Here is a 96140-nt window from a genome sequence, read left to right on the forward strand (position 1 = left end):
ATTTCTATTAACTTAGTGGGTCGGCTAGATTGCGGGAATTATCGGAGGCAACGATTGTAACCATAGTTCTGACTATTAAGGAGACTTCTTGAAAAAGATCATAATTGCAGGATTGTTACTGGTGGTTTTACTGCCGACCGGAGCCTTTGCCAAGGCCGGGGTCTGCCGGGAAGGTGATTGCGAGAACGGCCTCGGGACCTTCGAATACCAGACCGGAATGAAGTACACCGGCGACTGGCAAAACGGCAAGGAGCACGGCAAGGGCAGGATGACCCTGGAACTCGGCACCACCTACGAAGGTGAGTACCAAAATGGAATGCCGCACGGCCGGGGAACCTTCTCCCTGCCTGACGGTCGGGTGTATGTGGGAGAGTGGCGGAACGGCAAACCGGAAGGGCAGGGCAGGGAGAGCCACCCCATCGGCACCAGTTATGAGGGGCAATGGCACAACGGAATGCCCCATGGCTACGGGACCAGGATGGACAACGGCACGATCGTCGAGCAGGGGTACTGGCTTGAGGGGCAGTTTGTAGGAGCTGCAAAACCGAAAGAACTGGAGTGATTCCGCAGATGGTGATCAGTGAAGAATTGCTGGAAGTCCGGCAGCACAATGGCCCGGGTTATCGGCCGTTGGTGGATTTCGAGAGCTGGCGGGTGGCTGTCTTGAATTACGCCGAAGATCTGCGACCGGAAAACATCACCCGGATGCAGCGCCATAATGAAACCGACGAGGTCTTTGTCCTGCTGAAAGGCAGCGCCATTCTTTTCGTGGGCGAAGGGGATGAAGAGGTCACCGGAATCCACGCCCAGCCGCTTGAACCCCATAAACTCTATAATGTTAAACGGGCCGTCTGGCACCACCACACCTTGAGCGAGGACGCCATGGTCCTGGTCGTGGAAAACCGTGATACCACCTACGACAATTCGCCGTTCCGTGATCTCTCGACGTTGCAGCGGGCAGAACTTTTGAGATTGGTCGAAGCGTTAGGGGAGACAATGGCGTGATTGTTGTTTTTGTCAATGATATCAGTTTGTTGTATGTGATTTCTACGAAGAATGATCTTCCCCCCGGACTTTCCCCGGAAACCCTCTTTCATACTTGAGATCAGGACCTGATATGGCTGAGAAATCTACTACGAAATCAAGGACGCGCTTTCTGCGGGAGATGCTGGCCGGCGAGGACCAGGACGGAATCCGCCGGTTCTTTGACCGGTTGTCGATGAGCGAAACCGCCCTGATTGTTTCGCGTCTGCATCCGGCCGAACAGAAGATGCTGATCACCATTCTCGATCCATCCGATGCGGCGGATGTCATGGAAGATATCCCGACCGAACAGCTGGCCGACATCATCGAGGACCTCCCGCCGGAGCAGGCTATTTCCTTCATGGAGGAACTCCCCAATTCAAGAAAGAACGAGCTGCTTTCCGAGATGGAGGGGGAGGAGGTCGAGGCGATCCTGCACGTGATGGAGCCGGAGCAGGCCGATGAGGCAAGGAAAATGCTCTCATATCCGCAGGATACCGCCGGGGCGCTGATGATGAGCGAATTTCTGGCTTACAATGACAAAGCGACCATCGGCTCGGTACTGGCCGATCTGCAGAGCAACAAGGAGCGGTATCACAAGTACAACGTGCAATATATTTATGTGGTTGACGATACAGGCATGCTGGTCGGGGTTCTGCGGGTCCATGACCTCCTGTTCGCCTTGCACTCGGCCCTGCTGGAGGAGCTGATGATCAGAGACCCGCTGCATGTCAGGGTGACCGACACGATCAAGACCCTCGGCGAGTTTTTTCAGGAGCATAAATTCTTCGGCGTCCCGGTGGTTGACGAGGATGGTGTTCTGGCCGGGGTGCTCAGGCCGGTTGCGGTAGAAGAAGCATTCAATAAAAAGTCGGTGCATCAGTTTTTAGGCTTCAGCGGTATCGTCGGCGGTGAGGAGTTCCGCACCATGCCGCTCCTGACCCGAAGCGGCCGCAGGCTTTCATGGCTCTCCATCAATATTTTTCTGAATATCATGGCGGCAAGCATTATCGCTTTGTATCAGGATACCCTCGCTTCCGCGATCGCCCTGGCTATCTTCCTGCCGATGATCAGCGATATGAGCGGCTGTTCCGGCAACCAGGCGGTGGCGGTCAGTATGCGGGAGCTCACCCTGGGACTGCTGAAAAAGCAGGAGTTTCTGCGGGTCTTTGCCAAGGAAATAGGGCTTGGCTTCATCAACGGCATCGCACTGGGGGCGCTGCTTGGCGTGATCGCCTTTTTGTGGAAAGGAAATCTCTATCTCGGCCTTGTGGTCGGCGGCGCCCTGATGCTGAACACGGTCATCGCCGTCTGTTTCGGAGGAATCCTGCCGCTCCTTCTGAAAAAATTCAAACTCGATCCGGCCCTGGTGGCAAGCCCTGTTCTCACCACGGTAACGGACATGTGCGGGTTCTTTCTGGTTTTCTCGCTGGCGACCCTGGTGCTCGCAAAAATCTCCGGGGTCTGAGAATCGGCGGAGCAATACTTGAAAAATTGCCGGTAACAGGAGTGGTGTCCATGAAGTTGTTGCTGAAATCGATCGGAATTCTGATCACGTTATTATTCATGGCGGCGCTGGTAGCGGCCAAGGTCGGGGATGTCTTTCCTGCCATGGACACCATCGCCTGGCTGTTCGTGGTGGTCGGATTCGGCGTCTGGATTTTTATCGCGATGCGGTTGGAAGCCTGGATCGAGAAGCTCCGGCCCGGCCGGTTCAGTGAAGACCAGCGCATCTGGCTCGCCATCATCGCAGCCTTCATCCTCGGCGGACTTCTGATTTATCTCGGCTGGAATCTCATCGGCCAGTATTTCACACCTCACTTCGGCGCCGCAGTGCGCTAGCTGTGGGGGGGGGCCGCTTTCAACCTCTTTAACTTCTATAACTCTTCGCCCTGATTGTATTGCTCCCTGTTCATCCATTCCCCCAACGCACTATTGTTTTCAGAATTCTTGTTTACAAACACCGTTTACCGGTTAGATTGATTGGTTGTTAGGAAAACAGAGGAGTAAAGACTATGACAAAAACTATCATGGTGGTTTTGGCATGTTGTTTGATTGCGGGCATCTCCGGATGTGCTACGATGACGATTGAAGGTGCTGGCCAGAAAACACCGCAATCCAAAACCGGGACCCATACCAAACATGGGACATATTTCAACCATATCTGGTCGGAACCTCCGGTTGAGAAGTGTGATAACGGCAGGGGGTTGTACCGGGTGCGCTATCACACCAATGCGGTCTATGCCCTGGTGTCGATCGTTTCACTGGGGCTCTATGTGCCGCAGACCGCTGAATGGTGGTGCGACGGCACACCTGCTCAGGCGGATGACGAAGAAGAGTATCGACCAGGTCAATAACCGAGTTTGAAGGAGGTGGTACCGTGGCAACCAGAAACTTGATCATCGGCTGTGATGGAACCTGGAACGATACCGACGAGTCGGCGGTGACCAATGTTGTGAAGCTACTGGACGCCTGCACGGCGAAGAACCAGATCACTCATTATGAAGAAGGCGTGGGCACCGCTTACTGGGAAGCCTTACCCGGCGGCATATACGGCAAGGGCCTTGATCGGCAGATTCTCGGGGCATATCGGTTTTTAAGAAAACGGTTCGCTGACCCCGACTGGAAAAGAGAAGAGAACAAGGTCTTTATCTTTGGCTTCAGCAGGGGCTCCTATGCCGCCCGGCGGTTGGCTGGACTGATTTCGCATAGCGGGGTAACGGAAAAAGCCGCTGATGTTGATCTTGCCTGGCAACTCTATTTAAGGCGTGATGTAAAGAGCACTGAAGAACTTAAGAAAAGCGGACGCTTATTCGACATTCAGGTGGAAATGCTCGGTGTCTGGGACACGGTGAAAACCACCACCGATGAGGATTTCAACGACCTCAAGCTTCCCGAATGCGTTGTTGCCGGCTATCACGCCATGGCGATAGACGAAAAAAGAAAGTTTTTCCCGGTGCTGGAATGGGACAACGATCCGCGGGTCACCCAGACCTGGTTTCCCGGGGTCCATTCCGATGTCGGCGGCGGCTACAACGAATGCGGCCTGTCGGACATCGCCCTGCAATGGATGATCGACCATGCCTACAACCATGGACTGCGGTGTAAGGCCAGTTCCGTAAAGCAACTTGCAAAAGACCCCTGCGGCACATTGCACAATTCCTACGACGGAATCTGGAAAGCCTTCGGCACCCAGAACCGCACAATAGCCAAATCCGCAGCCGTACATCCCTCTACCAGGGAACGCATGCAACAAATGGCCGATTACCGCCCTGGCAACCTGCCGGTGGAACCGAACTACGAAACATAAAATCATTCAACTGCTGAACAGGAAAGATTTTTGCTAACTCCAAAATAGAGCGTGGAGTTCCGATGCTCAATGCCCTCAAATTACCAGTTTTATTCTTTCATATAGGCGAACGTAAGTTTGCCATTATCTAGGAAATCCCCCAGAAACAATATTTTCTACAAATTTTATTTACAAACTCTTTTTGTCGGTTAGATTGAGTCGGCTTGGTGCAGATTGGATAGAATGTCAAAAAGTCAAGTCCAGACATGTGCCATTAATATGATCAAATCATAGGCGAACTTACGATCTGAATTCAGTATTTGATGAAGATGTTTAAATAAATAGTTAAGGAGTTTTGGTATGAGGGTAGTCTTTCTTCTTTTGGTGTTAATATTGTCGACTTTTGGTCAATCTTATGCGTCTGTCGTGCTAATGTCCCCAATCATAAAGTCAAAAACAGTTAATCTAACTGATCAACATTTAGCCATGGCGTCTAAATGTTTGAATAATCAAATATCTGACTCTGACGAAAGCGTCTGCATTGATTTTATAAAGGGCGAAAGGGTGGGCCTGTCTGGGAATGTCAACCCATTAGAAGTTCAAGGGGTTGATGGATTACTTCCACTTGAAGAGCGCTTGATAATTGGACTCACTGACTTTGTTATAAGTCGTGCAAAAGCTGAGGCTAGTGTATATTTTCAGGACCAGATGAAGACAAAGTTGTGTGACGCTGAAAATGGTGAAAAGAAATATGTTACAAATTTTTGTAAAGCTTTGAGTGATATTGATGACTCTCAACTCCCTTTAGCGGGCTATTCCGCCTATCTCCAGGAAGCAGCAATGAAAGATATCAAAAAGCTTCCTGTGAGTTTTGTTGAGTATGCTCGGGGGGTATTATCGTCTGATAGAAAGGATGAGTTGGACACCATATTAGTTCTTTATGAAATGTATAATATGTCACGAGCAGGGAATGACGCAATGGCAATTGCTCGTGGTATAGCCATGAGCCAAGATGAAAAAATTGTTGGTAGTCCTTTTCATAAAGCAGCACAAGTGATTTTGCACATTGACAGCGAATTAGTGATAACTGATGGAAAGATTACTACTTACCCGACTGCACCTCCTGGTTTTCCTGTAGAATCTGTTAAGCGGTGGAATTATTATATTAAATCTGTTGCCTCAATTTACCAGATCATAGATTTAGATAGTAAGACTGTTGATCTTGAGGGGAGTGAAAAAATACGTATTGGGCAACGTTTGAAGGCAATTTCGCAGATTGTAAATTTGCTTTTGGAAATTCATAGTGAAATTGATGACGTCTCGGCAACCAATAGAAAAATCAAAATTGTTGTTCAGTATATGAAACAATTTAGTGAGGCATATTTTGATCAGGAGGCCTCACTAATGGTTATGGCTTTCTTCAATATATGTGATGAGTTTAATGTGGAAATTAAGCTTAAATATCTGCCTATGTTGGCGAGTGTTGCATCTGCGAAGACTGCTGATGAGGTTGCTCGAACTCTTGAAACATTGGCTTCTCCAGTTGGGAGTTACCGGATGAAGCAAAAACGAACAATGACCTCTATAACAGCTTTTATGGGTTTTCAGTATAGTGATGAAAAAGTTGATAACGCTATGGATGATGAGCATGAAGCTTATGGGATTTTTGCACCAGTTGGAATTCATCAAACGTGGGAAGTGGATAAGTGGATAGGGAGTTTTGGAATTTATGGATCACTGTTAGATCTTGGGCAATTGGTGGCAATACGTGATTCCGACAAAGAAAGTGAAATAAATACGGATTTTAAGCAGGTGTTTTCACCTGGCTTATATCTGACTGTATCAATAAAAGATACCCCAATTACTGTCGGAGGTGGCGCATCGGCTACCCCTGATTTAATCAGGGGTGAAAGTGGTGATGATTATGATGTGGTTCGTTATCAAGTGTTTTTAGCAATGGATTTGACCCTATTTAGCTTTTAAAACTAAAGACTAGTTATCCGTAATTAGCAGTGGATATTAGAATGAGTTCGGTTTGTTCTCTGTGGTGTCAGAGGTGCCCATTTTCTCTTGGAGCGTGCTTGGCTTGAGATTTTGACATTTTCCTTTGATCTATAGCACTTAGACACAAAACAACCGAGAAGGACCACTGATTCGAAAAGTGCAAGGAACGTTGTTCCTTGATTGCTTTAAGAGATTTGTAATCAAAAAATGTTCGGATTGTTGGAGAATCAGGAGGAAGGATATATGCCGCTTAGCGGCTAACTTGAATAAAAGTCTCAACCAGACTCCCTTTTCCGAAGTGGATTTTACGGAAGTAGCTGATCAGACTATTTCTTGATAAGGGCCTTTTAATGGATGCCCCCTTGCGTGTTCTTGCTTAGGAGGTATTCGAGATATGCCGGATAATTATGCCAACAGCATAAATGAAAAAACAAGAGGTGAAAAATGATCATTAATCCAGGAGAGGGACAACGGGTTTTCGAATTACCAATCGGCAATGTCTATGTGCGCACGTTCGGTTTTTCGATGGACGTCAACCCAAAAGTCCCCACAGAAGCAATTGAACGTAGGCTGTTTGTCGCTCTTTCCCCCGAGCAACTTGGTGAACCGTTCCAGGAGGCCATGGCCGAAGCGGGCTTTGAACATCACCTGGACATCCCCCTAGACACAAGAGAGGAATTTTCCGGGCAAGGATTTTTATCCGAATCCCGACCGGTAGTGCAGGTGGATGTGCCCTCTCCCAACGACATGTTGTTGGTAGCGATGAAGATTGATCGTGGCATAGTACAGTTTCATCTACCGGAATCTACAGACCAACCAAGAGGAGCGCACACACTGTTGGAATCGGCACGAACCGGGTATTCGCGGTTTATCATCCCAATAAGCCACGGTGAATATGGAGGGAATTTCCAGGGGAAAATGGCTATTACTCTCTTTGACCCTCTCAAAACAGTGGTCCGTTTCTTCAAGGTCAGGATCGTTGATGAACTTTTGCAGGCACCAATAACCACACTTACAAATTATATCGCCAATAAAATCGAGTCACACGTTAAAGATGAGCAGTTCAGGTCTCTGGCCGACCCTGATTTCCCTGTGCTGACACCTGATGACCTTGCAACCATGTCTGGAGAGAAAACAGTACTGTTCATTCACGGTATACTAAGTTCCATTGAAGGGGCGTTTCACGCTTTGGGGAAAGGAGGAAATAGCGTCCTGCAACAACTGTCGGACAAATACAACGGACGACTGATTGGTTGGGATCACTGGACAGTTTCCAAGACCATGACCAAAAACGCCATCGACTTGCTGAACGCCTTGCCTGATGATATGGATGTTCACATCGTATGTCACAGTCGCGGCGGGGCTGTGACCCGGGCCATCCTGGAAGATCCGGCCCTGAAAAACTTACGGGAAAAGAAACTGAGGACAGTAAACGAAGTCATCTTCGTGGCAGGAGCCAACCAAGGATCACCGCTGGCTAATCCCGATCGCCTGGTGGATCTAATCAACGTCTTTAATGGCTTGTACAGCTTGGTAGGAAATGGCTCCGGAGTCAGCATTAAAGTTATTGTAGGGGTACTGAAAGTACTCCTGCATGGGGTATTCAATATCCCGAGCCTGCGTGACCTGACACCCGGCAGTAAATTCTATCAGAGGCTAAACGGACCATACTGCACACCGGCCCAAGAGTACTGTTATGTGCGGGCTAACTTCGACGAAAAAGGAATATCGGTGCGTTCCACTCTGGATACTCTAGCAGACAGTTACATACAAGAACCTAACGACCTGGTTGTACCATTCAAAGGTGCCATGACTTTCGATCCGTATCTTTCCGGGAAAGTTCCGGTTAACCGCGGCATGGATTACGGGGATAGCAATACTGGCCAATCTACGGTTCTGCACACCAACTACTTCGAGCAGGCGGAAGTTAGGGATTTGCTTCTGAACAAGCTCTTGTGATAGATGTCGCGGGCACCGTTTTGTGGGCAGCGCGTCTTGCCCAAGAGCATTCAGCCATGAGCCCCGGCGAAGGCAGTTGCCAGTTTTGTGTCCGAGATTGTCCTAGGATCTCGAATCTAACTGAATATATCAACATTAATTTCAAGGAAAGGATCGCAAGTCATGAAGCCCAAATGTCATCAGAAAATAACCAAAAAGGCCATACAGATTTATCTCGATAATTGTCAGAACAATCTTGCGGAGGATTTGCAGCATAACAAGTGGTCGGTGAGAATGGGCTCAAGTGATGCGGATACGAGCCCGCTCATCACCCGTGCAAAAAATTGGCACTTTTATAAGGAAAACGACTTTCTGATACCGTTCAAAGGAAAGTTGTTCGGATTTCCGATAACCTATACGCCAACCTCCGATGAGATTTTCTCTCATTTAGTCGCCCAACTGAAAACGGAAATAGTCAATGGAAATACCGAGGAGATGTTCCTTTGGGTCGGGCGAATTCTCCATCATATCCAGGACATGAGCACTCCGTCGCATGTAGTACCGATTTTTCATGGTCCGTTCATTGACATCGAAGAGGGCGCCGACAACACCAAGGATGCATTCGAAGAGTTTTCAGCCGCGGTAATTAAAGAGGTGTTGATTGACATTGTTTACGATAAGCCCACGTTGAATAATCTTGTAAACGATAGTGGGCTTTCCCTTCAGGAGAACTATGTGCTTTCCGCCGAAAATACTCTAACCTTACTTTTCGAGGGAAATCAGTCCAAGATCGATTGCATGATTGACGGACAACCGAAGAAAATTGGCTTCGATTTTTTCTGGAAGAAAAACGATCAGAGTCTCGACGATGAGGAGAGCAAACACGGGTTCGGTCATTACGGGATATTGGGCAATCGTTTCAGCGATACCTCTGAAATTAAAGTTCCGCCCCACAGGTATAAAATCTCTTACGACAGCTACCTAGGAATCTACCGCCAACTGATCAGCAAAATGGTGCAGGACAGTACTAAAACGCTGTCAATTATAGCTGGAATGCTTCCGGCATAATTTGCCGTATACACGTCTTATATGACGTGACGGGGTTATCCACTAAAAGGGCCGACATGTTGTCAAGAGTGATATGCGAGGGAGCAAGACCGCTTTTGACTTTTGTGGTTCATTCGTGAGTAATTTCAATTGATTATGCGTTAATGGACGAATAAAGATTTGAACCCCAGCCAAATTCTTAGAGTGACTTTTTTAGTAACAGTTTAGTCCCCTTAGCATTTGCCGAGGCAAGCATGCCACGAGACAGCCGGGCTTGTTCGCTCTGGAGCCACTGGTCAAATCTGAAATCATATTCTGCCGTGGAGTTTTTCTGCCGATTTTCAGCTTGAGTTGTGTCGAGGGTCATGTCGAGGGTCAGGTCTTGAATTATAAGATTCGTGTATTAATTTTTTGTCTGTTTTGCTTCTTTGGTTCTTTATCGGTGTATTTGTTCAGATGGTGTCTGATGGTGATAAGTGAAAGTGAAAGGGGTCAAGTCCGCTTTTGGCTTTTGTTTTGAAAAACTGATTAATATCAATAGGATCGACTAGGGGTAGGCTCAAATTTTTGAATTGTTTTCCTAATGGGTGATTTATTGTGCAAAACTGGGGCAGTCCCGGTTTTGGACAGTCACAGTTTTGAAAATTATCTGGATAATTATGGTACTCCGGCATATTGGTATAACGAGATTAAAACGGAAAACCCCTGAATATATGTCAAATGACCAGGGAAGACGATGATACTGCGTGACTGCCTTGTTTTATTGCCAACATTGAATATATTGGCTAGAATGCTTTGGTGTTGGGTGTATAAAAAATATTAAATCCAGGATACAAATATGCGCAGTGATATTCCCAAAAAAAGATTAATCGAGAGCGCTCGTAAAGCCACGACCGAGGCTGTGAAGAAAACCAGACAATCCGGTGTTGCAATTACTTATCAGTCCGGAAAGAAAATCGTAAAGAAACACCCGGATGGCCGGGAGGAAGTACTCAAAACTCTCGACCGAGCTTACGTTAGAACCTCTAAGAAAAGTTACAAAATAGGTTAGCGTGGAAAGGGGTCAAGTCCGCTTTTGGCTTTTGTTTTGAAAAATTGATTAATATCAATAGGATCGACTAGGAGTAGGCTCAAATTTTTGTGTCGCGGGTCAGGTCTTGAATTATAAGATTCGTGTATTAATTTTTTGTCTGTTTTGCTTCTTTGGTTCTTTATCGGTGTATTTGTTCAGATGTTGTCTGATGGTGATAAGGGGTGCCCACCCGGCTACTCGATTAACAGTTTTCTTTTTATTTCAAAGAGTTATTCGTAGTGTGTCCACATGCGAATAACCTTTACGACCTTTTCTTCGGCAATAATTTGATATATCAGTCTGTGTTGAAAATTAATCCTGCGGGAGTAGGCACCGGATAGGTCTCCAACAAGTTTTTCGTATGAGGGTGGGTTTTGGAAGGGGTTTTCTTTGATGACGGAAAGCAGTTCTTCCACCTTTAATTTCAACCCGGCTCTTTTGATTTTTTTTGCATCTTTTTGAGCCATTTTGGTGAACACAATTTTCCAGCTCACCAATTTAACTCCTCAGAGCATTCCTTTACCGGGGTTTCCAATCCTTCTTTTATGGATTCTCTCATGCCTGGGATTGAAGTAAGAAAAAGAGTTTCTTGAATTGCTTCCCAGTCATTTTCCGACACTAATACCGCACTTGCCCTCTTGCCCTTAATTGTAACCGGCTTGTGTTCGGAAGCGACTTCGTCCACCAGCCCATATAATTTAGCTCTTGCTTCGGAAATAGTAATTGTTGTCATAATATGTTACCTCCTGGACAAAACGTACGGCATCTCGTACGAAAAGGCAAGGGCATAATCAATTTCGGGGACGGTTTATCCTGAATTCTCATCTCAGAAAGGGGGCCGCTATTGACCTTTGTCTAGTTGCTTGATACCAATGATATTTACGAGTAGCTTGTAAATATCATTGGTAAAAAAAGGAATCTGGAACAAAAAATTAAACGGCTGCTGAAGATGTTCCCGGTGGTGGCGGGAACATTCATATCGATATCACAACGGGGTCTGGACAGGATAACCACCTGAATTTATTTGATTTGTATCTCGAAAGCATGCGTTTTGTTGCTTGGAGTGTTCTTTTTACCATCAAAAAGAGGGGGCTAAGTCATATCCAATATTTAGATAGTCTCCCGACCTGTCAGACCGTGACCGTTTGCTGGTTATCGGAGTCTCACCATGTTCGCTATCTGTTGCGGAGTTAGCACCCCTTAAGGGGGTATACATTTGCGAATCTGATGTAGGTAACCTTCCATGAAACCTTCAAAAAAGATCATACTTGTTGTCGTCGCCGTAATTCTGCTGGGAGTGGTTGCGGCAGTACTGTTCTTGCAGCGTTATACGAAAGTTGAAATCTCTGTACGCGACAGAAGCAACAGGCCGATAAGCCGGGCGGAGATTGTTATTTCCAGGTCTTCTCGGGCAGCAGATATTACGCTCTATTCGAACGAATCGGGATATGCCGCGAAATACCTTCCGTTAAAGGAAATTGGCAGCATTGAGGTCTCAAGGGTCGGTTATGCACCGGCGGTACTCTCCGGGCACCTGGTAACGAACAGACCCGTCACGATTGTTTTACGGGAATGGAGTAAAGAAAACCGGAAAACGGAAAAATAAGGCCGGGCACAAGACTTGACGGAAGGGAGGGGAAATGACCAAGCATAGTTATCTTCAATTGCAGCATAGTGAATCCGTGGTTGCTCAGATGGCCGCAACGATATTCGCAGGATATATTCAATGCGGGCGGGTTGACGATGAGAATGAAAAAGATTTTCTGAAGAAGGCTTTAAAAAACGCAATCAGGCTTGCCGAATATACCGACAAGATTGTCAAGAGTGATACGGAATGGCTCCCGGAAGAGGAAGAGCTCACTCCGTTCAAAAACCTGTAGCTTTTCCGGTATTCGTCACCTTGATTAAACGTGCGTTACGTGCCGCATGCCTGATCCGGGGTGTCATTATCATCGCGAATAAAAGAAACCCGGCATGCCCTGCCTGGCATGTCGGGTTTTTTGTGGAGATGGGCCGACCGGGGAGCTTGCTAAGAACCCCGGCCGGCCTTTTTATCGCCGGGAGGATGAATTACCAGCGTTTTGAACCGTGACAGTTGATGCTTGAGCAGCTCCCGCTCTGATAGAGGCCCACACTGGTGGAGCCGCCACCGATAGTACTTGCCGCGCTCTGCTCGAAGGCGGTTGTGGCCAGGTTGCTGAAATGACCCACCTGTAATTTGGTGGTGTTGTGACAGACCGTGCAACTGTATCCCTTGCTCATATGCTTGTTGTGCTGGCCTGAGCTGTAGTCGTTGTACTGGCTGGTACCCGAGCTGTGGCATGAGGTGCACTGGGTGTTGACCGTAATGGAGCCGGTCGCCCAGACAGGGGTTGTGATCCCGCCATGACAACTGATGCTTGAGCAGGTTCCGTTGCTGTTGTCGGTTGCCGTGCCGCTCCTGGCGTTGTAGGAAGCCGGGAAGCCGAGGTCAAGCTGACCGTTGTGGGCCGCGCCGACATGGCAGGTGGTACAGTCGTTATTGACGGACGGCAGGCTGGTGTGAACCGCATGCGCACCGGCGGTGTTCGGATAGCTGTTTCCGGACGGCGGCTGGCCATGACAGGCGGTGCAATCACCGTAATCCGGCCCCGGAGTAGTCGCCGGCGGCAGAACATCGGCGATCGCCTGCACTTCCGCGGTGCTGAGAGTGTTGAGATAGCCCATGCTGCCGACATTGTTATTGATGGCGGCCTGGATCTGGGCGGCGGTCCGACCCGGTTTGGTGGTATTGGCCAACGAGCCGTGACACCCGGCACAATTGCCGGCGTAAAGGGCAGTGCCGTCCGGCGGAGTTGTCGGATCCGGCGGCTGGGCTGCGGGCAGCGCATCGGCGATCGCCTGCACTTCGACGGTCGTCAGAGTGTTGAGATAGCCCATGCTGCCGACATTGTTATTGATGGCGGCCTGGATCTGGGCGGCGGTCCGCCCCGGTTTACCGGTATTGGCCAATGGGCTGTGACAACCGGCACATTCACTGTTGTAAAGAGCAACGCCGTCCGGCGGAGTTGTCGGATCGGGCGGCTGGGCTGCGGGCAGCGCATCGGCGATCGCCTGAACCTCGACGGTAGTCAGGGTATTGAGATAGCCCATGTTGCCGATATTGTTATCGATGGCGGCCTGGATCTGGGCAGCGGTCCGCCCCGGTTTGCCGGTTGCTGCCAGTTGGCCGTGGCAGCCCGCGCAATTGCCGGAATAGAGGGTCGCTCCGTCGGCAGGGGTGGTTGGCGGCGGCTGGTTGGTCGTCAGCACATCGGTGATTGCCTGGATTTCCGAGGCTGTCAGGGTGGAGAGATATCCCATCCCGCCGATGTTGTTGGTGATCGCGGCCTGGATCTGGGCGCTGGTCCGATTTTTTTTGCTGCTTGAGGAGAGCGCGTTGTGGCACATTGCACAGTAGTCGGCATAAAGGGTCACTCCGCTGCCGGCGGGCGGTTGCGTGCCGAGCTGATGCTGCTCCTTAACCATCGCGACCAGCTGGGCCTTCCCGTCGGTAACCGTCTGGTTCACCAGACCAGGATCAAAGGTGCCGCGAACCGACATATCTTCTTTGGTTGATGCCACCAGCGTTTGCTGCTGCTGCAGAACAGCCATGATCATGTCACCCAGGGTGGGTTGCCCGGTCAACTGGGGGTCCTGCGCAAGTTCATTTTTAATCCGGTTGTACTCCGCCGCATTGAGTCTGCTCCGTAACGCATTGGACACGCTGTTCAATATCGTCGCCTGACTGGTTCTCTGCAGATCATTGCCGGTAACCTGAAAATTTCCGGTTATTTCCATGTAGTCGTTGACGGCCATATTGGCCTGGAGCAGGGTCAGCATGCTGTCGTCCACCCCGGAAGTCATGTTCTGCAGGTCCTGTCTGCCGCCTCCCTGGGGACGGGTCATGGGATTTTCATACAAGTCCGCCGCTGAAATTCCGGGAAATCCGGCCTCATTCAGGATGAACAGAAGATCATCTTCCGTCGTCCCGTTTGTCAGAAGGGTTGTAAGCGGAGTGACATTCACCGATGACCGGTCGCTGGTGGTGATCCTGCGCCGCAACATCCCCTGGTAGGGGGCGCCGCCATGCAGGCCCCGGTTGGAAACCTTCATCTCAACGATTGAGCCGGGGGTAAGGGCTTTGGGAAAGCGGAATACCCCGGATTCATCCGATGGACCGGATTGTCTTTGCAGGACGGTCATTCCGTCACCGGATACCTCCTGGAAGACCGCGCCGACGATATACGGATCGACCGCAACCCCGGTTGAACTGGTACTGTAATACTCTCCCCCCCCGGACGAGCCGCCGCAACCCGCCAGCAGGAACATCACCCAGAGTCCGCATAGATATGTACCGATCTTGCTGTTCAAATCATACCTCCTGTTGTCGTCACCATTATGAAGTGACAAAAATTTCATCCTTGCTTCGACCATCAGACCATCCGGGCCGAGTCGAACTGTTACAAGCACAAGTAAATTTTTGTTAACCAGCGGCAGTTAAAGCAAGGAGAGTGCCAATGGCCGGGCAATCAGCTTAAGATCTTGTTGTGGCGATGAAAAGCTGGCGTGAGAAGGGCGGGATGTCATTCCGATAAGTTGGAAAGTGACTGGTATTTACTACAGTTGAAAATGGGAAGAATGGTGAAATCTGGAGTTTTGTCTAATGATATCATCATGATACGTGAGGAGTATGGATATTCATACACCTTGAAGAATACCCTGTAAATATTGTGAACATGCATAACGAAACGCATTCCCCGCAGCTCGGAGTGTCGCAGGCTCCCTTACCTGCTGCGGGGTTAGTGTGCGAATCTGATGTAAGTAAACCTTCCGTACGGAGATTCCCCGTGGCTCGAAGTCGCACTCCGTTTGCTATCTGCCGCGGGGAGCTTCAATAACCTGCCCGGTTTTTGGAAAATGAAAGACCTGAAGCGGGGATTCTCCCGAAAAAAAGTTTCTAAAAACCCGTGTTGTCGGTTAGAGTGTCCTGCAGGGGAGTTTGGGAGCGGTTTGGGCAATCGGCCCGGCTGTTCACATGAGTTGAAATAAAATGAACAATGTGGAAACGGGGGTGTGTGATGCGTGCACTGAACAAGAAAAGAAAATTGTCTTTGCTTCTGTCTTCTGTGGCCTTCTGCTCAGGACTTGCCTTTGCCTTGTCCGCCCAGGCCGACTGGTCGGTCAATGATCCTTTCGTCGTGACCAACGATTGCGGCGCTCTGGGCACCAACTGCTCAGGCTACGCGAACACTCAGGCCTCTTTCAATGACCACCACGATAAATTTCCCAAGATGAACAATGCGGGGGATATCGTCTGGCAGGGCCGACCGTCCGGCGCCTCAAGCTATGATTATGAAATATTCTTGAAGAGCGCCGCTTCCGGACTGATCGAACAGATCACCGCCGACTCGAATTACGACAGCTCGCCGACCATCAACGATCTCGGTGAGGTGAGCTGGATGAGTTATGACGGCTCGGCCTGGAACGTAAATCTCTATTCGGGCGGCACCACCTCAAACATTTCGGCCCCGACCCCGCTTGAGCCGTGGCCGAGGATCAACAACCTCGGCGAGGTCGCCTGGATCCATGTTGACGGCAACGACTACGAGATCAAACTGTACTCCGGCGGCACGGAGACCCAGGTCACCGACAATGACACCAATGACGTGCAGATCAGGATCAACGACAACGGGGATCTGATGTGGCGCGGCCGCGGTGATCTGCAGGCCGACTTGAGTTATGACATCTACACCCGGATCGGCGGCGGCGGGATCACCCAGGTGACCCAGGATGATCTGCTCGACTGGTCGCCGCAGCTCAGCAATACCGGTCACCTGGTCTGGCTCTCCTACGACGGGGCGCAGTGTGACGTGGTGGTGAAACGGGCCGGGGATGCAACTCCGACCCAGATCACCTCGACTCCGGCAGAGGACCACAATCCGGTGATTAACGACGCCGGGATCGTCGCCTGGCAGAGTTTTGACGGCAATGACTGGGAGATTTTCACCTATTCCGGTGACACCATCACCCAGCTCACCGACAATGATTTTGACGATGTCACCCCGCAGATCAATTCCGCCGGGGAGATCGCCTGGTTCGCCTTCGGCGGGGATATCGGCGTCTACCTGTTCGAGCCCGACACCGGCACCGTGAGTAAATTGAGCGAGTCCTATACCGGCCACTATGACTCCGTCCCGGACATCAACGACCAGGGGAAAGTGGTGTGGAGCGGTTTTGACGGCACCGATTTCGAAATCATCGTCGCCGAGCCACCGGGCGGCATCCATGACGATGTCTATTTTTACCCCTACACCCTGAACCTGCGCAGCCATGGCAAGAAATTCAAGGCGGTGATCGATCTGCCGTTACCTCACTCCGCCGAGTTTATTGATCCGAAGACGGTCGCCATCACCATGATCAGCCCCGCCAATTCGCTGGCCGAGCCTTTGCCGGAGCCTCTTTACAGCAATGGTGGAGGACGGGTGGGTGATAGCGACGGGAATGGTCTGGTGGACATCACCGTCAACTTCGACCGGCAGGCGCTGATCGCCCTGATCGAACCGCTGGGAGTGCTCGGCGAGTTTAAACTGAGCATTGCCGGCAATATGTATACCGGTGATCAGTATCCCGGCAATCAGTATAATGGCGAGGTCATTACCGGCGTCAATTCCGTCATGGTCGTTGATCGGGAAATGAAGGAGTTCAAGAAGGAGCGCACAAAATTCAGGAAACATTCGAAGTGCACCAGGAAAAGAGAAGTTCGCGACCATGATCCGGGTGATCGCAAAGAAGTGAATGAGAGGTACGCAAAGCTCGGTAAAAAGGTGATGAAGGGGTTGAAGAAGAAAAAGAGGTAATCCCCGCCCATCCCTGCGATATACCGGGGATGTTTTTTATATGAACCCCCGAATCCTCTTACGGATTCGGGGGTTTTCTTTTGTTAAGATTCCGGAATGGGAAAAAGGGGGGGCGATTTCATTCATGGCCCCGGTCATTCCGCAAAAGTTCGTGCCGGTACGGCGAGTGGACGTTATGCCCCTGCACTTTTTTTGGGGGAAAGGGTGACCAGTTTTTCCCGCGGACCGTCGGCCACCACACGGCCGCCATCCAGCGCGATAATCCGTCGGACCATCGCCAGCATGACCGGGCTGTGGGTGGTCATGATCAGGACTGCCGAACGGTCGAGAAGTTTCGGCAGCCGTTCGGCCAGGAGCCGCTCGCTTTCAGGGTCGAGGCCGAGGGTCGGCTCATCGAGGAGCAGTATCCGGCTCGACTGGGCAAAAACCCGGGCCAGGGCTACTTTCTGGCGCTGGCCGCCGGATAGATTGCTGCCCCGCTCGGCCAGATCCATCCCCAGGGACATTCGCCCGCTTTTCAGTTCGTTCTCCAAGCCGGAGGCCCAGATCGCCTCTCCAAAGCGGGCGGCATCGGTACACCCTGAAATACGCAGGTTACTCTCAAGCGTCCCGGCAAAGATCGCCGGGTCCTGGGCCTTATAGGCCAGCCACTTGACCCGGTCGAAACGGGAAATATCATCCAGGTCGAGGCCGTCAAAAAGAATCTGGCCCGTATCAGGACGGCACAGTCCGCCAAGGCATCTCAAAAGGGTTGATTTCCCGGCGCCGGGTCGCCCGAGCAGGGCAATCCGCTCCCCGGGAGCAACCGCAAAGGAGACACCCTCAAGCGCCGCCGGGCGGCCTTCATAATGTTTGCCGACGCTGATCACGGAAATATTCCCTGCAATGTCCGGTCTGGGGGTGCATTCCCGTTCGCGAATATCCTCCAGGCTCTCTTCCATTCTTCCGGAAGCGCGGATGAAATCTTTCCACTTCCCGGTCACCGAAAACAGGGAGGAGACCAGCGCCATGGTCCGGCCGGTCAACAGGTTGCAGGCAATCAGTTTGCCGATACTTAAGAGCTGGGCATGAATCAGATAGACTCCGACCGTGAGAACCACAACGGTCGTCACCGTTTGCATCACTGTGGCAAAGACCATCGTCTGCTGGGCGGCCATTCGCCTCCTGGTGTCAAGGTCTGTCGACTGGTCGGCCAACACGCGCCAGCTTCGCAGAAAGGATCCGGCGCCGGGGGTGGTCCGGACGACGTCAAGACAGTTCAGGGTCTCGCCCATGAAGGAGAGCTTCTGGGTGTTTTTCTGCTCGGCCTCCTTGGACAATCTGGTCTGCCGGGCCTGGAGCAGGAGTCCGGTCACGGTAAAGAGCAGGACAAGGATCATGGCGACAACCATGATCTGCCAGGCGATGATCCCGATCACCGTCAGATACAGAACGAGAAAGGGGATATCGGCGATTGCCAGCAGATAGCTCGATGAGACGAAATCGCGCGACTGGGTGAGATCCCGATAATTCGACAGGAAGCGGGGGAAACCGCCGGGGGGAAGCTCCACCTGGGAAACCATCCTCGACCAGAGTTTTTCATCGCTCTGCAGGGTCAGGTCGACACTGATCCGTTCGGTGACCCAGCTGCGGACGAGCCGCATCGCGGCATCGGTTGCCAGGTAGATCGCCATGCCGAAAACGAGGGCCCAGAGAGTTTCAAATAGGCCATTCAAGGCGATCTTGTCATAGATCAGCAGGGCGAAAATCGGCAGCAGCAGCTGCCCGGTGTTGATGAAAAGACTGGCGATCCCGACTTCCGCCCAGGCACCGCGGAGCTTCGGCCACAAGGCCGACAGGGAGGCGAAGCCTCCGGACTTGTCCTCGCTCGGCGCCATGTTCAGGACGACCGCCTCGACATTTTGTTCATCAGCGGGACTGACCTTTTCAGGCAGCGGTGAGCCATCTTCGGCCAGATATTGCCAGCGGTGCTCAATGCGATACAGGAGAGAAAAGGAGTTGTCTCCATCCCGCAGCAGAATGAGGTTACCGGGAATGCCGAACACCTCTTTCAATGGGCCGCTGAAATGGCGGGCGGAAAGAGCGTCATGTTCGAGCTTAGGGATTTCGGAAAGCCAGTCAGCGGAAGTAACAAGGCGTCTGAACCCCTTTTGCCATCGGGAAGCCAGTTCGCGATCAGGACCGCAGAGCGCTGAAACTGCCTGCAGCACAGCTTGTCCGGCAAGAGTTTTCGCAGGCGCTTCAGGAGGTGTGGGGTGAACTGGTTCGGTCATCAGATGAGGTTCTACCGCGATAGAAAGATTTGTCAAGGCCTGTCAAAGTTTGAAGTTCCCTGTGACAGATTGAGAACGCTACCCTTACAGGAATTTGTGTCCTGTAAGGGTCTGAGCTTGTCGCTTTGCAGGTTCAGCTTACATCAGGGAAAGTGATGCATCATGATTAAGCAACATCCCAGATGATCTGCGCTAAAACAGTGCCACCAGCTCCCGGGGTGTCATCAATTGTGTAGGTGGCGTCGGTTCCAGTAAATGCCGGAGTCATCTCCTCGCCTCCGACAGCGGAAAAGGTGAGAGTATCTCCGGCATCAACTCTGATGGTCAACTCCGAAGCGTTGCCGTTATTGACCATGCTCTGGATATCGGCGCTGGTAATAATAAGCTTTGTATTGACGCCGTCTCCGCTGATGTCGAGTGTTTCCACGTTTTTCGTAATATCGGCAAGGATCGTTAAATCGTAATCCCCTCCCGCCAGGTCATGAAGCACCACCGTGTCTATATCCATGCCATTAGCATCGGTTCCGCCGTCAATCGCATCCGTTGCAGTAGGCAAAGACTGTGACGAGAGATGGAAGATATCATTGCCGATATCTCCCGACACCTCAAGGTCCACACCCTGATCGGCAAAGATGGTGTCGTTGCCGGCGCCGCCGTAGAGGCGGTCATTACCGGCCCCACCCACCAATACGTTGTCAAAACTGTCACCGTAAAGCTGGTCATTTCCCCCGGAACCGGTCAGGTTTTCAATGTTAAAGAACCGGTCTCCCTGGGCATCACCAGGAACCAAATCCTGGAGGCTCCAGTTGTCCGGGTTGAGTGAAGCAACAACCCCAGTGCTTATATTTTCATAGGACGCAGTATCGGTGCCGGTGCCGCCATCCATGGCGTCTCCGCCAGAACCACCAATTAGAGTGTCATTGCCGCTATCACCAAAGAGGATATCATCCCCAACACTGCCATTAAGTGTATCATTATCAGCACCGCCATACAGGATGTCATTTCCCCATCCGCCGTAGAGGTTGTCATCACCTGTGCCACCTGACAGGGTGTTGTTGCTGGCATCACCGGCTAGGGTGTCGCCAAAGGATGATCCTTCAATGTTTTCAATGGAGATAAGCGTATCACCCTGAGCATCCCCTGTGTATGTTCCGAAATTTGGATTAATTGCAGCCAAGACCCCGGAACTGGCGTGATTATAGCTGGCGGTATCGATTCCTGCCCCGCCGTCCAGAATGTCGCCATTCAGACCGTCGAAACCGCCCAGCCCTTCAAGAATATCATTCCCGTCTCCACCGACTAGCGTGTTGATCCCATTATCACCTATCAGATGATCATCGTTTGCTGAACCGGTCAGATTTTCAATACTATCGAATGTGTCTCCCGCTGCATCGTATGTCTGGATTACAGTGTCACCGAATGTAAAATCTCCTGGAAGAGTGAGTGATGCAGTGACGCCCTGTCCGGACATGCTGTACGTTGCTGTATCGATGCCCGCGCCACCATAGAGTTGATCCGCGCCTGCGCCGCCGAGCAGGATATCATCTCCTTCATCACCGTAGAGAATGTCGTCCCCATCCTGCCCCTCAATGGTGTCATTTCCTTTGCCGCCATGAATAATATCAATGCCGTCACCACCCCAAATATGATCATGCCCGGCTCCGGCATTTACAGTATCGTCACCCCCCCCGGCATCAATATCCATCCCGAGACCAGCTCGCGGCAATACGGCAACAGGCGTTCCGTCGGTATTGTCGGGCACTGTAAAGTCAGACACATCCGTGGCTTCTTTCCAACTTAGATACAAGCTGTCCGTTGCCTGATAACTGGTGCCACCAGCCACAACGGTTCCATTCGCAGTGAAATCGGCCCTGAACTCTGTTGACCCGGTATCAGTAACTGTATAGACAACATCCACATCGAAACCACCGACCAATGCGGTAATGTCATCAGGGGTAAATGTCCACTCGTTACCGGTCTGGCTTACTGTTATTCCCGGTCCTGCTTGAAGAGCGAAATCAGGGATAAGATTCCATTCCGGACTCGCCACCAACACTATGGATGTGATTTCTGCGAAGTTGTTGAAGTTGAAATGCAACCTCTTCACCCAGGTTGATTGGGTTGAATCACCGCTGAATAAACCATTGTTGCCTATCGTGTCAGTTCCGGATGTGCCGGTTATCACTTCGCGCGTTGCCTGGCCAGCTGGGCTTGCGGCGGCTTCATGGGCGGCAACATCTCCGGCGGGGTCGTAGGCCCCGGCGGGCAGGGTTGTTGGCGGTATACCTCCAGTTAATTTAAGCTCGGATGACGTATAAAGATTCACATGACATGTCGGAGCTACAGTATCAACCGAATAGGTGAGGGCAAAAGGAGCATCTGAACTGACAGCACCGGTTCCGGCATTTCCTGCCAAATCTGTATAGCTGCCGGCGATGGTAATAACGTTGCCGGTAGAGGCGGTTTCGATAGAAGGCGTGAAGGTGGCGGTCCAGGTTATACCACCATCACTACTGGTGAAGACATCATGGCTCCCACTCGTAACTGTTACATCGTCTCCCAAAGCATCTTCGAAGTTGGTTACCTCCTCGCTAAAGGTAATCGTAATTGTCGAGTGTTCCCCGATTATAAGATCCGTATCCGTCATTTGAATGTTTGTAACCCAGGGGTTCTCTTCATCCAGGTTGTTCACGGTCAAATTAAAAGCCTCGGTGTGGATCAGCCCGCCACCATCCGTTACCTGGACGTTGATCGCAAGGTCCGGGTTGGACTCGAAGTCGATGCTTCCGTTAACACGAAGTTCGTTGCCGACAATGCTTACCAGACCGTTATCGGCGTCGTTCGTGCCGTCCCCGGAGGCGAGTGAGTAGGTGAAAGATTCACCCGCATCAACATCTGTCGCGGAAAGCGTGCCGATAACCGTCCCGTTCGCTGCATTCTCATTCACGGTGCTGCCGGAAAGGGTGATATCGGTCGGCGCCTCGTTGATATCGTTCACTGCCACATTCAGGGCCTCGGTGTGGCTTAGTCCGCCACTATCCGTCACCCGGATATTGATCGCAAGGTTCGGGTTGGTCTCGAAGTCGATGCTTCCGTTAACACGAAGTTCGTTGTCGACAATGCTTACCAGACCATTGTCGGCGTCGTTCGTACCGTTTCCGGAAACAAGCTCATAAGTGAAGTTGTCTCCAGCATCAACATCCGCCGCGGAAAGCATGGCGATGACAGAGCCCGGTGTCGCGTTCTCATTGACGGTGCCGGTGGAAAGATTGACAGCAGTCGGTGCATCATTCTGGCCGGTGATCGTGATGGTCGCGGTCTGAGGGGTGGAACTCAGTCCGTTGTTATCGGTAACGGTATAGGTGAAGGAGTCGGTTGCGGTTGCTCCGGCGGCCAGTGATTCAAACTGTCCGTTCGGATCGTAACTGAAGGTGCCGTCGTCGTTATTGACTACAGTTCCCAGGGTGGTTGTACTGTCGGTACTGAAAATATGCGTATCACCGAAATCGTCACTGTAATCGGCGGCAACGATGATAGCCGGGCCATCCTCGTTTGCGGCGCCAGCTACAGCAAGGGCGACAGGAGCATCATTCTGGCCGGTGATAGTGATGGTGACCGTTGCAGTGTCGGTGCCGCCATTGCCGTCATTTACGGTATAGGTGTAGGTTTCCGTCAGACTCTGCCCCACGCCCAGCTCCTGAACCGCCGGGTTCGTGTTGTCCAAAGTATAGGTGTAGCTGCCGTCCGTATTGTGAGTGAAAGTTCCGTACTGGTCTCCATTCGTATAATCAACATTTGTAACCGTTAAATTATTCCCTTCCGGATCACTATCAACACCGTTGCCGTTATCGTCAGTGATCATGTTGCCGTTGACGCTTATGGTGTCTTCCGCAATAACATTGGTGTTGGCGGTAGCGGTCGGTGCACTGTTTTCGCCGTTGATGGTGATGGTGACGGTCGAAGTATCGGTGCCGCCATTACCGTCAGCTATGGTGTAGGTGTAGGTTTCCGTCAGGCTCTGGCCCGGCCCCAGCGCCTGAACCGCCGGGTTCGTGTTGTCCAAAGTATAGATGTAGCTGCCGTCCGTATTGTGAGTGAAAGTTCCGTACTGGTCTGCACCGGTCTTATCAATTGCAGTAACCATCAAGTTGTCGCCTTCCGGATCACTATCAACCCCGTTGCCGTCATCGTCGGTGATCATGTTGCCGCTGACACTTACGGTGTTTTCAATGATGCTATTGGTGTTGGCGGTGGCTGTCGGTGCATTGTTCCCACCGTTAATAGTGATGGTGACGGTCGAAGTATCGGCGCCGCCATTGCCGTCATCCACGGTATAAGTGTAGGTTTCCGTCAGACTCTGACCCAAGCCCAGCGCCTGAACCGCGGGGTTCGTGTTGTCCAACGTATAGGTGTAACTGCCGTCCGTATTGTGAGTGAAAGTTCCGTACTGGTCTGCCCCGGTTTTGTCAATTGCAGTAACCATCAAGCTATCGCCTTCCGGATCACTATCAACCCCGTAGCCGTCATCGTCGGTGATCATGTTGCCGCTGACGCTCACACCACCTTCTGCGATGGAATTGAGGTTGGCGGTGGCGATCGGAGCATCGTTGGTGCCGTTGATGGTGATGGTGACGGTCGAAGTATCGGCGCCGCCAGTGCTGTCAGTAACAGTGTAGGTGTAAGTTTCTGTCAGGCTCTGTCCCTCGGCAAGCGTCTGAACCAACTGGTTCGTGTTGTCGAGGGTATAGGTGTAGCTGCCGTCCGGGTTATCCAAAGTGAAAGTTCCGTACTTATCGGCACCGGTATTGTCAATTGCAGTAACCGTAAAGCTGTCACCTTCCGGATCGCTGTCAACTCCGTAGCCGTCATTGTCGGTGATTATGTTGCCGCTGACGTTTATGGAGTTTTCAGCAATGGTATTGCTGTTCACCGTTGCGATCGGCGCATCGTTAGTGCCTGTGATAGTGATGGTAACCGTCTGAGGGGCGGAACTCAGCCCGTTGTTATCGGTAACGGTGTAGGTGAAGGAGTCGGTGGCGGTTGCTCCGGTAGCCAGTGATTCAAACTGGCCGTTCGGATTGTAGCTAAAGGTGCCGTCGCCATTGTTGACGACAGTGCCCAGAGTGCCGTTGTTATCGATGCTGAAGGTATGGGTGTCGCCCGCATCAATATCACTGTAATCGGCGGTAATGATAATCGGCGGACCATCCTCGTTTGCGACAGCCGCTACTGTGAGGGCAATAGGCGCCTCGTTGACATCCGTAACATTCAAGATGACGGTTTCAACGTTGGAAAGGTTCCCTGCTGCATCCTGGGCCTGGATAGTAAGATTGTAGCTGGTCGTTCCCGATTCGAAATCGATAAAGGCCGCACCTTCGGCGGTGAGGCTGATCATGCCTGTTTCACTGTCGATCGCGAACAGCGGGTTGCCTGATCCGTCCTGGGGGATAGTGCCGGTGAGGCTGTAGGTAATGGTGTCGCCGGGCAGGTCTGCGTCGGTGGCGTCTGCGTCGGCGCCGACAATAAATCCGGCGCTTGCGTTTTCGGCAAGGTTCGCGCTGGCGTTATCCACCGTTAATACCGGTGCGCTGTCGTTCACCGGGGTGAGATGGACGGTGACCGTTTCGATGTTGCTTGGGTTGAAGCCGTCGGTGGCGAGAATCTCCAGGGTGTAACTGGTGGGGCCACCGTCATAGTCGATAAAGGCTGCCCCTTCGGCGGTCAGGCTGATCTCGCCGGTGACGGAGTGGATCGTGAAGAGAGCGTTGCCGCTGCCGTCAACCGGAATGGTCCCGGTCAGGAGGAAGGCAATGGGGTCCGCCGGAACATCCGCATCGGTCACGTCACCGTCGGCGCCAATGATGACCCCGGCAGCCGCGTCTTCCGGGATGTAGACGTTCGCGTTGTCGACGGTGAGTACCGGCGGGTTGTCGTTCACCGGGGTGAGGTTGACGGTGACCGTTTCGATATTGCTGGTGTTGGTTCCGTCGGAGGCCTGGACCGCAAGGGTATAACTGGTCTGTCCCTTGTCGTAGTCGATGAAATTGGCACCTTCGGCGGTGAGGCTGATCTCGCCGGTACTGTTGTCGATCGCGAACAGGGCGTTGCCGGAGCCGTCGGTCGGCACGGTGCCGAAAAGGCTGAAGGTCACGGTGTCCATCGGGGTGTCACCATCGTTTGCATCGGCATCGGCACCGGCGATGACCCCGGCGACTGCGTTTTCGGCAAGATTCACACTGGTGTTATCGACGGTGAGGACGGGCGCGTTGTCGTTGACCGGGGTGAGGTTGACGGTGATTGTCTCGATATTGCTCACGTTTACTCCGTCGAAGGCCTGAACGTCCAGGGTGTAGCTGGTGGTTCCCGACTCGTAGTCGATATACGCTGCGCCTGCAGCGGTGAGGCTGATCTCGCCGGTGGCACTGTCAATCCTGAACAGCGGGTTGGTTCCGTCCGTCGGCCCTCCGCCGACAAGGGTGTAGGTGATGGTGTCGCCTGGAAGGTCCGCATCGGTGGCGTCACCGTCGGCGCCGGTGATGATCCCGGCGGCTGCGTTTTCGGCAAGGTCCACACTGGTGTTGTCGACGGTGAGAATGGGGGCGTTGTCGTTGACCGGGGTAATGTTGACGGTGACCTGCTCGTTGGCTGCGGACCAGGTTCCGGCTGTGTCTCGTGCTTCAATGCCAAACTGGAAGCTATTGAAACCGGTTTCGAAATCGTTGGCCTCCGCGATCAATCCGGCGGCGGTCAGGGTGATCTGGCCGCTGCTGTCGATCCGGAAATAGCCGTCGACACTCAGCTTGCTGTCGAAAGGATCGGCGTCAGCGGTGCTGAAACGGTAATCGGTGATCCCGGTGTCGTCGGTGGCGGCCACGGTGGCGACCACGTCCCCGGTACCCTGGTTCTCTGCATAATTGAAAGTTTGTCCGGGCAAGACCACCGGCGCGGTGTTGTCGACATCGGTGATGTTGATGGTGACCGTTTCGGTGTTGCTGGTGTTGCTCCCGTCGTCGGCCTGGATGTCCAGGGTGTAGCTTGCAGGGCCGGTGCCGGAGTTGATATAGGTTGCGCCGGCCGCCGTGAGGCTGATTGCGCCGGTGGCGGTGTCGACGGTAAAGATGTCGTTGCCGCTGCCGTCCTGCGGGATGGTCCCGGTGAGGTTGAAGGTAATGGTGTCGGCCGGTGCGTCCGCGTCGGTCGCGTCACCGTCACCGCCGGGAATGATCCCCGCCGCGGAATTTTCCGGGATGTAGAGAATGGAGTTGTCCACCGTCAACACCGGCGCATTGTCGTTGACCGGGGTGAGATTGACGGTGACCGTTTCGAGGTTGCTTAAGTTCGCCCCGTCGGAGGCCTGGACGGTGAGGGTGTAGCTGGTCTGTCCATTGTCGTAGTCGATATAGGCGGCGCCGTCGGTGGTGAGGCTGATCTCGCCGGAGATGCTGTCGATTGCGAACAGCGGGTTGCCGGAGCCGTCGGTCGGCACGCCGCCGAAAAGGCTGAAGGTGATGGTGTCGGCCGGGTTGTCGCCGTCGATGGCGGCGGCGTCGGCGATGATCCCGGCGCTTGCGTCTTCGGCGAGGTTGACGACGGTGTTGTTCACGGTGAGGACGGGCGCGTTGTCGTTCGCCGGGGTGAGATTGACGGTGACCGATTCGATATTGCTGGTGTTGACCCCGTCTGAGGCCTGCACGGCGAGGGTGTAGCTGGTGGCTCCGGCGTCATAGTCGATGAATGCTGCGCCTTCGGCGGTGAGGCTGATTTCGCCGGTAGCGGTGTCGATCCGGAACAGCGGGTTGCCACTGCCATCGACCGGAATTGTCCCGGTCAGGCTGTAGGTGAGCGAGTCGGTCGGAACGTCGGTGTCGGTCGCGTCGGCATCGGCTCCGGCAATGATCCCGGCGGCCGCATCTTCGGCAAGATTCACTGTTGCGTTGTCGATGGTGAGAATGGGGGCGTTGTCGTTGACCGGGGTGAGATGGACGGTGACCGTTTCGATGTTGCTGGTGTTTGTTCCGTCGGTGGCCTGGACGAAGAGGGTGTAGCTTGTTGTTCCCGATTCGTAATCGATGAAGGTTTCCCCTGCGGCAGTGAGGCTGATTTCGCCGGTGGTGTTGATCGCGAACAGCGGGTTGCCGGAGCCGTCGGTCGGTATTCCGCCTGTCAGACTGAAGGTAAGGGTGTCGCCGGGTAGATCACCGTCGGTGGCGTCAGCATCACCGCCGATGATAATCCCCGCGCCTGCGTTTTCCGCAATGTAGACATTGGCGTTGTCGACGGTGAGGACGGGCGTGTTATCGTTCGCCGGGGTGATATTGACGATGACCGTTTCGATATTGCTCAGGTTGGTCCCGTCGGTTGCCTGGACCCCGAGGATGTAGCTGGTCTGCCCGCCGTCGAAGTTGATAAAGGCCGCCCCCTCGGTGGTGAGGCTTATCTCGCCGGTGCTGCCGTCGATCACGAACAGCGGGTTGCCGCTGCTGTCAGTCGGCACGGCACCGGAGAGGCTGAAGGTGATGGTGTCGATCGGGGTGTCACCGTCGGTGGCGTCGCCGTCGGCAATGATCCCGGCGGCTGTACCTTCCATCAGATTGACGGTGGTGTTGTTCACGGTCAGTACCGGTGCGTTGTCGTTCGCCGGGGTGAGGTTGACGGTGATCGTTTGGATATTACTGGTGTTGACTCCGTCGGAGGCCTGAACCTCAAGGGTGTAGCTGGTGGCTCCGGCATCGTAGTCGATAAAGTTTGCACCCTCGGCGGTGAGGCTGATCTCGCCGGTCGCCCCATCGATCCTGAACAGGTCGTTGCCGCTGCCGTCCTGCGGGATGGTCCCGGTCAGGCTGTAGGTGAGGGTGTCTCCGGGAAGATCACCGTCGGTCGCATCACCATCGGCCCCGGCGATGATCCCGGCCGCCGCGTCCTCGGCGAGGGTGACGGTGGCATTATCCACGGTCAATACCGGTGCGTTGTCGTTCACCGGGGTCAGGGTGATGGTCACGTTTTCAGATGCGGACCAGTGCCCGGCGGCGTCTCTTGCCTGGATGCCATGGGTGAAACTGTTGAGCCCGTTCTCGAAGTCATTGGCCTGCGCGGCAAGACCTGCGGCGGTGAGGGTGATCCGGCCGCTGCTGTCGATGGTGAAGTAGGTGTCGGAGCTGGTGGTGGTGCCGGTGGTGCTGAAACGGAAGCCGGTGACTCCCACGTCATCGCCGGCGGCAACATTGCCGACCGCCGGATCGGCTGCCGTCCGGTTTTCCGCGTAGAAAATGGTCTGGCCGGGTGTCACCACCGGATCCGTGATGTCGGAGCTCGAGACGTTCGGGAGGATGCTCAGGGTGATGTTCTCGGGATTTGACCAGTTGCCTACGGTGTCCCTTGCCTCGACACCGTAGGTGAAGGTGTTGTTGCCGACCGCGAAACTGTTTGCTTCCGCAGCCAGGCCTGCTGCCGTCAGCGAGATCCGGCCGTCGGCTCCTATCCTGAAGTAGCCGTCTGCGCTCAATGTGCTGTCGGCGGGATCGGCATCGGCGGTGGTAAAACGGTAGTCGAAAACGCCCGTGTCGTCGCTGGCGGCGACGGTGCCGACTCCCGGGTTGGCTGCGGTTTTGCCGCCGACGTACTCCAGGGGGGACTGGCCGGGGGTGACCACCGGGTGAACTTCGTCCAGATTGGTGACGTTCAGGGTAATATTCTCGGGTGTCGACCAGTTTCCTTCTGCATCGCAGGCTTCAATCGCATAACTGAAGATGTTTGGGCCCGTCTCGAAATCATTCTGGGCCACACCGGGCTGGATCCCGGCAGTGGTGATACTGATCTGACCCTGCGCCGAAATGGTGAAGTAGTTGTCACTGCTGGTGTCGGTCCCGGAATCGCTGAAACGGAAGTCGGTAACTCCAACGTTATCGTAGGCGGTTACAACGGAGACAACCGTGCCGACCGTCGTGGGGGCAATCGTCTGGTTCTCGGCATAGCTCAGAGACTGTCCGGGAGCGACCACCGGGGATTCATTGTCACTTAAATCCTCTGTGACATGGCCGTTTTTTAAAATCGGGCGGACTGCAACATCCGGCTCGGTGAATGGTTCGATATCGGAAAGCGCCGGAGGCGGCTCGGTGTGCTGGTAACCGCCGGGGCCTTTGCCGCCGCTGCTGATTTTGACGACCGGCTCGGAGAGGATTGCCAGATCGGCAAAAACATCGTTTTCTTCCGAATAGCCTAAAATATCCTCATCGGCGGTTTCTTCCGGGCTGTCGACGTTTTCACTGACCACCGCCAGATTGCCGCCATCGATGATCTTGGTCGCGCCGACCATCTTGAACAGGTCGCCCAGGGTGGCTGGGGAATCACCGGCAGAAGGGGTGAGGGCATCGGCGCCTGCCCCGTCATCACTGAACACAACCGGGTGCTCGGATTCGCTGATCGCAGCCAACGCCCCGTTCGGGATGATGACAAAGGAGCCGTCGGCAAAACCCAGCAGCAGATCGACATCGGCGACATCAACGGATTTGAGATCAGCCGCGGCATGGGGGATGGAGATCGTTCCGTCCGCCCCCACAACCGCGCTTTCTATGCTCTGGGCCTGATCGTGCTGTTCTGTTGCCTTGCCATTTCCGCTCTCGGTTCTCTTTGCCATACCCCCACCTCTCAGATGTCAACTGCCTTGAAACTTGCGCTCAGAACACCAATGTCCTGCTGCTCACCGCATTACGTAACTTTCATTCACCACCCCTGGCGGCCATGGATTCTACAATCCGGGTCGCCAGCTCCCGGTTGCCTTTTTCAATGCTTTTGGCAACGGAGTTGAACTGCTGCAGTTCACCCCGGAGATTGCTGCCGATACTGTTCATCAATAATCTGGACTGCTTTGCATCGGATGTCGTGTGAACCAGCAGTTCCGAGAGCTGGGAGGCCAACTCGCCATTGCCCTTTTCCAGGGTGCCGGCAAGGGCGCCAAGCTTGCTGCCGAACTGCTGCAGTTCCACGCGGAAATTATTGTTCGCCACGGTGTGCTCGGTCAGGACCTGCAGCATGTCCGCCCGCTGTTTTTTGAAATCTTCCATCTCGGCAGACAAGGCGCGTTGCTGGGTGCGGGTCGCCTCGGCCAGTCTTTCCTCGATTTTGAAGGATTCGAGGGTTTCGGTGAGTTTTCGCTGTTCGTTCACCTGCAGGGCCTGAAGTTTATGGGTTTTCTTTGCATCACCCGCCAGATTGACCAGCAGATCGGAAATCTGATTTGCAACTCCCCCCTGGTTTTTTTCCAGAACATTGGTGAGGGCTTCGAGCTGACCGCCGAACTGCTGCAGTTCATTGCGGAAGTTGTTGTTCGACTCGGCATGCTCGGCAAGGACCTGCACCATATCGGAGCGCTGCTTCTTGAAATCATCGATATCGGATGTCAACGCACGTTGCCGGGCGCGGGCCGCCTCGGCCAATCGCTCATCGATTCTCAGGAGGATTTCCGTGGCCGCATCGTTGGCCGATAATGCCCTTGAAGCATTGCCGCTTCTGAGGGTGATGCTTTCAAAGGCAAGGGCGTTCTCTATATGCTTGGCCACTTCCGAGCTGAGCACGGAAAAAATATCCCCTTCCAGGCGGCGGATTCCGACCATCATCAGGCCCAGGATGATTGATCCCAGCAACCCGAATAATGAGGCCGAGAACGCAATTCCCATCGACTGCATCGGGGCCTTCATCCGTTCGATCATCACCCGGAACACCTCAATCGGATTTGCATTGACCATGTCGATTTCGGCAAAACTGCTGATCAGAACTGAAATGTCGTTCAGGGTGGCGAGCAGCCCGATAAAGGTTCCGAGTAATCCCATGCCGACCAGGAGGCCGGTGAGGTATTGCGGCAAGGCATTGCGCCGATTCAGGCGGGTCCGGGCGTTAGACAGTTCATGCCCGAGGGCAATCTGCTCCTGATGGGAAATGGCTCGGTCTCCGGATGCTGCAACCATCTGCAGTAAACAGGCCAGGTCTCCCCGGAAACGGTTGGTCATCTCCCGAAGGGTGGTGGAGTCGGTTTTCTCGCGGATGGCCTTGGTGAAAAGCGCGAGGATTTTGGCTTCCCGGATTAACCTGCCGGCATTGAGAATGATGAACAGGCCGCCGGCCAGGATAATCACAAAGATGGCATAGTTTATTTGCGGATGGGGATTGCGGATGATCGTCGATTTGATTGCCCCGAAGAAAACCGCCGAGCCCAACAGCAGCAGAATAAAGGGCAGCGATACAAGAATGTAGTAAATTTTGAGTTGTTTTAGCATTTCATTCACTCGTTAAATTAAAATTAGTTAGCTCGGAACGCTCCGTCCCGGAACTCCAGTACCGGAGAAAGAAGATATGAGAGGATCGTCCGTTTGCCCACCGCAATGTCGGCGCTCGCCGCCATTCCCGGCATCAATACCCCTGCCTGCCCCACCCGGGAGATGAGTGTTGAAACATCCACCTCAACGTTAACCCGGTAATAACGGTTCCCCCGTTCATCGGTCAAGGTATCGGCGCTGACCTCGGTCACATGGCCGTCAAAGGTGCCGTAAGTCGAGTAATCATAAGCGCCGATCCGAACCCGGGCGGGGAGGTTCCGGCGCAGATGAGCGCGGTCGTCCGGGTTGGAACGGGTTTCGATGACGATCCGCTGGTCACTCGGGGTGATTTCCAGCAGAATCTCGCTTGGCCGCACCACCGCGCCGACGGTTGTGACATTGAGTTTGTTGATCAGGCCGGCAACCGGACTCCGGACGATATTCCGTTCCAGGCGATCGACGCTGGTGTCGATTTCCGGGTTTAATTTTTCGATCTCCTCCTGGATTTGGGTCAACGTTGCGGACGCTTCGGCGCGAAAGCGGGCGGACGCTTCCTTGATTCGTGATTCCGCTTCCGATATCGCCGCTTCAAGACGGGGAACGGCGCTCAATGCGTCCGAGATCTGCGATTTCAGCCGTTGAATGTGCATCTGGCTGTCCAGCACCTCCAGTTCGGAGGCGGCGTTGTTTTTACTGAGGTCTTCAATGACATGATGCTTCTGCTGGGCGAGGACCAGCTCCTGGAGCAGATTCTTCTGTTTGGAATTCATCTCCGCCAGTTCGCTTTTCTTCTGCCTGCTCAAGGCCTGGAGAACCTGGCTTTCTTCGGAAAGTTGGGCGAGGCGGGCTTTCCAGGCAGCGGTTTCGACCCGAATGACATCGGAGTCTTTCAGGTCTTCGGGGAAGTCGATCCGGTCGCTGCCGTTCAATTCGGCAAACAGTCGGGCTTCACGTCCCCGCAGGGCATTGAGCTTTGACTGTTTGGTGCCGAGGTTGGAACGGGTCTGCACATCCGCCAGTTCAATTAACGGTTCCCCGGCGGCAACGACCTGACCTTCCCTGACCAGAATTTTCCGGACAATGCCCCCCTCAAGATGTTGCACGATCTGCGACTTGCCGGCGGGAATGATCTGGCCCACGGTCCGCACGATCACATCAACCTTTGAGGTCCCGGCCCACAGCAGCAGGGACACGCTGCTGCAAAGCAGGATCAGGATAAAGATCCGATGGGGGGTCAAGCCAGCAAAACTGCAGTTCCCCCGGTCGTATGCGGCAAGCTCCAGGGTCTCCATTATCGTGCCCGGACTTTGACCTGGGATGCTTTCGCGTTGCTGTTGCCGTCGACCACCAGCACCTCGATATTTTCTTTTGCCATGTTCATCTCGATCAGAATATTCCTCACCGCCATCGCCCGATAGAAGCCCATCCGCTTCGCCTCGGAAAAACCGGTCGGGACTTCAACGAAAACGATTGCCCCGCCTCGTTCCACGAGGGGCTTCAGCGAGTCGAGCAACTGGGCGTGCTCTTCCTCGGTAAAGGCGATCGCTTTATCCTTGAAGCGGACCATGACTTCAAAATCGCTCTCCAGGGTTTTGTCCAGACCGTACTGCGGTTTCGGGAGAGCGGAGGTTGCTTCGATATTTTTTTCGGAACCGCCGAGCGAGGTTTTCGGTAACTGCAGTTTTTTCAGCCGCTGGATTTCACTTTCCAGATCCGTTTTTTGCCGGGTCAGTTCTTTGATCGCCTTGAGATTTTCAAGAGATTTCTTTTCATCGGGTGCAAGCAGGGCGAGTTTTTTCTTCAGCTCTTCAATTTCGAGGCGCAATTTTTTGTTCTCTTTCTCCAGTTCCTCGATTCTGCGTTTCAATGCCGCGTTTTCGAGCTTCAGTTGCTCGATTTCGCGTTTCAGTTCTTCGTTTTCGCGGCTCAGGTCAATAGCGGCCCCGGCAGCCTGTCCGGCATTTTCCGTGCTTTCGATCGCCGGCGGGGTCACCGTTTCAACCTTTGAAGTCCGCCCCAGCTCCAGGGCGAACATGAAGACGGCAACGATCATGATCGTCAGGAGGAACAGCAGGTTAAGAACCAGGTTGGTCGTTGCATCTACATAGCCGGGCCAAAAGATATTCGAACCATCCTGATCATCATGACGGGTATGCATGCCGATTATCCACCTTCTAAGCTTTCTTCAATTGAGTACGAATAACAAATGTCTCGAAAAGGCTCCGGGCCCTTTCATGAATTACTCTCAGTTGTCCTTGCCCGCATCGGTCCAGGGGGTCCCCATGGTCAGGCGAACCAGCTGGGCCACGGTATTCATCTCGAAGACGTGGAGATTCACCAGCCTGGAGCGGACCTGATAATAACTGTCATAAACGGTAAGGAGATCCAGGAGAGACTGGTTGCCGGACAGCATGCGTTTGGACATCGCCTCGGTTGCGGTTGAGATCGATTCCAGCTCCTCATAGCCTGAAACAATCCGCTCGCCGGTAGTTGCCAATGCGGCGTAATTTGCCGAGAGTTCCTGCACGACCCGCCGTTGCTGGTCATCCAGGCGGTATTGCAGTTCCTTGTAGCGTGCCTTGCGCTCGGCGAGACTCAAGTAATCTTTTCCGCTGTTGAAGAGGTCCCAGTTCATCACCATCATCAGTCGCCGGTCTCGCTGGCCTTGGGAATTGGGCTCTCCGCCCGCGTGGAGTGCGAATGTGTCGGTGTACTCCAGGTCGAATCGCGGCAGAAATTGCCCTTTTGCCGCAGACTGCTGGATTTTTGCGGCTTCCAGTTCCGCATTGAGGGCCGTGATTTCAGGGTTGGCTTCGATGGCTTTGGCAACCGCCTCGGGGAATGATTTCGGGAGAAGGGCGACGCCAACGTCTTCGACTACCGGGAGAGTCACTTTCCGGGGGACCAGGTTGGTCAAGCGGACGAACTCGATTCCGGCAGCCAGATGGGCAGATTCCTGCTCAAGACGCGAGGAAAGGGTTTCCTGCCTCCGGGCACGGACCCGGGACATGTCGGAGATGCTTGAAGCTCCCGCGTCGGCTCTCTTTTCAATGTAGTCGAGCAGGTCGGCAAGCTGGGCTTCAAAATCCCGGATGATATCAGCCTGCAATCGACTTGCGACCAGGGTAAGATAGGTGCTGACCGTGGATACGTAGGCGTCGCCTTCGCTTGCCCGGTAATTCTCCCCACTCACGAGCTCCCTCTTCTGACGGCGACGCCAGTCGAGGAAAACCGGCAGGTTGTACAAGGGCTGGCGGACCACCAGGGAAGCATCGGTCCGGTCGTGGGTGTCGGAAGCAACCAGTTCCCCGGTGGTCTCATCGACAATAACGGAGGGTTCCGATTTTTCTTCTCCATAATTGGCCCGCACCGATACGGAAGGCAGGAGAAGGGCCAGAGCCTGGCCGGTTTGCGCCTCAGCCTGCTCTTTACGCGCCAGAGCGGCCAGGCTTTCACGATTGAAACCGCGTCCGGCCCGGATGGATTCCGTAATCCCGGTTCTGCTGAGTTCCAGCGCGCCTTCTTTATCCAGGATCTGATAGTCAGCCATGCTTTTGACAAACTGGCCGTCAACATCTGCCAATACCTGGATTTCCGGGACTCCCATCAATCCGGCGAGGTTTGGCGCCCCAGGTTTGCCGGGAGCGGCGGTCGCCTGGCCGAAGCCATCAAGTTCGGCTTCTGGTGACGGGGGGGCGGAACTGTTTCGGGGTGAAGTTTCGGGGGTAAAGAACTGATCATGCAGGGTATAGTCTTTGGCAGATGTGGATTCCGGCGTGAGGGCCCGGATCGGGGCCTCGGCCGCAAAGGTCGAACCGCTCTGGAGCAGGAAAATTTGCAGGATTATCAGGAAAATACTACAAACACACCTTTGGAATCTGCAGATCACAAGCATCCCCCTTGATTAATTTTCGCAGGATACAATTTACGATTTCTTTGTGCTGCTTGAAGCGGAGGTGGGGTGTGGTATGAAACAGAAGTGGTTCCCAGGCCGGCAACTCTTTTCCCCTACAACAACATCTCCCCCCCGGGGAAAAACTCTATGGTGCATCAACTCGCTGATGACCATGAAAGTTCGGTAAATCGAAGATCAATACCTGGAACGCAAATGAAGTTTCCCCCCGGAAATCACCCAAGCATTCTCTGTTTAACACTTTTGTTTACCAATTTCTACTTATTCATTACCTAATGATATTCCGGTGACTTAAAGCCAGGTTGAGCGGCCTGCCTGCTCATAGGAGACTTATACCCGCAGGGGCAAGGATGGATTTGTCACTGGGTGCCCTGTGATGAATAGAACATCAGGGTTCTGGTGCCCTTGGATGACACTGACAACGGGTTGGGTGGGCAGGATCAGTCCGCGATATGATCGACAGCGTACCGGGCCATGACTTCGTGGATTTTGACCGGTGGCGCGCGGTCGAAATAATGCTCAACCACCACATGGCCCAGTTCATGGGCCACCACTTTCAATTCACTGTGCTGTGCGGCAAGATAGAGGGCATTCTCTTTTCGGGAATAAAAGGAAATGAAATTGACCTTCTTCCGGTAGCGTTTGAACAGTTCCTCCCGGGCCTCTTCGGCCGTTGAAAACAGGAGGATTTCGAACCGGAGTTTTTCCGGGAACATCTCCAGCACCAACTGGACTTGCTCCAGAACAAGATCGATCTTGGCGGCCACCTCATCCTGAACGGTCATGTTCCTCCGGCCTCTTAACAGGTAGGACATATTCCTGCTTAAGATCAGTTCCCGGTTCAGTTTATGGAGTTGTTGCTCATCCCCGTAACGGATGGTTGCATAGCGGGTCTCCAATTCAGCAGCATTGGCAAACGACGGCAGCAGAAGCAGCACGACCGCAAGAGCCATCCGGCCGAGCCGGGCGGTCGAGACCCCTGGCCCGGATCGAAGGCCGATCGTTGTGCAGTCGATTTTAAGGAGTTGCCCTCTCCGTAGCATAGATCTCCATCATCATTGCCGGATCAATTTGCAACGGTGATCCGTTCTGTCCGGCCGGAAGTTCGGGGTGCGGGATCACCGACCTTCCGGCTGCTCCCTGATTTCAAATCCGGCCAGTGAATGCCTGAGATCGCCGGTCAACTTCTGCAATTCCGGAGAATTGATTACCTCCGGAGAGGCATGGAGCTGATCCGTCAGGCGGCGCATCTCATGAATCTTGTCGGAGAGGAATCTGTTGACCTCCTGAAGCCGGGCGATCACTTCCTGGCCGTCATCATTTTCCCGCAGGCGAACGTGGGGGTCCAAGACCCCACGGCTCATCTGTTCAAGAACGGTCTCGAATTTGTAAAGCGGCCCGGCGATCCGGTGGGTGTGCCGCATCACCGCCCAGGCGAGGAGTAATCCAAGAGGAATCATGATGACCCAGACGACCATCAGAACATGTTTGAAGAGCATGGCTGGGGTGCTTGCGACCTGCAGGGCATAATTTTCATAGCTAATCGTCAGGTGCTGGGCGGTGGTGTAACTCAGCAGGATGGCAAAAACCAGGGCAAAGAGGGCGAGCAACAGGTAGAAATTGAACATGTAGCGCCCCTGAAATCCCTTGTTGATGAAATAATTCTTTCTCTTGTAGCCCTTGCGGTTGTTCATGGGATTCTCCATCTCTTTCCGGGATCTCTGGTTGTGTTATTCTGCGGCGGCGGACGCGGCGACCCTGATTTCGGCCTGATTGCGCAACTCTTGGAGCCATCTGTCAAGGGCCTGCTCCTGATGATCGAGAAGAATTGTTTTCCGGGCCTCCTCAGGTGTCAACCCCGGGTCGTCCTGTGGCGGTATGCTGGTGAGGGCATCGAGCCGAAGCGTATATTCCCGGTCATCGATCAGGATCGGCCGGGACGCTTCTCCAGCTGCAACGGAGAGAAGCGCCACCTGCAATGAGGTGCCAAGCTCTCGAAATGGTCCGGCATGTTTTTTTTCTCCGGCAGGCTGGTTGGAGACCGGCAGCAGAGTCAGTTCTACCTGAAAGTCCTGCAATTCAAGAAAGCGATCGATTTCCTGCCGGGATGGATTTGAGCGGAATGAGTCGAACTTCCGCTCGAGGAGAATTTTGGTCAGTGACTGGGCATAAAAGTTCTGGATCGAATGGCGGAACTCCTCTTCCTGGTCAAGCCCCATCTTCATGGCCTCCTGGATCAGGAGTTCCCTGGTGATCAATGATTCGATAAACTGCTGCCGGTCTCCCGGGGGGCGTGGCAGGTTCCGGTAAATTTCATCAAGCTCGGAGGTGGAGATGATCCGGTCGTTGATGACAACGGCCGGGTCAGCTACCGGTTTTTTCTGTCGGTCAAGAAAGAATCCTGTGGTCATGATCGTAACAATCACGGCGATCAGCAGGATCGAGAAGACATATTTCATGATGAGCCCCCGAGCTGATTTCGGCAGATCCGGATGATCTGCCGGTTTGTTTTGCGGATCCAAGTATCAGGCGAAACGGGCCCACGTCAGTTCGCAGACCCTTCCGGTTCCCCGTCTGCCGCAGTGAGCTTCCAATAACGATAACTGAAGTGCGAGCGGGGTGTAAACCTGTTTTTCAAGGCAGGTTTTCCGGGTGTTTACAGATCCTGCTTCCTACCTGCCGAAGAGCGGCAGGAACCGGCCGTATCCCTCGGATTCGAGTTGTTCAACCGGGATAAACCGCAGGGCGGCGGAGTTCATGCAGTAGCGTTTGCCGGTGGGTTGCGGCCCGTCGTTGAAGACATGGCCGATATGGCTGTCCGCCTTTTTGCTCCGCACCTCGGTCCGGACCGAGAGAAACAGGGTCCGGTCCTCGCGGGTGACGATATTTTCCGCAACCAGAGGCTTGGTAAAACTCGGCCAGCCGGTGCCGGATTTGTACTTGTCCTGTGAGCTGAACAGCGGCTCTCCTGAGACCACATCGACGTAGATCCCCTCCCGCTTGTTGTCCCAGTATTCATTGTTGAAGGCGGGCTCGGTGCCGTCTTCCTGGGTCACCTTGTATTGGATGGCGGTCAGTCGCTGCTTCAGTTCCTTCTTGCTCCACTGCTTCTTTCCTTCACCCCAGATTTCCTGCAACCGTTTGTCACGGCCGCAGTTCCAGCGGTATGCCTTGTAACGGACAGGGTTGTTTTTATAATAGTCCTGATGGTAGCTTTCCTCGCCTTTGATCGGGTAAAAGGTCGAAGCCTCGAGGATTGGGGTAACGACATTTTTACCGGGAAACCTTTCGACAACTTCCTTTTTAGACTCTTCAGCAAGTTTCTTTTCGGTCTCATTCGCCACGAAGATGGCGCTTAAATAACTCGTTCCCTTGTCACAGAACTGTCCGCGGGCATCAAAGGGGTCGATGTTGACCCAGTAATGGTCCAGCAACTCCCTATAGCTTACCTTTTGCGGGTCATAGGTTATTTCCACCGCTTCATAATGGCCCTGGTGATTGCCGTTGTATGTCGGATTGTCTGCCGTGCCGCCGGTGAATCCGGACATCACATCGGTCACCCCGGGAAGTTTTTCAAAATCCGCCTCCATACACCAGAAGCAGCCGCCGGCGAAGATTGCGGTTTTCAGAGGGTTGCCGGAGGGAGTGCTCATCGCTTTTTCTCCATTGCCGTTGTCGGCAAAGGAGGGCTGCAGGATGAGCAATCCCAGTAAGACGAGTGTCAGGGAGAGGAATGTTTTTGTCATGGTATCACCTCGCAGTTCATTTGTTATTCATTCTGGTCAGGGCTGGTCTGTTTCAGGGTCCGGACATAGGTCCCGGCCTCTTTGAGCCGGTCGGCCATCTCTTCCACCCTTACCCTCCGGGGATCGAAGATCACCCGGTTGACCTCGGAAAATCCGTGCCAGCCGCTTTCGACCGCGAGCACTCCCGGCCGCCCTTCCAGGGCAGCTTTGCCGACATCATATCAGAGGACGACAAAGGTCGCGTGGCCGGGAGATGTCGTCTGTTCACCGGCCACAGTTGCGGCACCTTGGAAAAGTGCCAGAGTCAGCAGAAGAGTACTGAAGAGGATCAATCGTCTGCGCTCCATAAGGCACCTCCTTGACCGGCGGATTTCGCACCCGCCGGTTCAGTTATTTCATGGTATCAGAGATTCCTGTTTCCATGGTTTCTTTTTTCATGGTGTCCATCGGCGGGGCCATGGTTTCGCTCATCCCACCCTTTTCCATGGTTTCCATCGGGGTGGGCATTGCTTCATCCATCATTTTCTTCTCGCCGCCGGTGGTAAAACAGCCGGATAAACCGAGTCCCAGAGTCAGGATGATTGCCAGGGTCTTGATTGCTGTCGTTTTTGTTTTCATTTTGTTTCCTCATTTGCCAGTTGTTGACGTTTCCCGTCCCAAGAAGCGGCAGGACCCTTTTCCTGACTAAACGATAAGCAATTGATGTGAAGGGGAGATAACGCCAAGGTAAAGATTTGGTAAAGAAATGGAGGTCAGGCAGGAAGGATAAACCAGATTCTGGTTTCGGCAGGGGAGCTGTCGGCCCCGACCCGGCCGCCATGGGCCTCGATCAGTTCCCGGACGATGGCGAGGCCGATGCCGGCGCCGCCTGCCAGACGCGACCGTGAGCGGTCGGCGCGGTAGAAGCGTTCGAAGATATAGGGCAGGTCTTCCCCGGAAATGGTGCTGCCGCTGTTGGTGAAGACAACTTTGGTGCCGGCATCGGTTTTCCGGGTGGTGATATCGATGCTTCCGCCTGCCGGAGTGTAGCGGCAGGCATTGTCCATCAGGTTGCGGACGGCAAGGAGCAGTTTTTCCCGGTCGGCAACGATGCGATCACCCTCCGGAGAAAAATCGGTGGTGACGACGATTGCTTTTTCCTGCAGACGAAGCCGGTAGATATCGAGCATCTGCCCGACCAGGCCGCTTACCGACAACTCTTCCCGGTTGAGATAGGCCCTTGCCGCATCCGCCTTGGCCAGCTGGCCGAGGTCGTTGACCAGGTGGACCAGGCGCAACGTTTCTTCCTGAAGCATCTGAAAGGTTTCCGGGGAGGCTTCCAGCACCCCGTCGTTCAATCCTTCAAGATAGCCGCGGAGATTGGTCAGCGGGGTCCGCAACTCGTGGGCCACGTCGGCGACCATGGTCTTGCGCAGCTTCTCGAGTTTTTCCAGGCTGTCGGCCATCCGGTTGAAGGCGGTGCCAAGGCGGCCGATTTCATCCGCGGAGGTGATGTCGACCCTGGCGGCAAAGCTGCCGGACGCCATGGTCCCGGCGATGTCGGTCATCTGGGAGAGGGGGCGCAGCACCCGGCGGATCAAAAGGTAGCTTAAAGCAAAGGCAAGGGCGAGGGCGGCGACACTGGCCCAGATCAGGTAGCGGTGAATGGAGGAGATGAACATCTGGTGAATATCGGTGGGCGAGACATCGTACTTGTTCATCAGGGCCATGAAATAGCCGGCGGCCAGATGGTCGATGGCAAGCCAGATCACCAGGATGACGATGCCGATCACCGGCACGATGTTGATCAGCAGGAGCTTCCAGAGCAGACGGCCTTTCATTCCCGTCACTCCTTGTCCCGGAACTTGTAGCCGAAACCGCGGACGGTCAGGATATAGGCGGGGTTGGCCGGGTCCGGTTCGATCTTCTGGCGCAGCTTGCCGATATGCACGTCGATCACCCGGTCGATCACGGTTTCGCCATGCCGGTAGAATTTTTCCAGCAGCTCGTCCCGGCTGAAGACCCGCCCGGGCGAAGACATCAGGGCCTGCAGCAGTTTGAATTCCGAGGAGGTCAGGTCGATCATCCGGTCGGCAAGGGTGACCTTGTGCTTCTCCGGGTCGAGGACAAGGTCGGCAACCTGCAAGGCCTCCTTATTGTTCCCGCCAACCGGCTTGGTCCGCCGGAGGATTGCCTTGACCCGTTCCACAAGCTCTCTCGGGCTGAAGGGTTTGACCACATAATCATCGCCGCCCAGGGAAAGCCCCATGATCCGGTCGATTTCCTCCTGGCGGGCGGTCAGCATCAGGATCGGCACATCGGACCCGGCCCGGATCTTTCGGCAGACATCCCAGCCGTCGATTTCCGGGAGCATCAGATCGAGGATGATGAACTGCGGGTCATGGCGGCGGAACATCTCAAGACCCTGCCTGCCGTCATGGGCGATGAGGGTAGTGAACCCCTCCCGTTCGAGATAGGTTTTGACCAGCTTTGCGGTATTGGGATCGTCCTCAATGATCAGGATCGGGGCGGGCATTTCTTATTTCGCTCCTTCAGGGTTTGGCGCCGGAGAGTCCGGCCGGTCTGCACACCATAAAACGAAACCGGTCGCGACTCAAGGCTTTCCATTTGCTCAACCGGCAGGTACCGGATTCCGGCAGCAGGGATTCGCCCCCCGGTCATCGACTCCGGACAATGCGGTAGGTGGCCGGGATGATTCTGGTCTGCCTGCAGACCGGACATTTCCCGGGCCGGGTGAACCTTTTCCGTTCCTTGAAAGAATAGCCGCAGGACAGGCATTGGCAGGGATCGATCCTGAGTCGCCAGCCGTCGGAGGTGATGCTGCGGGCGATATGATCCAGATGGGGGAAAACCTCCTTCTCCCCGATCGAGAGGACGCGGGAGATCTCTTTGGCATCATGGGGGCCTTCCTTGAGCAGGGCCGTTATTTCCTGTCTTGTGGTGTTCATTTTTCCCTCTGGACAAACAGTGCCCGGTTTTTTAATAAATATCACAACTTTCCGAGTTTGGCTAATCTCCCGATAATAAAGGGGTTTCGGCGATTTGTTAGTGCATGTGTTCCACGAGTAGCCAGAAGCCAGGAGTCAGAAGCCAGGAGAAAAGCTTAAAGCTGAGTTGAGCAGCTGGTCTGCTCGTACGAAACTTATACCCGAAGGGTGAAAAGCTGAGTTGAGCAGCTTGTCTGCTCGTACCGATAAGCGAGCTTGCGAGACATCGAGACTTGTACCCGAAGGGTGAAAAATCAGTCATTCTGGCTACTGGCTACTGGCTACTGGCTACTGAATTCTCATCATAGAGTGACCTCTGCCTGCCGGGCGGGAGAAGAACATCATGCAGAAGACCCTGATCTATATCGGCCTGGCCATCCTGCTCGCAGGCCTGTTCTGGCCCTGGCTGGTCAAGCTTCCCCTCGGCAGGCTGCCCGGTGATATCATGATCAACCGGCCGGGGTTGAAAGTCTATATCCCCGTCACCTCCATGATCCTGCTCAGCCTGGTTTTAAGTTTTCTGGCCTGGCTTTTCCGCAGATAATCGCTTCTGCTCATTCCCCGAACATCCGGTGCGATTTCATGGCATAACCGCTTGCCGTTTCCTGAACGAAAGGCCTACAATTCAGACAGAGGTGAACCGATGACTGCCGAAAATTATGATGTGATTATCGTCGGCACCGGCCCGGCGGGGCTGGGCGCCGCCTATGAGCTGATCGAGGCCGGGCCTTCGCTGAAGGTTCTCATGGTCGACCAGGGCGCGATCTCGTCCGGGGGATTGTTGAACGACTGCAAGCAGAATTACACCTTTCCGATTGGTTTTGCCCCGGAATACTGGGAGAAAAACGAGGCCGAAACGCTGCTCGAAAAGGTTGGACAGCATCTGAAACCCGAGATCCTGCCGACCTGTCACCTTGAGCCGTACCGGGAGAGGGCGGAAAGGATCGGGGTCGAGATCGTTCCCGTCCGCCAGGCCCATGTCGGGACCGACCGGAGCAAAAAACTGATCCGCCGCCTGCTGGCCGGGCTGGAGGACCTCGGGGTGGTGATCCGGATCCGGACCGAGGTGACGGAGATCAGGGAAACGGAAAAGGATGCGGTGATCGTGGCCGGTGATCGGGAGATCCGCAGCGGCAAACTGATTGTGGCGCCTGGCCGGAAGGGGTTCAGCTTTCTCCAGGGAGTCATGGAGAAACTGGAAATTCCCTATATCGACAACAGCGTCGATGTGGGAATCCGCCTTGAAACCACCCAGGAACGCTATCCGATTGTCGCCGAATATTATGACCCGAAGATCTATTTTCCCGACAAGGTCCGGACCTTCTGCACCAACTCGGGCCATGCCCGGGTGATTCTGGAGAAATATCAGGATTATTATCTGGTCAACGGCCATGCGCTTTCCAGTCGCAAGGCCGGAAACCGCCTGGTCAACCTCGCCCTGCTGAAGACCATTCATCTTGAAGACCCGGTGCGGAGCGGGCAGCAGATGGCGGTTTTTCTCGGCCGGCTCGCCAATGAGATCGGCGGCGGCAGGCCGCTGATGCAGCGGGTGGGTGATTTCCGGATGGGCAGACGGTCGAAGGAGGAAAACTTCAGCCGGGATCTTTATGATTTTGAGCCCAGCTGCCGGGTCACCGCAGGCGACCTGGGCCTGGCGGTGCCGGCCAAGATCATGCGCCACCTCTGGGCGGCGATGAAGAAACTCGATTCAATCGTCCCCGGCATCCTCCACCCGAGCACGATCATGTACTATCCCGAGATCAAGATGTACGCCAACAAGCCGCGTTTTCTGGACGATTCTTTCCGGGTCAGCCGGCATCTCTACATGATCGGCGACGGGGCCGGCACCTCCCGGGGCATCACCGGGGCCTGGGCCAGCGGCATCAGGGCGGCCCGGGGAATTCTCGCCGGGCTCTGAACCGGGGTGCCCGGAACTTCCCGGGTGATATCGGTTGCAGGTGTTACGGGCGGACGGAAAGGCCCACTGGTCAGGATTTTTCGCGTTCAGGGATCAGGCAGGGTTGCACCTTCGCCGTCCGGGACCGCCGCTTCCATGAGGCTCAAGTAGATTTCAGCGGCCTCAACGATCTGCTGGAACGATACCGATTCATCATGGGCGTGGGCCTGTTCCAGCTGACCCGGACCCAGAATGATCGGTTTCACCCCTGAAGTCCAGATCTGGTTGGCATCGGAGTGGCTCCGGAAAGCGTCGGTAGACCAGGGAAGATTGTGGGTTTTAAAAACATTTTTCAGGGAATCGACCACCACTCCCTTCTCCGGGAATTGATATCCGGCAGCAATAGTCGCAGTGCGAAATCCCATTTCAATGCCGGTCCGTATATCTTTTTTGGAGAGGGCGATTTCTTCCATATCAAGGAGAATCTCACCCGCTTCCATACCCGGTGGGAGGTGCAGGTCGAGGCACGCTTCGCAGCGTTCGGGCACCGCAAATCCGGATTGGGAACTGAACAGGTCCCGGATGTTGTAGGTGATCAGCGGATAACTGGTTTCAAGATGCTGGGTCAGGCGCAGGAGGGTCTGGAGCATGACTTCGGTGGCGTTGTGGCGCCGTTTGGCCAGAGACGCGTGCTGTCGTGTGCCCCTGGCGGATAAAAGGATTTCCACATAACCGTACGACTGCAGGCAGGGGACGAGATCGGTCGGCTCGGCGATAATCGCCCACGGGAAATGATACGACTTCATCAGCTTTTCCGCGCCGTCCCCGCTTTCCTCCTCGCCGACCACCAGGCAGATGGCTACCGGAGCCTTTGTGTTCCCGGCCTCACGGAAGGTTATGAATGCTTCGATCATGGCGGCACAGCCGCCCTTCATGTCGGCGGCCCCCAACCCTTTGATCCGGTCTCCCTGGATCGTATAGCCGTAGTTGTCCAGATCCGGAGCCGAGACCGTGTCGATATGGCCGATGAAAGCCAGCTGGAGATCTTCGTCCGTCGGCGCCAGGATAATGTTGTACCGGTCCTCGTCCACTTCCTGGATCACAACCGGGAGATTGCGCCGTTTCAGGTAGCCTTTGAGAAAATCAAGGAGATCGCCCTCTTTGCCGGAAGGGCTGTAGATGTCGACCATCCGCTGGAGGAGTTTTTCCAGTCGCTGCCGGTTGATGCGCTCAGTTGTCATTTTTTTTATCGGGATAACTGTAAATTGGAGAGGGGGTGAGGCCCTTTTTTTTCCTGGCCTGCATCTCGGCGGCAACATTCATGGTCAGATAAATATGTTCTTCCGGGTGGCCGAATCCGAGTTTGCGAAAAAAACGAAGGGCGGGAAGATTCTCACTCTGGGTGTCGACGAGCATCATCCGGACATCGCTGTTGAGCATGATATCCTTGAACCGCCGGAACAGCTTTTCGGCAACCCCCTGGCGCTGGAAATCCGGGTCGACCCCGAGCCAGACCAGATAGCCGTATTTCCAGGCGGAGCGACTTTTTTCGATCGTCGTCCCGAGGGCGAAACCGATGATCGTTTCGCCGAGTTCCGCCACCAGGCAGAATTCGGTATCGCTGTGAAAAAGTCCGACCACCTCATAGGGGTCCCAGGTGCGATACATGTTCGGAACCTGTTCGACCTTGAAGAGCTGTTCGCCGAGATGAAAGACCTCGGCAAGATCGTCGATCTCCATTTCCCGGATCTTGATATTGGTTCGTTTCAACTGCTTGTCTGATGATTCCCTGTCCATTGCTTCCTTTCCAGAAATTTCTTGAATGTCGGACAGCCCTGGTGTGTCCGGGTGATCCATTCTTGATACATGACAATTTATTTCAGAGCGAACAATAAATGAAGGGGGTGGCTATTTTTTCGGGCGGTATTTCAACTGCATGCCTTTGAGGAAATTTCGCAGGATCTGGTCTTTACATTCACGGTAGTGTTTGTTGTCCGGCTTTCTGAAAAGTGCGCTCAACTCATGTTTGCTCATCGGGAAACCTGCCCGTTCCATGAGCGCAAGAACATCTTCAGCTTTCAGGTCCTCGGCTATTTTCAGTTTCATGAAAATTGTATTGTTGGTCAGGTGTTTCTCTGGTGCGGGCTGCACTCCTTCCTTTCTGCCGCGTTTGTCGATAATCAGGCCATTCAGGAAAGTTGCCAGGAGAGTGTCGCTGCATTTCTGCCGGGTGGGATCATCCTCTTTTTTCAACAGGGAGGTGATTTCCGTCCGACTGATCCGGTGGTCGGCAAGGGCGAAGATTGAGATGAGTTTTGCATCATTGAAATCAAAAATAAAACGAAGTCTGCGCAGGATATCATTGTTGTCCATTATTATTCCTTTCCGGGGGAGCGGGGAATTCCATTTCCGGTGAGGGAAAAGGTCTGCCGGGTGAAAAAGCGGAGATGAAAGGGGCGACGGGTACGTGCCCCGTCGCCCCGGTTTGGCTCAATCTGAAAAACACTTCTCACATCTTGTGACACGATTCACAGGTATCGGTCACTCCGAAAGCCTCTGAACCGTTGTGGCACGCGCCGCAGGACTCGCCTTTTTCCATGGCCGCCATGGTTGTCTTGTTGGCCCCGCGCTTGGCTTTGAACAGGGCCGGGTGGCAGTCGGCGCAGCCGAAATTGTTCAGGTGTTCCTCATGGGGAAAGGTGACATCGCCCGCCTCTTCGTTCTTGAAGAGAATGTCTTGTGCCTCGCTATGGCATTTGGCACAGTTGCCGGTGACGCTGAATACTTTCTTTCCATTGTGGCAGGCGCCGCACGACTTGCCTTTTTCCATCTGTTTCATGGTGGCGTGGTTGCTGTTGTTTTTCTTGATAAAGACCTTCGGGTGACATTTGTTGCAGTCGGTCCCGTGAATGCTGTGGGCGAAGAGAACCCGGCCGACGTCTCTGGTCTGCAGATAGACTTCATCGACGAAACCGCCCATGCCCCCGAGGCCTTCCATGCCGACCGCATGGAGAAGTGACGGCAGGGCCAACATCATCGGTACAACAATAAATAACCAGCGCTTATACATGTATTCCCTCCATGGTTGATGTGTAACCGATATTATACGAATAATGCTCGAATACACCACAACTTTGCAATCCTTATTCCTTGTTCGGATCAGAATAGAGATGGCCCCTGTGACATTGTCAGAAGTTCCCTGAGCCGCTCTGCAGTCTGGACCCCGGATGCGAGGAGGCGGTTGTTCGAGACAAAGGAGGGCACCGCCCTGATCCCAAGTATTTGCGCAAGTTCAGCATCTTTTCTCACGTCTGCAGCGAATTTGTGGATCTCCAGTGAATGGGCCAGATCTACCGGGTCGAGGCCCATTCCAGCAGCAATATCCATCAGGACGTTTTTGTCACCGATATCGCGGCCGAACTCGAAAAAGGCGCGGAAGAGGGCACGGTTGTATTCGGCAAGCCGGTGATGGGTTCCGGCCCATTTGGCGGCTTCATGGGCCAGCCTCGAGCGGGGTTGAATCGCCGGCTTTTTCAGGGGAAGACCGATTTTTTCGGCCAGGGGATAGACATGGTCCCGCCAGGCACTGGTCAGGTATTCTCCATTCGGATCGAGCATTTCCACCGGTTCGGGGCGCAGTTCAAAGGCACGCCAGTTGATGACCAGATCCTTTTCCGCCGCCGCCATTTTTTCCAGGGCCGGCTCCGCCAGCCAGCAGAAAGGTCAGAGATAGTCGGAATAGACGTCGAGTTTTTTCATGTTCTAGATTCCCGGATGAAGGTTGATCTGCGGGGGGCTGCAGTTGTGCGGAGCGGTATCGGCAAGTGCCATATTCACTGCAGCACCCCGGGCAAGCTTGATTTCCCGGCCATTCAATTGCCAGCCGTAGGTTTTCGAACGCATCAGGTTGTCATCGGATTCCTGACGATGGGGGAGAGACAGGGCATGGCCGAGTTCGTGGGCGGCGGTGCGGGCCGCTGAGGACCTTGCCGGATGCGGCGCACCTGCAAGGGTCGGTGCATCGGTCATCCGGATGTGTTCACCATCGTAGTACCCATTGTAGCCGCCGATATTCGGGGAAAACCACATGTCGAGCCCGTCGGCGAGCGGGGTGTCGTGATCAACGGTGTGGATCTCAAAACAGATCCCGGCCTGAGACTGCCAGATTTCATTGATCTCGGAAAATATCGGTGCGAATTCCTGCGGCATTCTGCTGCTGCCCGCCAGGTGGACGCGGAGATTGATCCGATACAGGGGCAGGTCGGCCGGGGGCAGGCTGCCTGCCGGGGCCGTTTCCGGTCTGTTCAAGGTATCAAGAAGCCAGTCGGTGATCATTTTTTCCACACCGTCAACCTCACCGAACATGTTGGTGCCGTGGATGTCCTCTTCCTCAAAAACTCTTAAGGTCGCCCCGGTGTTTTTGAGTCCGGCATGAATAACCGCAGCACCCCGATCCTGTTCCTCTCTGCTGGTCAGAATGAGCAGGGGGATTCCCGTCCATTTTACAATATGATCCATGGTCGGGATCCCCAGGTAATCTTTGCCCGGAGTCATGACGACGACGGTGGAAACCGGCACCTTCCTTTCCGCAACCGTATGGATCGCCACACTGCAGCCGACACTTGCTCCGACCAGTCCGATTTTATCCTGATCGATACCCTGATCGATCAGGTGGCGAACTGCGGCCTCCGCGTCCAGATGCATTCGGTTGAAGAGTTTGGGGTCTTTTAACGACACTCGCCTGGAAAGGTCATCTCCATTGGGGCTTACTCTACTGTCTCCATGCCCCCGCATATCGATGGAGAGTGTGGTGATGCCGTGTCCGGCCAGTTCTTCGACCAGCGGCTGCCAGCTTCTTCGATCGCTCTTGTACATGTGCAGGAGAACAACACCGACTTTTGTGTTTCCCGGCGAGAGGGTCCCGGTTATTCGATAGCCGTCTTCCGCAGTCAGGACAATCTTCTGAGAAGCCGCCTCCGCTTTCGATAAACAGAGGATACCGGTCAGCAGGACAAAAATGATTTTCAGAGCTGGTTTATTCATGATGATATAATAACCATCTGAAAATCATTCGGCTCTTGCAAAGAGGCGAATGATAAAATGTAAGCCCTGATTGTATCGTGGGTCCGGTCGATTTCGTCCGCAGAGAGACGGTCAGGTTTCGAGCAGTAAGGGTGTCTCTTGCCGATCAGCTTCAGATCCGGCGGCAGAAGAGTTTCCTTTCCATTCGGCCACGGAGTTTTCCTGTCTGCCGCTGACAATTCCGGCCAGGTCGTTGACCATGTTCTCAAGAACGCTTGCCTGGGCATTCAGCTCTTCGGAAGCGGCTGCCGCCTCTTCGGCGTTGGCGGCGTTTTTCTGGGTCACCGTGCTGATCTCGGTGGCGGCCCGGTTCATTTCCTGGATCGATTTTGCCTGGTCGGCAGATGATCTGGCGATTTCGCTGACGAGCACCTTGACCTTGGCGGCGCTTTCGGCGACCTGGGTGAATTCCTGGTTTGTTTTACCGGCGGCTTCGGAACCCTGATTTACTTTATTTGTGGTGTCTTCCAGCAGCTTCGCAGTCTCCTTGGCGGCGTCGGCGGCCCGCCTGGCGAGATTTCTGACCTCGTCCGCCACCACGGCGAATCCGGCCCCCGCCTCCCCGGCTCTGGCCGCTTCAACGGCGGCATTCAACGCCAGAAGATTGGTCTGAAAGGCGATGGCATCGATGGTTTTGATAATCCTGGAGGTGTCGTCGCTTGCCTTGGAAATCAAATCCATGGATTGAATCAGTTCGGTCATCGAGGTGTTGGCGGAGTTGATGATGTTGCCTACCTGATTCATAAGTGTGTCGGCCTGTTGGGCATTTTCAGCATCATGTCTGGTCATGGAGGAGACCTCTTCCAGAGTGGCGGAACTCTCTTCCTGCGCTGCCGCCTGTTCGGTGGCCCCATCCGACAAGGAATAACTCGCGGTGGCGATTTGCGAGGCTGCGGCATGGACCTGCTTTGCGCTTTCGGTCAGGCCGTATACAACGTTGTTGATCGGCAGGGTGATGCTGCGGGCCAGAAGTATTCCGATGCCCAGTGCGAGCAGCGTGCCGATCAGAATCGTCAGGACCAACCCGGTGGAGACCCTGCTTGCCGTTTCATTACTCTGCAGCATATAGTTTTCGATCTTCGTATTGGTTGATTCGATGATTTCGGCGAGAATTTCTTCGGTTTTCGTCAGGGAGACAGAGGTGGTGGTGGTCTCATGTTTGTCTAGTTTTTCATAAAGATTTATGGCGATTCTGACCTGTTCCATCATTTTGTCAACGTAGAGCTGAATGCTTTCAATGCTTGGCAGAACCTCGGCGGTGTATACATCCCTCGCAAGATCGTATTCCTCGATTTCGATATAATCCATAATGGTTGAAATCGAACGGAAGACTTCTTTCAGTTGGTGGATCAGCTGTTTTTTTGCCTCCTGGACTTCTTTGTTCGGCACCTCAAGCTGCAAAAGCCATCTGCCGAAGGCCAGGTCTTCCAGCTTGCTAGCTCCCCGGTTGGTGGTTTTTTCCAGAAGCGCTTTGCTGGCGTTGGCGGTCCAGGTCTTGTAGGTGCCGAAATACAGTTCGGCGTCGAAAGCGAGTTTCTGAGGGTTCTCAATAGCGGTGGCATCAATCTGCCGGTTGATTTCCAGGCAGGATTCGGTGTCGGCTTTCCACTGATTCCAGCTGACCATGAACCTGTCCAGCTGTTCTTTTTCTTTCCCTGAAAGAGTCAGTGAGCGAAGCTTGACCAGTAGTTTTTCGGCCTGGGTAAAGGATTTTTCTATGTTCTCGTATTCTTTGGCCCGGTCGGAGAATTTCAGCGCCGGGTTCAGCAGGGTGCGGACGGAGGCTTTAACCTCTGTTTGCGCGTGTTTCAGTTTCAGGATTGTCTGGACCGCGGGTATTTCACGATTCCCGGTGGCCTGCATTTTGTCTTTGAGAAGACGGGTGCCGTTCCATCCGATTGCGCCGACCAGTACACAGATTAACGCCCCGAAGGCAAACCCGCCGATTATTTTCTTCTGGAGTGAAACATTCATCCTGGCACCTGTTGAGAACTGATTTTGCAGATGATTCTGGTTTCAGCCCGGAGGTGGTCTCCGGGCTGATGAGACTATTTTATGAAAATCCTAGTCAAGGATCTGTTTCTGTCCTTCAGGTGAGCGGTAGAAATCAATGACCTTCTGGACCTCAGGAGCCGGGTCACCGATGGTGATCAGGCCAAGGGGTCTTTGAATGGTGTCTGTTTTGATGATCTTGGCATTCCCCGGGTTCAGATTGAAAAAACCGGAGCTGACCGCGCCGATGCCGCCTTTGTTTTTGGAAACCTCGTTGATTTCCAGCCGGGTGCTTTGCACCAGGATGGCATTGGCGGCATAATCGGCCTTTTTCATGACCATCGACTGGAACACGGCCTTGGTGGAACTGCCCGCGTGGCTGGTGATTACCTGGACCGGCAGGTCCGGCCCGCCCACATCTTTCCAGTTGGTGACCTTGCCGGTATTCAGATCGGCGAGCTGCGCCCAGCTCAGACTTGATACCGGATTTTCCGCGTTGGCAATGGGGACGATCAGGTCCATGGTAATTTCATGGAATTGGAGGTTTTTCGGCACTTCAATGGGGGGCTTGCCATCTTTTTTCAGTACTTTCTGGGCGGATTGGACACTTTCCTCAAGGGTGTTGGAGGAAATCGCAACGTTGGTTTTCCCTTCGAACAGGGCCAGCATTCCCTTGCCGGTCCCGACGCCGAAGACCTTGGTCTTGATGCCGGTGGCTTTTTCCAGGGCCTCGGCGCCAGGTTCGAGAAAACGTTTCTGGCAGGTGGTCGATCCCCAGAACTGGACTTCCTGGGCCGAAACGGTGCTAATGGAGGTCAGCAGAAGACCAAGGATGAAAACGAAAAATTTCAGGACGGTTCTGTTCATGCGAATACTCCGTCAAAATATTTTCTGCGGATTGGTGGATAGCTGCAAACCCTAACCAGTGGTGGATTTCGTGACAACCGGCTGCCGAGGCGAAGGGTCGTTCCATGCAGTTCTGAGGTGGGGTTGATGGCTTTTTCGCCGGTCATCATCTTGAACCGAAACCTGAAAGGAAGCGCCGAATTTTGGTGGGCCGTGCAGGAATTCTTAGACAGCGGTGGAAAAACGGGTAACATGGATTTGTCGTTAGTGGCTGCTGTGTTTTTTTGCAAAATAATTTGATTCCCATCGGTTTTCAGCCGGTTTTCCGGCTAAAATATTTTAGTTGTTGAAATGGTTGCTTTAGACAAATGCCGGTGTGAAGTGGATCAGGAGCTGAACCATCCTTCGACAGGCTCAGGATGTGCGGGCTTCGACAAGCTCGGGATGATCCTTCGACAAGCTCAGGATGAGCAGGGCTTCGACAGGGTCGGGATGGGCGGATTGAAGTTGATTCCGCTCACTCTGAGCCTGTCGAAGAGTCAATTGGCTTAACTTGCGCGGTGCTTATAAAATGAAAGCAAGACCTTCGTTATATGTTGATCGATAAGGTTTTCATCCTTTCTGCGGTGGTGTTTACCGGGGTGCTCTGCCAGTGGTTCGCCTGGCGGGTCAAACTGCCGGCCATTCTCTTTCTGCTGATCGCCGGGATTATTGCCGGCCCGCTTACCGGGGTGCTGGATTCCGACGCCCTGTTCGGCGACCTGCTCTTTCCCTTCATCTCGCTTTCCGTTGCGGTGATCCTCTTCGAAGGCAGCCTCACTTTAAGTTTTCACCAGATTGCCGGTCTGGGCCGGGTGGTCCGGAACATGATCTCATTCGGGGTACTGGTCACCATGCTGATCACCGCCGCTGCCACCCGCATCGTCTTTGATTTCCCATGGGGGCTGGCGCTGCTCTTCGGCGCCATCACCTCGGTGACCGGGCCGACCGTGATCGTGCCGATGCTGCGCACGGTGCGGCCCACCGCGGCAGTGGCAAACATTCTGCGCTGGGAGGGGATTGTCATTGATCCCATCGGCGCGACCCTTGCCGTGCTGGTTTTCGAGTTCATCCTGGCAGGCAGCAGGGGCGACGCTCTGGGGCATACCCTTCTTGCCTTCGGCAGGCTTATCGGAGTCGGCCTGCTCATCGGGGCATTGTCCGGGTATCTTTACGGCATCATTCTCAGGCGTCACTGGCTGCCGGAGTTTCTGCACAACGTGGCCACCCTGGGACTGGTCGTCATGGTTTTTGCCGTTTCAAACAGCATTCAGCATGAGTCGGGGCTTCTGACCGTCACGGTGATGGGCATCTGGCTCGCCAACATGAAGGATGTTTCGCTGGAGGAGATTCTCGATTTCAAGGAGAGCTTGAGCGTTCTGCTTATTTCCGTCCTTTTTATCGTGCTGGCGGCGCGGCTTGATTTTCAGCGATTCATCCACCTGGGCTGGCAGGTGGTCTTTATCTTTCTTTCTATCCAGTTTCTCTCCAGGCCGCTCAGCGTGATGGTCTCCGCCCTTGGCTCGAAGTTGCGCTGGCCGGAACGGCACCTTCTTGCCTGGATTGCTCCGCGCGGGATTGTATCCGCCGCCATTTCAGCGCTCTTCGCGATCAAGCTTGAGGCGGCAGGATTCACTGAGGCTGAGCTCCTGGTGCCGCTCACCTTTTCGGTGATTATCGGCACGGTGGTCCTGCAGAGCGGCACCGCAGGATTCATTGCGAGGAAACTTGGTGTGGCGGAGCCGGAGCCCAGGGGTTTTCTGGTCATCGGTGCCAATCTGGTGGCGAGGACCATCGGCAAGGGTCTGCAGGAGGCCGGGTTCCGGGTGCTGCTGGTCGACAGCAACTGGGAGATGATCAGCAAGGCCAGAATGGAGGGGTTGGAAACCTATTACGGGGAACCGGTTTCCGAACACGCGGACCGCAATCTCGATCTGGTCGGGATTGGGACGCTGCTTGCCCTCTCGCCTCGCGGCGCGCTCAACAGCTTGTCCTGCATGCATTATCGGATGGAGTTGGGTTCGGATTCCGTTTTTGCGATCCAGACCGCGGCGGACATGGAGATGATCGAGGAACGCAAGGCGGTTTCCCGCATCCACTGGCGGGTTTTGTTCGGGCCGGAGATCACCTTTACCAGTCTGGCCAAGCTCCTGACCCAGGATGGCTGGGAGGTGAGGAGTACCACCCTCAGTGAAGCCTTTGATTTTGCCGCTTATCAGAATCGCTACGGGGGGCAGGCGATCCCGATGTTCGGGGTCACTCCCAGGGGCAGAATAGTGGTCTTCACCGCCGAGAATGTGCTGAACCCCCAACCGGGTTGGACGCTTATCAGCCTGGCGGCGCCGGATACCTCTCCCGCCGTTGGCTGATCCGGGAAAAAAGGATGGGCGCCGGGCGATTTAACGCAGCAGGTTGGGGAAAAAGATCAACACTATCCCGATCCCGAGCATCAGCGCTCCCCCTATCGGTTTGGTATAGACTGCATATTTTTCTCCCAGGGACGAGGTGGCCGCGAAAGCCGCAGTGCTGAAGATCAGCAGGTCATCGAGCATGAAGAACAGATCATAGAGAAGAATATAGAGGTAATATTGCAGGGTGGAGAGGGGACTCACCGATAAAATGTAGGTGAATACCGCTGGAATGGCCGCCGAGCAGAGAAATTCGATGGAGTTGACCACAAATGCGAGGCTGATGATTGCCACCAGACTGCCGATGGAAAACGGGGCCAGGACCACTTTTCTGATCCTGTCCATCGTTTTGCTTCTTGACTCGGGGCTGACCACCTCGCAGGTTTGCCTGCCCCTGTTTTTTATCGACTCGTAAAGATCGACCGTTCCCACCCACAGGGCGAAAAAGCCGACCAGAAGGGTCAGTTGCCGTACATACCCCATGAACAGATAGGCGTTGAGCCATGCGGTCATGAACAGAAAATAAAGGACCCCCGAGGCAAAGACGAACGAGCCGACGATGGTCCAGATCCTGCTGCGGTCCTCAAGGGAGAGAACCAGGGAAATGAGATACACCAGAACCCACATGGCGCAGGGATTGAGACCGTCAACCAGGCCGAGGGCAATTGCCAGCACCGGCAGGGAATAATCTTTTGCGTCAATCTTGCCGACCAGGGGAATCTCGACAATGGTTGAAGGGGGGATGGCGTCTTTATCCCTGTGCCTGCCTGTTTCTTTTTGGAGATTCAGTTCGTGGAGAACAGTTTGGTCAGAATAATGCAGGGGGGTATGGCCGGTTTCATCGGTTAAAAGAAAAACGACGGCCAGGGCGAGAAAGATCAGGATTGAATACCATTTGAATTTGTCGGCAAAGGTTTTTGCAAGTGGCTGGAGAAGAAATTTCATGGATATGTCCTCAATTTATCATTTGCGGAGTCACAGTGATCGCTGGATCTCACATTTATTCTCACATCATTGTCCTGAAGAAGTCAATGTCCGGGGCAAAAGTAGTATTCGCCCTTTTATCCGGAACAATGTTATAAATGTTCGTGGTGAAATTCGGAGATCAATTCAATTATCTGGAGAGAAAAAAATGGCTAAAGAACATAAGAGCATCAAGGCCGATAAGAAGAAACCGGCCATGACCCCGAAGGAAAAGAAGGCGGCGAAGGCTTCCAAGAAGGCTACAAAAAAAGCGGCCAGGGATTAGCGGGAAATCGGCAGCAGGGAGCTTGTCGTGAAAACAGACTCAATGACCAACCTGTTGAAAATATATAACGCAGGGATGTCCGCCGTAAAGGCGAACAAGGGGCTGGTGGCGCTGGGCCTCCTTGAGGAGAAAGAGAGGCCCAGTACGAAATATGCGGGGAAAATGAAAAAGTATAAGGCCCTGACCGCGGAAGGGCTGGAATACGGGGTCAATGTGGAAAACCCCAACAGCCCCGGGCAGACCACCCCCCATTACTATATCGACACCTTCGACCGGCTGGTGGGCCTGATCCGGACCTGGAGCAAAACGCAGGGGTAACTCAACTTTCTGAGTTATGTTAATCTCCCGATAAAGCTTAAGTTGAGCAGCTGGCCTGCTCGTACCGATTAGTTAAGTTAAGCAGCGTGCCTGCTTACACGAAACATATGCCCTCTGGGCGAATGCGAACTTGCGAGACATCGAGACTTATACCCGAAGGGTGAAAAAATCAGTCATTCTGGCTCCTGGCTTCTGGCTTCTAATCATGGAATGCCGCCATGGCTTGGGATTATTTTGTGACAGCAAACCAATATCTTAGGCAAGTCAGAAAGTTGAGGGGGAATAAGAACCTATCCTTTGTAGCCCTTATCTACCGGTAAATTTTCTTTTCCCGTCCAGGCAACCGCCATCTCATCGCAGCGTTCGTTCTGCGGGTGGCCGGCATGGCCTCGCACCCACCTGAAGGTGATGTTCAGTTTTTCGACAAGATCGAGAAGTTCGCCCCAGAGATCGGGGTTTATCGCCGGCTGGCCGTCGGATTTCACCCACCCTCTTTTCCGCCACCCTCTGGCCCAGCCCTTGTTGATGCCGTTCACCACATATTGGGAATCGGAATAGAGGGTGATCGGTTGGTCCCGGACTTCCAGTTCCCGCAGGGCGACAATGCAGGCCATCAGCTCCATCCGGTTATTGGTGGTGTGCCGATATCCGCCGCCCAGTTCTCTTGTTTTCCCGTTGTAGATCAGCACGGCTCCATATCCGCCGGGGCCCGGGTTGAAGCGGGACCCGCCATCGGTATAGATTGACACTTCTCCCGGCCTGGGCGAGGTGTCGGCAGCAGCTTCGGTGGTTTTTTTCGTGCTTTTTGTTTGAGCGGAAATCCTGGTGGCGCCGGGGTTCTTGAGCCAGGACTCCGCCTCTCCTCTGGTGGGAAAACCTTTGAATTTCGCGCCGGGGAATCCCCGCACCTGGGCATGGGCGTCCGGCCAGTTGTCATAGATGCCGGGTTTGGCACCGACCGCGATTGCGTAAAAATTTTTCTTTCCTGCCATTGCTATCTATTCTCTCTTTATCGCAAGGGTTTTTGATTGTGTAACGCATTGAAATCAATAGATTTATTATCTTTTCAGCAGCCGGGGGCCGGCAGAACCTGTCCTTCCTTTTCTTCTTTCTGCTCCGGAATTACTGGATCAACCGGCGGTGCAGCATGACAACGGCCAGCCAGACCGTGAAAAAGGTCAACAGCAGCGAGCCCGCGATTTCGAGGAGCCACGGCCCCTGGATTTGCCCGTAGCAGAACATCCGGGCCAGGTTGACGATCGGGGTGAGGGGGAGAAACTCGAAGATGAGCCTGGCCTTCGGCGCCATGGTTTTCAATGAAAAGAAGATGCCGGAGAAAAGAAAAAGCGGGGTGATCACGAGCGAAATAAAATAATTGAAAAAGTCATAGTTGGTGGCTAAAGCGGTCATGATCAGGCCGAAGGCGGCGAAAAAAACCCCGGAGAGAAAAAGAACCGGCAAGAGGGCAATAGTCCAGCCCGAGGGCCAGACCCCGAACAGGGGGAGGGTGGCGAGCATGATGACGCCGGCAAAGACCCCTTTGCTGGCCGCCCAGAAAATTTCCCCGAGGACGAGATCCGTCACCCCGAGCGGGGTGGTCAGGATCGCTTCGTAGGTTTTCTGGACGGAGAGCCTGGTGTAGGCGCCGTAAGTTGTTTCAAAGGCCGCGCTGTACATGACCGAGGAGGCAACGAGACCCGGAGCGATGAATTGCAGGTAACTCAAGCCGTCAATGAGTTCAATGTTGCGGCCCAGGCCATAGCCCATGGCCAGCAGAAAGAGCAGGGGCTGACCCAGATTGCCGATCAGGGAAGACAGGACGAACTTGCGCCAGACCCGGAAGTTACGCATCCAGATGGTATGGAAACTCAATCCGTTCATGACTCCCTCAACGACCTGCCGGTGAGTTGAATAAAAAGATCCTCAAGGTTGGCCGGACGTCTTACCCATCGACTGGTCCGGGCCAGCAGTTTTTCCAGATGGTCGCATTTCTCTCTGGTGTAGATGTAGAGGTTGCCGTAGGCGCGTTCAATGGTCGCATCGCAGTCGGAAAAGGATGCCGCAAGTTCGTCGAGCTCGGCGATTGATCCTTCAACCTCGAAAACCTCCAATCCAACCAGGTCCATGATCAGCTGCTGCGGTTCCCCCTGGGCGACGATCCTTCCCTTGTCCATGATCAGCACCCGGTTGCTGAGCCGTGATACTTCATCCAGGTAGTGACTGGTCAGGAGCATGGTCGTCCCCTGTTCCCGCAGGATTTCCAGTCGCTCCCACATCAGGTGCCGGGCCTGTGGGTCGAGGCCGATGGTCGGTTCGTCGAGGATCAAAAGCTGCGGGTCGTTGATCAGGGCACGGGCCAGGAGGAGCCTTCGGCGCTGGCCTCCGGAGAGGTGGTCGATAATCTCGTCCCGTCGGTTGTGCAGGGCAAAAAAATGAAGCAGTTCATCTGCTTTTTTCAACGCGATTTTTCGCGGGATATTGAAGTAGCCGGCGTAGGTGAGCAGGTTTTCGGCCACGGTGAGATCCGGATCCAGACTGTCTGCCTGGGGAACAACACCGATCAAGCGTTTGACCTGACGGTGGAATTCGGGAATCTCGCGGCCAAGAAGAGAGATTTTGCCGGAAGTCTTGCGGACGAGGCCCAGCAGAATGTTGATGGTGGTGGTTTTTCCCGCGCCGTTCGGCCCCAGAAAACCCAGGCATTCCCCCGGCTGAATGGCAAAGGAAATGTTGTCGACGGCGGTGCGGCCGGAAAAATTTTTACAAAGACTGCCGACCGAAACCACCGGTCCGGCTGTCGTTTTGGGCTGCGTGGGTGCTGCCGGTATTTGAGAAATGGGCTCAGTCATCAAAAATTATTACCCGGGAGTGGTGAACACGGTTATTTTACATAAAGGTGCATAATCCAAAAGGAATAATGTGGGTACCATACTTGAAAGTGAACCGCAAGCGGGGAGGGGTTGAAGGGGGCCGGACAGAGAAGAGTTCGTTGGCAGAAATTCGATGGGAATCAGCTGAAAATTCGATGCAGGAAAAGGGAACATGAACAACACGATTAAGGGTGTTCTGTGGTCCGGGCTGGTGTTGCCGGGTCTGGGTGAGCTGGTGCTGAAATGCTACCGGCGCGGCGCTGCCCTGGTGCTGACGGTTTCGGTCTGCATGGTTCTGATCGTTGCGAAGATAGTGAGGCAGGCCAATGACCTTTTTGCGAAAATCGAAGCGACGGGAGTGGCGATCAGCACGGATGATGTGGCAGGCGTGGTTGTTGAGCTGCTGCCCGATTCAGGAGGCCCGTCCTACCGTGTTCTGATGTTTATCATCGCCGGGTGCTGGCTCTTCAGCATTGTGGATGTGATCATGATCGCAAAAAAACTCGAGCGTATGAAACAGACCCCGACCCGGGATCTGACTGATTCAGTGAAATGGGAATAAGGGGGAGCGACCCCCAGGTGAAACAAGTCATGAAGAAATCCTCTCCCGCAGCGGGCTTACATCGTTACCGGCTGACCCTTGAATATGACGGCACCGGCTTCAGCGGCTGGCAGAAACAGACCGATGCCCGGACCATCCAGGGTGCGCTGCTGGTTGCGGCCGCCGAGATCTTTGCCGATGACAAGGTCGATCTCCAGGGGAACGGCCGCACTGATGCCGGGGTTCATGCCCTCAATTACACGGCCCACCTGGAAACCAGGGGCGCAAGGCTGCCGCCGGAAACCATCGTCAACCGTTTCAACGACCTGCTGCCGGCCGGGATCGGTGTGCGGGAAGCCGTTCCCTGTGATATCCGCTTCCATGCCCGGCACAACTGCATCGGCCGGAGCTACCTGTACCAGATCGCCAGGTGCAAAACGGTTTTTCACAAGAAATATGTCTGGTGGATCAAGGAAAAACTTGATTCAAGAGCCATGGCCGAGACCGCCCGGATCTTTGCCGGAATGCACAACTTTGCCTCTTTTGCGGAAAAGATGGAGCTGAAAAAGTCGACCATGGTCCTTTTGAACGGGGTCTATCTTTATGAAGATGAGGAGATGCTCCGGTTGCGGGTGATCGGCTCGCACTTTCTCTGGAAAATGGTGCGGCGTCTGGCCGGGGTACTGGTGGAGGTGGGCAGGGGGAATCTTTCGAAAAGCGAGGTGGAAGCATTTCTCGCCGGGCCGTCGGATGCGCCCAGCCGATTAACTGCTCCCGCGGGTGGGCTCTTTTTCGAGCAGGCCTTCTATGACCAGGCGGAATTTGCCGATTTTCTCGCCTGGGCGGAGGAAGAGGCGTTATGAACCGGCGATAGCACAGATCCGGACAAATTCCTCCACATCGAGGCTCGCGGTTCCCACCATCAATCCGGACACCCCGGCAATCCCCAGATAGTCCGCAGCATTCTCACCATTGACCGAGCCGCCATAAAGGATTGGGGCTTGCGGGGCCAGGGACTGAATCTCCCTGACTCCAAGTCTGACCTCTGCCACGGAATGGGCTCTGTCAATACCGATGGCCTCAACCGGACCGTAGCCGATGATCAATTTATTCAGATCACCCTCATCCATGGCCGCCAGTTGGGCTCGGGCATAGGGCTGATCAATGCAGACGATCGGTTGGATATCGGCGGCAACGGCCTGATTCACTTTATTGGCGATGTCCTGGTTTGTTTCGTGGAAGTATCGCCTCCGCTCAGAATGGCCGAGAATGGCGAAGTCGACCATCCCCTGCACCATTTCAGCGGCAATCGCCCCGGTATAGGATCCGAGGGGGAAGGGCGACAGGTCCTGGGTTGCCAGGGAGAGGTGATGAATACCTCCCTGGTTTCTTATCATCCGCATGATCGGCGCCAGATAAACCATTGGCGGGGCGAGGATCACCTTGAGCTGCGGAACGGGATGATAAAGCCTGGAGAACTCATTTAGCCAGTTCTCCGTCTGGGCCATGGTTTTATGGGACTTCCAGTTTGCCAGCAGGTAAGTTGTTTTCATTGGGTATCCCGGAACAACACGTCTGGTTCCTTTCCTGCCGGATGACAGTGTCTTCACCGTTTCTGAAGGATTCTTATGATTGCCCGGCCTCAATCTCTGCCGGACAAAGCCTATCGGTCACTGAAGCACGAGGCTGGAAGATCCGGCCTGCTGAAAAAATAAGTGCCTCTTAAGCAAACCCCGCTATTCGTTTTCTGGATCGGAGTCTTCGCTACCTCCGGGTCTGGCCAGGAATGACAGATCTTTTTAAAAAGTCGGGCCGGACTCGGAGTCTACGCTCCGCTTACCTGATCCGGCATCCAGGATTATATCAGGTTTCCGATCTGCTGCAGCCTTGCGCTCAATTCCTGTGAAATGCCATCAAGATCCGCGAAACCACCGCCCGCCTGAGACAATGGTCCTTTCACCTTTTCCATGACCCCGTCTTTGAGTTTTTGTTCGAACTTGGCGGTCTGGCTCTTTAAGGTGTTGGCAACGGCCTTTTCGAGAATCTTGTCCAGATCGGAACTGAGTTCCATTTTGTAGTTATCAATGGTCCCGGTGATCTTTGCTCTTCCGCTGAGATCGGTGATACCGGACAAGGCGTCGGCGATCGCCCGGGAGGCTGCATCGCTTTCCCGGTCAGAGGCGGAGGGGGAGAATTTTGCCGATTTCAATCCGGCCCGGATATCCACATTGATCTCCTGTTCTTTAAGAACCGCCTGCACTGTGAGATCGAGAGTCCCGCCGGTGAGGGTTGCCGGGAGATTCTGATCGCTGTTCAACGTTGCTTTCTCAAGGGAATACTCTTTTATTTTTATCTGGACCGTGTCGTGGGACTGTGCCGGTTTGATATGGTCAAGAGTACCAGCAAAGCTTACGGCACGGATGCCCTGCAGAGAGTCCCCGGCGAAGGAAAAGGTGAGGGGAGCTCCGAGGATATCCTGGTCGGGGGTGACGTTTTTAATCGACCCGGTAAAGCTTCCTGCGGCAATCTGCACGGAAGCGGAAATATTGCGGATCAGGAAATCGGGCAGGGGCTCATCCTCCGTGAATCGCACCACAACCCCTTTTCCTCTTGCCGGTTTGATTGTTTCGCTGCCGTTTTTCTTCTCCTTTGCCCTTTCCAGAAGAGGTTGTGCCTTTGTATACCAGGACAGAGCCTGCTCAATCATGCCGCCTGTTTGCTCGCCAAAAAGGAGGGGACTCAAGTTTGCCAACCCCTTTGCCGAGAGGCTGTATTTTTCGCTCAGCCTTTTGATGTCCTGCTGGGGAGCCTCCTGAATTTTCGCGAGGCGTGTCCGGTAGGAATCGGAGAGGGTTGCAAAGTCCTTTTGCGCGGATTTCAGCCGGTCAAGATCCGCCTGGATTTCTTTCCTAATGGCGGAAAGCTCGCCCATTCCGCCCAGGATCCCGGCGAAACCGGAGCTTGATTTGACTTTGTTGAGACGTTCCCGGTACAGGGCGAGTTTCTTTTTGTCCGGGAGCTCGGCAAGCTGCTGTTTCCATCTGGCGCTGTCCGCCTTGATCTCGTCCTGATACTCATTGGCGAGGTCGATGGTCAGCAGTTTTTCTTTGGCCAGAATCTCTTTGGCATCCGGGATCTGCAGGCTGGGCATTTTGAAGCCCTTCGATTCTCTGGGGGGGGGAGAATCTTTTTTCCGGGCAGCATATTCCGGCAGGGCGCCGGATTTCCGGCGTGCCGTGTCCGGGCGGATTCCATCCACAACCATTTCATTGACAATGATCTTTCTCTGCAGCAGTTTCATCGTGTCAATCGATACCGTGATCCGGTCGATTTCCACACTGTTGCGCATCGGGTTGTCCGGATTGGTGATCTGAAGATCGGCTAATTCGAGTCCGGCAGGAAAAAAGGAGACGTCTGCCCCGCCGAGATTGACCCTGGCTCCGACCAGTTTGCTTCCCTGCATTTCGACGAGGCCCTGAATAAAGCCATCGGCAAAAAAGAAAGTGAACAGGAAGATGAAAGCGGCAACACCGCCAAAGACGCCCAAACCCTGCCAGCGGATCATCGTTTTCATGCCGCACCTCCCATGCCGGTGATCGATTTGTAGAGAGTGTAAAGCTTGCTCGCCATGAAGAACTTCATAAGTCGGCTCCGTTCAACCCAGCGCAGGACGTGGTCGCGGTATCTGACGACAAGAAGGCTGGACAGGAAATACATCGGGGCAAAAAGGACCACCGAAAAGGCAAGACTGCCCATAACGATGGAGTTGTTGAAGTTTTCCAGGCGGAACAGGGTTGTGTTGTAGAGTGCGGTCCACAGGGAGTTGAGCGGGCCCATGGTCAGCAGGGCAATTCCGATCAGGTTGAAAAGAGGGTCGAGCAGGTAGGCAATGCCGGTAAAAACCAGTAACCCGAGCAGGAACGTTGACAGGTTTGCCCGGAGAATACAGACCAGGAAGAGGACCAGAATGTTGTGGGGGCTTGCCAGCGGGGTCAATCCGGCAACCATCGCAAAACAAAAGGCGAGGCTGATCTGGCCGGGCTCGGCGTCTGAATTCAGGACCTTTAAAAATCTGGCGATTAATTTAAGCATTTTTTTTCTCCGGCGGGGCAAGAGGTTGATCGGCTGAAGATGCGTTCATGGAAAAGGCTATAACAGATGATCCTCTCTCGTCAAATGCTTCCGGGAAAAACGGAATGTGCCAGGGAAGCAGGCAGGGTGAACAGGGAAAGAGCCCCTCAGGGTGAATTCCCGGTCTGCAGCGCCATTCGGTCTGAACAGGAGGGTTCAGCCGGGGGGCAGGGGCTGGGTATTGAATGTTCCGGCGCAATCAGCTTTGTCTGCTTTTGATATAAAACAGCAGGCCCAGCAGACAGACGCCGACGAGCAACATGATTCGGGTCGACCACTGTTTGAAAAAGGAGGCAATTGCATGTCTGGTCCGCAGGCCCTCAAGGTCATTGTTCAACTCCACGCCGTCGAAATTGGATACGGTGTAGATGGATGGGTTGATGCGGTACACCCTCATCAGAACCGGGTCGGCAACCAGCATTTCTCCGTTGAGGAGCAGGAAGTCCTCGGGGTTGCCACCCTTGGGGTCGGTAAGTTTGGTGATGGGATCTCCCATGCCGCTGAAGATCCTGATTTCGCTTCCGAACATCTCAGTTTCGCTGGTCAGGCCGAGCCACCACCTGCCGGAAGGGTCCTTGGCCAGGGAAATCGGCCGGTCGATCATGACCCCGGAATTTCCCGGGTCCTTCATCTTCTCCGCCTGCTTTGCAATGAGTTTTTTCAGCTCTTCCGGGTTTAACTGTGTCAGGTTCTTCAGGCCGCCGGGAGTCGTGAAACTTTCGAGGCTGACCAGGGGAGAGGCGTTCCGGTCAAGGTCTGCGTTATTGTCGATTTTGTATTTGATCACCCGGGCATTGAAGGTATCGCAAAGATAGAGCCTGCCGTCGTCGATGAACATATCGTTGGGGAAACTGACGTCCGTGTCCAAGATTCTGGTGTCTCTGCCATTCAGGCCATGGGAAAGGAGGCGACCGCCCAGAGTGTCTGCAATGTAGAGCACCCGGGCCTTTTCGTTGACGAGAAAGCGAAAGGCGTCCTTGATGGCAAACTCGCCGGTCGGACTGATGTCCTCGCAGGTGAGGGTGCCGAGGGTGCAGTGACGAATCCGGCCGGACCCCCTTTCGCCGATGATGACGCTGTTGTCTTCGAGGAGGCTGATATCCGCAACCGGCGGAGTGATGCCAAGGTCGGAGAGGGTGGTTACGCTGTGCAACCCACCGGATTTCCGGTAGTGGAATATTTTGCCGGCGGCGGAGATGATCAGGGAGTCCCTGTTCTCGCTGATCCGTGACGGGCCGAGCTGGTTGAGCTTGTAAACGTTGGCAAAGGACCAGAAGCGCAAGCCGATAAAGATGAAGAGAATGACCAGCAGGCCGACCGCAACGATCGTCAGGCCGGAATCCGTTCCGGTCCGGCCCTGGTATGATTTGGAGGTGAAACGGCCCGGATCGACCTCATCCTTTCCTGAGATTTTTTGATGATGGTTCCGGGCGGATTTCGCAGGAGCGGGCGGTTTCTCTGCCGGTGGTGAGGGCGTCTCTTCCATTTGCAGCTTTAATTCCGGCTGCTCTTTTCTGATGGCGATCCGGGTTGCGCAATGCGGGCATTTGATGAATACCTTTTTGTTGGCGGGAATTTTTTCATCGGCGATTTCGCCGATAGTCTTTGCACAGGTGTTGCAGTAGATTTTCATTTTTTTCCCTGTTTATTCAAGTCCGCCATTTCCGGGCAGAACTAAATATTGTCCAAATGCAGTGTCTGGCAGAAGTGTGAGTGAAGCAATATATTAGGAAACCGGCGTGGAGTCAACGAAGCAGAGTGTCAGGAAAGGCGATCGGAGATCAGCATGGGCAGCAGGCAGCTCCTGCTTCGGAACAGGGTCATGGCCGAGTGCGGGCTTCGGTCATGACCCTGAGATAAACTACTCTTTAGCCACCAGGATGATTTCTATCCGTCTGTTCTGGGCCCGGCCCTCCGGGGTTTCGTTGTCGGCCACCGGTTTGAATTCGCCGTAGGCGACCGCGGAGAGGCTGGCCGGGTCGAGCCCCTGTTTCTGCAGGAAGCGCGCGACATTGATTGCCCGGGCGGCGGAAAGTTCCCAGTTGGTGGGATAAGTCTGGGCGAGCAGGCCGATGATCTGGACGTTGTCGGTGTGCCCCTCGATCCGGATCGCCTTGTCGGTGACGTTCATCAGGATGTCGATCACCTTCTGGAGAACCGCCAGCCCTTCTTCCTTGACTTCGGCCTTCCCGGAATCAAAAAGAACCGCGTCAACCATATTGACGGTGAGTTTGCCCTTCAGCTCGGAAATGGTGACCTGGCCCTTGTCAATCTCGCCCTTCATCGATTCGATCAGTTCGCCGTAAGTGGCGCTCATCTTCTGGACCGCCTCTTCCTTGCTCTTCTTGAGGCCTTCGTAGTTTTCCCCCAGTTTGGCGAGTTTTCCCTTCAGGTCCTCGATGGTCAGTTCAAGGTCGGCTATTCTGGTGTCGTAAACGTCTTTCTGGCTGGCCATGGCGGAGCGGAGTTCTTCCAAATCCATATTGAGGTTCGCGGTCCTGTCTTTTTCAGCGGCAAGGGCTTCGCTGAGCCCTTTGTTTTCCCCGGTCAGAGCGCTTTCGAGAAGGTTTTTTGCCTCGACAAGATCATCTCTTTCTTTGACGAGAGCGTTGTATTCTCCCTGCAGGGTGTCCAGGCTGCCGCTGAGAGACTTTGCTTCAGCGTCTTTCTCTTCAAATGTTGATTTCATCACGCAGCCAGGGGTGGACAGCAGCAGCGCAACACCCGTAATTATCAGCAATATATTCTTGGTCATGGGGTCCTCCGGGAATTGATTTTTTCATTTACCGGAACATTTCCGGAACCGGTCAATCCGGTTGCGATTTATTACCCCATTATTACCCGTGGGGCAATTCTGTCAAATGAATTGCTGGGTTTCGAAAAATTTGAACAACCGGAAGTTCCGGGGTTCGCACTCCGGATCGGGATTTGCGCGATTTTTTCGTGCCGGTTTTCCACAAGAAGATAGAAGACAGGAGCCAGGAGCCAGAAGACAGGAGCCAGAAGACAGGGGCCAGGAGCCAGAACGACTGATTTTTTCACCTTTCGGGTCCTCACTTCAGTACCCACTTGAGGGGTAGAAGTCTCGATGTCTCGCAGGCTCACTTTCGCCCAGAGGGCATAAGTTTCGTGTAAGCAGGCACGCTGCTTAACTTAACTAATCGGTACGAGCAGACCAGCTGCTCAACTTAAGCTTTTCACCCTTCGGGTATAAGTTTCGTAAGAGCAGACAAGCTGCTCAACTCAGCTTTTCACCCTTCGGGTATAAGTTTCGTAAGAGCAGACAAGCTGCTCAACTCAGCTTTAAGCTTTTCTCCTGTCTTCTGACTCCTGGCTTCTGACTCCTGTCTTCTGGCTCCTGGCTCCTGTCTTCTGACTCCTGGCTTCTAATCATGGAATACCACCATGACTTTGGATCATTTTATGACAGCAGACCAATATCTTAAGACAACTCAGGGCGTTGAGTTTTTTCAGATGGCGCCGTGACGGATATTTTTCTTGCATTATTGGTGATAAAGTGTCAGAATTTAGCCGTTAATACATATTAATGGATAATATATGAGCCATTTCTCCCCGTCTGAGACAACCAGAGAATTTGTTCGCCAGGTCGGCCGCAACCTTCGTCTCGCTCGAAAGCGTCGCCGGAAGACCATCGAAGAGGTTGCCGGAATGGTCGGTGTTTCCGCGGCAACAATCAAGCGGGTCGAGGCAGGAGAGTCGGCGGTGAAGTTCGGAATATATCTGGCAATCGCCGAGGTCTTCCAGTTGACTGACACCATCCGCTTTGCGGAACCCGGGTCTGATGCGATCGGCATGACCATGGAGAAACAGCGGATGCCGCAGCGCATCAGAAAGAAAAAGGATTCCCGCCTTGATTTCTGAAAAATCCATCTTCGAACGGGTTGTTTTTATCGAGCTTGCCAATGAAAGAGCGCCGGTCCCGGCCGGGCTGTTCTCTCTGGATATCGATACCGGCGTAGGCCGGTTTGCATATGGGCGGCGGTATCTGCAAAGGGGTGATTCGATTGCCGTCGATCCGGTCAACCTTCCTCTGGCGGAACAGGAATATGTCACCAGGAAAAACAGCGGCATTTTCGGCGTTCTTGGTGATCTGCTGCCCGACTCCTGGGGGAAATACATCCTCGCCAAACGGCTCAATATCCCTTTTGGGTCTTTGCAACCGCACGAGATGTTTGATTACGTCACCACCAATGCGGTGGGGGCGCTCTCCCTTGGTCTGACCCCGGATCAGCCGTTTACCAGACAGGAAGCGCCGATTGCATTCAATGAGCTGCACAAGGTGGCTGAGGCCTTTGTCCGGGCGATGTCTGATGAGGACCTCCCGGCCGAGGTCCTCTATCTGCTGGAGCAAGGTACCTCGCTTGGCGGGGCGCAACCCAAATGCCCGGTCATTTATAACAACAGTGAGTGGATCGCCAAGTTTGAAAATGCCAGAACGCCGGTCAACTTTCCAAGAATTGAGTTTGCATCCATGCAACTGGCCGAACTGGCCGGGATAACCGTTCCGGAAATCAGGCTTGAAGAAATATCCGGAAGCCCGGTTTACCTGATCAAACGATTTGACCGGCATGAGGGGAGAAGGGTGCCCTTTATGAGCGGTCAAGCTCTGTCGGATCTTGACCTGGAAGAGCTTGAAAAAGGTTCTTATCTGGAGATGGCGCGCCAGATGCGGAAATTCGTGAAAAATGTCAACCGCGACCTGAGTGAACTTTTCAGGCGGATGGTCTTTAATGTGTTGATCCGGAATCAGGATGATCATCTCCGCAACCATGGTTTTATCTGTCTGGATCAGGCCTGGCGTCTTTCCCCTTTGTACGATGTGTTGCCGATTCCGGCGCGCCGGACTGCCGATAACTTTTCCCTTTCGCTGAACATCGGTCTAGAAGGCACCACCGCCACGCTCTCCAATATTTACAGCCGGTGTGAGCAATTCAATCTGGCGCGCGGGCAGGCGGAGGAGATCGTTGCCGAAGTGGCTGAGGCTACAGCGGGTTGGGAAGAAATGCTTCTCAGGTGCGGGGTGGAAAAAACCGATATCGAGGCGGTCCGCTGGTGTTTTGAAGGGTTTCGCGAGGCGGCTGGTTTTCAATGACACAACTTTCCGAGTTTGGCTAATCTCCCGATCATAAAGGGTTTCGGCGATTTGTTAGTGCATGTGTTCCACAAGTAGCCAGAAGCCAGGAGTCAGGAGCCAGGAGAAAAGCTTAAAGCTGAGTTGAGCAGCTTGTCTGCTCTTACGAAACTTATACCCGAAGGGTGAAAAGCTGAGTTGAGCAGCTGGTCTGCTCGTACCGATTAGTTAAGTTAAGCAGCGTGCCTGCTTACACGAAACTTATGCCCTCTGGGCGAAAGCGAGTATGCGAGACATCGAGACTTATACTCAAGAGGGTACTGAAGTGAGTACCCGAAGGGTGAAAAAATCAGTCATTCCGGCTACTGGCTACTGGATTCTCATCATGGAATGCCACTACGACTCTGAGCCATTTTATAACAGCAAATCAACGCCATAAGACATACCGGAAAGTTGAGTGAATGAGGTCGCGCATGGCGGTGACGAGCATTCTGGAGCTTGAGATGATAAGTATCGGGAGAATTCCGGGGAATAAATATTTCAGCCTCAGAAGAAAAACTTCCCGAATAGTCTTGCCGGACGGCTTGTTCCGGAAGTTTTATGAAATTTTGCAGGCCGATTGAAAAAGTTTGCTTCTTTGCATGGATAATGGTATCAAGTCTATTCAGTTGTGCAGTAATTGTTTGTAAGTAAAAAATTACGAGAAAACTTAACCGCACAAGCCCGAGAGGGAATGCGGTTTTTTTATTGGCAAACATAACTGCCGGGAGGTGTGCCGGGTGGTACGCTTCCATCTTAATCAAGTGGTCCCTCAAGAGGGCCAGTACTACAGGAGTAGTGAGAGATGTCTGAAGGAACTGTGAAGTGGTTTAACGATGCTAAGGGTTTCGGTTTTATTGAGCAGGATAATGGTGGTGATGTTTTCGTACATCATTCAGCCATCAGAGCCGAAGGTTTTAAATCCCTCCAGGAGGGTGCACGCGTGACTTTCGATGTAGTCCAGGGTCCTAAAGGTCCTGCTGCTGACAATGTCGTTCAGAAGTAAAGTTTGAGTTGAGCAGCTTGCCTGCTCGTACGAAACTTATACCCGAAGGGTGAAAACGTCGGCTGAGCAGCCTGTCTGCTCGTGCGAAACTCATACCCGAAGGGTGAAAGATCGGTTCTTTTCTGTAATCGACCTGAAGCCCCGCTTTGGCGGGGCTTTTTTTTTGTAGCGGATCGGGGCACACTCAAAATAGGATGTATCAATGGCAAAAAAAACAAATTATTCCTTTGAAAAGCGTCAGAAAGAACTGGCCAAAATGAAGAAGAAAGAAGAGAAAAGACTCCGCAAACAGCAGGGCAAGGATGATCCTGAAGCAGAAAGTGGGGAACAGGGTTTGAACGAAGAGTAGTTGGCAGGTTTCCGGTTCCGCAGCCGTGGTCTGTCCCGGCTAATCCACCGGAACAATCCGATCGTTGGCTTTAATCTCGCCTCCCTTCACCACCTTGCTGAAAAGCCCTTCCTTCGGCATGATGCAGTCGCCGGTGGCCTTTTTGATAGCACAGCCGCTGTTATGACATTCCTTGCCGATCTGGGTGATTTCGAGAACAACTTCTGGCCCGACCTGCAGACGGTCGCCGATCTTCAGGGCGGAAAGAGCGACCCCCCTGGTGATGATATTTTCGGCAAAGGCACCGTCTTTCAGGGTCGGCAGAGTTTCTTTTACGGTATCAATGCTTTCTCCGGCTAACAGAGATATCTGCCGGTGCCAGTCTCCGGCATGGGCGTCGCCTTCTATCCCCCAATCTTTCCTGCACCGGACCTGGGCCTGGGATTTTTTAACAATTCCCTTTTTGTGGCTGGTACAGACTGCTTCAACATGTCCCATGATATACCTCCTGAAGAAACTTATCCCCGCAGGGTGAAAATGACCGGTTCGCTGGAGTTGCCTCCTCCTGAACCGGAAAGTTTTGGCTCCATTCACTGAAACAACACCATATCCTGTCTTCCGCCTCTTGAAAAACTATGGCAGGGTGGTAACCTCAATCGGCGTTCCACCCTTGATCACAGTTTCGGAATCGACCAGCACATAACCATCGGCGGCGACGATGGAAGAGATCATATGCGATCCCTGTTGGCCGACCGCCCGGGCCTTGGGGAGCTCTCCTGGAGTATGAATACAGGTGACTCTGACCAGGTTGGGCCGGCGCCCCCTGTTGCTGATCTCTTCGGCGGCAACTGCGGTGAAAGACGTATACTCCCAGGGTTGACCGGAGATCGCAGCGAACAGCGGCCGCAGGTAATGACAGAAACACATGTAGGCGGAGACCGGGTTTCCGGGCAGGCCGAAAAATAATGTTTTTTCTTTTCCGGCAAAGAAAAGAGGTTTCCCCGGTTTTTGTCTGATTCGCCAGAAATGCTCGGTGAAACCTGCTCTGACTGCTGCCTCTTTCACATGATCGTGGGGGCCGACCGAGACCCCGCCGGCGCAGAGCAGAATATCCGGCGCATCAGCAAAAGTCGCTTCAATCGCCTGAACCGTTGCGGCCAGGTCATCACCTGCAATGGCGGAATGAACAACTACCCCGCCCGCCTCAGATACCGCCGCGCCGAGCATGAGTCGGTTCGAATCCCTGATCTGGCCGGGACCGGGAGCCTCTCCCACGGAGGTGAGTTCGCTGCCGGTCACGAGCAGAGCCACCCGGGGACGACGGAAGACTGAAACCCTGGCAGCTCCAGCAGCGGCAAGAATTGAAATGTGCCTGGCCGAAAGATGTTGGCCTTGCCGGAGCAGGCATTCCCCGGTCTGGTACTCCTCGCCGATAAACCTGACGTCCTTTCCCTTCCGGGAGGCGGTTTTGACCAGAACTCCGGCGTCGCCACTTTCGGTATCTTCGACCCTGACCACGGTGTCAAATCCCTCCGGCAGTACGGCGCCGGTGCTGATCCTGATACAGCACCCCTCTTCGGGTTGACCGGTATACGGAATTCCCGCCTGGCTTTCACCGATTACCTTGAGTGAGGCCGGCGACTCAGCGCTCGCCCCGGCAATATCGGCAAATCTGACCGCAAAGCCGTCCATGGCCGAGTTGCTGAAACGGGGGGAAGGTTCCGGAGCGAGAAAATCAGCGGCCAGGACCCGGCCAGGAGAATTCTCGAGATCAATCTCTTCACTGTCCAGGATGAATAGATTTTTCTTAATAATATCAAGTGCCTGATCAATAGATATCATTTGCGGCCTCAATGTCCTTTCCCTTCCATCATCGGGAAGATGTGGAGCAGGCCGGGGAATAGGGCCTGCATGCTTTCCAGGGCGCCTTTGGAGCTCCCGGGAAGATTGATGATAATGCAGTTGCCGCGGGCGCCGGCTTCTCCTCGGGAGAGCATGGCGAAGGGCGTCCGGTCCTTGCCGTGTCGGCGGGTGGCCTCGACGATGCCGGGGATGGTGCGGTCCAGGGCATCAAGGGTCGCCTCCGGGGTAACGTCCCGCGGGCCGAGCCCGGTGCCGCCGGTGGTGAAGATGAGCTGCATTCCTTCATCGTCGGCCAGGGCGCAGAGTCGTTCGGTGATAACCTTGCGATCGTCGGGCAGGATTTCGTAGGCAGCAACTTCCACCGGCTGGTTTGCAAGAAACTCCTTGATGACGAGCCCTGACTTGTCCTCGCGGGTTCCCGCATGGGTGGAATCGGACATGACCAGGACCGCAGTTCTGATCGGCCGGGAAAATTTATCGGAAAAATCACTCTTGCCGCCCTTTTTCTTCACCACCCGGATATTGCCGAAGGAGAGATCGGCATCAAGGGGTTTCAACATGTCATAGGCGTTCAGGAGCGCGCCGGTGACACCGGTGATCGCCTCGACCTCGACCCCGGTTTTCCAGACCGATTTTACTTCAACGATGACCCGGATATGCTCCTTTTCGACCTCGAAACCGACTTCTACCCAGTCGAGCGGGATCGGGTGGCAAAAGGTGATCAGGTCGCTGCACCGTTTTGCGGCCATGATTCCTGCGGCACGGGCAACTTCCAGCACATCGCCCTTGGGGACCTTTTTGTCGGCCACCATGCCGAGGGCCTTGGCATTGCCGTAGAGGAACCCTTCCGCCTTGGCGTATCGCAACGAATAGAACTTGGGGCTGACGTCGATCATATAAAACTCCGTTTTAAAAAAGGTTTAAGGTGAAAGGGGACAGGGTGCAGGGATTATGTGGCAACTTGCTCTTTCTTGCTTCTAATCAGCCCGGTGAGCATTGCTGAAATTTCCCTTGTTTCCTCAATCCATCTCCGTCCTGTTTCTTTGTTGATGTATTGAACTTCTTTTCCAAACTTCCAGATCTTCAAATCTCATATCCTGTCCCCCTGTTACCTGCACCCTTCCTTCTATAAAACCAAAAGGCTGATTTTCCGGGTGAGAAATATGATCGCCACCACCAACACCGAGCCGAGGATCTTTTGCATGGTCCGCGGGGTGAAATGTCCTGCCCCCATGATTGATCCGAAGAGGCCGCCAAGGACCGTGGCGAGGATTACCGGTATGAAGGGGATCAGATCAATGCTGTTAAACTGCAGGCGGGCTGCAAGACCGGCAACCGAATTGGCCCAGATAAAAAATGCGCCGCAGGCTGCCGCTTCTTTTGCGGTGCCGAGCCCGAGGAGAAGAATGAGGGGGACCAGATAAATGCCTCCGCCGATACCGACAATGCCGGCAACGAGGCCGAGAAGGGCTCCGCAGCCAAGAGCGAGAAAGAGTTTGCCCTGATCAGTGAGAGGCAAGGGTTGTGTCTCTTTCGGGAAATAAATACGTAGGGCGGCGAAGAGCAATGAAACGAGCAGGACGAGATAGAAGATGAATTTTGGCAGATGGAGCATGCCGCCAAGATAGGCCATTGGGATTGAAGTGAAAAGAAACGGCGCGATCAGCCGCAGCCGGGCATGTTTCTTTTTCAGGAATACCAGGCTGCCGACCGTGGTAACCAAGACATTGAGAGTGAGAGAAACCATCGGGATGACGGCGGTTCCGGCGCCGAAGATGGTCAGGATTGCGGTATAGGAAGAGCCGCCGCCCAGTCCCACCGAGGCGTAGAAAAAAGCGACAATGGCAAAGATGAAGGCAAGCATCAATATATCGATTGCAAGAGTATCCATATTACCCGCCGATCACCGACATTGAAGGCTCCTCATCGCATCCGCAGGCATCTTCCGCAGCCAGGCCGTTGACATAGCGATTGCGGATGCAGCCGGTAATGTTCCTGCCGATCTCGAAATCCGTTTCTCCGCTCCGGACAAGCGCTCTGAGATCAAGGGCGCCGTTGTCATACAGGCAGGTTTTCAGCATGCCGGCAGGGGTTATGCGCACCTTGTTGCAGGTCCGGCAGAACAAACGGGAATATCCCTGGATCAGGCCGAGCTTTCCCCGGAAGCCGCCGATGGAAAAAATCCGGGCGGTGGCAGGGTGGGGTCCCGGGATCTCTTCGGTGATGGTCGGGAAAATCCGTTGTAAACGGCCGACCAGGTCGCCGTTGGCAATCTCCCTGGTGCGGCTGGCGCCAGAAAAGGGCATTCTTTCGATAAAGCGCAGGGTGATGGGATGGTTTTCCGCCAACCGGGCAAGGCTTCTGATCTCCTGGTCGCTGGTGTCTTCCAGAATCACGCTGTTGACCTTGAGGGGAATGTCTCTGTCGAGTGCGCCATGCAAGGTTTCAAGAACACCGTTGAGATAATCGCGTCTGGTGATCCGCCGGAATCGTTTCGGATCAAGGGTGTCGAGACTCAGGTTGATTCCGGCAATCCCGATCTCTTTCAGTTCATCGAGATAACGGGCGGTTTTGACCCCGTTGGTGGTCACGTGAAGAGCGTCGATTCCATCGATCTTGCCCAGTTCCTTCAGAAAGCCCATGGCGCCCCGGCGGGAAAATGGTTCGCCGCCGGTCACCCGGACCTTGGTAACGCCAAGACTTGCGAAGATCGTGACCAGTCGTTCCATTTCTTCAAAACGAAGGATGTCATCATGGGGAATGAAAGGCACCCCTTCTTCAGGACGGCAATAACGGCAGCGGAGGTTGCAGCGGTCGGTGATGGCGAGCCGCAGATAGGTGATCGGGCGATTGTGGTTGTCGATCAATGGGGGGCCTCCGGGAACATCTTCCGGGACCGGACAGCGGATTTCTACCGACATGAATATCTCCTTTCCAAACAGGGGAGGCGGGGCCGTTTCCAGCAACACCCTAGCGGCCGAAGACCTTATCGTTGACGTAGGTCCTTTGGCTCGGAGTCTATTTAAGAATTCTCTTTACTATTACATTTTGTCCTTTTGCCAGTCAACTTCTTTTATTCCCTGGCAAAAGGGTTAGCGCATTTTTCTTGCAGAATCCAACGCAGATACCACAACCGCTGCAACGGCTATTGATGAAAACCAGTTGCTTTGATTTTTCTGTTTTCGTCCGCTTTAATGCGCCGGTCGGACACATGCCACTGCATAACGGGCAGTGATCACAATTTTCTGAAATCTTAAGTTCATACAGAAACGATTTGAGGAACTCCTTTTCATCCGGTTCTGTCGCCTTTCCCAGAGCAACTTGAAGTCCCAGGGAATTTCTGGTGGGAAGTTTGGCCTGGCCGGAGGCTGCAGACGGTGTCTTGTCGGGGATATTAACGATCGCTTCGCTTGCGTATTTCAGAAAGAATCTGCGGGCTGTTCCTCGGTCAATCCCCGGCAGGTCATCTTTCGTGAAGGCGAGTCTGATCTTGACGTGGAGATGATCTGAGGCCCGGTCCCGGATATTTGATAATCTTTTTTTAATAAGGGGCAGGCAATGACCGTTAACACAATCAGCGCAAGGTTCAACATCAAGAAGGACGTCGCCTCCGGCAAGAGTGCTGATTGCGGCGAGAAGAGATTCCGAGAGAAAACCGAGGCAGGGAATTTTTATCTTTCCTTCACTCTGTCGGCCTTTGCTGCAGGAAAGGACGGCGATTCTCCTGACGGTGACACTCTCAAGAAGCATCTCAAGATCAAGATCATCGGTCAGGGCATCGTTGGGGCAGATCGCTGTACAGCGCAGGCAGCCGGAGCATTTTTCTTCGGCAAAGGAAATTGTCCTGCCGTTCAGGGTCAGCGCACCGCTCGGGCAATCCTCAACACAGGCCAGGCATTCGCTGCCTCTGAAACGGGCCCGCAAGCAGCGGCGCGGTTGTAACGAAACTGCGGGTTTGCTCATCGGGGCAATTCTGTCAAACAGCAATCCGCTCAGCATGATCCTTTCCCATTTCGTTTGCAACGGTCGGCTGTGTCAGGGTTGAGGCTTCACTTTCGACAAAATGGTCGAGGCAGTCGGCAAGATGACTATAAAATCCGTTGCCGGTATTTTTTCGAATGTCTTCGCAGAATTCAGGAATCCAGGGGCCAAGCAGTTTTCCCATGAATGCGGATTGCAGGTCGGCAAATTTTCGGGCATCGCTGACCTTTTTTTCTTGTGCGGCCTCTGCCTCGCCAAGGCAGAGGAAATGCATGAATTCCAACTCAAGGGCGATATGGTCCGGCGCTTCCCGGACCTCAACCGACAATCCGGCCTTCTGATACATTTTCTGCACGGCCAGGGTCGAGTCGCCCATCAGCCTGTTGCTTTTCTCAAGATAGACAGACCCGTACGGAGGGGCGGCAAGTTCAAAAGGACCGACAAACAGTCGGGCGTATTCGACAGCCATCTCGTCGCCGCAATTTTCGGCAAGCGCCGCGGTCATGCTCATTGCCGCAGCGGCTGCCTTCTCGTTGCTGCAGATGCCAAGAAGCGATGCGAGGTTCTCGCACAGGTGTTCCTTTTGAAAAAGCGCCTGGTCCGGTTCGTAAAAACAGGCGGCCAGGAGCCTGAAACAATTGCTTCGCTGTATTGTCAATTCCACGGCGGTTGTCATGGCACTCCATTTATCTCATGAAAAAATCAGGGGGAAAGGCCGGGCGCTTCGCCTATGAAACGCCCGACCTTTTTCAGTCATTATGAACGGGTACTGTAATCGCGGATATAAAACACATTGGGTTTCGTACCCGCTTCCGGTTTGAGCGTCGTTCCTTTGTGTTTGGTGAGCAGTTTGGCCACCTCGCTGTTCGGGTCGCTCCGGTCGCCGAAAATGCGGGCGCCGGCCGGACAGGAATCCACACAATACGGCAGTTCTCCGTTGGCGAGCCGGTGGGCGCAAAAGATGCATTTTTCAACGATATTGGAACGGCGCACATCATCGTAATCCGGGTGGGAATATCTGGTCCGGTGCGGAGGGGTGTCGCCGGCAAGTGCGGCGATCCCGGCGCCTGATGTGGTAATGCCGGGGATCAATTCGGTTTTGTCGGTAAAAAACGCCTGATAGGGCGCCCCCTCCTCGTTATAACTGATCACACTGTATTCCCCGGATGCACCGTCCCCGGTCACCTCTGTCTTGCTGTACGGACAGGCCTCCTGACAGGCCCGGCAGCCGATGCAGCGTTCATCGTTATGCATGGTGATGCCGTCCGGCGTTTTATACATGGCCTTGGGCTCAACCGGGCAGGCTTCAACGCATGGTGCGTCGGAGCAATGGTTGCATAAAACAGGTGTCGTCTTGTACCCGGTATCTGGAAACTTGCCCGTTGTCTCGTGAATGAAGTCAGCCCAGTTGTGGGTCTGACCGTTTTTCCTGAGCGCGGTATTGTTTTCAGTTTTGCAGGCAAGGGCGCACGCCCCGCAGCCCACACATTTCCGTAGGTCTATAATCATCGCGTATTGCGTCATAGCTTAATCCTCCCCTTGCCTTAAACTCGTTCGATTTTAACGCCGGTGAACCCGCCGTTTCGCACATTGCCGCCGCTCAGCCGTTCGGTATCAAAGGGCATGAGGGTGTTGTTGTTGCCGCCACGCGGTTCAGCCTTGGTGTAGTCTTTTGCCGCTACCTTGCCGTAGGCCCAGTGGCCCTGACCGAAAGCCTTGGCCACCGTCCCGGGTCGGATTCCTTCCCAGAGACGGGCAGTGCAGTCGATAGTGGCTGCGACTGAAGTTACACGAAGGGCATCGCCATCCTTGATCCCGAGTTTTTTTGCATCGGCGGGGTTGATCTTGAGCACGTCCTGATGGCCAACATCGCCTGGATCGACATGCTTGAACTCGTTATACCACGGGCTGTTGGCGCTACGGCCTTCACGGTTCAGGCGGGACTTGTAGTCGATAAAGGTGAAGGGGTATTCCGCCATGCTGCCGTACCGGAAAGGCGGTTCATAATGGGGCACGAAGGCCAGTTCCCCGGCAGCCGTATAGTTGCAGGCGGCCAGGATGTCATCAACCGTGGTCTTGTGCTTTTCGGCGTGTTTCTCTAGGGCATGCTTGAGGGTTTCACTGTAGAACTCGAACTTGTGGGTAACGGTACCCTTGGTGGTTTTCTTGCCGTCTTTTTCTTCATCCTTGCCGAACTTGCCGCCCCAGCGCTTCTTGTATGGCTGCGCATCGGAGTTCCACATGCCGCGTTTTTGCATCTCGGCCCAACCGTTGATCTTGTCGCCGCCGACATCCTTGCCGTTCCAGAGATCCTGGGTGTAGTATTTGACCGCATATTCGGTAAACTCTTTGGAATTGGTCGCTTCCTTGCCGGTTTCCGGGTCCTTGAATTCTTTTTTGAGGAAATCGATCAGGTTCGGAAAACCGCGTTCGGCAAACTTTTCACCTAGCATCCACGGGAATTCGGTTTCGTCATTGATCACTTCCCACATGGGTTTTACTACCTGTTGCAGCAGGGTGCACTGGGCGTAACGGTTCTGTTTCTGCTTCACCCAGCAGAGTTTTTCGTACATGGAGCTGGCACCCGGCAGGACGATGTCGGCATACTGGGTCATTTCCGAGGCGTGGGTGGTGATGTGGGCAAAGAAGGGGATTTTTTCCATCGCCTTCTCCCAACGCTCGGCCCCGGTGCAGGAAAAGACAAAGTTGTTCATGTAGCCTACCGCAACTTTGATCTCGTATGGGTCTGACGCCAGGATACCGGTGGCGGCGTTATTGGTGATCACGCCGCCGCCGGGCTTGCCCTCTTTCAGGGCGGGATGGCTCTTGGTGCCGCGCTGGTCGATTTTTTTGTTCTTGGTGCCCTTTTTGGCTATTTCGTCCTGATAGGCATCGAGTTTCGGCATATGCTTGACCGGCACTTTGTTTGAGGGCAGGGTGCCGCCCACATTATCGATGCCGCCGACCAGACCGTTCAAGGCGTTGACCGCCATGGCGGAATAGGCGCCACGGACGTGCATGGCAGCTCCCGGTCCCATCCACACCGCCACATTCGGCGCCGCCTTGGCCATGCCGCGGGCCACCCGGACGATCTGCTCCTCGGGAACTTGAGTGATCTCGGCGGCCTTCTTCGGTGTCATGTCCTTGACCGCAATATTCCACCACTTGACCACCCCATGGGATTCCTTTTCCGCAAAGGTTGCTTCGTCAACTTCCATCCCGGCCTTGAAACGGTTTTTGCCGTCGGTAAAATCACCGACAAACTCCTTGAACCAGAGCCCTTCGGAAAGCAAAACATGGGCAATGGCCAGGGCCAGGGCGCCATCGGTGCCGGGCAAGAGCGGCAGCCACTCCTGGGCCTTGGCCGCGGTGTTGTTCAGTTTCGGGTCAACAACGGCCACGGTGGCCTGGTCGAGAACATCGCCCAGCCTCTTGATGGTGGCCGGGACCAACCGGTTGCTGCTCACTGGATCACAGCCCCAGACCAGAACATACTTTGAATTGCTGATATCGTAGTCTCGGTAGCCCCACATGCCTTCGGTGTAGTAGGCGCCGAAATTTTCGGCCTCGGCGCAGATGGAGCTGTGGGAGAGGTTGTTGGGTGAGCCGAAAATCTTGGTAACGCCGTCATAAATGATATCCCGCATGTAGGTGTACCGGCCGCGCATCAGCAGATATTTTTCCGGCTCGCCGTTGTTGCGCAGTTCCATCATCTTGTCGGCGATGGTATTGAAGGCCTCATCCCAGGAAATGGGTACGAATTTGGGGTCGATGCCGCGCCCTTTTTTTGGATTCGTACGCTTCATGGGAACCTTGACCCGGTCAGGATCATAGACCTGCTGCAGGGAAAGATGACCTCTGGGGCAGACAGACCCGTCATTTTGTTTTGATAGGGGATTTCCCCGCACTTTGACGGCCCGGCCATCCTGGACGAAAATCTCCACCGGGCACCAGGTCGTGCAGCCCTGGCAGGTGGAGGCCTTCCATTCACCGGGCGCTTCGCCGATTTGTTTATTGCCGTGTGATTCCGCAAAGGCGTTCATGACCGGCCTGCCCATGGATGCGGCGGCGCCCGCCGCCACCGACAACTTCAGAAAATCTCTTCGTTTGATCTTCATCAAGCTCTCTCCCCAGTGTTGTTTATTTAGGTGAAATCCCTCGGAATGAATTCAGATTCTATCACAACTGATTGTAAAAAAAACATTTTGTGATAGGGGAATGTTTGTGGTGTTGTTGCGGAAGTTGCCGATTAAATGATGAAATATGGTGGCTGGTGCCAGGGAAAGATGTCTGCGTCGGTTAGGAAAAAGGTGTCTGTTTTCGGCGAGTTGTGGCTATTAATTGGATAGTGAAGAGGGCAGGGTTTCGATAAATTTTCTGATCTCATCCCGTACCCGGCGGAAATGGACCAGAGCTTCTTCTTCTGAGGCAGCGTGTTCAGCAAGTTTCGGAGGGTCGTCAAAGCCGACATGGACCACCCTGGCAGGACCCGGGAAATAGGGACAATTCTCATTGGCGTGACCGCAGACCGTGATCACGTAGTCGAATTCAAAAACAGGCAACTCGTCAACGGTCTGCGAGGTGTGGTTTGAGATGTCGACCCCGGCCTCGGCCATCACTTTTACCGCCAGCGGATTCAACCCGTGCTTTTCAATTCCGGCGGAGTATGCTTCAATCACATCAACTTTGAGATGGCGCGCCCACCCTTCGGCCATCTGGCTGCGGCAGGAGTTGCCGGTGCACAAAAACAGGATTCTTGTGCGGTTGACAGTTGACGGGTGACGGTTGGCGGATTGATCGTGCGATGACATATACAGCTCCGTAGAGTTGGACTTCTCTGTTTCTTGAACATGCACAGCGAAACGCATTCCCCGCAGCTCGGAGTGTCGCAGGCTCCCTTACCTGCTGCGGGGTTAGTGAGCGAATCTGATGTAAGTATCCTTCCTTACGGAGATTCCCCGTGGCTCGAAGTCTAGCGCTTATCTGCCGCGGGGAGCTTCAATAATTTCACCCGAAAGGCGGTAAGACTTATCCAGACTTTACCATCTTTAAACGAATTCATAGCTTCCTGTAAACCATTAACAGTAGACCGACAGCCGTGGGGCCGGTGATCATCTTGACACCGGCGATCATGAAGAGGATGGCCAGAACGTAGTTTTTGAAAATTTTAAAGGGCTTTCGAGTAATTTCGAAAGCCCTTTGTGGTGGAGGTCGGGCCGGGAGATGGTCTTATGAAAGTCCGTACCCTGGATGCATCCTGTTGCCCGTCGGGATGCGGTACGACCTCCGGTCCGGTTTTCTGATTGCCGGCACGGGCAGGGAAAAGATGAAACGGGCGCCATCGGTGGTGCTTTCGTCCCGGACCTCGCCGCCACATCTGCAGGCAAAAAAATCTGCCATGTTCAGTCCCAGACCCAGCCCTGCATGGCTGTGGGCATGATTCTGCCGTTTGGCCGAATCAATGATTTTGGACTGCTTGTCGTCATGGACCGCTGAAAAGGAAACGGTCTCGTTCTCCACGACCACCTGATAGAATGGACCGGCGCTGACAATTCTGTAGTCTATCCGGCCGTGTCTTGGGGAATATTTAATGGCGTTGTCGAAAAGATTGCGAACGACACTTTTCACCAGGACCTGATTCCCTATGATTATCGGCAGACGCCGATCGGCCTGGGTAAGATTGCTGATATCAATGTTCTTCCTTGATTTCTCAAAGGCGAGGGTGGCAAGAACCGGGTTGATCACATCACTCTGCAGGTCGAGAAGGTTGTCTTCAAGATGCCCTCTCTGGTCAATTGCCTGGGCCTGTGTGGCATATTCCTCAGAATGATCGATAAGTTTTCTGACCTGGGAAATCACCGACAGCAAGAGGTCTCTCCCGCTTTCGTCCAGGGTTTGATGATATTTTTTCAGCAGCAGCCTGGTTATCCCCTCCACACTGGACAATCCGCCATGGACATCATGCATGGACTGTTTGATCAGATTGGGAGGCAGCTGGCGTACGTGCTGCTGCTGATTGACCCGCTGTCTGCATCGCTCGACTGCATCCGACAGCTCATCCGCCGTAAAGGGTTTGAGCAGGAAATCATCTGCGTCTGCCCGCATCAGCTGCAACAACGTGGTGTGGCTGTCATCGCCGCTCATCATGATCACCTCCATGGACGGTCGATGTTCACGGACCCACCGGAGAAGCTGGAAACCGTCCATTTCAGGCATCCGCACATCACTGATCAGCAGATCGAACTGGCTAACCTGCAGCATCTGGACCGCCTGCCTGCCGTTTTCCGCCATGTGTGCAAACATCTCGCAATCGTCAAGCATCATGGAAACGGCTTCGCGAAGAGAGGTGTCGTCATCCACCACAAGGACCCGCAGTCTCTGCATTTGACTGGTCCGAGGATCGGAGTGAGGGGAATCCTGCAGGGGCCTCCACCCAGCCGGGGTTATGGTTTCGATTGAACACTTCGTATTCTCTGCAAGTTGTTTGGTTCTGGAGTTATTCATGTGTCTGTCCTCGGTTTGAGAGCATCTTTCATTGAGCCGATGGAACCGGCCGGCAGTACTCATTTTATCCAGTGAATTAGAAAACCGACCCGCAGTTACTTGGAAACTGCAAACGCTTACCTTTCGCTGCGGAGCGCAGCAGGTCGGACTCGTCCGTTCCGCTTTTCGATTATCTTTTCTGCAAGGGGGGTGCCAGCGGATGGGGATTTGCTCTAACTCGTCGATATGATAAGAGATAAAAATATTCAGCAGGAGATTTTTGTGAGGAGTTGGTTCAGAAAAGTGAATGGATTTTACTACACCCGGCTACGATGCAGGGATGGTTTTCATGACGAAGGTCCTGGAATCATGAGAAATTATGCTGTGTATGGATTTTTCTACAGATCGGCATAAGAATATTAACCTGGTGTAATGAAGCAAGTCGCAGGGATTGCGTAATCAGTCGCAGGCCCTTGTTTAATGAGGTTTTGGAGAGTTGTCTGCGATATGGAAATTTGCTCTGTCTCAGGGGGGGAATACCTCACGGCTCGAAGGCTCGACGTCTCTGCCGCGGGGATTTCATTGCATGAGTTCGATCACGGCACTTCGGACCACTTCAAACAGATCGTCCTTCTTGCACTTGCACAACCTGTTGACCCGATTGACAGGTTCCTTGCTTTCGGTATCAAGCAACCTGAGGCTTAACGAGAAAGTCTCGCCGACCAGGGAGATACTTCCGTACACCATCAGCTTGGTTCCGAGAGCCTTTCCCATATCCGACAGGCAGTTGTTGTCCGTGCAGTCGCCAACCAGCTGCTGAAGGGACAGTCGGTTGGCAAGCGCCTCGATCTCCTCACGACTTACCGTAGAGTAACTGCCGAGGGCATGGATCTCATCCTTCAGATAGCTGGTCATGATCTCGGCCAGATCATTATCGACACCGCCGATGGCCTCAAGCTCCATGACCGCCATCTTCACCTGTTCGCCCTGCTTTTTCCCGCCAGCCTGAGAGGCGGTCTGAAAACCTTCGGCTTTCGCGGTGTCCGCCGGCGGGACGGTTGGTGACGTATTCGGGCCGGTCCTTGCCTTTTTGTTCTGTATCGATGCAAGCTCGAAAGGTGAATCGGTTTCGAATATCAGCCTGCAGTTCTCCAGGTTTTTTACGGCCTTGGACTCCTCTATCAACATTGCATTCCAGGCCGAGATTTCGACGAAATACACCTGATCGGCTTTGACATAGAGAGGCAGCTCGGATTTTTTATAGATCGTGTCCGGATAACTGGCGCCATACGAGAACATGTATTTCCCGGGGTTCGAATAGATCGTCAGATAGGTTCTTTCCGCAAGCGCGCCGATGCGATGATCATCGATAAATACATCATAGATGGCGGCCTTGCCTGAAAACAGGACATCCCCGCGATAGACATACAGCAGGGCCCTGCCCGGCGGCGGCTTCATCCGCCGGGCCTCCGCATCGTGTTCCGGCAGGGCGAGCGGCACCTTCGGTGTGCAGGCAGAGAGCAGAATTAGAAGAATGAATGCACAGAACGATGCGGCAACTCTTTCTCTCATCAAAAAAACCTTTTGAAATTGGTTTGAACATGCACAGCGAAATGCACCCCAAGGGCGCTGCCTTCGGGGCGCATTCCCCGCAGCTCGAAGTCTCACGCTGGTCGGTCTCTGCCGCAGGGGATGCAATACTTTGTTTACAACCTCGCGGTGCCGGGGTCAAACCTTAATTCTTTGCTCTTCGGTCAACTCGGCACCGCGGTCTTTTCCTTCACCCAGTCAAGGCCACTCCGGGCTGAGGGGTGGAAGCTGAATTTACGCATCGCGAATTGCAGTTGTCCATGCCGCCCCGCCGACCTCCGCGGAGTGTTCACCGAATACCGCTCTTTATGCCGCATCCCGAAGGGTGTTCAGTCCGTCAAGATAGGCCTTGATGCTTGCCTCGATAATGTCGGTGGACGCCCCGCGGCCGATCACCTTTTTCCCCTGATGTTCCAGATGCACCAGGACATTGCCCATGGCATCCGTCCCTTCGGTGACGGCCTGGATCTCGTAGCGGTGCAATACCGGTGCATAGCCGATCAGTTTATTGATCGCCTTGTACGATGCGTCCACCGGTCCGTCTCCTTCGGCGCTTTCTTCAACTGTTTCATTGCGACGCCGCAGACGGATGACGACCGCGGGCTTGGCGCCGGACCGGCAGCTGGCCTGAAAATACTCCAGTTCGAACCCGTCCTGACAGGTTTTGCTCTCGTCGCGTAAAATGGCCTCCAGATCCGCATCGAAGACCTCCTGCTTGCCGTCGGCGACGGTTAAGAAACGCTGGTATATTTTCTCCCGGTCCGTTTCGGCGATTGTGTGCCCCAATTCCGAGAAGCGGTGAAACACCCCGTGGCGACCGGTCCGGGCGGTCAGCACCACACCACTTTTGACCGGAAAACCGATATCTTCGGGCTGCATGATCTCATAGGTCTGCCGTTCCTTCAAAAAACCGTCCACATGGATGCCGGAACTGTGGGAAAAGACATTGTCGCCGACAATCGCCTTGTTCTTCGACACCGACATGCCCATCGCCTCGGAAACCAAGCGACTGACCGCATACAATTGCGGTGTCCGGATGTCGGTTTGTACCTGATAGAAATCCCTGCGGGTCTCCAGCGCCATGATCACCTCTTCCAGAGCCGCATTCCCGGCCCGCTCACCGATGCCGTTGATGGTCCCCTCCACCTGCCGGGCGCCGTTCTCGATTCCGGCCAGGGTGTTGGCCACCGCCATGCCCAGATCGTCATGGCAGTGCACGCTGATCGTTGCCCGATCGATATTGGGGACCGTTTCCCGGACTTCACGGATCATCCGGCCGTACTGCGAGGGAACGGCGTAGCCGGTGGTGTCAGGTATATTCACCACGGTGGCGCCCGCTCCGATGACTGCTTCGATCAGTCGGCATAAATATGCCTGATCGGCCCGGCCGGCGTCTTCCGTATAGAATTCGACCTCATCGGTGTATTCTTGGGCCCGCATGACCGCCTTGACCGCCATTTCGATGGTGGCTTCCCTTTTTTCGGCGAGATTCACCCCGTATTTCGGGTCGCGGAATTTACCGAGGATATGAATGTCGGAGACCCCGATCCCGGTATGGATCCGCGAGCGGGCTACCCCGGCAAGTGCTTTGCCGCAGGCGTCGATATCGGCTGGGACAGCCCGGCTTAAGGCGCAGATCGTGGCTCCGGTCACTTCCCGGGCAATGGTCTGTACGGCCCGGAAATCTTCCGGTGACGAGGACGGAAAGCCCGCCTCGATCACGTCCACTCCGAGTTCGGTCAGTTGTCTCGCAATCTTCAATTTTTCACGGACACCCAGGCGGCAGCCGGCCGCCTGTTCTCCGTCCCGTAAAGTCGTGTCGAAAATGATGATCTTGTCCATCGTTTTTCTCCGCTTATGATGTGAAAATAAAAAAGGCCCGTACGGATATGCTCCGTACGGGCCTTAAGAATCGGCTGTTTTCGCTTGTTTGGCTAGAACGCTCCTCCTCTCCATACAGAGTCATGCCATTGCTGCCGAAGCAGACATAGCAGTCCGCCCTCGAGTAGCAGTTCGAGCGGGAGGAGAGCTGTGCTCATGGTAATGGAAGCTGTGAATCGTTGTGTTTTGTGCATGGTAGCGTTGTTGTGGGTCATTTTTTTCGTGTTATTTGGGTCGGTTGGTCCCGATTTCTTATCTTATCCGGATCGCGGCGGACATTGCCACTGAAATTTTACATGCGGCGAAATATCCGGGGGCGGATGGTTCCGGTCCGGACGGAGCCTTTACCCCTCACAGCTGACATGGCACACCCCGGTCGGGGTTTTTTTCGCGTACGGGAAATATTTCTTCCTGAACCAAAAGGCGACGGTGACCAGCGAGATCAGGACCGGCACCTCAACCAGCGGGCCGATGACGGCGGCAAAGGCCTCGCCGGAATCGATGCCGAAAACGGAAATGGCCACCGCAATCGCCAGTTCGAAATTATTCGACGCGGCGGTAAAGGAAAGGGTGGTTGCCTGTTCGTAAGTGGCGCCTACCTTGTGCGACATGAAGAACGAAACCAGAAACATGGTCAGAAAATAGATGGCCAGCGGGACGGCGATCCGGATCACGTCAAACGGGAGCTGGATAATGTATTCGCCTTTTAATGAAAACATGACCAGAATGGTGAACAGCAGGAACACCAGGGTCAGGGGGCTGATTTTCGGAATCAGCTTTTCCTGATACCACTTTTCCCCCTTTGTTTTCAGGCCGACAAATCTGGTGAGCATCCCGGCCAGAAAGGGAATCCCGAGATAGATAAAAACCGATTGGGCAATCTGCCCCATGGAAATATCAACCACCGCCCCCGCGATGCCGAACCATTTCGGCAGGATGGTGATGAAGAGCCAGGCATAGAGCGAGAAGAACAACACCTGAAAGATCGAGTTGAAGGCGACAAGGCCTGCGCAATATTCGGTGTCGCCGTCAGCCAGATCGTTCCAGACGATGACCATCGCGATGCAGCGGGCGAGACCGATCAGGATCAGACCGACCATGTATTCGTGGTGTCCGGAAAGAAAGGTGATGGCGAGTCCGAACATCAGGACGGGGCCGATAATCCAGTTCTGGACCAGGGACAGGGTCAGGACCTTGTAATTGCGGAAAACCTCGTGCAGTTTTTCATACTTCACTTTCGCGAGTGGCGGGTACATCATCAGGATCAGACCGATGGCGATGGGGATATTGGTGGTGCCGACCTGGAAGGAGTTGATCACTTCCCGGATATCGGGATAGAGCCAGCCGCCCGAGACTCCGGTGAACATGGCGAGAAAGATCCATAAGGTCAGAAAACGGTCAAGAAAGGAAAGCTTTTTTTCTGATGAGGTCATTTTTCTCTCCTTGTCGTTGATTGCGGCATTCTGCGGGAAAACAAAACAACTCTTTCGGTGGCGGCTTATTTCCAGAAAGGAAGCAGGATAAAATAGAGGCCTAATCCCGCAATAACTCCCGCCGCCAGTTTCCGCATGATCGCTACAGTTTTCTGCCCGGTATGGCTGTACAGCAATTCCATGGTCCGGGCCGAGAAGATGCCGCAGACAACCAGCGGCAGGCAGTGGCCGAGGCTGAAGAGCAACAGCATCGATATCCCGATAATGATTTCATTCTGCAGGGTAATGATGCCCAGTATCGGCGCAATAAAACCGAAGGTGCAGACTCCGGCCAGAGTCCCGTAGGCAAGGCCGAGGATCAATGCGCCCATAGCGCCTTGAATCTGAAAACGGGCGAGGATATTGCCGGTTGACGAACATTGCGGCGCTTTGAAGAGCGTCCAGGCCACCCAGAGCAGCAGAATGCCCACCGCCGGCTGCCACCAGGGGCCGATATCGCCAAGCATCCGTCCTGCGGCAGCGCAGAGGAGGCCGACCGCCATGATGGTCATAAAGATGCCGAGGGCGAAAAGAATGGCAAAACGGGCCGCCTGTCGGGGGGGTGGGAGCGTCTTCTGCCCGGCAACGTAAGCGATCAGCAGAGGGATGGAGGCCATGTGACAGGGGGAAAGCAGAACACTGACCATGCCCCAGAGAAAAGCCGCCGGCAGGGCGTATTCTGGACCAGCCTGAAGCCGGCTGGTTATACCTATGAGAATATCATTCATTACCGGGCCAGTAATTCTTCAAGTTTGGCAACCATGCTGTCTTTGTCCAGAAAACCGGCATGGCGATACACTTCCTTCCCGGTTTTGTCAAAAAAGATCTGGGTGGGGATGGCCAGTACATTGAGAGCCCTGGCTTTTTCAATGTTTTCCTCGTCCCCGACATCGACAAAAACGACCGCCGCGCGGCCTTGGTACTCTTTCTTCAGTTCCTCAAGAATCGGGGCCATCAGCTTGCAGGGGACGCAGGTTTTGGCCCCGAGATCAACCAGGGTCACGGTATTTTTGACAGGAATGCCGGGGACGACAACACCCGCCTTGCCCTGTTCCGATGAGGTGCAGGAAAGCAGCATTACAAAGGCCCACACGGTAATAAATCGAAAAAAGGTTTTCATTATGAATCACTCCGTTTCAGTTGAGTCCAGCTCTTCCCGCAGCCACTCTTCAATCCGGGCCGGAGTCGGAACACGGCCGGAGGATTTCAACTTGTCGTTCACGATCAGGGCCGGGGTCTGCAGAACACCGTAGCGACCGATCTCATCAAGGTCGTGGATCTGGAAGATATCGGCCGCCGCCCCGATCCTGTTCATAATTTCAATGACCATTTTCTGGATGTTGTTGCAGGAGACGCAGCCGGGGCCGAGGATGCGGATCACCAGTTCGCCGCTGTGGTCGCTGCCGCCTCCGCGAAGGCGGAGCACCTCTTTCAGGATCGCCTCACGATATTTCTTTGTCGCGGTTTTCGGCACATAATTGAGCTTGGAAATATGCGCGAATACGCTTTCCGCCGCCTGGTCATCATCAAGTGACCGGTCCTCGACCACCCGGTTCAGTGCAACATCGAGGCCGACCAGGCCGACCGAGACCTTTCCGACCTTCAAGGTCCTTTGCAATGGCGCATCTTTCATTTGAGCCACTCGCGCACTTCATCTTTTCCGGGCACCTTGCCGAAACAACGGACCTTGCCGTCTATCACCACCGCCGGGGTGGAAAGGACGCCCGCCCTGGCAATTGCGGCAAAATCAGTGACCTTTTCAATTGTGGCGTCGATACCTGCTTCGGCCACCGCCTCCCTGACAATCTTTTCGGCCTTGTGGCAGCTGGCGCAGCCCGGGCCCATGACTTTGATTTCCACGAGTGTTCCTTATATCTTTTTTTTGATGTCGATGAGCGGGGTTTGGTCAAGGACGTCCACCCCGGAAACCTCTATTTCATTTCCGGCAATCCCGGTTACCCGGTACTCGGAGATCGCCACCGGATTGGGGCGGACCGGGCTACGGGTGGCAAAAACCCCCTGCAATCCCCGGCTTTTATCGCCTCTCGGGTACACTTTCAGGATATCCCGCCGCGCCTCATGCAGCCAGAAGAGGCAGACGATGGTCTGGCCGATCTTGATCCCGTGCAGGGCCTCACTGAATTCGGGGAAGATCTCCAGGGTTCCCGTCTCTTCCGAGATGTCATAATTCCTCGGGGTCTGCTCGCGGGAGTTCAGGTTGCAGTGCATGACGCCGATCGGTTTGATGCTGATTTCTTCCGGTGGGGGCATGTTTTTCCTCAAAGGTGCAAAATGCACTTCAAGATGCGAGATGAAAAATGAGGGATGCGAAGAAGAATGAACCCGCCATGATCACGACCCTTCGCATTTTTCAACTCGCAACTGGTTAAATTATCATATTAAACAGGTAGCCGACGAAAAGAATTCCTGTGCCGACAACCCCGATAAAGGTGGCGATTAAGCGTGGTTTCAGGACCTTGCGTAAAATAACGATTTCGGGAAGCGACAGGGCGATCACGCTCATCATAAAAGCGAGCACGGTGCCGAGCGCCGCCCCTTTTTCCAGGAGTGCATGGATCACCGGCACGATCCCGGCGGCGTTCGAGTACATCGGGATGCCGATGATCACTGCGGCTGGCACACTCCACCAGGCCCCCTTGCCCATGATCGAGGCCATGAATCCCTCGGGTACATAGCCATGGATGCCTGCGCCGAGCGCGATCCCTGCGACCACATAGATCCAGACCTTGCCGACGATATCCTTGACCGCTGCCAGGCCATGTTGGAAACGGTCTGCCCAGGTGAGATTTTCCTCCGGCATCACATCCGCATTGGCGCGCAGCTCCTGCACCCAGTCTTCCATGTGCTTTTCCATGCCCAGGCGGCCAATCATCCACCCGGCAACGATTGCCACCAGCAGACCGGTGGTGAGATAGAGGGCCGCAACCTTCCAGCCCAGAAGGCCGTAAAGGAGTACCAGGGCGATTTCGTTCACCATCGGGGCCGAGATCAGAAAGGAAAAGGTCACGCCCAACGGCACTCCTGCTGTCACAAAGCCCAGAAAAAGCGGCACGGCCGAGCAGGAGCAGAAGGGGGTGACGATACCGAGAAGCGCCGCAAGAACATTTCCGGCCGATTCCCGTTTTCCGGCGAGAATCCTTCTGGTCCGCTCCGGGGTGAAGAAACTGCGGACAATGCCCACTCCGTAAACCACCAGAGTCAGGAGCATCATGACCTTCGGGGTGTCATAGAGAAAAAATTTGATCGCTTCGCCAAGATGACTGCCCCGGTCCAGACCGATAAGATCATAGGTGAGATAGATTGAAAGTGGTTCCAGCTGACGATAGACCGCGTACCAGACTCCAACCCCGATCAACCCGAGAATGATTCGGGACGATGTGTTCCGTGGCGTCTCGCCGGCTTCTTTCCTGCTGCCGCTGCAACAGGCGGGCTTTTGAATGAAGGAACCAATTTCCGTTTGCAGATTTTCCATGGTTTGAAACTCTTGAATGTTCGGGGGTATTTTAAAAAAAGTGGCTTTAAAGGAAACTCCACCAACTGCCCATCTGTTCTTCTTGAGATTACTGGATGCCGGATCAGGTCCGGCAAGACATCATCAAGACATCATTAAATAAATATCATTTCGGGCTCGACCCGGAATCCAGGGGGGTAAAGCTGAGTTTTGTTGAGAACCATATTTTTATCTGATTCCCACTGAATTTCAGCCACTGACTCTTCGCCAAGCTCATCCTTCGACAGGCTCAGGATGAACGGAATTACTGTTACACCGATCATCCTGAGCTTGTCGAAGGATGGCCCAACGTCATTTCCACTTCACACCTGTATTTAAATAAAACCAACAATATCATATGGTTGGCTTGTTCTTCAGTAAAAAAGCTGAAATTCAGTGGTGATCAGCTATTTTTAAATGATTTGTTCAGACTTCCTGCGTCTAAACACTAACTGCAGGACTTCTCGTGATCTCCCGATATGAAGCCCGTTTCTAGGCGGCGCAGGATCGCTGTTTGTCGGAAACCTGGGCCTGCCGGTATATCTTTCTGATCTCGGGATTGTCGAACAGCCACTCTTTGAGGAGCGGTGTGAGAACTTCCGCGTATCGGTTTTCAAAATTTTCAGTGATCCGATAGATCACCCAGGATCCTTCCTTCCAGGAATCGATCAGGCCTGCATCTTCCATAATCTTCAGATGCTTCGAGACGGTCGATTGGGCAAGTTTCAGAATCTCGGTTATTTCGCAGACACAGAGAGGCTTTGCTTCAAGCATCTTCATGATCTTGATCCGGCTCGGGTCGGACAGCGCTTTCATTACTCGTATCAGCTGTTTCATAAAACCTCCATTTGGCGATATCGACATATGGCGATATGGTAGGGGGTTTGCTCTTTCATGTCAAGTGTACGCTTCAATATTTTGGAAAATAACTATCCGATCAGTATCCGGTAATGGTTTCCGATTGTCCGAGAGGGCTGCAGGGTGTACAGTGGCATCCTAAACGTCATGGTTTTGCATCCGGCGGGGCTATGTACTTCTCATCACAGCTAATCCAAATGGTGGGCTTCCATGGATATGGACAACCTGATCATTCTCTTCAAGAACATCTATTACCGGCATACCTGGCTAGTCATGGCAGTTGTTGCCGGTCTGGCGGTTTCTATGTATGTGAAACCCAAGGCTGTGCTTAAAACCGTTGGGGTGTTGCTGGCCGCAGCCCTTATACTTTACACCTTCTCTGCCCTTGGCAAGTCTTCCTCCACCGGCATGAGCAACAAGAAGCAGATGATCAACCAGACTGTGGAGAAGTTTGAATAATTGTGTCGACAGGAGAATAAGGAGGAAGTTTGCGGAGCAGAAATTCGATCCCGCAGTTCCTTTCATATTCGTATGGAACTGCGGGGTTTAAACTGTTCAGTTTCCTACTGATTGATATATCTCATCAGCATCTGCTGCGCTCCCGGCGAGTCCCACTGGGCCGGGCCGATCACCTTTTCTCTCAGTATTCCCTGTTTGTCGACGATATAGGTCTCGGGCACTCCGGTCAGCCCGTATGCCGCTCCGGCCTGACTGTTCGGGTCGAGCAGGATCGGGATGGTGAGGTTCAATTTTCCGGCGAAGACCTTTGCCGCTTCCGGCGCGTCCTTGTTGAGCACGGTCAGCATCTTGAATTTATCCGGCGGCAGCATGGTATACAACCTCTGCATGGAAGGCATTTCCTCGCGGCATGGCGGACACCAGGTGGCCCAGAAATTGACAAAGACCACCTGCCCTTTGAGCTGGGAAAGGGTCCAGGTTTTGCCCTGCAGGTCAACCAGGGTAAAATCCGGGGCGGGCTGTCCCACGGTGGCGACCTTGGGGCCCTGGCCGCAGGCGGTAATGAAAAGCAGGGCGCCTGCTAACAATAGAATGCGTGATAATTTCTTCATAACAAATTTCCTCTCAATAATCGGCCCCATGGAGGGCAGAGTCGTCAGTTTGGATACTGTGCCCTGAGTTCAGACTGCACCAGTTCCAGAAGCTGCTGGTAGCCAAAGGTCTGGAGTGGCTTGCCGTTCACGAAGAACCCGGGAGTTTTTCGGACATCCAGTTTTTTTGCATCGTCAAGATCCTGTTGAATGAGTTTTTGAATTGCCGGATCATTCATGTCTTTTCTGAGCTGCTCGATATCGAGCCCCGCCTTTGGTAAAAACTGCCATATTTTCTGCGGCTGGGGATTGGAGTGACTGGCCCAGTAAGGTTGCGACTTGTACATGACCTCGAGAGTCTCCCAGTATTTCCCCTGTTTTTTTGCCGCCTCCAGGATGGTGACAAAATAGTCGGCGCCATCATGAAACGGGGCGTAGCGCAGAACAAGCTTGATCTTGCCCGCATAGGCCTCCATCATTTTTTTGATATAGGGGGAAAAGGCGGCGCAGGTTTCGCAGGCGGGGTCCATAAATTCAATCAGGTAGACTTTGGCCCCGTCACTGCCCAGGGTCTGCGAATGCTCGCGGATAAAAAGTGAGGCGTCTTTTTCGGCCATGAAACCGATCTTTTCGATCTGCCGCTCTTTGTAATATGAGCTTGCGAACATGAAGGCAAAGATCAGCGCGACACAGACGACACCAAACAATATATTTTGTTTCATCGGGATATCCTCCTCTGCAGGAATAGTAAAAGGGCGATAATGATTGAAAAAGAAAGCAGGGAAAGCATCGGGATCGACAGAAAGCCGAACAGGTCGATGTATTCCTCGGTACATGAAACGCCCTGGCTGCAGGGCTGAATTTTTTCCGGAATGATCCCGGCAAACAGCAGATTGTGATAGATGGCGGTGAGAAAGCCTGCGATGGAAAGCGGCAGGGCATACTTCACCACATTTGTATCAAAGGGGAACAACCCTCTGGCGAGAATGATCACCAGCGGAAAAAGAAAGATCCGCTGATACCAGCAGAGAACACAGGGCGCGAATTCCATGACCGAACTGAAAAAGAGGCTGCCGAGTGTCGAAACAGCGGCGAGAAGCCAGCAGGCAAAAAGAATGTGCCAGTCCGGATTTGACCGATCCGAGTGGTGCATAATTTAACTCTCCAAATAAATTGACGGATTGAAACGATTGCGTTCCGGGAGATATCTGTAAAGCAAAGCGATGAGAACAGCGGCCGGGCGGATCAAATCTGGAGGACAATCGTGCGGAGGGATGAGATTTGCGTGTATGGGGAGAATTCGGCGGGAAGATCAGGACGGGTCGGATCTGTTGGCGGAAGAATCCAGCTTGCAAACAGGAAGATGGGAGAACCGGCTGCGTTTGCCAAACTTTTGCTGAACCTGTTTTTGCCGGGAGATTTCAGAGAAGTGGTGGGGCGAAATTCTCCCGTCGCAATACAGCCAAGCTCAAAGTCGAGGCAATCACCATGCGGGTCGTCGGCTGCAATGAAAAACTCATCCGGATCGATTTGTTGACAGGTCAGACCATCGGGACAGAGATCCGGCGAGATCTCGAACCTGCCATCCGGGCCAAAGCAAAGATTCAGGTGAATGCCTTCGGGCAGCGCATGGGCAAAGCTGGCCTGAAAAACGAGCAAGACAAGAATCAGTGGGCGAAATAGATTGAGTGAACGTTTCATGCACCCTTCTCGGGTATAAGTTTCGTTTGAGCAGGCGAGCTGCTCAATTCAGCCATACAACCTGTGGTTGAAGTTGTTTTGTCAGCCGATATTATTGAGCAAGTTTGATGCCATTATTCAAGTAAAAACCGCCAGTGCGGATAATTCACTGATCTTGCGGAGAATCCGGATTTTGTAAGTGGCTTTCCGGGAAAGGCGCCTGCCGAATAGTCTGTATTCCCGGCAAGGCACTAGAGAATATTCTTCATACGGCAGGTTGTGAAAAAGGTCCACGCCCTCGGAGATTGTGGCTGCTTTTCAGGTCTGAGGGGAGACTGGTGCCGTGAAATTGCCGATGTTATCCGGTCGCAGGCAAGGAGGCGCTGTTTGCTTGATTGGCTGTGTACTGTGCGTGAAAAGATCTGAGATGCCGACAGGGGGATTGTTTACTCTGAACATGCATAGCGAAACGCATTCCCCGCAGCAAGCCACGGGAGGCTTCAATCCCTGGATCTCCTTATTCGCTCGAACTCCTGCTTGTTGGGCAGGCCTGGTTCACCCCAATTGCATTTTCTATTATTTGAGTCAGAAACAGAGGCTGAGAGCAGTTTTTTTAGATTGCCAGACTTGCATTGTGGACAGCAGACTGTTTCCCGGACTTTTGTGATTTCTTCAAATTTATGACGACAGTCTCTACACTCAAATTCAAAAATCGGCATGGGGTTCCTTTTCCTTACTTTCGTTTTTTTGCAGCGGCCCGGAGAGCTGAGCTATAAGCTTTTGTTGCCCAGGACTTCATTTCCTCGCCATCTTCCAGGGTTGCTTCGGGGGCCTGATAGTATGACATTTTGACTTCTTTCCCTTTCATATTGTAGGTAAAAGGCTCAAGACCCATGGCTTTGAATTCGTCCTCTGTTTCCTTATCCACCTTCAGATAAAGAACGCTATCCGCAATAAGAGCAAACATCAGTCCGTCGAGAAAAATTCCATATCCCCCGAACATCGCCTGTGCGCTGACCGGACCGATGGATTGCATAAGATCAACGATGTAGGTTGTAAATTCTTTTTCAGCTGGAGATGGCGGCATGGGACTTTATCAGGTTTCGTTCGTATTCAATTTAGCGGCATAATGTAAACATCTTCAGTTTTGCGTGGCTGATTATGTCGGATTGTTCATCTTGTATTGACGAGAGAAGTTATTCAAGAGATATCTGAATCAGACAAAAAAAATTACGAATGAAGGATGTTGCCCCAGGAACTTTTTCAGGGAAGTGAACAGGAAGGTTTCGCCGCGCCTCCGGACGCGATGAAACTCTAGGTTCATTCGTAAAAAAGTTGAAAATCAATCAATGGCTGTAATTGCATGAAAAAGAAAAAGCATCGGATTTAACCAACTTTGTTAAGGTTTTGTTTCCCGACAGAACCATGACAGAGAGGAGAAATCCGATGCACCTCA

87 protein-coding genes and 1 riboswitch are annotated in these 96140 nt (G+C 53.9%); of the genes, 24 read left to right on the plus strand and 63 right to left on the minus strand.

Annotated elements, in window-relative coordinates:
- The first annotated feature begins 88 nt into the window (after positions 1-88).
- The 10 genes from KKG35_16430 (at position 89) to KKG35_16475 (ending at position 10352) form a co-directional block, all read left to right on the plus strand.
- Positions 89-562, plus strand: a complete 474-nt coding sequence (locus KKG35_16430) for a hypothetical protein (protein MBU1739716.1) — start codon at positions 89-91, stop codon at positions 560-562.
- Between the two features lie 8 nt (positions 563-570).
- A complete protein-coding gene (locus tag KKG35_16435; protein MBU1739717.1) occupies positions 571-1005 on the plus strand; it encodes a hypothetical protein in 435 nt (144 codons plus the stop codon).
- A 112-nt stretch (positions 1006-1117) separates the two neighbouring features.
- Complete coding sequence (mgtE, locus tag KKG35_16440; protein MBU1739718.1) at positions 1118-2491, plus strand: magnesium transporter; 1374 nt, start codon at positions 1118-1120, stop codon at positions 2489-2491.
- Between the two features lie 50 nt (positions 2492-2541).
- Positions 2542-2865: a hypothetical protein gene (locus tag KKG35_16445; protein ID MBU1739719.1), complete on the plus strand. Its 324-nt coding sequence runs from the start codon at positions 2542-2544 to the stop codon at positions 2863-2865.
- 239 nt (positions 2866-3104) lie between these two features.
- Positions 3105-3380 (plus strand): Bor family protein, encoded by a 276-nt coding sequence (locus tag KKG35_16450; protein MBU1739720.1) that lies wholly within the window; start codon positions 3105-3107, stop codon positions 3378-3380.
- A 23-nt stretch (positions 3381-3403) separates the two neighbouring features.
- The gene (locus KKG35_16455; GenBank protein MBU1739721.1) at positions 3404-4333 is read left to right on the plus strand and encodes a DUF2235 domain-containing protein; all 930 of its coding nucleotides are present in this window, start codon (positions 3404-3406) and stop codon (positions 4331-4333) included.
- Positions 4334-4672: 339 nt separating this feature from the next.
- On the plus strand, positions 4673-6295 hold the full coding sequence (locus KKG35_16460) for a hypothetical protein (protein MBU1739722.1): 1623 nt from the start codon (positions 4673-4675) through the stop codon (positions 6293-6295).
- 465 nt (positions 6296-6760) lie between these two features.
- A complete protein-coding gene (locus tag KKG35_16465) occupies positions 6761-8275 on the plus strand; it encodes a hypothetical protein (protein ID MBU1739723.1) in 1515 nt (504 codons plus the stop codon).
- A gap of 162 nt (positions 8276-8437) precedes the next feature.
- Positions 8438-9322, plus strand: coding sequence for a hypothetical protein (locus KKG35_16470; protein MBU1739724.1), 885 nt, complete (start codon positions 8438-8440; stop codon positions 9320-9322).
- An 817-nt stretch (positions 9323-10139) separates the two neighbouring features.
- A complete protein-coding gene (locus KKG35_16475) occupies positions 10140-10352 on the plus strand; it encodes a hypothetical protein (GenBank protein MBU1739725.1) in 213 nt (70 codons plus the stop codon).
- Between the two features lie 251 nt (positions 10353-10603).
- Here KKG35_16475 and KKG35_16480 read toward each other — a convergent pair whose 3' ends face one another.
- Both KKG35_16480 and KKG35_16485 read right to left on the minus strand, forming a co-directional pair.
- Positions 10604-10867: a Txe/YoeB family addiction module toxin gene (locus tag KKG35_16480; GenBank protein MBU1739726.1), complete on the minus strand. Its 264-nt coding sequence runs from the start codon at positions 10865-10867 to the stop codon at positions 10604-10606.
- Positions 10864-11106, minus strand: a complete 243-nt coding sequence (locus tag KKG35_16485; protein ID MBU1739727.1) for a type II toxin-antitoxin system Phd/YefM family antitoxin — start codon at positions 11104-11106, stop codon at positions 10864-10866. The genes KKG35_16480 and KKG35_16485 overlap by 4 nt, the downstream gene beginning before the upstream one ends.
- A gap of 510 nt (positions 11107-11616) precedes the next feature.
- Here KKG35_16485 and KKG35_16490 point away from each other — a divergent pair.
- Together KKG35_16490 and KKG35_16495 are read left to right on the plus strand one after the other, a co-directional pair.
- Positions 11617-11979 carry a carboxypeptidase-like regulatory domain-containing protein gene (locus KKG35_16490; GenBank protein ID MBU1739728.1) on the plus strand — a complete coding sequence of 121 codons (363 nt, stop codon included), beginning with the start codon at positions 11617-11619 and terminating at the stop codon, positions 11977-11979.
- A gap of 34 nt (positions 11980-12013) precedes the next feature.
- Positions 12014-12253 (plus strand): hypothetical protein, encoded by a 240-nt coding sequence (locus KKG35_16495; protein ID MBU1739729.1) that lies wholly within the window; start codon positions 12014-12016, stop codon positions 12251-12253.
- A 190-nt stretch (positions 12254-12443) separates the two neighbouring features.
- Here the strand turns inward: KKG35_16495 and KKG35_16500 are convergent, their stop codons facing one another.
- The gene (locus tag KKG35_16500; GenBank protein MBU1739730.1) at positions 12444-14765 is read right to left on the minus strand and encodes a CxxxxCH/CxxCH domain-containing protein; all 2322 of its coding nucleotides are present in this window, start codon (positions 14763-14765) and stop codon (positions 12444-12446) included.
- A 707-nt stretch (positions 14766-15472) separates the two neighbouring features.
- Between KKG35_16500 and KKG35_16505 the strand changes: the two genes are divergently transcribed.
- On the plus strand, positions 15473-17251 hold the full coding sequence (locus tag KKG35_16505) for a hypothetical protein (protein ID MBU1739731.1): 1779 nt from the start codon (positions 15473-15475) through the stop codon (positions 17249-17251).
- Positions 17252-17424: 173 nt separating this feature from the next.
- Here the strand turns inward: KKG35_16505 and KKG35_16510 are convergent, their stop codons facing one another.
- The 15 genes from KKG35_16510 to KKG35_16580 form a co-directional block, all read right to left on the minus strand.
- Positions 17425-19524 carry an ATP-binding cassette domain-containing protein gene (locus KKG35_16510; GenBank protein ID MBU1739732.1) on the minus strand — a complete coding sequence of 700 codons (2100 nt, stop codon included), beginning with the start codon at positions 19522-19524 and terminating at the stop codon, positions 17425-17427.
- A gap of 166 nt (positions 19525-19690) precedes the next feature.
- Positions 19691-30157, minus strand: coding sequence for a VCBS domain-containing protein (locus tag KKG35_16515; GenBank protein ID MBU1739733.1), 10467 nt, complete (start codon positions 30155-30157; stop codon positions 19691-19693).
- Between the two features lie 82 nt (positions 30158-30239).
- Complete coding sequence (locus KKG35_16520) at positions 30240-31793, minus strand: hypothetical protein (GenBank protein ID MBU1739734.1); 1554 nt, start codon at positions 31791-31793, stop codon at positions 30240-30242.
- A 23-nt stretch (positions 31794-31816) separates the two neighbouring features.
- Positions 31817-33124 (minus strand): HlyD family type I secretion periplasmic adaptor subunit, encoded by a 1308-nt coding sequence (locus KKG35_16525; GenBank protein ID MBU1739735.1) that lies wholly within the window; start codon positions 33122-33124, stop codon positions 31817-31819.
- Entirely contained in the window at positions 33124-33990 is an 867-nt protein-coding gene (locus KKG35_16530) for a hypothetical protein (GenBank protein MBU1739736.1), read from the minus strand. The genes KKG35_16525 and KKG35_16530 overlap by 1 nt, the downstream gene beginning before the upstream one ends.
- Positions 33991-34077: 87 nt before the next feature.
- On the minus strand, positions 34078-35721 hold the full coding sequence (locus KKG35_16535) for a TolC family protein (GenBank protein MBU1739737.1): 1644 nt from the start codon (positions 35719-35721) through the stop codon (positions 34078-34080).
- A gap of 464 nt (positions 35722-36185) precedes the next feature.
- A complete protein-coding gene (locus tag KKG35_16540) occupies positions 36186-36788 on the minus strand; it encodes a hypothetical protein (GenBank protein MBU1739738.1) in 603 nt (200 codons plus the stop codon).
- Between the two features lie 75 nt (positions 36789-36863).
- Positions 36864-37439: a hypothetical protein gene (locus KKG35_16545; protein ID MBU1739739.1), complete on the minus strand. Its 576-nt coding sequence runs from the start codon at positions 37437-37439 to the stop codon at positions 36864-36866.
- 36 nt (positions 37440-37475) lie between these two features.
- The gene (locus tag KKG35_16550; protein MBU1739740.1) at positions 37476-38204 is read right to left on the minus strand and encodes a SurA N-terminal domain-containing protein; all 729 of its coding nucleotides are present in this window, start codon (positions 38202-38204) and stop codon (positions 37476-37478) included.
- A gap of 213 nt (positions 38205-38417) precedes the next feature.
- A complete protein-coding gene (msrB, locus tag KKG35_16555; GenBank protein MBU1739741.1) occupies positions 38418-39491 on the minus strand; it encodes a peptide-methionine (R)-S-oxide reductase MsrB in 1074 nt (357 codons plus the stop codon).
- A 23-nt stretch (positions 39492-39514) separates the two neighbouring features.
- Positions 39515-39673 (minus strand): hypothetical protein, encoded by a 159-nt coding sequence (locus tag KKG35_16560; protein MBU1739742.1) that lies wholly within the window; start codon positions 39671-39673, stop codon positions 39515-39517.
- A gap of 208 nt (positions 39674-39881) precedes the next feature.
- Entirely contained in the window at positions 39882-40109 is a 228-nt protein-coding gene (locus tag KKG35_16565; protein MBU1739743.1) for a hypothetical protein, read from the minus strand.
- A gap of 134 nt (positions 40110-40243) precedes the next feature.
- Positions 40244-41311, minus strand: a complete 1068-nt coding sequence (locus tag KKG35_16570; protein MBU1739744.1) for a HAMP domain-containing protein — start codon at positions 41309-41311, stop codon at positions 40244-40246.
- Between the two features lie 5 nt (positions 41312-41316).
- On the minus strand, positions 41317-42006 hold the full coding sequence (locus KKG35_16575) for a response regulator transcription factor (protein MBU1739745.1): 690 nt from the start codon (positions 42004-42006) through the stop codon (positions 41317-41319).
- Between the two features lie 142 nt (positions 42007-42148).
- Positions 42149-42439, minus strand: a complete 291-nt coding sequence (locus tag KKG35_16580) for a transcriptional regulator (protein ID MBU1739746.1) — start codon at positions 42437-42439, stop codon at positions 42149-42151.
- 382 nt (positions 42440-42821) lie between these two features.
- Here KKG35_16580 and KKG35_16585 point away from each other — a divergent pair, with 382 nt between their 5' ends.
- Together KKG35_16585 and KKG35_16590 are read left to right on the plus strand one after the other, a co-directional pair.
- Entirely contained in the window at positions 42822-43022 is a 201-nt protein-coding gene (locus KKG35_16585; protein MBU1739747.1) for a DUF2905 domain-containing protein, read from the plus strand.
- A 99-nt stretch (positions 43023-43121) separates the two neighbouring features.
- The gene (locus KKG35_16590) at positions 43122-44396 is read left to right on the plus strand and encodes a pyridine nucleotide-disulfide oxidoreductase (protein MBU1739748.1); all 1275 of its coding nucleotides are present in this window, start codon (positions 43122-43124) and stop codon (positions 44394-44396) included.
- Between the two features lie 86 nt (positions 44397-44482).
- Here KKG35_16590 and KKG35_16595 read toward each other — a convergent pair whose 3' ends face one another.
- From KKG35_16595 to KKG35_16630, 8 genes are all read right to left on the minus strand, one after another.
- Positions 44483-45616: a M20/M25/M40 family metallo-hydrolase gene (locus tag KKG35_16595; GenBank protein ID MBU1739749.1), complete on the minus strand. Its 1134-nt coding sequence runs from the start codon at positions 45614-45616 to the stop codon at positions 44483-44485.
- Positions 45606-46232 (minus strand): GNAT family N-acetyltransferase, encoded by a 627-nt coding sequence (locus KKG35_16600; protein ID MBU1739750.1) that lies wholly within the window; start codon positions 46230-46232, stop codon positions 45606-45608. The genes KKG35_16595 and KKG35_16600 overlap by 11 nt, the downstream gene beginning before the upstream one ends.
- Positions 46233-46283: 51 nt before the next feature.
- Complete coding sequence (locus tag KKG35_16605) at positions 46284-46748, minus strand: DUF1456 family protein (protein MBU1739751.1); 465 nt, start codon at positions 46746-46748, stop codon at positions 46284-46286.
- Positions 46749-46884: 136 nt separating this feature from the next.
- The gene (locus KKG35_16610; protein MBU1739752.1) at positions 46885-47445 is read right to left on the minus strand and encodes a cytochrome c3 family protein; all 561 of its coding nucleotides are present in this window, start codon (positions 47443-47445) and stop codon (positions 46885-46887) included.
- 89 nt (positions 47446-47534) lie between these two features.
- Complete coding sequence (locus KKG35_16615; protein MBU1739753.1) at positions 47535-48062, minus strand: DsbA family protein; 528 nt, start codon at positions 48060-48062, stop codon at positions 47535-47537.
- Positions 48063-48137: 75 nt separating this feature from the next.
- Positions 48138-49418, minus strand: coding sequence for an alpha/beta fold hydrolase (locus KKG35_16620; protein MBU1739754.1), 1281 nt, complete (start codon positions 49416-49418; stop codon positions 48138-48140).
- A gap of 111 nt (positions 49419-49529) precedes the next feature.
- Positions 49530-51083: a hypothetical protein gene (locus tag KKG35_16625; GenBank protein ID MBU1739755.1), complete on the minus strand. Its 1554-nt coding sequence runs from the start codon at positions 51081-51083 to the stop codon at positions 49530-49532.
- A gap of 438 nt (positions 51084-51521) precedes the next feature.
- Entirely contained in the window at positions 51522-52316 is a 795-nt protein-coding gene (locus KKG35_16630) for a substrate-binding domain-containing protein (GenBank protein ID MBU1739756.1), read from the minus strand.
- A gap of 572 nt (positions 52317-52888) precedes the next feature.
- On the opposite strand from KKG35_16630, the gene KKG35_16635 reads away from it, so the two are divergent.
- Positions 52889-54703, plus strand: coding sequence for a cation:proton antiporter (locus KKG35_16635; protein MBU1739757.1), 1815 nt, complete (start codon positions 52889-52891; stop codon positions 54701-54703).
- 30 nt (positions 54704-54733) lie between these two features.
- Here the strand turns inward: KKG35_16635 and KKG35_16640 are convergent, their stop codons facing one another.
- Positions 54734-55687 carry a hypothetical protein gene (locus KKG35_16640; GenBank protein MBU1739758.1) on the minus strand — a complete coding sequence of 318 codons (954 nt, stop codon included), beginning with the start codon at positions 55685-55687 and terminating at the stop codon, positions 54734-54736.
- A gap of 331 nt (positions 55688-56018) precedes the next feature.
- Between KKG35_16640 and KKG35_16645 the strand changes: the two genes are divergently transcribed.
- On the plus strand, positions 56019-56309 hold the full coding sequence (locus KKG35_16645) for a hypothetical protein (GenBank protein MBU1739759.1): 291 nt from the start codon (positions 56019-56021) through the stop codon (positions 56307-56309).
- 290 nt (positions 56310-56599) lie between these two features.
- Here the strand turns inward: KKG35_16645 and rnhA are convergent, their stop codons facing one another.
- From rnhA to KKG35_16660, 3 genes are all read right to left on the minus strand, one after another.
- Positions 56600-57301: a ribonuclease HI gene (gene rnhA / locus KKG35_16650; protein ID MBU1739760.1), complete on the minus strand. Its 702-nt coding sequence runs from the start codon at positions 57299-57301 to the stop codon at positions 56600-56602.
- A 130-nt stretch (positions 57302-57431) separates the two neighbouring features.
- Positions 57432-58190 (minus strand): ABC transporter permease, encoded by a 759-nt coding sequence (locus KKG35_16655; protein ID MBU1739761.1) that lies wholly within the window; start codon positions 58188-58190, stop codon positions 57432-57434.
- Positions 58187-59158 (minus strand): ATP-binding cassette domain-containing protein, encoded by a 972-nt coding sequence (locus tag KKG35_16660; GenBank protein ID MBU1739762.1) that lies wholly within the window; start codon positions 59156-59158, stop codon positions 58187-58189. Before KKG35_16660 ends, KKG35_16655 begins: the two co-directional genes overlap by 4 nt.
- Before the next feature lie 193 nt (positions 59159-59351).
- Between KKG35_16660 and KKG35_16665 the strand changes: the two genes are divergently transcribed.
- Both KKG35_16665 and truA read left to right on the plus strand, forming a co-directional pair.
- Positions 59352-59741, plus strand: a complete 390-nt coding sequence (locus KKG35_16665; GenBank protein ID MBU1739763.1) for a hypothetical protein — start codon at positions 59352-59354, stop codon at positions 59739-59741.
- A gap of 29 nt (positions 59742-59770) precedes the next feature.
- Complete coding sequence (gene truA / locus KKG35_16670) at positions 59771-60583, plus strand: tRNA pseudouridine(38-40) synthase TruA (protein ID MBU1739764.1); 813 nt, start codon at positions 59771-59773, stop codon at positions 60581-60583.
- Here the strand turns inward: truA and KKG35_16675 are convergent.
- The 5 genes from KKG35_16675 to KKG35_16695 all read right to left on the minus strand — a co-directional run bounded on the left by KKG35_16675 (position 60578) and on the right by KKG35_16695 (position 66606).
- A complete protein-coding gene (locus KKG35_16675; protein ID MBU1739765.1) occupies positions 60578-61273 on the minus strand; it encodes a triose-phosphate isomerase in 696 nt (231 codons plus the stop codon). The two genes, truA and KKG35_16675, sit on opposite strands and share 6 nt — an antisense overlap.
- Before the next feature lie 305 nt (positions 61274-61578).
- Positions 61579-63294 (minus strand): TIGR03545 family protein, encoded by a 1716-nt coding sequence (locus tag KKG35_16680; protein ID MBU1739766.1) that lies wholly within the window; start codon positions 63292-63294, stop codon positions 61579-61581.
- Positions 63291-63812 (minus strand): TIGR03546 family protein, encoded by a 522-nt coding sequence (locus tag KKG35_16685; GenBank protein ID MBU1739767.1) that lies wholly within the window; start codon positions 63810-63812, stop codon positions 63291-63293. The genes KKG35_16680 and KKG35_16685 overlap by 4 nt, the downstream gene beginning before the upstream one ends.
- A 238-nt stretch (positions 63813-64050) precedes the next feature.
- A complete protein-coding gene (locus tag KKG35_16690) occupies positions 64051-65484 on the minus strand; it encodes a hypothetical protein (GenBank protein MBU1739768.1) in 1434 nt (477 codons plus the stop codon).
- A gap of 228 nt (positions 65485-65712) precedes the next feature.
- Positions 65713-66606, minus strand: a complete 894-nt coding sequence (locus KKG35_16695) for an OmpA family protein (protein MBU1739769.1) — start codon at positions 66604-66606, stop codon at positions 65713-65715.
- An 803-nt stretch (positions 66607-67409) separates the two neighbouring features.
- Here KKG35_16695 and KKG35_16700 point away from each other — a divergent pair.
- Positions 67410-67733, plus strand: a complete 324-nt coding sequence (locus tag KKG35_16700; protein MBU1739770.1) for a helix-turn-helix domain-containing protein — start codon at positions 67410-67412, stop codon at positions 67731-67733.
- Entirely contained in the window at positions 67723-68964 is a 1242-nt protein-coding gene (locus tag KKG35_16705) for a type II toxin-antitoxin system HipA family toxin (protein ID MBU1739771.1), read from the plus strand. Before KKG35_16700 ends, KKG35_16705 begins: the two co-directional genes overlap by 11 nt.
- Before the next feature lie 362 nt (positions 68965-69326).
- Here the strand turns inward: KKG35_16705 and KKG35_16710 are convergent, their stop codons facing one another.
- On the minus strand, positions 69327-69737 hold the full coding sequence (locus tag KKG35_16710; protein MBU1739772.1) for a hypothetical protein: 411 nt from the start codon (positions 69735-69737) through the stop codon (positions 69327-69329).
- 50 nt (positions 69738-69787) lie between these two features.
- Between KKG35_16710 and KKG35_16715 the strand changes: the two genes are divergently transcribed.
- Together KKG35_16715 and KKG35_16720 are read left to right on the plus strand one after the other, a co-directional pair.
- The gene (locus tag KKG35_16715) at positions 69788-69988 is read left to right on the plus strand and encodes a cold-shock protein (protein ID MBU1739773.1); all 201 of its coding nucleotides are present in this window, start codon (positions 69788-69790) and stop codon (positions 69986-69988) included.
- 202 nt (positions 69989-70190) lie between these two features.
- Positions 70191-70337, plus strand: a complete 147-nt coding sequence (locus KKG35_16720) for a hypothetical protein (protein ID MBU1739774.1) — start codon at positions 70191-70193, stop codon at positions 70335-70337.
- A gap of 39 nt (positions 70338-70376) precedes the next feature.
- Here the strand turns inward: KKG35_16720 and KKG35_16725 are convergent, their stop codons facing one another.
- From KKG35_16725 to KKG35_16825, 21 genes are all read right to left on the minus strand, one after another.
- Complete coding sequence (locus KKG35_16725; GenBank protein MBU1739775.1) at positions 70377-70814, minus strand: MOSC domain-containing protein; 438 nt, start codon at positions 70812-70814, stop codon at positions 70377-70379.
- Positions 70815-70949: 135 nt separating this feature from the next.
- Positions 70950-72158: a molybdopterin molybdotransferase MoeA gene (locus KKG35_16730; GenBank protein MBU1739776.1), complete on the minus strand. Its 1209-nt coding sequence runs from the start codon at positions 72156-72158 to the stop codon at positions 70950-70952.
- A gap of 8 nt (positions 72159-72166) precedes the next feature.
- Entirely contained in the window at positions 72167-73075 is a 909-nt protein-coding gene (moaCB, locus tag KKG35_16735; protein ID MBU1739777.1) for a bifunctional molybdenum cofactor biosynthesis protein MoaC/MoaB, read from the minus strand.
- A gap of 230 nt (positions 73076-73305) precedes the next feature.
- Positions 73306-74070: a sulfite exporter TauE/SafE family protein gene (locus KKG35_16740; protein MBU1739778.1), complete on the minus strand. Its 765-nt coding sequence runs from the start codon at positions 74068-74070 to the stop codon at positions 73306-73308.
- Position 74071: 1 nt separating this feature from the next.
- On the minus strand, positions 74072-75100 hold the full coding sequence (gene moaA / locus KKG35_16745; protein MBU1739779.1) for a GTP 3',8-cyclase MoaA: 1029 nt from the start codon (positions 75098-75100) through the stop codon (positions 74072-74074).
- Positions 75088-75208: riboswitch (molybdenum cofactor riboswitch) on the minus strand. (Overlaps the previous gene by 13 nt.)
- Positions 75209-75242: 34 nt before the next feature.
- Positions 75243-76178 (minus strand): 4Fe-4S binding protein, encoded by a 936-nt coding sequence (locus KKG35_16750; GenBank protein ID MBU1739780.1) that lies wholly within the window; start codon positions 76176-76178, stop codon positions 75243-75245.
- Positions 76156-76836, minus strand: coding sequence for a molecular chaperone TorD family protein (locus KKG35_16755; GenBank protein MBU1739781.1), 681 nt, complete (start codon positions 76834-76836; stop codon positions 76156-76158). The genes KKG35_16750 and KKG35_16755 overlap by 23 nt, the downstream gene beginning before the upstream one ends.
- Before the next feature lie 80 nt (positions 76837-76916).
- A complete protein-coding gene (locus KKG35_16760; GenBank protein ID MBU1739782.1) occupies positions 76917-77684 on the minus strand; it encodes a 4Fe-4S dicluster domain-containing protein in 768 nt (255 codons plus the stop codon).
- 20 nt (positions 77685-77704) lie between these two features.
- Positions 77705-80278: a molybdopterin-dependent oxidoreductase gene (locus KKG35_16765; GenBank protein MBU1739783.1), complete on the minus strand. Its 2574-nt coding sequence runs from the start codon at positions 80276-80278 to the stop codon at positions 77705-77707.
- A gap of 219 nt (positions 80279-80497) precedes the next feature.
- Complete coding sequence (locus KKG35_16770) at positions 80498-80971, minus strand: arsenate reductase ArsC (GenBank protein ID MBU1739784.1); 474 nt, start codon at positions 80969-80971, stop codon at positions 80498-80500.
- Between the two features lie 418 nt (positions 80972-81389).
- The gene (locus tag KKG35_16775; protein ID MBU1739785.1) at positions 81390-82544 is read right to left on the minus strand and encodes a response regulator; all 1155 of its coding nucleotides are present in this window, start codon (positions 82542-82544) and stop codon (positions 81390-81392) included.
- 678 nt (positions 82545-83222) lie between these two features.
- Positions 83223-84215, minus strand: a complete 993-nt coding sequence (locus KKG35_16780; protein ID MBU1739786.1) for a DUF2846 domain-containing protein — start codon at positions 84213-84215, stop codon at positions 83223-83225.
- 324 nt (positions 84216-84539) lie between these two features.
- On the minus strand, positions 84540-86075 hold the full coding sequence (locus KKG35_16785; GenBank protein ID MBU1739787.1) for a 2-isopropylmalate synthase: 1536 nt from the start codon (positions 86073-86075) through the stop codon (positions 84540-84542).
- A 383-nt stretch (positions 86076-86458) separates the two neighbouring features.
- The gene (arsB, locus tag KKG35_16790) at positions 86459-87547 is read right to left on the minus strand and encodes an ACR3 family arsenite efflux transporter (protein ID MBU1739788.1); all 1089 of its coding nucleotides are present in this window, start codon (positions 87545-87547) and stop codon (positions 86459-86461) included.
- Between the two features lie 65 nt (positions 87548-87612).
- A complete protein-coding gene (locus KKG35_16795; GenBank protein ID MBU1739789.1) occupies positions 87613-88314 on the minus strand; it encodes a cytochrome C biosynthesis protein in 702 nt (233 codons plus the stop codon).
- On the minus strand, positions 88314-88664 hold the full coding sequence (locus KKG35_16800; protein ID MBU1739790.1) for a thioredoxin family protein: 351 nt from the start codon (positions 88662-88664) through the stop codon (positions 88314-88316). The genes KKG35_16795 and KKG35_16800 overlap by 1 nt, the downstream gene beginning before the upstream one ends.
- 48 nt (positions 88665-88712) lie before the next feature.
- Positions 88713-89228 (minus strand): thioredoxin family protein, encoded by a 516-nt coding sequence (locus KKG35_16805; GenBank protein ID MBU1739791.1) that lies wholly within the window; start codon positions 89226-89228, stop codon positions 88713-88715.
- On the minus strand, positions 89216-89446 hold the full coding sequence (locus KKG35_16810) for a TM0996/MTH895 family glutaredoxin-like protein (protein ID MBU1739792.1): 231 nt from the start codon (positions 89444-89446) through the stop codon (positions 89216-89218). Before KKG35_16810 ends, KKG35_16805 begins: the two co-directional genes overlap by 13 nt.
- Positions 89447-89455: 9 nt before the next feature.
- Complete coding sequence (tsaA, locus tag KKG35_16815) at positions 89456-89857, minus strand: tRNA (N6-threonylcarbamoyladenosine(37)-N6)-methyltransferase TrmO (GenBank protein ID MBU1739793.1); 402 nt, start codon at positions 89855-89857, stop codon at positions 89456-89458.
- Between the two features lie 115 nt (positions 89858-89972).
- Positions 89973-91079 (minus strand): permease, encoded by a 1107-nt coding sequence (locus KKG35_16820; protein ID MBU1739794.1) that lies wholly within the window; start codon positions 91077-91079, stop codon positions 89973-89975.
- Between the two features lie 510 nt (positions 91080-91589).
- The gene (locus KKG35_16825; GenBank protein ID MBU1739795.1) at positions 91590-91934 is read right to left on the minus strand and encodes a metalloregulator ArsR/SmtB family transcription factor; all 345 of its coding nucleotides are present in this window, start codon (positions 91932-91934) and stop codon (positions 91590-91592) included.
- A gap of 231 nt (positions 91935-92165) precedes the next feature.
- Between KKG35_16825 and KKG35_16830 the strand changes: the two genes are divergently transcribed.
- Positions 92166-92414, plus strand: coding sequence for a hypothetical protein (locus KKG35_16830; GenBank protein MBU1739796.1), 249 nt, complete (start codon positions 92166-92168; stop codon positions 92412-92414).
- A 104-nt stretch (positions 92415-92518) separates the two neighbouring features.
- Here the strand turns inward: KKG35_16830 and KKG35_16835 are convergent, their stop codons facing one another.
- The 6 genes from KKG35_16835 to KKG35_16860 form a co-directional block, all read right to left on the minus strand.
- Positions 92519-93025, minus strand: coding sequence for a TlpA family protein disulfide reductase (locus KKG35_16835; protein ID MBU1739797.1), 507 nt, complete (start codon positions 93023-93025; stop codon positions 92519-92521).
- A 44-nt stretch (positions 93026-93069) separates the two neighbouring features.
- Entirely contained in the window at positions 93070-93573 is a 504-nt protein-coding gene (locus KKG35_16840; GenBank protein MBU1739798.1) for a DsbA family protein, read from the minus strand.
- A 149-nt stretch (positions 93574-93722) separates the two neighbouring features.
- Positions 93723-94157, minus strand: a complete 435-nt coding sequence (locus KKG35_16845; GenBank protein ID MBU1739799.1) for a disulfide bond formation protein B — start codon at positions 94155-94157, stop codon at positions 93723-93725.
- A 92-nt stretch (positions 94158-94249) separates the two neighbouring features.
- On the minus strand, positions 94250-94705 hold the full coding sequence (locus tag KKG35_16850) for a hypothetical protein (protein ID MBU1739800.1): 456 nt from the start codon (positions 94703-94705) through the stop codon (positions 94250-94252).
- 479 nt (positions 94706-95184) lie between these two features.
- A complete protein-coding gene (locus KKG35_16855) occupies positions 95185-95403 on the minus strand; it encodes a zinc ribbon domain-containing protein (protein ID MBU1739801.1) in 219 nt (72 codons plus the stop codon).
- Positions 95404-95417: 14 nt separating this feature from the next.
- Positions 95418-95771, minus strand: a complete 354-nt coding sequence (locus KKG35_16860; protein MBU1739802.1) for a TfoX/Sxy family protein — start codon at positions 95769-95771, stop codon at positions 95418-95420.
- Positions 95772-96140: the final 369 nt, after the last annotated feature.

The sequence above is a fragment of the Pseudomonadota bacterium genome (assembly GCA_018823285.1).
GTDB lineage: Bacteria > Desulfobacterota > Desulfobulbia > Desulfobulbales > JAGXFP01 > JAHJIQ01.

Bases quoted from the DNA above. Each gene is read 5' to 3' on its own strand.
- moaA (MBU1739779.1), bottom strand. From the start codon at position 75,100: ATGTCGGTAGAAATCCGCTGTCCGGTCCCGGAAGATGTTCCCGGAGGC.
- KKG35_16785 (MBU1739787.1), bottom strand. From the start codon at position 86,075: ATGGACAAGATCATCATTTTCGACACGACTTTACGGGACGGAGAACAG.
- KKG35_16465 (MBU1739723.1), top strand. From the start codon at position 6,761: ATGATCATTAATCCAGGAGAGGGACAACGGGTTTTCGAATTACCAATC.
- KKG35_16760 (MBU1739782.1), bottom strand. From the start codon at position 77,684: ATGACGCAATACGCGATGATTATAGACCTACGGAAATGTGTGGGCTGC.
- KKG35_16715 (MBU1739773.1), top strand. From the start codon at position 69,788: ATGTCTGAAGGAACTGTGAAGTGGTTTAACGATGCTAAGGGTTTCGGT.
- KKG35_16545 (MBU1739739.1), bottom strand. From the start codon at position 37,439: ATGAACAACCGCAAGGGCTACAAGAGAAAGAATTATTTCATCAACAAG.
- KKG35_16640 (MBU1739758.1), bottom strand. From the start codon at position 55,687: ATGAAATTTCTTCTCCAGCCACTTGCAAAAACCTTTGCCGACAAATTC.
- KKG35_16505 (MBU1739731.1), top strand. From the start codon at position 15,473: ATGCGTGCACTGAACAAGAAAAGAAAATTGTCTTTGCTTCTGTCTTCT.
- arsB (MBU1739788.1), bottom strand. From the start codon at position 87,547: ATGACCTCATCAGAAAAAAAGCTTTCCTTTCTTGACCGTTTTCTGACC.
- KKG35_16595 (MBU1739749.1), bottom strand. From the start codon at position 45,616: ATGACAACTGAGCGCATCAACCGGCAGCGACTGGAAAAACTCCTCCAG.
- KKG35_16690 (MBU1739768.1), bottom strand. From the start codon at position 65,484: ATGAAAATCTACTGCAACACCTGTGCAAAGACTATCGGCGAAATCGCC.
- KKG35_16845 (MBU1739799.1), bottom strand. From the start codon at position 94,157: ATGCACCACTCGGATCGGTCAAATCCGGACTGGCACATTCTTTTTGCC.
- KKG35_16615 (MBU1739753.1), bottom strand. From the start codon at position 48,062: ATGGCGGCGGCGGAAAAGGATCTGGTCATCAACTGGCGTGCCTTTGAA.
- KKG35_16450 (MBU1739720.1), top strand. From the start codon at position 3,105: ATGACGATTGAAGGTGCTGGCCAGAAAACACCGCAATCCAAAACCGGG.
- msrB (MBU1739741.1), bottom strand. From the start codon at position 39,491: ATGACAAAAACATTCCTCTCCCTGACACTCGTCTTACTGGGATTGCTC.
- KKG35_16720 (MBU1739774.1), top strand. From the start codon at position 70,191: ATGGCAAAAAAAACAAATTATTCCTTTGAAAAGCGTCAGAAAGAACTG.
- KKG35_16590 (MBU1739748.1), top strand. From the start codon at position 43,122: ATGACTGCCGAAAATTATGATGTGATTATCGTCGGCACCGGCCCGGCG.
- KKG35_16565 (MBU1739743.1), bottom strand. From the start codon at position 40,109: ATGAAAACAAAAACGACAGCAATCAAGACCCTGGCAATCATCCTGACT.
- KKG35_16475 (MBU1739725.1), top strand. From the start codon at position 10,140: ATGCGCAGTGATATTCCCAAAAAAAGATTAATCGAGAGCGCTCGTAAA.
- KKG35_16700 (MBU1739770.1), top strand. From the start codon at position 67,410: ATGAGCCATTTCTCCCCGTCTGAGACAACCAGAGAATTTGTTCGCCAG.
- tsaA (MBU1739793.1), bottom strand. From the start codon at position 89,857: ATGCCCCCACCGGAAGAAATCAGCATCAAACCGATCGGCGTCATGCAC.
- KKG35_16675 (MBU1739765.1), bottom strand. From the start codon at position 61,273: ATGAAAACAACTTACCTGCTGGCAAACTGGAAGTCCCATAAAACCATG.
- KKG35_16510 (MBU1739732.1), bottom strand. From the start codon at position 19,524: ATGACCGAACCAGTTCACCCCACACCTCCTGAAGCGCCTGCGAAAACT.
- KKG35_16685 (MBU1739767.1), bottom strand. From the start codon at position 63,812: ATGCTTAAATTAATCGCCAGATTTTTAAAGGTCCTGAATTCAGACGCC.
- KKG35_16570 (MBU1739744.1), bottom strand. From the start codon at position 41,311: ATGAAAGGCCGTCTGCTCTGGAAGCTCCTGCTGATCAACATCGTGCCG.
- KKG35_16460 (MBU1739722.1), top strand. From the start codon at position 4,673: ATGAGGGTAGTCTTTCTTCTTTTGGTGTTAATATTGTCGACTTTTGGT.
- KKG35_16795 (MBU1739789.1), bottom strand. From the start codon at position 88,314: ATGAATGATATTCTCATAGGTATAACCAGCCGGCTTCAGGCTGGTCCA.
- truA (MBU1739764.1), top strand. From the start codon at position 59,771: ATGAAGAAATCCTCTCCCGCAGCGGGCTTACATCGTTACCGGCTGACC.
- KKG35_16740 (MBU1739778.1), bottom strand. From the start codon at position 74,070: ATGGATACTCTTGCAATCGATATATTGATGCTTGCCTTCATCTTTGCC.
- KKG35_16520 (MBU1739734.1), bottom strand. From the start codon at position 31,793: ATGCTAAAACAACTCAAAATTTACTACATTCTTGTATCGCTGCCCTTT.
- rnhA (MBU1739760.1), bottom strand. From the start codon at position 57,301: ATGGCAGGAAAGAAAAATTTTTACGCAATCGCGGTCGGTGCCAAACCC.
- KKG35_16710 (MBU1739772.1), bottom strand. From the start codon at position 69,737: ATGGAAGCGTACCACCCGGCACACCTCCCGGCAGTTATGTTTGCCAAT.
- KKG35_16575 (MBU1739745.1), bottom strand. From the start codon at position 42,006: ATGCCCGCCCCGATCCTGATCATTGAGGACGATCCCAATACCGCAAAG.
- KKG35_16850 (MBU1739800.1), bottom strand. From the start codon at position 94,705: ATGAAACGTTCACTCAATCTATTTCGCCCACTGATTCTTGTCTTGCTC.
- KKG35_16725 (MBU1739775.1), bottom strand. From the start codon at position 70,814: ATGGGACATGTTGAAGCAGTCTGTACCAGCCACAAAAAGGGAATTGTT.
- KKG35_16620 (MBU1739754.1), bottom strand. From the start codon at position 49,418: ATGAATAAACCAGCTCTGAAAATCATTTTTGTCCTGCTGACCGGTATC.
- KKG35_16550 (MBU1739740.1), bottom strand. From the start codon at position 38,204: ATGAAATATGTCTTCTCGATCCTGCTGATCGCCGTGATTGTTACGATC.
- KKG35_16660 (MBU1739762.1), bottom strand. From the start codon at position 59,158: ATGACTGAGCCCATTTCTCAAATACCGGCAGCACCCACGCAGCCCAAA.
- KKG35_16610 (MBU1739752.1), bottom strand. From the start codon at position 47,445: ATGTATAAGCGCTGGTTATTTATTGTTGTACCGATGATGTTGGCCCTG.
- KKG35_16585 (MBU1739747.1), top strand. From the start codon at position 42,822: ATGCAGAAGACCCTGATCTATATCGGCCTGGCCATCCTGCTCGCAGGC.
- KKG35_16775 (MBU1739785.1), bottom strand. From the start codon at position 82,544: ATGCAGAGACTGCGGGTCCTTGTGGTGGATGACGACACCTCTCTTCGC.
- KKG35_16830 (MBU1739796.1), top strand. From the start codon at position 92,166: ATGGATATGGACAACCTGATCATTCTCTTCAAGAACATCTATTACCGG.
- KKG35_16635 (MBU1739757.1), top strand. From the start codon at position 52,889: ATGTTGATCGATAAGGTTTTCATCCTTTCTGCGGTGGTGTTTACCGGG.
- KKG35_16605 (MBU1739751.1), bottom strand. From the start codon at position 46,748: ATGGACAACAATGATATCCTGCGCAGACTTCGTTTTATTTTTGATTTC.
- KKG35_16825 (MBU1739795.1), bottom strand. From the start codon at position 91,934: ATGAAACAGCTGATACGAGTAATGAAAGCGCTGTCCGACCCGAGCCGG.
- moaCB (MBU1739777.1), bottom strand. From the start codon at position 73,075: ATGATCGACGTCAGCCCCAAGTTCTATTCGTTGCGATACGCCAAGGCG.
- KKG35_16470 (MBU1739724.1), top strand. From the start codon at position 8,438: ATGAAGCCCAAATGTCATCAGAAAATAACCAAAAAGGCCATACAGATT.
- KKG35_16835 (MBU1739797.1), bottom strand. From the start codon at position 93,025: ATGAAGAAATTATCACGCATTCTATTGTTAGCAGGCGCCCTGCTTTTC.
- KKG35_16490 (MBU1739728.1), top strand. From the start codon at position 11,617: ATGAAACCTTCAAAAAAGATCATACTTGTTGTCGTCGCCGTAATTCTG.
- KKG35_16695 (MBU1739769.1), bottom strand. From the start codon at position 66,606: ATGACCAAGAATATATTGCTGATAATTACGGGTGTTGCGCTGCTGCTG.
- KKG35_16780 (MBU1739786.1), bottom strand. From the start codon at position 84,215: ATGAGAGAAAGAGTTGCCGCATCGTTCTGTGCATTCATTCTTCTAATT.
- KKG35_16435 (MBU1739717.1), top strand. From the start codon at position 571: ATGGTGATCAGTGAAGAATTGCTGGAAGTCCGGCAGCACAATGGCCCG.
- KKG35_16855 (MBU1739801.1), bottom strand. From the start codon at position 95,403: ATGCCGATTTTTGAATTTGAGTGTAGAGACTGTCGTCATAAATTTGAA.
- KKG35_16860 (MBU1739802.1), bottom strand. From the start codon at position 95,771: ATGCCGCCATCTCCAGCTGAAAAAGAATTTACAACCTACATCGTTGAT.
- KKG35_16515 (MBU1739733.1), bottom strand. From the start codon at position 30,157: ATGGCAAAGAGAACCGAGAGCGGAAATGGCAAGGCAACAGAACAGCAC.
- KKG35_16770 (MBU1739784.1), bottom strand. From the start codon at position 80,971: ATGTCATCGCACGATCAATCCGCCAACCGTCACCCGTCAACTGTCAAC.
- KKG35_16655 (MBU1739761.1), bottom strand. From the start codon at position 58,190: ATGAACGGATTGAGTTTCCATACCATCTGGATGCGTAACTTCCGGGTC.
- KKG35_16765 (MBU1739783.1), bottom strand. From the start codon at position 80,278: ATGAAGATCAAACGAAGAGATTTTCTGAAGTTGTCGGTGGCGGCGGGC.
- mgtE (MBU1739718.1), top strand. From the start codon at position 1,118: ATGGCTGAGAAATCTACTACGAAATCAAGGACGCGCTTTCTGCGGGAG.
- KKG35_16665 (MBU1739763.1), top strand. From the start codon at position 59,352: ATGAACAACACGATTAAGGGTGTTCTGTGGTCCGGGCTGGTGTTGCCG.
- KKG35_16580 (MBU1739746.1), bottom strand. From the start codon at position 42,439: ATGAACACCACAAGACAGGAAATAACGGCCCTGCTCAAGGAAGGCCCC.
- KKG35_16730 (MBU1739776.1), bottom strand. From the start codon at position 72,158: ATGATATCTATTGATCAGGCACTTGATATTATTAAGAAAAATCTATTC.
- KKG35_16625 (MBU1739755.1), bottom strand. From the start codon at position 51,083: ATGGTCAGCTGGAATCAGTGGAAAGCCGACACCGAATCCTGCCTGGAA.
- KKG35_16820 (MBU1739794.1), bottom strand. From the start codon at position 91,079: ATGGAAAATCTGCAAACGGAAATTGGTTCCTTCATTCAAAAGCCCGCC.
- KKG35_16445 (MBU1739719.1), top strand. From the start codon at position 2,542: ATGAAGTTGTTGCTGAAATCGATCGGAATTCTGATCACGTTATTATTC.
- KKG35_16540 (MBU1739738.1), bottom strand. From the start codon at position 36,788: ATGCTACGGAGAGGGCAACTCCTTAAAATCGACTGCACAACGATCGGC.
- KKG35_16680 (MBU1739766.1), bottom strand. From the start codon at position 63,294: ATGAAAACGATGATCCGCTGGCAGGGTTTGGGCGTCTTTGGCGGTGTT.
- KKG35_16485 (MBU1739727.1), bottom strand. From the start codon at position 11,106: ATGACAACAATTACTATTTCCGAAGCAAGAGCTAAATTATATGGGCTG.
- KKG35_16630 (MBU1739756.1), bottom strand. From the start codon at position 52,316: ATGAACAGAACCGTCCTGAAATTTTTCGTTTTCATCCTTGGTCTTCTG.
- KKG35_16530 (MBU1739736.1), bottom strand. From the start codon at position 33,990: ATGCATACCCGTCATGATGATCAGGATGGTTCGAATATCTTTTGGCCC.
- KKG35_16600 (MBU1739750.1), bottom strand. From the start codon at position 46,232: ATGGATCACCCGGACACACCAGGGCTGTCCGACATTCAAGAAATTTCT.
- KKG35_16495 (MBU1739729.1), top strand. From the start codon at position 12,014: ATGACCAAGCATAGTTATCTTCAATTGCAGCATAGTGAATCCGTGGTT.
- KKG35_16755 (MBU1739781.1), bottom strand. From the start codon at position 76,836: ATGACAACCGCCGTGGAATTGACAATACAGCGAAGCAATTGTTTCAGG.
- KKG35_16800 (MBU1739790.1), bottom strand. From the start codon at position 88,664: ATGCTGCTTTCCTGCACCTCATCGGAACAGGGCAAGGCGGGTGTTGTC.
- KKG35_16750 (MBU1739780.1), bottom strand. From the start codon at position 76,178: ATGCTGAGCGGATTGCTGTTTGACAGAATTGCCCCGATGAGCAAACCC.
- KKG35_16525 (MBU1739735.1), bottom strand. From the start codon at position 33,124: ATGGAGACCCTGGAGCTTGCCGCATACGACCGGGGGAACTGCAGTTTT.